Genomic DNA, 115343 nt, shown 5'->3' on the forward strand with positions numbered 1-115343 from the left:
CCCGCGCCCGGAAAGTCGGATCCTCGGCCGAGATCGCCCAGGTCGGCACCATTGCCGCCAATGGCGATGCCGCCGTTGGCGAGATGATCGCCAGGGCGATGGACAAGGTCGGCAAGGAGGGCGTCATCACCGTCGAGGAAGCCAAGACCGCCGAGACCGAGCTCGACGTCGTCGAAGGCATGCAGTTCGACCGCGGCTACCTCTCCCCTTATTTCATCACCAACACCGAGAAGATGCGCGTGGAGCTGGAGGACCCCTACGTCCTCATCCACGAGAAGAAGCTCGGCAATCTGCAGGGGCTGCTGCCGATCCTCGAAGCCGTGGTGCAGACCGGCAGGCCGTTGCTGGTCATCTCCGAGGATGTCGAGGGCGAGGCGCTGGCCACGCTGGTCGTCAACAAGCTGCGCGGCGGCCTGAAGGTCGCGGCGGTGAAGGCGCCCGGCTTCGGCGATCGCCGCAAGGCCGTGCTGGAGGACATCGCGGTTCTCACGGCCGGCCAGGTGATCTCCGAGGATCTCGGCATCAAGCTCGAGAATGTCACCATCGACATGCTCGGCCGGGCCAAGCGCGTACTGATCGAGAAGGAGACGACGACGATCATCGACGGCGCCGGCAAGAAGAAGAACATCGAGGCTCGCATCGCCCAGCTCAAGACGCAGGTCGAGGAGACCACCTCGGAGTACGACAAGGAAAAGCTGCAGGAACGGCTGGCGAAGCTGGCCGGCGGCGTCGCGGTGATCCGGGTCGGCGGCGCCACCGAGATCGAGGTGAAGGAGAAGAAAGACCGCATCGACGATGCGCTGAACGCGACCCGCGCCGCAGTCGAGGAAGGCATCGTGCCGGGCGGCGGGGTGGCACTGCTGCGCGCAAGGTCGACCCTGAAATCGCTGACGGGCGCCAATGCCGACGTGACGGCCGGCATCCTGATCGTGCTCAGGGCACTTGAGGCGCCGATCCGGCAGATCGCCGAGAACGCTGGCGTGGAAGGCTCGATCGTGGTGGGCAAGCTCACCGACGGCAAGGATCACAATCAGGGCTTCGACGCGCAGACGGAGACCTATGTCGACATGATCAAGGCCGGCATCGTCGATCCCGCCAAGGTCGTACGCACCGCCTTGCAGGACGCCGGCTCGATCGCCGCGCTGCTGATTACCGCCGAAGCGATGATCGTCGATATTCCCGCCAAGGAAACCGCGGCGCCGGTCGGCAATGGCGGCATGGGATACTGAGCGCAGTGCCTGAATCGCTCGGCCGCGGCACGGCCGGGCGGCGGAATTCCACCATCAATCGACAAGGGAGACTTCCAATGGCCATGCAAAGCAGCGGCAGGACATCGATCGGCCAGCGTTTCGAGAACTACAAGCCCTCCAAGGCAATCCTCGTCTGGGCCTGCCTCGCCACCGCGACCGCCACGATGATCGTCGGATTCAACTGGGGCGGCTGGGTGACCGGCGGCACGTCACGCGCGGTCGCTGCCACGGCGGGTGATGTCGCGCGTGGAGAACTGGCCTCCGCCATCTGCGTCCAGCGGTTCAACGCCGCGTCGGACGCGCCTGCGAAGCTCGCCGAGTTCAAGGCGATCCCCGACAACTACAAGAAACGTCAGTTCATCGAGGCTGGCGGCTGGGCGACCATGCCCGGCCAGACGTCGCCCGATCGTCGTGGTGTCGAAGGCTGCACGACGGTTCTTGCGACCTGATTGGCTCAGGCCGGGCAGCGTATCGTCAGGGAGGCATTCGATCTCGCCCTCAGGGTCGGCCGACCGGGTTTTCACTGGGAAATCCGCCGCTGGCCCTTTGCAGGCTCCAGCGCCTCTCGTCGGGTTGGTGGAGAGCCTGCAGGCGGATTTCCCCGCCTCTTTAGATGCGAGGCCGCGCTTGGGCCGCACGTGCGGCCTTCATGAGGTGCTGCGAACAGATATCGAGCTTCTGGAAGACGGGTGATCCGGTCATCGCGGCGAGTGAAAGGCCGAGTCAGGGAACGTCCTCGACGTTGTCCATGTTTAGGTCAACAACATTCTGGCTGGCCATCCGAGAATGTCGGCTCCCAGCCGCCTTACCAACTTCCGCTTCTGGCGCGAGGCGGCTGCCGCGTCCGTGCGGACTGGACCCTAAGCGGACTCTCGCTCTCACGTGGTGCCGTCGTCGATCGCGTCCTCGTCGTCGATCGACAGAAAGACGAAGCGGCAATGCTTCCACGCTTGCGAGAGCTGATCTCATTGCAGCGTGGATGACTCACTGTCAGGGCTTCACAAAGCGGTAGGCAAAGCGATCAGTCTCGCCCTTGATCGAGGGATCGAACACCTTGACCGAGTGCGGATCATCCTTGTTCGCGAGCATGGTGCTTTCCGCGTCGAGTACGAAGCCGGCCGCCTCCACCTCCCGGCGGACGGAGGCTGGGTCGATCCGATGCAGCGACTGGGTGTCACTCGTGCCCGCCCCCGCGGCGGCGGCGTGATCGACGATGACGTAGAACCCACCGGGCTTCAACCGTTCGTGGACGGCTCGATTGAAGTCGGCCGCCGTCGCGCCCCTGGTCTGGATCAGCGCGGTGGGGAGATCGTGGTAGAACAGGTGCAGCCACAGAACATCCGCTGGCTGCGTGACCTCCGGCATCGCCACGAGGTCCGCCGAGACGGCTGTGACGTTCTCCCGGCCCGGCTCCTTCGCAAGCGTTCTCATGAGGCCGACCGGATCGTTCTTGAAGTGGGCGACTTCGGCCGGCACGAAACTGTAGACCCGCCCCTCCGGTCCGACGATGTCGGAGAACAGGCGCGTCCAGTCGCCGTCGCCCGGGTACACGTCGATCACGGTGGAGCCCGCATCGATGCGCGCGAACCGGATCAACTCGGATAGCTTGGATTGGTCGTACATGGCGATCTTCCTTGCGGTTGGGCATTCGACGAACGGGCGGGATGCGAGGAGCTATCCGCGGCTGACCGACCGTTTACCCCGACCCGATGACCGCTGATGGCGAGCATTACGCCGGCCCGGACGCGTCCACATGTGCGGCCCGCGCCAGTGCCTGCGTGTCGATGTACTCCCGGATGCTCGTCACTCTGTCGCCCCGGACGGTAATGGCGAAGACCCAGTCGTCCTTGAACGGCTTGTTCGTGGCCTTGATTTTCCCCGTAGCGACGCCGACGACCAGGACCCGGTCTCTCTGCGCGACGAACTCCTTGGGTTCCGCGGACGTTTCTATCGACCTGGATGCCGTCTCGAGCAAATCCGCCAGCCCGGCGTGCCCGTGGTGTGTGCCGGCCAGAGGCCAGTCCTCGCCCGGAATGACCCACTCGATGTCCTCAGTGACCAGCGCCAGCAGACCCTCCCTGTCGCCGCGGCCGATCGCGGCGAAGAAGTCCTTCACGGTCTGCACGTTCTTCTCGGTGCTCACAGGAATTTCCTCCATGTCGGCCGGATCGGATCGCGTTCGACCCGATCGCAAGCGCCGCGTCCATCAGTCGAACTTGACCAGGTGCTGAAAGATCAGCCGGCCCCAGCCTTTTCCGCGCGCCTGGACCAGCAGCCCGCCTTCCGAAAGCCCGCCAAGTTTGATCGGGGCGAAACCGAGCTTTTCTGCAAGCGCAGCAATCTCCTCTGCAGCGCCATCATCGTCGCTCGCCAGGAACACGACCCTCCTGCCCCCATGTTCAGCCGGATCGTGGTCAAGGACCTCGGCGATCAAATGATTGAAGCCCTTGACCAGTCGTCCACCCGTGAAGGCCTGCGCGATGAACCTGGAAGAAGGCTGCCCTCCCAGTTGCTCAGGCGGTACGCCGTAGGCGTTGGTCACATCAACGACGATCTTCCCCTGCCAGCCGGGCAGCGCTTTTGCGACCTCCGGGTGCTGCTCGAAACGGACAGCCAAAAAGATGATGTCCGCCTTGACCGCGTCCGCCAGTGTCTTGGCAATGACCTTGGGCCCGATCGCCGCCGCATCCGATGCAAAGCTTTCGGGGTCGCGCGTGGTGGCGACGGATACTTCGAGCCCCTTGCGGGCAAACGCCTTCGCAAGAGCGTGGCCGATCTTGCCGAAGCCGATGATTGCATAGCTCATAATGCTTCTCCGATCCTGTGTGAACGCTGGGTCAGACCTGCGCCATGCCGCCATCGACCGCCAGATCCATGCCGGTGATGTAAGAACCTTCATCGGAAGCGAGGAAGGTGACGGCAGCCGCGATTTCCTCCGGCTTGCCTCTGCGACCCATTGGGATCTGCGTGGTGAATTGTGCGACCGCTTGCTCGACGTGTTCAGCGGTAAGGCCCGACGTCGTCGCCAAGGCCGGGGTATCGATTGCGCCGGGGCTCATACAATTCACGCGGATTTTGCGGTCTTTCAGCTCCAGCGTCCAAGCGCGCGCAAAGTTGCGCACAGCAGCCTTGCTCGCGGCGTAGGCGCTAAACCCGGGAAGCCCCAACACGTTCGACACTGAAGAGGTCAGGATGATCGAACCGCCGTCTTTGAAGAGAGGAAGGGCCTTCTGCACCGTAAAGAACAGACCTTTCACGTTCACATCGAAGGTCTGGTCAAAATGGGCCTCGGTCGCGACCGCGAGCGGTGCGATTGTCCCTGCACCGGCGTTTGCGAAGAGAATGTCGATGTGACCATGTTTCTCTTTCACGACGGCATAGAGATGGTCCAGATCCTCCAGGCGCGACACGTCGCCGACGACCGTCGTAACGTTTCTGGTAATGAAGGCTGCGGCCTCCGTCAGCTCTTTCTCTCTTCGCCCGGTGATCACGACATGCGCACCTTCTTCCACGAAGCGCCTGGCTGTGGCCAAGCCGATCCCGCTGCTTCCGCCCGTGATGACTGCGATTTTACCTTCGAGTGCTTTCATGATCTTTTGTCCTTGGCTGTGTGAGCTTGGCTTGGGGCCGCGCCGGGGTCAGAGTTGCGCCAGGCCGCCGTCGACGGCGACCTCGCTGGCAGTCATGAAGCTGCTGTCCGACGAGGCGAGAAAGGCGGCTGCCGCCGCGATCTCCGCCGGATCGGCCATGCGCTGCAGCGGAGTCATCGCGCCGTAAGCCTTCTGGCCCTCCTCACCGAGGGCTTCCTTCGCGAGGTCGGTCGCCGTCGCCCCCGGCGACAGCACGTTGACCCGGATGCCGGTGCCCTTCAGGTCCTCTGCCCAGGTCCGCGCGAGGTTGCGCACTGCCGCCTTGCTCGCGCTGTACGCAGTGAAACCCGGTGCGCCCGTGGTGCCGGCGCTCGATCCGGTCAGGATGATCGATCCGCCCGCGCCCATCAGCGGCAACGCCTTCTGGATCGTGAAGATCGTCCCCTTCACATTGGTGTCGAAGGTCTCATCGATGTGCGCGGCGGTGATCTTGCCGAGCGGAAGCGGGCTTCCTGTCCCGGCATTGGCGAAGACGATGTCGAGGCTCCCGCGCTCGGCCTTGACCGCCGCATAGAGATGGTCGAGGTCGGCCTCATCGGAGACCGAGCCCTTCACCGCACGGGCATTCGGCCCAAGCTCGGCCACAGCCGCGTCGAGAGCGTCCTGCCGGCGGCCGAAGATGAAGACGAACGCGCCCTCCTCGATGAAGCGCTTCGCTGAGGCGAGGCCGATGCCGGTGGCGCCGCCCGTGATGACGGCGGTCTTTCCATTCAATCTGGTCATGTCGTGCAGTCCTTCCATCGCCGTCCCGGGTCTTTGGCTGGACGGAGAGGTCCTCCGAGGGTCTCGATGTGGGTTCGCAGGAGGCAGGCGGCGAGTGCGGAATCGCGCACATCGGTGGTGCGAAAACGATCCGGGTAGATGGCCGAACGCTGCGACGATCGCGCGCGTTCCGGCTCAGCGTGCTAAAATGGGCTTGGAAAGCCGTGCCACGCGGCGCGGGAATGCACCATGATCGACTGGGATGACGTTCGCTATTTTCTTGCCGCCGCGCGCGGCGGCTCGGTGCGGGCTGCCGCCAAACGTCTCGCAGTGAATCACGCGACGGTGTTGCGACGCATCGCCCAGCTTGAGGACCGCCTCGGGGCCCAGATGTTCGAAAAGCAGCCTTCGGGCTACCGCCTGACGGCTGTGGGAGAGGAGGTCCTCGAGTTCGCGAACCAGATGGAAGCCTCGTCGCTCCAACTGGAAGCGCGTATCTTCGGGCGCGACCAGAGCGTGCGCGGACTTCTGCGGGTGACGCTGCCGCCGTTCCTTGCGACACACCTGCTCATGCCGGATCTCGCCGATTTTGCGCGTGCGCATCCCGACATCGAGATGGAGATTGTGTCGACCGGCGAGGTGGCTAACCTGACCAACCGGGAGGCGGACATCGCGGTCCGCCTTGTCTCCGATCGCGAGACCCTGCCGCTCAATCTTCATGGCCTGAAGGGTCCGGAGCTGTTCGCGGGCGTCTATATGTCCCGCGATCGACTGGCCGCGTGGCGTGCGGGCGCGCCGGATCCCATCAGGCCCATCGTCATCGGCGGTCAGGGAGTTCCGGACTGGGCCGTCGAAGGCGAGGTTCGCGCGACCGGGGTTCCGTTTAGGACGCCGGACGCCGACGCGCAGATCGCTGCGGCAAGCCAAGGGGTCGGTATAACCCAACTGCCCTGTTTCGTTGGAGATGCCGATCGTCTGCTGGCGAGGGTTCCGGGCATCGATCTGAAAGCACACGCAACGCTCTGGCTTCTCACTCACGGGGAGACACGCAAGACGAAGCGCGTGCGGCTCTTCACCGAGTTCATATCCCGCAGGCTCGCCGCGCACGCTCCGCTTCTTACGGGGCTGTCCATATCGCGCGACTAAGCGCGGCGGACGCTGGCGATGACAAGCGCCCGCAAGCGGACACCCCCAGCATCCGCCGCGGGTGGGACGCGACCGTTCCTGCTGGCGACCCCAATGTCCGGCTTCTGCAGCAGTCTTAAGGACCGCTTCTGGCGGATGTCGTTGAAAAAGTCGGCGTTGCTGCGGGGGTGAAGTCCTGATTCAGTCGTCTTCAAGCTGGGGGCGACGCGATGATGGGTGAGCGGGCGGTGGCGCAGGAGGCGCTGTTCTACGAGTTCAGCTTGGAGCGGCACGTCCCGGCCAATCATATGCTGCGCGCGATCGACCGGTTCGTCGATTTGTCCGGCATTCGCGCGCATCTTCGCCTACGCCACCAACTACCTAATCGATCTCGACCACGCCGTTATCGTCGATGTGGAAGCTTGCCGCGCCATCCGGCAAGCCGAGGTCGGGGCGGCGCGCACCATGCTCGACCGGACGCAGGAACGCTTCGGCCTGCGGCCGGCAAGGCTCACCGCCGACAGCGCCTACGGCTCGGCCGAGAACCTCGCTTGGCTGGTGCACGAGCGCGGGATCGAGCCGCACATCCCCGTATTCGACAAGTCCGAACGCCAAGACGGCACCTTCAGCCGGTCCGACTTTACCTACGATCGCAATGCTGATGCCTATGTCTGTCCTGCCGGCAAGCTGTTACGGCAGCGACAGAAGACCTATCGGAGGCCGCGCCGGCTAGTCGATGATGACGGCATGATGCGCTACCGCGCCAGCAAGCTGGACTGCGAGATCTGCTCTTTGAAGCCCCAGTGCTGTCCCAATACGCCCGCTCGCAAGATCCCACGCTCGATCCACGAGGGCGCCCGCGATATGGCACGGGACATCGCCGCCACCGACGACTACGTCACCTCACTCCGGCAGTGGAAGAAGTGGAGATGCTGTTCGCCCATCTAAAGCGCATCCTGAGGCTCGACCGGCTGCGACTACGTGGCCCGAACGGTGCCCGCGACGAGTTCCACCTCGCTGCCGCAGCCCAGAACCTCAGGAAGCTTGCCAAGCTCCTGCCGAACGGGCCGCAGGCATTGGCGGCCTAAGGAGGAGAGGTTGCACCCCCAACGCGAGCGGCGATGTCACCGCCCTCCAGCACCGACTTGTTCAACATGGGGTAATAGGCGGCAGCTCTTCTGCGGAGACCGATACTCTCGGCTTCGTCATTGGAAGAGGAGACCCACCATGGAGTATTTTGCGGGCCCGGATGTCTCGATGGAGGAGACGCACATCTGCGTCGTCGACCGGGACGGGGCAATTGTTCACGAAGCAAAGGCCACGTCTGCGCCGGACGCCATCGAGGCAGAACTGGCGAGGGCTCCAGCGTGTCGGCGGGTCGTCTTCGAGACCGGTCGGATGGCGCCAATGCTTTACCATGGCCTGGTCGCCCTCGGCCTGCCGGTGGTCTGTATCGAGAGCCGGCAGGCCTATCAGGCCCTCAAGTCGCTGGCGACCCACAAGACCGATCGCAACGATGCGCGCGGCCTGGCGCATCTCGCCCGGACCGGCTTCTTCAAGCCAACGCACGTGAAGTCGCTCCCGGCACACGCCATTCGCTCGCTGATCATCGCCCGCAAGAAACTGGTCGGGCAGCGTGTGATGATGGAGAACCAGATCCGCGGGCTCGCCGTGGTGTTCGGTATCCGTTTGCCACGAGCGCTCAGCCTGCCTTCATCGAACAGGCGCTGCGAGCAAGCGAAGGGATCGATGACCTGTCCGCCGCTATGCGAGGCCTCATCGCGGCGCGCGGCGCCGTGCTCTCCGCCATCGCGGCCATCGATGCCGACATGAAGACGCTGGCCAGGTCATCTGAAGCCTGCCACCGATTGATGACGATCCCGGGCGTCGGCCATATCACCGCGCTCGCCTTCACGGCTGCCGTCGACGACCCCGAACGTTTCCGGCGCTCCCGGGATATCGGCGCCTATCTGGGGCTGGTGCCGCGTCGCTATCAATCCGGCGAGGTCGACTACACCGGCAGCATCTCAAAATGCGGCGACCGGCGCGTGCGCACGCTCCTCTACGAGGCTGCGAACGTCATGCTCACCCGCTACCGAGGATCTCTGAAGCTGAAGGAGTGGGCTTTGGGCATCGCCAAGCGATCCGCCATGCGGAAGGCACGGGTCGCGCTTGCCCGGCGGCTCGCCATCGTCATGCACGCCATGCTCCGGCACGGCACGGAGTTCAAGCTGGCGGAGCCGATCTCGGCGCCGGATCACACAGGAGGCCGAAACAGCTCCCGAGCGGGAGCGACGCCCGAGGGAGGGAATGGATGACGGCGCCGATTCTGTCGCATGCTGCCGACCTGTCGGCCGACTGCCGTTTCAACCAAGCTGCTCCACGCCCAGCCAACCCCATCAAGTGCCCATGAGCACGTAGAGAACGCAGGCACCCGAAAGCGTCGATATTGCTCACAAACTGAGCTGCCAACCTTGACCTATTAGAGAACACTGTCGGCGCTCAGCACTCGTATCGGCCGGCCCCTTCCCTGACGGGTTCGCGACTGAGCCGATCTTCCCGGCCACGGCTTCGAGAGCGGTATCGATGGAGGGCGGCGCAAGCTACGCGTGTGCGGGCCGCCAATGCGGATAGGTGACATAGGCGGTCAATGCGCCCTCCTCATGGGTGCGAATGGTGACGATTTCACCCTTGGGCATATGGACGATGTCGCCGGGGCCGGCGATGACCGTATCGACATCGGTAGAAACCGTAAGCCTTCCCTCCAGAACAATCATGACGTCGTCAACCGCCATTGTCTCGGCGAGGCTCTGGCCGGGCGCGTAGCGTCCATAGCCGATGGTGATCGGCCCGCCGTGCCGCTCGTCGACCAGATTGCCGACGAACACATCCGCCTCCTGGCCGGGCGAGCGCTCCAGCGAGGCATCGGCGATGGTGAACTTGCGAACCTTCATCACTTTTCTCCTTCCGCACAATGTTCCGGGCCGCCATCCAGACCGCGGCGTCTGGAGAACCGCGAACAGCGACCTCCGGCCAGCAGCAGGGATCGGCGATCTTCGTACCGAAATGCTCCTCAATGACGTCGACACGCCTGGTTTCGGGATGGCTCGCACGATCGTCCGATTTGGGGGAGCAAGCTCAGGTCGACTTGCCACCGCATGTCTCAGGCGATGATGGCGGTCACGCGGATCTCGATGCGCATCGTCGGCAGTCCAAGCGCCTCGACGCCCGTTTGCGTCCAGATCGGCGCATGATGGGGCATATACTCGCGATAGAGCCGCGCCATCGTCTCGTTGACCTCCGGCGGAAAGCCGCCGACATGGTAGGAATTGACGTGCACCACGCGTTCCCAGCCCGCGCCGGCCGTCGCCAGCGTGCGCTCAACATTGCGGAACGCCTGAGCGATCTCTTCCTCCAACGCCTCGGGAATCCGCAGATCGTCATCCCAGCCGCCCTGACCCGATATCTCCACGCGGTTTCCGATCCTCACTGCCTGTGAATAGTGCAGCAGGTCGCGCAGACGCTCCCCATAACCCGGTGTGACGAAGAATTCCGGCTTTTCCATTCTGTCTTCTCTTCAGTGTTTCAACCTGGACAGCACATCAGGAGACGATGACGACGCGCCCGAGGATGGAGTTGCCTTCGGCATAGGCGTGAGCCTCGGCCGCCGCCGCGAGCGGAAACCTCCTGTCCACGATCACCTTGAGATCCCCGGCCGCCGCCAGTTCCAGCATCCGGGAAACCGTGCGGTAGACATCCGGCTTTTCCAATTGCGTTCCCATGAAGACCCCGAAAAGCGATTGGTTCGCCAGCAGCGCCGGCCATAGATCGATACCGAGCCGCTCTCCGCCGGCGTTGCCGACGAAGACCAGGCGCCCCTCGGGGCGGAGCGCCGCCAGGGAACTTTGCAAGGTGGTTCCTACCGGGTCCACGACGAGGTCCGCGCCACGCCCCTCCGTCAGACGCATGACGGCATCGACGACGTCGGACGAGCGATGATCGATCGCGTGATCGAGGCCAAGCCCGACAAGGCGTTCGGTCCTCTCGATCCCGGAGACCGTTGCAAGTACCATCGCGCCTGCCCGATGCGCGAGCTGGATGGCGGCGAGCCCGACGCCACCGGCGCCGGCCTGGATGAGGACAGTTTCGCCACGCTTCAAACCACCCCGTGCGAAGAGACAGTGATGAGCTGTCCCAAATGCGATAGGCAGAGCTGCGGCAGCGGCCATTTCGAGCCCTTCCGGCACGGGCCAAGTCCGGCTGGCGGCAACGGCACGCAACTCCGCGTGCGAGCCAGCGAGATCGAAGCTCGTCACCTTCTGGCCGACCTGGCGATCCTTCACCTTCTCTCCAACCGCGATGATTTCGCCAGCGGCCGCATAGCCGACGACGAAGGCTGGATGGGGTGGAGGCGTGGACGCGCGATTGATCAGATCGCCCCCCTCGATGGCGGCCGCCTCGACGCGGATCAGGACGCCATCGCTCAGGCAGACCGGATCGGGCACGTCCGCGTACCGAAGGACATCTGGCGGGCCGGGGCGGTCATAGATCGCTGCTTTCATGGTTCGCTCGCTGCGTCCTCGCTCGGGAGCGGTCGGACCCGTCTGCGGGACCGAAACAAGCGAGGCGGCGGAACGGCGGCTGATGGCCCGGACCGGTGCTGCTCGTCGATACGCGACGTGTCCCGGGCCGCGCCCGCGATGGTCATATTTGGGCGATGCCACCATCGGCGAAGACCTCGCTCCCGGCCATGAAGCTGCTGTCACTCGAAGCGAGGAACGCCGCTACCGCGCCGATCTCGTCCGGATCGGCGACGCGTCCGATCGGTGTCGCACCCCGGAGCGCCTCGATCCCTTCGTCGCCCATGAGTTCCAGCGCCTTTTCCGTCCGCGTGCCGCCCGGCGACAGCACGTTCACGCGGATCCCCCTGTCGGCGAGTTCCGGTGTCCAGCTGCGCGCAAAGCTGCGGACCGCAGCCTTGGTCGCGGCATAGAGGCTGAAATTCGGAAACGCCTTCACCGACGCGCTCGAGCCGGTCAGGATGATGGATCCGCCTTCGCCCATGAGCGGCAAGGCGCCCTGGACGGTGAGCAGCAATCCTTTCACGTTCGCGCCAAAGACCCGATCGAATTGTTCGGGGGCGATCTGCCCAAGCGGCGTCGGTTCCGAGATGGCGGCGTTCGCGAGCAGGATGTCGACGCGGCCACGCTCGGCCCTGACGGTTTCGAAGAGCCGATCGAGATCGGCGGTCTCGTTGATCGACCCGGCGACGGCACGCGCATGCGGCCCGAGTTTCGCCACCGCTTCATCAAGCCTCGACCGGGTGCGGCCGAAGAGGAACACGAAAGCGCCTTCTTCGACGAAGCGCTTGGCCGACGCAAAGCCGATGCCGGTCGCGCCGCCCGTTATGACCGCCGTTCTACCTTCAAGTCTGCTCATCTTGTCAGCCTCTTGTTGAGCCGTGCCCGCAGCCACGTCAGCTCGTGACGAACTTCAGAAGGTCGGCGTTCAGCACATCAGCATTCACCGTCAGCATTCCGTGCGAGAAACCGGGATGGGTCTTCAGCGAGCCGTTTGGCAGCAGCTTGACCGCCTTCAAAGCCGAGGCGGCGATCGGAACGACCTGGTCGTCCTCACCGTGCAAGACCAGCGTTGGCACGGTGATCGCCTTGAGGTCATCGGTCTGGTCGGTTTCCGAGAAGGCTTTGATGCCATCGTAATGCGCCTTGGCGCTCCCCATCATGCCCTGCCGCCACCAGTTCTGGATCACGCCTTCATGGACCGTCGCGCCCTCGCGGTTGAAGCCGTAGAACGGGCCTGACGGGACGTCGCGGAAGAACTGCGCGCGGTTGCCGGCCAGCGCCGTCCGAAAGCCGTCGAAGACCTCCTTCGGCGTGCCCTCGGGGTTGTTGTCGGTTTTCAGCATCAGCGGCGGAATGGCGGCGACGAGGACGGCCTTGGCCACCCGGCCCGCAGGTTCGCCATAGCGCGCCACGTACCGCGCCACTTCGCCGCCACCGGTGGAATGGCCGATGTGAATCGCGTTCTTCAGGTCCAGCGCCTTGGCGACGGCGAAGGCGTCAGCCGCATAGTGATCGATGTCGTGACCGTCGGCGACCTGCTCCGAGCGTCCGTGGCCGCGCCGGTCATGCGCGACGACGCGATAGCCCTTCGACAGGAAGAACAGCATCTGCGCGTCCCAGTCGTCGGAGCTGAGCGGCCAGCCATGGTGAAAAACGATCGGCTGGGCATCCCTGGGACCCCAGTCCTTGTAGAAAATCTGTACGCCGTTGTCGGTCGTGACAAAGCCCATAGGATGCTTTCCTCCTTGAACATCGTGAGTGGCCGGCCCTGCGGCCTGCGCGGTGCCTGACCGAAAGGCAAGGCTCGCGGCGAGCGCCGAAGCCGAGATCAGGGCATCGCGGCGGCTGAGCGGCATTGAGGAGTCTCCGCGAGAGATCCAAAAGGCGGCGCGTAGAATCTCACGCCGCCGCACGTGAACGGTCTATTACGGCGGGCAGATCGAGCCGCTTCGAGGCCTGCGCCAGCGGGTAACGCTGCCGAGCGCAATTTGCCGTTCCGTTTGGTGACGAGATAGTGCCATAGTCTGACACGCTGTGTCGCGAAACGAGGAACGCCGAATTGGACATCGAGGATCTACAGACATTCGTCGCAGTGGCCGATGCCGGGGGCGTATCGGCCGCCGCGCGCCGGCTCGGCGTCTCCAAATCGATCGTCAGTCGGCGGCTTTTCCGGATTGAAGCGGAGCTCGGCGTCCAGCTTCTTGCACGAACGACCCGCGGCGCCGCGCTCACCGAAGCGGGCATCACGTTCAGAGATCATGCGGCCCGGGCCAGCGCCGAGATCGATGCGGCCCGGGAATCTATCCTGCCCACCGGTGACCTGCGTGGCCGCCTGAGGGTCGCCATGCCGCTAACCTTCGGCCCGACGCATTTCGCCCCCGTGCTTGCGGAGATGGCGCGCCAGCATCCGCAGCTCCACGTCCATACCTCCTACAGCGATCGCTTCGTCGATCTCATCGCGGAGGGCTTCGATTGCGCCATCCGGGGCGCCTACCTCCCGGACTCCAACCTGATCGCCAAGCGCGTCGGGCCGATCCATGGAAAGCTGGTCGCGAGCCCGGATTATATCAAAGCGCACGGGTCACCCGAGACTCTGGACGAACTCGCCGCCCATCAGGCCCTCATGCAGGGAGCGGAAGCCTGGCAATTCATGGATGGCGACAGGATCATCACGGTCCAGCCGCAGGGCAGGTTCAAGGCCGATAGCGCCACGGCGCTTGCCGCGGCGGCGGCGGCAGGCCTCGGCATCGCCTGGCTCCCCGACTGCATCACCTATGAATATGTGGCCTCCGGCGCGCTGGTTCCAATCATGACACGCTATCCGGTACCTCCGGGGGCCGCGTATGTCGTTCGCCCGCCGGGTCAGCACCCCGCACGGAAAGTCCGGGTCCTCACCGACATGCTGATCGAGTACTTCGCACGAAATCCGGACGTTTGGGGTGTCGACCGTTAAAGCGCGAACGGGGCGAACCCTTTCGAAAACAGCCTTCGACGGTTGCTCCATTGCGGGCCGCTGAGATCGGCGACATTGCCCGCACGTTCCACTTACTGCGACGCAGCTTGACGTATCACAGGGCTAGTTGGGCGGACGGTCGCTCGCCAATTTAGGCATTCGCATGGGCAAGGGTGAGGCCGCCCAAGAGGGGATGAAGCGCATGAGTTGGAATCCGGCGATCGACCCCGGCTGCCCCGATGAGGTCGGCCTCGACGCGATCGAGACGCTCATCGTTCCACGCTCTCGCGATCTTGGCGGCTTCGAGGTCCGGCGCGCCCTGCCGGCACCGAAGCGGCAGATGGTGGGCCCCTTCATCTTCTTCGATCAGGCCGGGCCGGCCGAGTTCCTGACCGGCCAGGGCGTCGATGTCCGACCGCACCCGCATATCGGACTTGGCACCGTCACCTATCTCTTTCGCGGCGACTTCCATCACCGGGACAGCACCGGGGCCGACCAGACCATCCGTCCCGGCGAGCTGAACTGGATGGTCGCCGGGCGCGGCGTGACCCATTCCGAACGTACCTCCGAAGCCGCCCGCAGCGGTCCCAACAGCCTGTTCGGAATCCAGACATGGCTGGCGCTGCCCGAGCGTTACGAGGACATGGCGCCGATGTTCGAGCATCACGGCAAGGAGGCGCTGCCGGTGATCGCGGATCGCGGCGTCTCGGTCCGGCTCATCCTCGGGGACTCCTATGGCGAGAAGGCCCCCGCCAGAATGTACTCGGAGACGTTCTACGCCGACGTGGCGCTCGAAGCAGGAAGCCGGTTGCCGATGCCGGACGGACACGAAGATCGAGGCATCTACATTGTCGAAGGCTCGATTTCGATCGCTGGCCAGGATTTCGAAGCGGGTCGGATGATGGTCTTCCGCCCCGGCGATAGGATCACGGTCGCCGCTGGCGACAGAGGCGCGCGCCTGATGATCCTCGGTGGTGCGACCCTTTCGGGTCCCCGCTACATCTGGTGGAATTTCGTCGCGTCCTCGCAGGAGCGCATCGAAGAGGCCAAGGCCGAATGGCGCGCCGCGAACTGGGGCAAGGGGCGCTTCGATCTCCCGGTCGATGACCGGGATGAGCACATTCCTCTTCCGGACTGAACGGCCGCCGATGACGCGATCGCCGGACACGGCTTGGGCGGTCGAGGACACGGATCTTGCGGGATTAGGCTGAACCGGCGGGCGAATAACGTGGATTCCCGTCGGAGGTGGCCGTTAGCGCGTCAAAACAGGGTTCTGGAGCCCTTGAAAAATAACGAGATTTGCCATGACGGACACGGATTTCCGCACGCTTCGTATTTCTCGGGCCGGCGGCATCGCGACGATCACGATCGACAATCCACCGGTCAATGTCCTCGACGTTCCGTTGATGAGCGAGATCCGCAGCATTCTCCTGTTCCTGCGCGACGACCCGAACGCCCGCGTCATCGTGTTCCAGAGCGCAGATTCGGAGTTCTTCATCGCCCATGTCGACATGACATTGATCGACGAGCCGCACGCCTTCGACGACCTCGCGCGCGACGTGCCCGACGACCTCAATCCGTTCCAAGCGTTCGGGGAGCTTCTGCGCCAGCAGCCGCAGGTGACGATCGTCAAGCTCGCGGGCCTCGCCCGCGGCGGCGGCGCGGAGTTCGTCGCGGCAGCCGACATGGCGTTTGCCGCCGAGGGACATGCAGGGCTTGCTCAGTGCGAGGCGTTGATGGGCATCACGCCCGGAGGAGGCGCCACCCAATATCTGTCCAGTCGGATGACGCGCGGTCGTGCACTTGAAGTGATCCTCGGCAGCGAGCTGATCGACGCTACGACGGCAGAACGCTATGGCTGGATCAATCGCGCGCTGCCTGCGGCGGAGCTCGACGGCTTTGTTGATCGGCTGGCGCGCAACATTGCCGCCTTGCCCGAAGGCGTTATTGCAGCGGCCAAGAAGGCCGTGCCACTCGCGGACCTTCGAGACGGGTATCGTCGCGAGCACGACGCATGGGCGAGCCTCTTTCAGCGTCCCGCGGCCGAAAAGCTGATCCGAGGCGGGCTCAAGGCTGGAGCGCAGACCAGGGATGGCGAGCGAAATCTGGAAGGCTTGCTCCGTGCGTTGGAGATCTAACGCGCTCCCCGCCGGCATCGGCGACGTCCACGAACGTCTTCAGATCCTCGATATCTTGTGCAGCGTTCCCCATTCCGCGACACAGTTTTACGGATCATGGAGCTACCCTATCACCTGACGGAACGGCAAATTGCGCCCGGCACGCGTCGCCCGCTGGCGCATGTCTCCCGCAAAACCAATGCCGCTGAAAACGGCAGCAAAGGACGCAGCAATGACTTTTCGTAACGGCCTTGCTTCGCTTCTTCGTCCTGAGGATTCGGTTCTCGTCCTGATCGACCATCAGCCCTACCAGCTCGCCAACCTGAACAGTCACGAGCCGCTGATGGTGATCAACAATACGGCGGGCCTGGCGAAGGCCGCCAAGGCCTTCGGCGTCCCCACCATCCTGACCTCGGTGATCGCCGAGCGGGGTGGGCTGCTGTTCCCCCAGATCACCGAGGTGTTTCCGGGCCAGGAGGTGATCGACCGGACGCTCATCAACACCTGGCAGGACCCGAAGGTGGTGGACGTGGTCAAGGCGACCGGACGCAAGCAGCTGATCATCGCCGGCCTGTGGACCGAGGTGTGCGTGGCGATGCCGGTGATCCAGGCTCTCGGCGAAGGCTGGGACGTGACGGTGGTCACCGATGCCTCCGGCGGCATTTCGGTCGAATCCCATGAGGTCGCCATCCAGCGCATGATCGCCGCCGGCGCGAACGTGATGACGTGGATGGCTGTGGCGGGCGAATGGCAGCGCGACTGGGCTCGGCTCGACACCGCTGTCAAGCTGACCGAGGTGCTCGTGCAGCACGGGGGCGGCAGCGGCATTGCTTACCTGTGGGAGCAGCAACTGCTCCACACGCCGGTGCCGAAAGCGGCCGGCTGATCGAAGCGGGATCGGGATGACAAGGATCCTGCGCGATGCATTCCGCTGGAACTGAATGCTTGGCGGGATCCGTCATCCCATCTCGAGGCTCAGCCGGAAGTGGGCACGCCCGGCATCAATCGCGTCCATCCAGCGAGAGCGGCTGGCGATTGCCGGTGACGTCGAACGACCGCTTCTGACATGCGGTCGCCTGCTGCTCTCAACCCCGTCTTCCTCTCCACCGCTGGATGGCTCTGCAAGGATCACTCATGGAAATCGGTATCGACAGTTTCGCCGCTATCCTCCCCGATCCGGCGACGGGCAAGCTTCCTTCGGCAACCGATCGCATGGCTGATCTCCTCGACGAGGTCGAGGTAGCCGACCGGTCCGGGCTCGATGTCTTCGGCATCGGCGAGCACCATCGCGCCGAGTTTCTCGATTCCGCGCCGGCGATCATCCTCGCCGCCGCCGCGGCCCGCACCAGCCAGATCCGGCTGACGAGCGCTGTTACGGTGCTGAGCGCCGCCGACCCGGTCCGGATCTTCCAGGAGTTCGCGACCCTCGACCTGATCGCAAGGGGCCGGGCCGAGATCGTCGTCGGCCGCGGCTCGTTCGGCGAGGCCTATCCGCTGTTCGGTGCGGACCCGCGGGACTATGACGAGCTCTTCGCGGAGAAGCTCGCTCTGCTCCTGAAGCTGAACGAGACGACCTATCCGATCTGGAAGGGTCGTTTCCGCGCGGCGCTGGAGGGACAGGGCGTCTATCCGCGTCCTCATCAGCCGCGGCTGCCGGTCTGGATCGGCGTCGGCGGCACGCCGCAATCCTTCGCCCGCGCCGGCACGCTCGGGCTGCCGCTGATGGTGGCGATCATCGGCGGCACCTTCGAGCGTTTCCGCCCCCTCGTCGATCTCTATCGCGAGGCCGGCACGAGTGCCGGACATAGCCCTGATAAGCTCAAGGTGGGCGTCCACGCGATGGGCTTTGTCGGCGAGACGAACACTGCGGCCAGGGAGGCGTTCTTTCCCGGCTGGGCGCATCTGACAGGGAGGATCGGCCGCGAACGCGGCTGGCCACCGCCGTCGCGCCAGCAGTTCGACGCCATGGCGGGCCCGGAAGGCGCGTTCCTGATCGGCGATCCGGCGACGGTCGCAGCCAAGTTGCTTCAGGCGAGCGAGGTGCTGGGCAGTGTCTCGCGCATCACCTTCCAGATGAGCACCGCCTCGCTCGAAACGGCGGCGATGAAGCGTTCGATCGAACTTCTGGGCACCGAGGTCGCGCCGGTCGTCCGGGCGGCCACCCACGAAACCGAGAAGGCGACCTGATGGCTGAAGCGAGCTTGGGGCAAACCATCGCTCCTGCGGTGGTCCTGATGGGGGCGGCCGTCGTTGCCGTGCCGCTGTTCCGGCGGCTCGGCCTCGGATCGGTCCTCGGTTACTTCGCCGCCGGCGTGCTGGTGGGCCCATCGGTGTTCGGCCTGTTCACCGATGCCCAGACCATCCTGCATTTCTCGGAGCTCGGCGTGGTGATGTTCCTGTTCGTGATCGGACTGGAACTGCGCCCGCCCAAGCTCTGGGCCATGCGTGGCCAGATCTTCGGGCTGGGGCTTGCCCAGGTCGCCGGAGCGATTGCGGGCCTCGCGCTGACGGGCGCGGTGGTGTTCGGGCTGTCCGGTCCGGGCGCCTTCATCGCCGGGGCGGGCTTCGTCTTGTCCTCGACCGCCGTCATCATGTCCGTGCTGCAGGACCGTGGCGAGATCTCGAGCGCGGAGGGCCAGAAGTCGGTCGCGATCCTCCTGTTCGAGGACCTGATGATCGTGCCGCTCCTGGCGGTGGTCGCCTTCCTGTCGCCCCTCTCGGACGGCCAGATGGGATGGACCGGCATTCTTGTGGCGGTGGCTGCGCTGTCGTTGCTGCTGGCGGTGTCGCGCTGGGGGCTGAACCCGTTCTTCGCCCTGCTGGCGCGGGCGCGGACACGCGAAGTCCTGACGGCGGGCGCGCTGCTGGTGGTCCTCGGTGCAGCGCTGCTGATGGAGGTTGCTGGGCTGTCCATGGCGATGGGCGCGTTCCTCGCCGGGGTGATGCTGTCGAGTTCGAGCTACCGGCACCAGATCGAAAGCGACATCGAGCCGTTTCGCGGCCTGCTCATGGGGCTGTTCTTCCTGGCCGTGGGCATGTCGCTCGACCTCACCGTCGTCGCGGCCGAATGGCGACTTCTGCTGGCCGTGCTGGCCGCCTTCACGGTCGCGAAGGGCGTCGTGGTCTATGCGGTCGCCCGGCTGTTCGGCAGCTCCAATCACCAGGCTCTGCACCGCACCTCGATGTTCCTGCAGGGCGGCGAGTTCGCCTTCGTGCTCTATGCCGCGGCGACGTCGGGCGGCGTGATCGATGCGCGGGAGAACGCGCTGTTCTCCACCGTCGTGATCCTGTCCATGGCCCTGACCCCGTTGCTGATGATCGCGGCCGACCGGCTGCTGCGGGTCGGCATATCCATGGACGGCGTCGAGGCCGCCCGCGACCTGAAGGGACGGATTCTGCTGATCGGCTTCGGCCGCTTCGGCCAGATCGCCTCGCAGGCGCTGTTGTCGAGGGGCGTCGACCTTGCCGTCATAGACAAGGAGCCCGACCGGATCCGCGATGCGGAACGATATGGCTTCAAGGTCTATTTTGGCGATGGCACGCGTCTCGACACCCTGCGCCACTCCGGCGCGGCCGAGGCCGATGCGATCATGATCTGCATCGACGACCCGAAGGCCGCGATGCAGATCGTAGAACTGGCGCGGCACGCGTTTCCGCAGGCCAGGCTTCTGGTGCGCAGCTACGATCGCGGGCATGCCGTCGACCTGATCCGGGCGGGCGTCGACTATCAGATCCGCGAGACGGTCGAGTCCGCCTATCTGATGGGAGCGGAAGGCCTGCGGGCGCTGGGCTTCGCCGAGGTCGACATCGACGAGGCTGCCGAGGATATCCGTCGACGCGATGCCGAGCGGCTGGCCGAGCAGGTCCAGGGTGACGCCATGTCAGGCCGCGACAGATTGCTCCTCCAGCCTGTCCCGGAACCGCTGAGTGGAACGTCGGGTCAAAGTGGCACTCACAGCTGACGAACTGCACGACATTCAGGATTCGACGGGAGCGTATCGGCTCGCCTCGATCCGGCGGTGCAGCGGTTGCTGGCGCGCGAAATGGCCGCCGCACGCGAGAAGCGAGAGGCCTGACGGTCGCAGGCTCACGGTGCTCCGGAAGCACCGTGAGACAGGGTGGGGAGAGCGGGGAGCGACGATGACAAGGGGCCGACGGCAATCCGTGCGATACATGGCGGTCGCGCTGGTCGCGATGCTGGCGCTCACGTTGGGCGCCTGCGCCTCGCGACCCGGCTCATCCGTCCTCACTCCGGTGACGGGCGTCGAGGGCGCGAAACGCGTTACCGTCTTCGTGGCGAGCACGCGAGCGGCCGAGCCGGCCGCATCAACCTTCCTGACCGATGGGATTGCGACGACGACCAACTACGTTCGTTATGTCGTCTCCATTCCGCCGATCCATCGGCCGACCGAGATCGAGTGGCCGACCGATGTGCCGGACCCGGCCAGGCATTTCGCGGTCGTCTCCTCCGAGCGCCTCGATGAAAGGAGGTTCTTGGCGGAAGTCGGAGCCTCTGCTGCACGCGGGGAAGCGTTAGGCCGGGATGTCGCCATCTTCGTCCATGGTTTCAACAACAATTTCCAGGAGTCGCTGTTCCGTACGGCACAGCTCACCGTTGACGTAAATGTCGCCCAGTCCGCGGTGCTGTTCTCATGGCCTTCGAAGGCCGCTGTTGCCGGCTATCTTGCAGACAAAGAAGCGGTGACCTTCTCGCGCGATGCGCTTGCCCGGTTGGTCGAGCGGGTCGCTGCCGACCGCCGTGTGAGGGGGGTGAAGCTTTACGCCCACAGTATGGGGGCGTGGCTGACGATGGAAAGTATTCGGCAAATACGCATCGCCAAGGACGGTCGCACCATCGCGAAGCTCCTCGACCTCACGCTCGCGGCGCCGGATATCGACGCCGAGGTGTTCCTTCAACAACTCCGGATCGTCGGCCGTCTGCGCTCTCCCGTCACCGTTCTGGTCTCGAAAGATGATCAGGCGCTGTCGCTATCCAGGTTCATCGCCGGAGGGCAATTCCGCGCCGGCGCAGCCGACATCGACGACTCCCGGGTTCTCGTGGAGGCGCGGAATGCGAACCTCCGCGTGATCGACATAACTAGTCTGGCCACGCAGGCGGGGTCTGGCCACGATGGTTTCACGGCCTTCGCCTCGATCTACGGACGCCTCCCACAGAGCCCAGACGGACGGGTTGCTCCCGAGGTCGGTCCGGGCGCCTACACGCTAGACGTGTCCAACAGGCTCAAGACGCTCGACGCCCAGCTGGTCCAAAGGGTCGCCGGTTCGATGCCCACCGAACCCTGGCGCCCGGCTCAGCGAAGCGCGGGTCCCGCTCGGACATCTCGATCAGCAATTCGGTCAGTACTCCCGCGCCTCCTGCTGGAGAGGAGAAGTGGCAAAGACGGTGAGCGCGCTTTGTCCGTGCAAGCGGACCATCGCCTCAGCGAGCCCGCGCGCGCCGAACTGCGTTGGCACTCTCCCATTTCGCTGACGGATGAGCACTGACGGATGAGCACCGGCGGTGGCTCGCTCGTCACAGAGAGCGAACGCGACCAATGAGAGAGGAGTCGGCCAAAAACACGTAATATTTCAGTATCTTATGGCCTATTTCCGGAGATCATTTTGGAGGGCTATAGCGTAAATGTAGCTATCATCTTCACCCGGTGCGGCGCGCCATTTATCTCATTGAAAATGCTGAGATAATTTGCAAGAAATCTGATCTTCAGAGGTGAAGATGTGGTGCCGGGTCATCACCGGGTCATCACGCAGATGGCGATTGTTGGGTCGGCCAGCACCTCCAGCAGTACCCCAAGCTCCTCGCGAGATGCTCGATTGGGCAGGCCCGATTGAATTGGCGCGGACATCCGCTGATCGCTTGTTTGGTGGTTCGGGGCTGCCAGGGATTTGGCTTGAAAATTCCAACGCGGCTTGCCATTTCCGCGCTGCCAGCCACCAAGAGCAGACACAGCCATGACCACCGAGACCTTTGAGAGCCGCCCTTTCGAAGCAGATGTTTCTCGCCTGCTGCATATGATGGTGCACTCTGTCTATTCAGACCGGGACGTGTTCCTGCGCGAACTGGTCTCGAATGCTGCGGACGCCTGCGAGAAGCTGCGCTACGAGGCGATCGCCGCGCCTGAGCTGCTCGGTGATGACCCGAAGCTCGCGATCGCCATATCGGCCGATCCGGAGGCGGGTACGCTTGTCATCGCCGACAACGGCATCGGCATGAGCCATGACGAGCTGATCGAGGCGCTCGGTACAATCGCCCGCTCCGGCACGCGCAGCTTCATGGACCGCATCGCGGGCGCTGAAGGCAAGGAAGGCGCGCAGCTCATCGGCCAGTTCGGCGTCGGTTTCTATTCAGCCTTCATGGTCGCCTCCAAGGTCGAGGTGATCAGCCGCCGTGCCGGCAGCGCGGAAGCGTGGCTCTGGTCCTCCGACGGGAAGGGCGAGTTCTCCGTCGCCCCCGTCGCGCTCGACGAGGCCCCGGCCCGCGGCACGCGCGTCACGCTTCACCTGATGGACGACGCCAAGTCCTATGCCGAGCGCTGGACGCTGGAGCGGATCGTCAAGGAACAGTCCGGCCATGTACCGGTGCCGATCACCCTCATCGAGAAGCCGGGCGAGGAGGCCAAGCCGCTCTCAGATGGCGCCGCGCTGTGGACGAAATCGAAGAGCGACATCGCCTCGCAGGACTATACCGATTTCTACCGCAGCGTCGCCGGTCAGTATGACGAGCCGGCCGCGACCATTCATTTCCGTGCCGAGGGCCGCCACGAATATACCGGCCTGCTCTTTGTACCGGGTGCCCGCCCGTTCGATCTCTTCGACCCCGACCGCAAGGGGCGCATCAAGCTCTATGTGAAGCGCGTCTTCATCACCGACGATGCCGAGATCCTGCCGCGCTATCTGCGCTTTGTGCGCGGCATCGTAGACAGTGCCGACCTGCCGCTGAATGTCTCGCGCGAGATGATCCAGGACAGCCCGCTGCTCGGCGCGATCAGGAAGGGAGTCACCAACCGCGTCGTCTCTGATCTGTCCAAGCTCGCCGAGACCGACGCGGAAGCCTTCGGCAAGGTCTGGGAGAATTTCGGCGCCGTCATCAAGGAAGGCCTCTATGAGGACTTTGAGCGCCGCGAGCAGCTTCTCGGCATCGCGCGCTTCAAGAGCACCGCCTCCGGCGAGAGCTGGCGCAGCCTGAAGGACTATGCGGCGTCTCTGAAGGAGAACCAGACGGCGATCTACTACCTCGCCGGCGACGATGCCGGGCGCATCGCCAATTCCCCGCATCTGGAGGGCTTCCGCGCCCGCGGCATCGAGGTGCTGCTGCTCGCCGACACGGTCGATAGCTTCTGGACCTCGAGCGGCCTTGATTTCGAGGGCAAGCCGTTCAAGTCGATCACGCAAGGCACCGCTGATCTCAGCCTCATTCCCGTGCTCGACGGCAAGACACCGCCTCTGTCGGAAACGAGCGAGGAGGTCAATGCCCTCATCGACGCGATGAAAGAGGTGCTGGCTGAGGAGGTCGCGGATGTGCGCGCCTCCGACCGCCTCACCGACAGCGCGGTATGCCTTGTGGCGGTGGAGAGCGGCCCGGACCGGCAGTTTGAGCGCATGCTCGCAGCCGCGGGGCGACTGGGCAGCGCTGCCAAGCCCATCTTGGAGGTGAACCCGCGGCACGCGATGATCGTCGGCCTCGCCGAGAGCAAGAACGAGGCGGTGCAAGCAGATGTGGCTCATGTCCTGCTTGATACGGCTCGCGTGCTCGATGGCGAGAAGCCGACGGATGCGAAGGCGTTCTCCGAGCGGCTGAGCCGACTGATTGCTCGTAGCCTCGGACCTCGAAACTGAGGCCCGCGATAGCTCGTTGCAGGCGTGGGTTGGGAAGGGCCCGATGACATTGGTCTGGCTGATTCCCATTGCGACCGTGCTGCTACTCGGCGCAGCTTCGTTCCTGATGGACCGGCGGCTCAGCGGGATCGCGACCCTTCCGATGCAATGGGACCTGCAGGGCCACGTGAACTGGAAGGCCAATCGTCGGCTGGCCTGGCGATGACGCCGGTGCTGGCAGCGCTGCTGCTGGGATGGACCGCCTGGCGGGGCGGGGACGAACATTCCGACAAGATCGTCGTGGTGCTGCTCGCGATGGCGATCACTTTTCTCGCCGTCCATGCTCTGCGTCTCGGCTTGGTCCTGCGTTGGGCGGCGCGGCGCGAGCGAGGTCACCTATCGGGCCATTTAGCGAACTCCGTCGCGCCAAACCCACGACATGACGAACTGTCCAGCCCTACCCAGCGCGCGCACCGTCTGTGAGCTCATCGCTGGGATGTGATGGGCGCACACTTTCCAATAGGCGTTTGATGGCCTCCTCTCACCGTCTCATTCGATAGAGGCTGGCTCATGCCCCTGTTTCCGACGCGCTCGACGTTCATTGTCGCCGTAGCGGCGATTGCCTTCATTGCCGGTAGCGCCATGGCCCAGGGCACTCCGCCCGCCGCCCGGCTGACCGCTACCGTCGTGAAGGCTGATGGCGATCGGTTAGAGGCCACAGATGCCAGCGGCAAGCTGATGAGTTTCAAGCTGCCTGGCGACGTACGGATCACGTCGGTGGCGACAGCCGAACCTGAGGAAATCAAGCCCGGCAGCTTCGTCGGCAGCGCGGCGCTGCCCGGTCCCAACGGCACACTGACCGCGCTGGAGGTCCATGTATTCCCGCCGAGCATGCGCGGCACTGGCGAGGGCCATCGCGCTTGGGGGGCGGATCCCAATGCCTCAATGACCAACGGCACGGTGGGCGACCTCGTGGTGTCCAATGGCCGCACCATGACCTTGAAGTATGGAGAGAACGGCACGCAGACCATCGTTGTGCCGCCAGACGTGCCGATCGTCACCATCGACAAGGGCGACCGCACGCTTCTGGTGCCGGGAGCGCACATCGTGGCCTTCTACACGCGCGGCGACGATGGAACGCTGACCGCGAGCCGGCTGACAGTTGGCAAGAACGGCACCGTGCCACCGATGTGAGTCGGTGGAGCCGTGGAACACCGACACACCTCTCGGCTCCGAGGGGCGTTGATCGCCTACCTGCAGGCCGCCATCCACCGCTTCTTGGCCAACCAACGACGCGCCCAGACCCTTCACCTGGATCGCCGATCCAGACAAGATCATCGCCGCCGTCAGGCGCGGGTACCAAACCCTGGACTTAGTCCGCATCGAGATCGAAGGGTTAAAATCGACCCATCTGGGACTGCGGGGAGGTCCGCTTCCTGGCGGGCCGATCGACCCGAAAGGAGAGGCCGAGATTGGACCGTCTGCTTGCCGGCGGATTTCCCGAAAAGCGGGATGATCTTCGGAGCGGCTGTTGCCGGTGTGTTACTTCGTCGGCTGAGAGCGCGCGGTGAGCTTGTTTCCGTCCGGATCGCGAAGGTAGGCTACGAAGGCTCCGTTCGGGCGCTCGCTGGGCGGGCTCTCGATCGCCGTCCCACCATGCGTGGTGCCGGCCTTATGCCACGCGAGAACATGGTCACGGCTCGCAGCGGCGATACCGATAGTCCCACCGTTGGCCGCGGTCGCTGGATTGCCGTCGATCGGCTTCGTGATCATCAGCCGACCGCCCTTGTGGGCATAGATCAGCCTGCCTCTGGCATCTACCTCGCCAGGCTCGCCTCCTAACGCGGCGAATGTGGCGTCGTAGAAATTTCTAGCCCGCTCCAGGTCGTTGCTGCCGATCATGACGTGAGTGAACATACTTTTATCTCCAAAGAGGACCTGTGCGAGATAATCGAGCGCGGCGACGAGCGGCTGACTGTGAATAAAAACCGATGACCGTCAGCTGCCCTGTGCGACCTTTGAGAAATGATCAGTCCTTCACAAGGCACGTCGGTAGGGTTGGCGGCAAGCCCCGCACCTAACCCCCGCCTTTTCGACGTGTCATCCTCACTCGCCCCATGCGTTCCGCTAAGCATATAGGCCGGTGGTCGCGGTGGCGATCGCCGGCTCGTTCCGGGAATGCGGTTTCAGGCCGCCATCCGCAACTGGTTCGGTATCGCTGGAAGCAGCGCATGGGCGCACGCCGCTCTCCAGGATGAACGGCAAGCCCAAGGGGACGTACTGGCTTCGGCGACGGCCGCGCGATCCTTTCTCACGCCGCGACCGAATGCAGCCACCCGGCTTGAAAGCGAGCCGTGTTCCAATTTTCGAACAGGGGTTGTCTAGCGCCCGTCAGGCAGCGCGAAGACGGTGAGTTGGCCGCCCAGCGCGGTGTATTGGTTCAGGGCGGCGTAGGCATTCTTGGCTCCCGAGCCGGCATTGGGGTCGGATAGCCCGGCCGCCAGCCCGATACCGGCCCAGCCGCCAATGCCGGACAATATGGCGATGAACTGCCGACCGCCATGTTCATACGTCATGACGTTGCCGACGATGCCGGACGGCGTCTTGAAGCGGTAGAGCTCCTTGCCCGTCACGGCGTCGACCGCCTTTAGATAGCCCTCCAGCGTGCCGTAGAACACCACCCCGCCGGCAGTGGCCAGCGCGCCGGACCACACCGAGAACCGCTCCGGCGCCGACCAGACGATCCGTCCGTTCAGATTGTCCCAGGCGATGAAGCTGCCGGTTCGGCCCTCCCCGCCGGGGGCGGGATACATGGTGAGCGTGGCGCCGACATAGGGCTGGCCGGCGGCGTATTCGACGTGGAACGGCTCGTAATCCATGCAGAGCGAACTGGTCGGCACGTAGAACAGCTTCGTCACCGGCGAAAAAGCGGCTGGCTGCTGATTCTTCGAGCCGATCGCAGCCGGACAGATGCCGGAATAGGTGACGTCCTCGCCCTCGGCCTCGGTGCCGTATTTCGGATCGAGGATCGGGCGGCCATAGCTCGGGCTGGCCTTGTCGAGATCGATGCCGCTGGCCCAATTCACGGACGCGCCGAACTTTTGGGCCACCAGCAGTTCGCCACTGGCGCGGTCCAGCGTGTAGGCGAAACCGCTGCGGTCGAAATGGGTGAGCAGCGGCCGTATCCGGCCGTCGACCATCTGGTCGGTCAGGATCATCTCGTTGACGCCGTCATAGTCCCACTGGTCATGCGGCGTCATCTGGTAGACCCAGCGTGCGACGCCGGTATCGGCATCGCGGGCGAGAATGGCGTTCGACCATTTATTGTCGCCGGGGCGCTGGGTGGGATTCCAGTTACCGGGATTGGCGCTACCGTAATAGACAAGGTTCAGCTTGGGGTCGTAGGCAAACCAGCCCCATGGCGCGCCGCCGCCGATCCTCCACTGCTCGCCCTCCCAGCTTTTCAGCGAGGAGTCCGCGCCCACCGGCTTGCCCAGTTCGGTGGTGTTTTTCGAGTCCAGAAGCATCTCGGCATCGGGCCCGGTGGAATAGGCCCGCCATGCCAGCGTGCCATCCCTCAGATTATAGGCGGTGATGTGCCCGCGCACGCCGAACTCGGCGCCGGCAATGCCGACGATGAGCTTGTCCTTCACCGGCATCACCGTGGCGGTGTTGGACTCGCCTTTTTTCGGGTCGCCGTTCTTCACTTGCCAGCGCACCGCGCCGGTCTTCGCATCCAACGCAACGATGGTCGTGTCGGCCTGGCCGAGAAACACCATGCCCTGCGCATAGGCCAGCCCGCGATTGACCAGATCGCAGCACATGATGGCGGCGACGTCGCGGTCCTGCTTGGGCTCGTATTTCCACAGGATGCGGCCCTCATCATTGAGGTCGAGCGCGTAGACGATGTTGGGAAACGGGGTGTGGACATACATCACGCCGTCGACGACCAGCGGACTGCCCTCATGCCCGCGCAGCACGCCGGTCGAGAAGGTCCACGCGACGGCGAGCTTGCCGACGTTGCCGGCATTGATCTGGTCGAGGCGAGAATAGCGGGTATTGGCGTAGTCCAGCGTCTGGATCACCTGCTCGGCAGGATTGGCGATCCGCGCCAGCAAATCGTCATTGGCCTTTGCCGGCACGAGCCCGATGAGAAGGGCGGCGATGGCGAGAAATCTTGGCGTCACGACCGGCCTCATGCATTTAGGTTGCGCTCATCTAGGCCGGCCTATTCTTCCGCAACCGCACCCCCGGCCCCTCGCCGTTCTCGGCGACGAAGATGACGCCAGCGGATTCAAGGGTCCTGCTGAGAACATCAAGCGTCGCATTCTGAGGCGCCGACCGTCCGCTTTCGAAATTCCGAATGGTCGCATTGCCAATCTTGGCGGCGTCAGCAAGCTGCTGTTGCGACCAATCGAGAAGGGCGCGGGCGGCCCGGCATTGAGCTGGTGTGATCATGGCCTAGACGTAGCATGCTCGGCGTTGAAATTCGATAGGGATAGCGAAATTCGATTGCCATATGTTTAGCGAGCGATTAACGATAGTGATATCGAAATTCGCTACCCAGAGAGTCCCGGAGATTGCTACACCCGCAGCCCCGACCTCCCGCAGAGAGTGATTCCCATGATAGTGACCACTCCGACAGACACCCCTCCGAAGGCCCGGCCCTTGCCCCGTCCCGGCGGGCGGCCCGAAACGAACGAGCCTCAGACTGCGCTCGGAGCATCCCGAGAGCAGTTCGAGCTCGCGCTCGCCGCCTGGGACCGGAACCGCCTGAATGCCTACGCGCCGGATGCGGCCGAGGGCGAGGGCCCGCGAGCGAACCGCGAGGAACTCGACATGGCCCTTCATGTCCTCACCGCGCCGGCTCCCGCCATCGACTGCATGCTGGGCAAGCTGCGCGTCATCCTCGAATACGCGCACCCCGGCGCCGGCACACAGCCCGACAAGTTCGAGCGCTTGGCGCTGCTCGGCCTGCCGCCCTCGCCCATCGGCGAGAGCGACGACTTCCAATTGCTCTAGCCGGCCGGCGGATCTGAGCCTGACCAAATACACCGGCAAGGCCATCAAGGGGTTCAAGCGGCAGGCCTCAGCGTTTTCGGTGCACATGATCGTTGTTGCGCATCCGGCCAAGCTTTCCGGCGGCGAGAGGCCCGGCCTTTACAGCATCCCCGACAGCACCCACTGGGCCAACAAGGTCGACGTAGGGATCGTCATCTACAAGCCCGAGTTCACCAGCGATCACGTCGAGATCAGCGTGGTGAAAAGCCGCTACCACGAACAGATTGGCCGACCCGGAACGGTGCGCCTGCGGTATGAGCGCACGACCCGTCGCTTCGAACGCGTCGCAGCCTCGGAACCGGAGGATGTCTGAGAGCGGAGATTGCTACCCGGCGAGCCCGGCTCGCGACCACGTCTGTCGCCGCCCGCTGACCCTTCCCACCATCGCCCGTCACCGGGGAGGGCACCTTAGCCCCAGCATCTATCCGTAGAGCTTGCTCATTTCCCGGAAGGAGATAAGGCGCCGCTGCCGGTCGTCCCAAAGGGTCAGCCGCACGCAGCCGAAGCTTTGCCAGAGGGTCAGGCGTCCGATGTCGCGCAGTTCCGGATGGTCGCGCAACACCTCAGGCAAGCGGTAATAGGGGATGCGGCTGCACAGATGATGCACGTGGTGCATGCCGATATTCGCAGTGAACCAGCGTAGAACTGCCGGCAGATCGTAATGCGAACTGCCGTGGAGCGCGGCCTCGTGGAATTCCCAATTCCCGTTCCCGGTCCAGTGCGTCTCCTCGAACTGGTGCTGTACGTAGAACAGCCAGACCCCCGCGGCGGCCCCCAGAATGACGATCGGCAGATGGACCAGCAGGAATGCCCCGATGCCTACGACCCAAATGAGCAGGCCCGCCACGATGGCAATGGCCAGATTGGTCGTCATCGTGCTGACCCATGGCGTCCAGCCCTTGCGGACAGAGCCGATCGGCAGGCGGCTTTCCAGCAGGAAAATATAGATCGGCCCGATGCCGAACATCACCAGGGGATGCCGGTAAAGACGGTAACGCATCCGCCCCCAACGCGAGCGCGCTAGATATTCGCGAACCGTCAGGGTGTCGATGTCGCCGATGCCGCGTTGATCGAGATTTCCGGCACTGGCGTGATGGATAGCATGGCTGCGGCGCCAGTGATCGTAGGGTGTCAGCGTCAGCACCCCGATCACCCGTCCGGTCCAGTCGTTGCCGCGTCTGTTGCCGAAGAACGAGCCGTGGCCGCAATCGTGCTGGATCATGAACAGGCGGACCAGAAGGCCGGCCGTGGGGACGATGAGCAGCGCATAGAGCCAGATGTGCTCAAGTTTCAGCGCAACAAGCATGGCGCTCCAGGCAAGAGCAAAGGGCACGGCGGTAATGAGCAATTCGCCGACGCTGCGGCGCGAATTGGATTGCCGGTAGCCGCTCAGCCGGCGTGCCCAGCTTTTTGCGTCGGACTTCACGGTGGTGCATTCGCCTGCCATCGACAACTGTGTCTCCGCATCTACGCACCTCGATCGCGCATATCTCGGGCGGGGTCATCGATGTTCGTGGGGGTGGCGCAGCGCTACTCGGCTCAGCCAATAGCATAGATTGTGGCAGGTAACCTTGTCGAAAATAAGCGACAGGCGTTGCTCGGCGAGGTGTCGTGACTGGTCCCGAACCGCCGGCGGACGAGCCATTTGCAGGTTGCCAAGTGGTGGGTGGTGGCAAGAGGGCAGGTTGGATCGCCTCCGCCGGCCGCTCAACGATCACCACGGCTTCGTCCGGTAAGGAGCGCCTTCGCCTCATCCCATGGCGCGCGGAGCCAGATCTCCCATTCTTCGTCCGTCTTGAGGATCACCGGCATCGCTTTTTCGTGAATTGGGAAAGACGATCTCGTTGGGCGATGTCGTCAGGAAGCCGAACCGTTCGTGTTCGCGTTCTCCATCGCGGACTTTGCGAACGCCGCGCCAAGGGCGTCCAGAAGCTGGCGAAGCAACGGTCGATCCGGTCCGCCGGTGAACCAGGCATTCGGTTTACTGACATGGTATGCCGAGTGCTACGTTCAGAGTTCGAGCCTCAGTGGTCGGAACGTTGCGGCAAGATGATCAATGAAGGCGCGCACGGCTGGCGGGAGCCCGCGCCGGGTAGTGAACACGATATGGACGATGCCGATATGCCCGCCCCAGTCGGGCAGCACCTGAACGAGGCGCTCTGCTGCGAGGTCGTCGCGGCAGATATGGTCGGGTAGCAGTGCTGCGCCCAGACCCGCGGCCGTGCGCAGGGCCGCGAAATCGCGGCAGGTGAGGCGCGGCTCGTGCCGCAGGCTGAACGTCGCGCCGTCCGGCCCCACCATATCCCAGACGATCTCGCCGGTTTCGTCGCTGGAACCCTGCATCGGCAGGCTGGCAAGCCCGCTGATGCAGGCATCCACCAGCGCCTCCGCCTGCTCGGCTTCCTCCAGCATGGCGCGGCAGCGCGCATAGAACGCTTCGTCCACCTCGGTGACGCGGAAGCGTCGCGAGGATCGCTCGATCAGGCGAACGCCGAGTTGCGCTTCGAGACCGGCGATGCGGCGGCTCAGGCGCGATTTCGGCAGGCGCAGCGCCCGCCCGGCGGCTGCGGCGGCTTAGACTGGTCGATAGTGGCACCGGGTGAAACCTATTGCCTCACAGGTCCGGCGCCATCAACCCGATGTCCGGCAGGGGCCGGTGCAGGGTCTTGGCTTTATCCCAGGGTGCACGAAGCCATGAGCTGGCCCCCGATCTTCGGGCAAGATATCCGGTGGGCTTAAGCTACTCCCTGGGCCTGCTGATCGGTTTCGATGGTGTTGAAGTAGACCACGGCGGCCGGCTGTCCGCGATGGGCAACTTGGAATCGCTGGTGGTTGTAGAAGGTGATCCAGCCCGATGCCCACCTTGGCCTGCGATTGTGGCAACGGCTGTACCCACCAATCGTGAAGCCGCACACCCTTTCTTTAAACAAATGATCTTGAATGGCAGGCGTACGACGCTTGCCCCCTGCAATGCCGGGTATCTCGTGTCGGCTGTTCAAACGGCCGATAAGTGTATCAAAGCTCTCGAGCCCGAATAATCGGAGAGGCGAATGTCGAAGTCTCGATCCGAGGGTTTCTGGATCTCGAACCTGCCTATCCAGTGGAAACTCGCCTGCGTCATCTCGTTCCTGATCGGGTTGCTGCTGATCGTCATCGGCTTCAATGCTGTCGCCGTCCGCTCAGCGACCGGCGCTCAGGATGATGCGGAGGCGCTCGTCAAGCTGGTCAATGAATCCGATGCGACGGCGCGCTCGATCTCGCGACGGCAAATCGCGTTGGTGCGCCTTATGTTCCAGGGCACCGACGTGGCGTTGGAGGGGTTCGAAACGGCCAGTGCCTCCGTTGCCTCCCATTTTTCGGCGCTACACAAATTCGTCGATGAGGACAGCGAACTCCGCAGTCCGGTGGAGCGAGCTTCGGCTACCAACGAGCGGTGGTATCAAGCCGCAGCGCTCCCGATGCTGCAACTTTCCGAACGCCTGCGTAAGGGTGTGGCGCCGGTTTCGGAACGAGACGGCGCGCTCAACGATTTTCTGGTAGCCGAAACCCAAAATGGGGGTAGCCGCGGAATCGTCGCGATCCTCGATGAGTTGATCAAGATCAGCGAAACGCGGCTCGACGACGCGCGTGAGCGGTTGCAACTGCGCGAAACCCGGCTCGCCTATATTAACGGCCTCGCCCTCATCATCACCTTGCTTGCCGGCGGTCTCGCATTCCTGATGGCGAGCGCGTCCATCGCTCGACCCTTGCGCCTTCTGGCCGGGCTGATGGAGCGCCTCGCCACGCACGATCATTCCATTGTCATTCCGTACCAGCATCGGCGCGACGAGGTGGGCATCATCAGCCGTGCCCTCGGCGTCTTCAAGGACATGGCGATTGCCACCCATCAGAACGACTGGGTGAAGACCGGGATCGCCGAACTCTCGGCCGAGATCCAACAGGCGGACGAGTTGCGGGCCTTTGCCGGGAGTCTCCTGCAAAAGCTGGCCCCGCGGCTGAATGCCGGGGTGGGCGTGTTCTTCGCCTATGACGAAGTGGCCGAGGAACTCCGGCTGCTCGGCAGCTACGGCTATCGGGAGCGCCGACATCTCTCGCCCAGCTACCGGCTCGGCGAAGGGCTCGTCGGCCAGTGCGCGCTCGAACGCAAGACCATCGTCCTCGCGCCCGTCCCGGAGGACTATGTGCGCATCCATTCGGGAACCGGCGAGGCAAGTCCGCGGGCGGTCCTCACCGTGCCGATCGTGGTCAAGGACCGCCTGCTGGGGGTTCTCGAGCTTGCGAGCTTCGAAACCTTCGACGCGACCCGCCAGCGCCTCGTGGAGGAGGCCGCCGTGGTCGTTGGCCTGTCGCTGGACAATCTCATGCGTGCTCTGCGCACGCGCGAACTGCTCGATCAGAGCCAGCGCCAGGCCCAGGAACTCCAGGCGGCCGAGGAAGAGCTGCGCGTCCAGCAGGAGGAGCTTCGCACCACCAATGAGCAGCTCCAGCAGCAGTCGCAACGATTGATCGCGTCCGAGGAGGAGTTGCGCGTCCAGGCGCAGGAGTTGCAGAAGATCAACGAAGATTTGCGGCGCAACTCTGATGCCGTCATGGAACAGAAGAGCCGCCTCGAGACCCTGCAACAGGAAACCGAGGCCAAGGCGGCGGACCTCGAGCGAGCCAACCAGTACAAGTCCCAGTTTCTCGCCAACATGTCCCACGAGCTGCGCACGCCGCTCAACAGCATGCTCATCCTGTCTCAGGATCTCGCCGAGAACCGCACGGGGAATCTCGACGAGGAGCAGGTGGAATCCGCCGTCATCATCCACTCAAGCGGCTCCAACCTGCTGCGGTTGATCAACGAGATCCTCGACCTGTCGAAGGTTGAGGCCGGCAAGATGGACGTGACGCGCGAACCGGTTCCCGTGGCGGCGTTCTGTCAGCGGATGGAGCGCAATTTCCGTCATGTCGCACAGGAGAAGGGGCTCGACTTCACGGTCGTGCGCGAGCCGGGCACGCCCGAGAGGATCCTCACCGACGACGGCAAGCTGGAGCAGATCACCAACAATCTGCTGGGAAATGCCTTCAAGTTCACCGGATCGGGCTTCGTGAAGGTCAGCCTTTCCGGCGCCGACGATGGCACGGCGCTGGCGATCGAGGTGTCCGACAGCGGCATCGGCATTCCGGCCGACAAGCTCGGCATCATCTTCGAGGCGTTCGAGCAGGTGGACGCCAGCACGCGGCGCCAGTTCGGCGGCACGGGTCTGGGCCTCGCCATTTCGCGCAGCCTCGCGACGCTGCTCGGCGGCACGCTCACCGTGCGCAGCGGCGAGCAGGAAGGCACGACCTTCCGCCTGATGCTGCCGGTGGGCGAAGTCGAGACCGCGACAACGCCACCGCTATCGCCCGTACCACGTCCCCCGGTGCCCGCGCCGCGCGCAGTTCACGCTATCGACGACGACCGCAACGACCTGCGCGAAGATGCGCCGCGAATCCTCGTCGTCGAAGACGATCCCGTTTTCGCGCGAACCTTGACCAATATCGCGCGCCGCAAGGGCTATCAGGTGCTGACGGCGACAGATGGCGAAAGCGGGCTCGACCTTGCCCTCCGGCTCCGGCCGACCGGCATTCTGCTCGATATCATGCTCCCAGGCATGGATGGGTGGAGCTTCATTGAGCGCCTGAAGCAGAGCCCTGCGACCCGGCACATTCCGGTGCACATCGTATCGGCGCTGGAGGAAGCCCCGCGCGGCCGGCAGATGGGCGCCATCGGCTTCATGACCAAGCCTGTCAGCTCGGAGCAGTTGTCGGAGGCGCTCGCCGCACTGGCGCGGTTCGCCCCGAATCGCACGCGTCGCGTGCTGGTCGTGGACGACGACGAAGCGGCGCGGATTGCCGTGCATAAGCTGCTCGCGCGCGAAGGCGTCGAGGTCATCGATGCAGCCTCCGGCGAAGAGGCGGTCGCCCGCATCGCGGATACCGAGGTCGACTGTATCGTGCTCGATCTCGGCCTGCCGGGAATGTCCGGCTTCGACGTGCTCGAGCATCTCGCCGACCAGTCGCGGCAGGTGCCGGTGGTCATCTATTCCGGCCGCGACCTCACCAGCGAAGAGAGTCTTCGCCTGCGGGGCTACACGGACAGCATCGTCATCAAGGGAGCGCTGTCGCCCGAGCGTTTGCTGGACGAGGTTAGCCTGTTCCTGCACAGCGTGCGCAGCGAACCGCAGACGTTGCCTGCTCATCCCGACGGAGACCTCGATGGTCGGCATGTCCTGCTGGTCGATGACGACATGCGCAATATCTATGCCCTCGCCAAGGTCTTGCGCGGCAAGGGGATGGCGGTCACGCTCGCCCAAGATGGGGCGAAGGCCCTGGCGCAGCTCGACGCCCAGCCGGAGGTGGAAATCGTCCTCATGGACATCATGATGCCGGTCATGGACGGCTACGAGGCCATGACCGAGATACGCAAGCGGGGCGGAGCCCTCGCCCGGCTTCCCATCATCGCCCTTACCGCCAAGGCGATGAAGGACGATCGGGAGAAGTGCCTCGCCGCCGGCGCGAACGACTATCTGTCGAAACCGATCGACGTCCCGCGTCTTCTGTCCATGATACGCGCGTGGCTGCCGCGCCGATGACGTCCGACGACGACCTGCTCGCCCTGGAAACCATCGAGATCGACCTGTTCGTCGAAGCCATGCTGCGGCGCTACGGCTACGACTTCCGCGACTATGGGCGGGCTTCCCTGACGCGCCGCGTGCGAGGCCTCGCGCAGCGCTTCGGCGCCAGCAGCATCAGCGGACTGACCGCGGCGATTCTCCATGCCCCGGACCGCATTGGCGAGGTCATCGGGGGACTGTCGGTGCCGATGTCAGAGTTCTTCCGGGACCCCCCCACGTTTCTGGCACTGAGAACACAGGTTCTGCCGCTGCTCGCTTCCTATGACCGGATCACGATCTGGCAGGCGGGCTGCGCGCGCGGCGAGGAGGTCTATTCGCTGGCCATCCTCCTCAAGGAGGCGGGGCTCTATCCACGCTGCCGGATTTTCGCGACCGATATCTCCAAGGCGTCGCTCGCCGGCGCCGAGGAAGGCATCTTCCCGCTCGCCGACATGCGCGACGCGAGCCGCCGCTACATGGAAAGCGGTGGAAGCCATAGCTTCTCCGCCTATTATCACGCGCGCTATGACCTGGCGAAACTGGATCGCGCCCTCATCGAGAATGTCATCTTCGCCGAGCATAATCTCGTCACGGACGAAGTGTTCTGCGAGGCGCATCTGATCCTATGCCGGAACGTGATGATCTATTTCAACGATCGTCTGCAGGCCCGCGCGTTGCGCCTGTTCTCGGATACGCTGGTCCGTGGCGGTTTCCTGTGCGTCGGCGACCACGAGAACCTGCTTCCGTCCGCTGCGGCTCCTTTCCGACGGATGGACGCCGCCGTCCCGATCTTCCGGCTGAAGCGTGGGGTCGAGGAAATATGAAGGCGGTGGTCATCGGCAGCTCCGCTGGCGGACCTCTCGCCCTTCATCAGCTGCTGCCTCTGCTCAAGCCGAACCTGGACGCGCCGGTAATCGTCGTGAGCCACCTGGCAGAAGGGGCCGACGAGCTCATGGCGACGGGGCTTTCAGGCGTTTCGCGGCTTCCGGTGCGGATCGCCGCCGAACGCATGCCCGTGCATGCCGGAGCGATCTACGTGGCACCGGCAGGTTATCATCTGCTGATCGAGCCGGACCGGCGGTTCGCCTTGTCCGTCGACGAACGGGTCCGCTTTTCACGTCCTTCCATTGATGTATTGTTCGCAAGCGCAGCAGAAGTGTATCGGAGGGAGCTCATCGGTGTGGTCCTCAGCGGAGCGAACTCAGATGGCGCCGAGGGATTGAGCATCATTCGACGTTTCGGCGGAATCGCCCTGATCCAGGACCCTAGGGAAGCAAGCGTCCCGACGATGCCCCTCGCCGCCATCGAGAGGGCGGGGGCAGATTTATGCGCGCACGTGGCCGATCTCGCCGCCCATATCAACCAACATATCCGATCATGAACTCGTCCATGACAGCAACCGCCGACGGTGCGCCGCTGCCGAAAATCCTCGTGGTGGACGATATCTCCGCCAATCTCGCAGCCATGCGGCGCCTGCTCGCGAGCGTGCGCGCCGATCTCTACGAAGCAAGCTCCGGAAACGAAGCGCTGGCTTTGTGTCTCGACCATGATTTTGCGCTTATCCTGCTGGACGCGCACATGCCGGACATGGACGGCTTCGAGGTGGCCGGGCATCTCGCCGATGATCCAAGGACATGCAGCATCCCTGTGATCTTCGTCACCGCAGCCTATCTCGACGATCTTAACCGCCTGAAGGGCTACACGTTCGGTGCCGTCGATTATATAGCCAAGCCGATCAACGATGCGGTGCTGCTCTCCAAGGTGACCGTGTTCCTGGATCTGCACGTGAGCAAGCTGCGGCTGACCGCTGCTCTTGAGGAACTGGAGCGGCGGAATCGCCAACTCGAGGACGAGATTGAAGAGCGTAGGCGGATCGAGCGGCAGATCCGCCACATGGCGACCCATGACGCTCTCACGGGCCTTGGCAACCGCATCCTTTTTCTGGACCATCTCGGGCGCGAGGCGGCTTCCTCGGACCATTATGGCGGGCAGTTTGCTCTTCTCTACATCGACATAGACGGCTTCAAGCAGGTGAATGACTGCTATGGCCACACGGTCGGCGATATGCTGCTGGTCGCCATTGCAAACCGCTTGCTCGGCAAGGAACGACAGGAAGACATCGTCGCACGTCTCAGCGGAGACGAATTCGCTATAATCGTACCTAAGGTTATTGACCCGGAATCGGTCATGCTAAAGGCGCAGGATATAATCCAGAACATTAGCAGATCATATGCGATTACGCTTGATGGACATGCGCTCAATGTCGATATCAGTGCCAGCATAGGCGTTGCAGTGTATCCTATTCATTCCAGAAATAAGGAAGAATTAGTCCGGATCGCTGACATTGCCATGTATACCGTCAAGCAGCGCGGGAAGAACGGCGTTCTATTGGCGAGTCGATCAGCCGAGAAATCGGATCTTTAGCCGATACAGAACATAAACGACTATGTGGGCATGCAGCATGAGCCCGCCGGCCAGCCCTACGGCAATGAGCCATTACCCTGCCGCCTAGTCCATCACTGCCACGAGGATCATGGAAAGGCTGAGTGGCAGGAAGAGAGCCACGGCGGCGGCAATGTGCGAGACGGCGTTGACCAACATGGTGTAGGGCGCGACGAGCTCCGCTGGCCGAAGGTCGAGGACGGCCTCTGGACGCTGGTGCGGCGCTGCCGCTACGTTCTCGCTGGGGTTGCAAGGGGCATCAATGAGAACAGCCTCATTGGGGTTAGCGCTGCTGACGCTTTCCGAGGATATACGATCAAACTCAGCGTCGCGCATCCCAATCCGCCACCATCAAAAGTGGTGGCGCGATCCATCGCGGACGACATTATCGCGTTCGTCGGCCGGGAACAGCTTATCGCAGCCCATCCAGTTTACGACCAGGGCGGGTGGCTCGACAAGGTGCTGGACGCCGCCGCCGTGCATCTCGCGGCTTCATCGGCCAGCGTCGTCGCCTGGGCGTCGGCGCTTAATGCTTACGAAGGCGTTCACGCGATTCCGCTGATGACGATCGATAAGAGCAAAGGGCTCGAATATCACAGCGTTATCTTCGTCGGTCTGGACGATGGCGCATGGTGGAGTTTTGCTGGCGATCAGATCGAGGCGACCGCAGGGTTCTTCGTCGCCTTCACCCGCGCCAAGCAGCGCGCCATCTTCACCTATTGTGCGCGACGTGGTGCCCGGACAAAGATCGCAACGCTATATAATCTTCTGAGCAAAGCGGGTGTACAAAGCGTGCAGATCGCTTAGCTCAGTCTCGCAGTTGGTCGGGGTCATATATTGAATTGAGATGACATCGCCGCGTCCCCGGCTTTCATCGTAGGCGCGCAGGACTTGTTCGCCTCCGTAAAAGCTGTTGCAACCGATTGCTACGTTGCCATAACGCGGGCTCTCGTCAAACCGGGATACTCTAGGATGAGGTGGTAACAAGAAAAGGCGGCGGGATACGCCTTGCCAGCGGGCACCGTCTTCGAATGGTTGGAAACGCGGCTTTTCTTCTTCTTATTCAGCCAACAGCTTGTTCGACCATGCCTTCCAGCGATGGACCGGGACCACCCCTTCGCTGTGGCGTGCGCAGCAGTGGGCTGACAACGAAAATCGCAGCGGCAGCCAAGCTCCTTTCCGACTTTGAGCCCGCCCGTCCTCCGAAGCGCCCGACACGCCGAGCGTTAGTAAGCGAGTTCGTGGAGCCCTCCGGCCAGCACACGGATTCCATCGACGATGTCTTCGAGCGAGGAAAACTTGTCCGGTGTGTGGCTGCGCCCATCCTTCGAGCGCACGAAAACCATCGCAACCCGCGCGACCGCCGCCATTTGCTGGCTGTCATGACCCGCGCCGCTCGCCATCTTCATGAACGGCACCCCTTGCGTTTCGGCGGAACGGGCCAGCGCCTCGACAATCCCCGGATCGCTCGGCACCGCGGGGTGATCGAGCACGATCTCCCACTCGACGTCCAGATTCCGCCGGTGCGCGACCTCTCGCATGATCGCCTCGTGCGTAGCCCACAGCGCCGCGCAGCGTTCCGGGTCGGGATGGCGGGCGTCGAGCGAGAAAGTGACCCTCGATGGAATGGCGGCGGTCAGATTCGGCGAGACGGACACTCGCCCGACGGTGGTCACTGCCGGGCGTCCCCAGCGATGCGCCGTGTCGATGGCCGCGGACGCCACTTCGCAGAAGCCCGCCATGGCGTCCCGCCGAATGTCCATCGGGAAGGCGCTCGCGTGGTTTTCGGTGCCGTGCAGCGTCACCATGTAGTGGCGGATGCCGGTGATGCCGGTGACGACCGCGACCGGCAGGCCCGCCTGTTCGAGGATCGGGCCCTGTTCGATGTGGAGTTCCACGAAGGCTTCGATATCCTCGCGACGTGCCTCCGCTATCCGAGCCGGGTCGAGCCCGACTTCCCGCATGGCCTTGGCGATGCTCTCTCCCGAATAGGCGATTACCCGATCGGGCACGCCCGTCCCGATCCGGCCGGTGACAGCCCGCGATCCCCAGAAGTTCGCGGCGGGAAAGCGGCTCGCCTCCTCCTCGCAGAACGCGACGGCTTCAAGCGGCAGGCGGGGCGGGCCGAACTGTTCCTTCAGCGCGCGGATGGCGATGAGCCCCGCAATGGCGCCGAGCGCGCCGTCATAGCGTCCCCCCGGCGTCTGGCTGTCGATATGCGATCCCGAGACCACCGCCTTGCCGTGTGCCTCGGTGCCGGAAAGGCGGCCCCATACGGAGCCCACGGCATCGATACGTGTTTCGAGCCCGGCCTCGCGGCACCATTTGGCATAGTGCGCGGTCGCGCCCACCCATTCGGGCGAGTATACGGTGCGCGAAACACCGATCTCGCCGACCGCTCCGAAGTGGGCCAGTTCCGTGATGTAGCTTTCGACGAGTGTCGGGTCGATCTGGACCGAGATTGCCAATGCAGTTCCTCTGAAACGAGTTTCCCATCCGCGGGACGGTTTGCGGATGTCACGCGGCGAGCGCGGCGGCGTGCGGCGAATAGGCCGCAATGCGTTCGATATCGAGCTCCACGCCGAGCCCGGGCCGGTTGGGAATCTCGAGGCAGCCCTCGCTGTCGAGACGGAAGGGCTCGGTGAGGATTCCGTCGACATAGGCGCTGCCGCCGATGAACTCGACATAGCGCACATCCGGGAAGGCCGCCGCCATTTGCAGGTCGGCCGCGACGCCGAGTGCGGTGTTCCAGCCGTGGCCGACATAGGTCACCCCGAAATCGTCGGCCATCCAGGCGATTCGGCGCTGCTCGGAAATGCCTCCTACCTTGGTGACGTCGGGCTGCACGATGTCGAGCGCCCCTCGCGCCAGCCAGGGGAGGAAAGCCTGGCGGCGGGTAAGCACCTCGCCGCCGGCGATGGGAACGGGGCTTGCGCCGCGCAGCACGATGAAGTCCTCGATCGCATCGGGCCGCAACGCTTCCTCGAACCAGGCCACGTCGTAGTCGGCCAGCATATGGGAGGTGCGGATGGCCCATTTGAGATTGGCGTTCCAATGCGCATCCGATCCGCCCGCATCCACGAAGAGCTTCGCCTCCGGCCCGATGGCCTCGCGGGCCGCACGCACGATCGCTTCGTCCAGCGCATGGCTGTCGCGCCGGCCAAACGGTCCCCAGCCGATCTTGAAGGCGCGGAACCCGTCGCGCTGGCGGAACATGGCGAGTTGGTCGGCCATGACCGCAGGCTCATCCATGAGCAGCGAGCAATAGGGCTGCACGCTCTCCCGGTAGCGTCCGCCGAGAAGCTGGCCGACCGACAGCCCGGTCACCTTGCCGAGAATGTCCCACAGGGCGATGTCGATGCCGCTGATCACATGGGTGAGCGTGCCGCCCCGGCCCATCCAGAACGTGTTCTGGTGCATCTTCTCCGACACCTTTTCGGGTTCGAGGGCGTTTTCGCCGAGGAAGAGCGGCTCCAGCACCTTCAGTCCCGCCTCGACCAGATGGCCGTTGGTGAAGACGCTGCCATGGCCGACGACGCCTTCCTCGGTGTGGACCGCGATCAGCGTATGGACGGAATCGTCGGGGCGGATCTCCTCCGACCAGCCGCCCTTCGGGCTCGCGCCGGCCAATGGAGCGGCGACGATCTTGCGGATGCGCAGGGCGGGAAGCACGGTACTGCGTTCACCTGACGCGAGTGGGCGCGGGGTCGACATCATGGACTGTCCTTCAATAGCCGAGCGCGGGATCGACGCGGTTCTCGAGCGGCCGTCCGTCCGCGTAACGCGCGAGATTGTCGACGAAAATGCGGATGCAATGGTCGATATAGGTGCTGTGATCGTCGACATTGCAGTGCGGCGACGCGATGAGACGCGGAACGGCCCACATCCGGTCGCCGGGTGAGGGCGGCTCTTCGGGGAAGACTTCGAGAACGGCTCCCGCGAGCGTACCGTCTTCCAGACGGTCGTAGATCGCGTCGTAGTCGAACACCTTCGCGCGCCCGAGCACCACCACGCCGGCGTCCTGGGGCAGGAGATCGACGCGCCGACGGTCGACCAGGCCCTGGGTGAACGGCGTCAGCGGCAGCGTCGAGATTAGGATGTCGGTGACGGGCAGGATGTCGTCCAGCGCGTCGAGCGTGGCGATGCGGTCGAGCGGCGCCTCGCTCACGCCGGTCCGGTTGATGCCGATCAGCCGGCAACCGGTCGGTCGCAGCGCCCGGGCGGCGCCGGTGCCGATGGCGCCCGTCCCGAGCAGCGTGACCGTCTTCGCCGCCAGGGTCGGCCCGAATACCGGCGACCATCGATTCTGAGCACGGTCGTCGACAAAGCGCGGAATCTGGTAGGCGATCATCAGCGCGGCGGCGAGGGCATATTCGCCCCCCTTTGCCGCATGGACCCCCGAGGCATTGGTCAGCAATAGCCCCTCGGGAAAATCGGCCAAATGCTTCTCCGCCCCGGCCGAGGCGAGTTGCATCCATTTCAGCCCCGGCGCCGCTTTCCTCGCCGCGGCTGCGGTCACGGACCCGGTTGAGAACAGCACCTCGCAGTCGGGTGGAATATCCGCTTCCGCGGAGCCCTCCGAGAGGAACACCCCCGCCGGATCGAGGCCGAGATGACCGATTTTCTCCCGAATCGCGGAAATGTCGGTTCGGAGCGCCGACGCCCCTTCGGGGTCGGAGAGGACATGAATATTTATATTTTTCATAGGCTTGACCTCGCGTCGCCCGCCTTGAAACATATCGATATACGCAATTGACTTGCGTATCAAAGTATACATTATGCTCACATTCAAGGTGCTGCCGGCAAATGGCCTGGCCGCAAAAAAGCAGAGAGGCTCCATTTCCAGAGGGGCCAACCGAGACAGAGGTTGAAAAGATGCTCGACGCGATCCGACGCGGGGTCCTCGCTGGAGCTGCCCTAGCGGCAGTCATCATCATGCTGCCCGCGGCCGTTCTGGCCGAAGGGACAGTCAAGCTCGCGGCCGCCGGCCCGATGACGGGTCCCTCGGCCGAGACCGGTCAACGGATGAAGGCGGGCATCGAGCTCGCCGTCAAAGAGATCAACGCGGCGGGCGGCATCAAGGGCAAGACGCTCGTCGTCGACTTCTACGACGACGAGGGCAAGCCCGAGAGCGCGGCCGCCGTCGCCCAGAAGATCGCCTCCGACCCGGAGGTCGTGGGCGTGATCGGCCATATCAATTCGTCGTCCACCATGGCGGCGATGCCGATCTACAAGCGCGCGGGGCTGACCGAGATTTCGGGCAACTCCTCGGCCTTCAAGGTCACCCATATGGGCTTCGACAACATCTTCCGGGTGATCATCAACGACCAGGGCCAGGCACCCGTCGCGATGAAGCACATCGTCGAGGACCAGGGTCGCAAGAAGATCGCGATCATCTACGAGAACAGCGACTACGGCAAAGGCGCGATGGAATCGGCCAAGAAGACTGCCGAGTCGCTGGGCGCCAAAGTGGTCGCGGCCGAGACCTACCAGCCGGGTGTCGATCGCGACTTCGCGGCCCAGCTCACCAAGATCATGGCGGCCTCGCCCGACGCGCTCTTTCTTGCTGGCCAGTACGGCGAAGGCGGCGCGATGTTCAACCAGGCCTACCGGCTCGGACTCACCACCAATGGCAAGGTGCTGAAAGCCGGCTTCGACGGCCTGCGCCAGGGCCCGTTCATCGATCTCGCCGGCAAGGACGCGGTCGAGGGGCTGCTGATCTTCGCGAGCTTCAATTCGCTCTCGGATGCACCGAAGACGGCGGAGTTCCGCGAAAAGACCATGCGCCTCTTCGGCCATCCCCCGACCGAGCAGGAAGCGCACAACTACGACGTGACCTTCATCTACAAGGCCGCGCTCGAGGCGGGCGCCACCAAGGAGACGATGACCGACTATATTCGCAAGACGAACATGGAAGGCGTCTCGGGCCATCTCCAGTTTGACGCGAACGGCGACGTGAAGGGCAAGGAGATGGTGATCTTCACGGTCAAGGACGGCAAGTTCGCGCCCTACGCCAAGTGAAGATCACACAGCACGCGGGGCGCCCCCGCGCCTTGCGTGCCACGTGACCGCGCCTGCCGAAAGAGGACATCATGGCCAAGAAGATGCTGAACTATGCGGGTGTCGCCGAGGGCGAGAAGCCGATGGGCCCGGCGCCGCTGTCTCCCGCCATCGCAATCGGTGATTTCGTCTATGTCTCGGGCCAGGTCGGCATCGATCCCGCGACGGGCGAGATCATCGAGGGCGGCATACTCGAGCAGACCCGCCAGACCTGCGAGAACATCAAGGCGCTGCTCGCCGTTGAAGGGCTGAACATGGACCATGTGGTGAAAAGCCTCTGCTTCCTGACCGATGTCGGCGACTTCGCGGCGATGAACTCGGTCTATGCGAGCTATTTCCCCGACCCGAAGCCCGCACGCTCGACGGTCGGCATCGCGCTTGCCGACCCACGGCTCCTCGTCGAGATCGAGGTCGTGGCGCACCGGCAGGCCGCATGAGCGCGCCTGAAGACATCGGCACCGCCCATGCGGGCGCGCCGCCGCTTCTCGAGGTGGATGCCTTGAAGAAGTCCTTCGGCGGCGTGCAGGCCGTGGGCGGGGTCGACATGACCATCGCGCGAGGAGAGGTCATCACCATTATCGGGCCGAATGGCTCGGGCAAATCGACCTTCTTCAACCTCCTTACCGGGATCTACGCGCCTGACGCGGGTTCGATCCGGCTCGAGGGGGTCAATCTCGCGGGGTTTCCGTCGCATCGGATCGCCGAAGCCGGGATCGCGCGCACGTTCCAGAACATACGTCTCTTCAACAACCTGACGGTCATCGAGAACGTGATGATCGGCATGCACGGCTCGATCCGGGCGAGCCTGATCGAGACGATATTCGGCGGCCGGGCGCTGCGCCGGCGTGAGGCGGCGGCGCGTGAGACGGCGATGGAGCATCTAGGGCTCTTCCGCAAGCGTCTCTACCCGCGACTCGACCATCCCGTCTTCACCCTCTCCTATGCCAACCGGCGACGGGTGGAGATCGCGCGCGCGCTCGCCGTGAACCCGAAGCTCCTGCTGCTCGACGAACCGACGGCCGGCATGAACCCCTATGAGACCGCCGAGCTCGTCGACAACATCCAGGAGATACGTGCCTCCGGTCTGACCATGGCGATCATCGAGCACAAGCTCGACGTGGTGAACCGCATCTCCGACCGCGTCGTGGTTCTCGACCAGGGATTGAAGATCGCCGAAGGTAGCGCCGAAGAGGTGCAGAATGATTCTCGCGTGATAGAGGCCTATCTTGGACGCCCGACAGCCGCTGCTTAAATTCGACAAGGTCGATGTCTGGTACGGACCGCATCACGTGCTGCAGTCCGTGGACTACGAACTGTACGAGGGCGAGATCGTCTGCCTGCTCGGCGGCAATGCTTCCGGCAAGTCGACCACGATGAAGTCGATCCTGGGCGTGACCCGCCCCCGGCGCGGCACGATCACCTTTCGCGGCGAGCGAATCGACCGCTGGGAGACGGGGGATCGCGTTCGCGCCGGCATCGCCCCGGTACCCGAGGCGCGACGGGTCTTTCCCGAGATGACGGTGATGGAGAATCTCGAGCTCGGCGCCTACACGAAGAAAGGTGACCTCTCCGCCACCTACGATAAGGTCTTCACCCTCTTCCCCCGGCTGAAGGAGCGCCGCCGCCAGGCCGCCGGCACCATGTCGGGGGGTGAACAGCAGATGCTCGCCATCGGCCGGGCGCTGATGTCGGACCCGAAGCTCATCTGCATGGACGAGCCCTCGATGGGCCTCTCGCCCCTTCTCGTCCAGCGGGTGTTCGAGATCATCAAGCAGCTGAACGAGATGGGTGTCACCATCTTCGTCGTCGAGCAAAACGCCAATGCCGCGCTCGCGATCGCCGATCGGGGTTATGTGATCCAGAACGGCCGCATTGTCATGGCCGACACGGCTGCGAAGCTTCTGAACAATCCCGAAATGAAAAGCGCCTATCTGGGGAAGATCTGACATGGGCAGCATCCCCGCCTCGCTGCGCACGGCCGTCCGCCAAAGGATCGGCGAGGATCTGGCCCGCTATCTTGAAGGTCGGCCTCGCGACATGAGTTCCGAGATGCGCGACCCGAACGAGGAGGCGATGGAGGCCTATCGCCTCGTGCCCCGACTGATGGCCGGGCTCGCCGGCACCGATCCGGGGGCGGACTGGATGGGCACACGCATTGCGGCACCGGTGATCGTCGGCGCGTTTGCGGCCGACATCATCCTTGATCCCGTGGGTGTGGTGCCGATCGCGCGGGCAGCGGGCCGCCTCGGCCTGCCCATCGTCATTTCCGAGGAATGCCTGACGCCGCTGCCCGATATCGCCGCGGTCAATTCCTGCGTGGCGCTGCAGCTGCGCGGCGCCGGCGAGCTCGACCGGGCGCTGGCGCTCGCCGGCCACGCGGTCGAGGCGGGTGCCAAAGGCATCGTGATGACCGGCCTCGCCCCCGCCCACCCCCGGCCGGGACTTTTCCCGGGCGGCGTCGACATCCAGTCCGAGACGAAGGCGCGTGGGCTGAAGACCATCGCCGACCGGGGAGACGGGCGAGAGGTACGCCCCTTTCCCGGCTGGAGTTGGGAGACGCTGGCCGCCTTCTGCCGCGGCGCCGGAGAGATGGGGCTGCCGGTTCATCTGAAGGGTGTGCTCCACCCCGACGATGCGGAAGCGGCGCTTGCCGCTGGATGCGCGGGTGTCATCGTCTCGAATCTCGGCGTCAGGAACCTGTATCGCTGGCAACCGGCCGTCGAGGCCCTGCCCGGTATCGCCGCGGCGGTTGCCGGGCGCGGCACGGTGGCGCTCGACGGAGGGGTGCGCGAGGGACCCGATGCGGTGGTCGCGGCCTGCCTCGGCGCCGATGTCGTCATGATGGTCCGGCCGGTCGTCTATCGCGCCATTTCCGGTGGGGAATCGGCTGTGTACGACTTCCTGTCGACTGTCATCGAGGATATCGACACCATTTGCTTCTGGATGGGGGCGCGTTGCTTTGACGCCCTGGAATCCAGCCATGTCGTAAAGTTGTGAGAAAACATCTTGTCGAACGGCGACGATGATTTCCGGCATCGCAGCCTGCCCGAGCAGGTTGCCGATCATATTGTGGTGCTGATCGCCAAAGGGCAGATCAAGGCGGGCGACCGGCTGTTCGAAAACGACCTGTGCAAGATGCTGGGGGTGAGCCGCATTCCGGTGCGCGAAGCGCTTCGTATTCTCCAGGCACAGGGCGTGCTTCGGACCGAGCCCAACCGCGGCAGCTTCGTCAACGAATACGGCTCGGCCGAGACCACGGAAATGCTGAAGGTACGCCTGACGGTAGAGCGGCTGGCGCTCCGCCGTCTCGTGCCGCTCGTCAGGCGCGATGCAGAGCTGCTGGCGCCGCTGCGCCGCGCGGTCGAGCAATTGCGCGACCAGACCCGTCTCAGGAACAAGCTCGCTTCCTGCCAGGCCGATCTCGAGTTCCACCATCGAATTGTTGAGCTCTCCGAGAGCCCGACATTGCTCACGGTCTGGGAGATGCTGGCGCGCGGCATTCTGGTCTTCTTCATGCACGAGCGGCACGAATATTACGACCACGAGCGCAATGTCCGCGACCATGAGCAACTCGTCGAGGCGATCGAGGCGGGCCGACTCACCGCACTCGACGACCTGATCGAGGAACATATCCTGAAGCTGTACCCGCTGCGCGTTCCGGAGGCCGGAGGCCCAGCCGCGTAGACGTTCTCCTGCCGCGGTTTCGGTGAACTCACGTCCACCGGAAGATGCCTCCCTGTCGTTCTGGCCCGGTTTCGCGACCCTTTACACCCGTCATGGCCGGGTCAAGCCCGGCCATGACGCAGCTTGCTCCGCCACGCTGGACTGGAACGTCGATCACGTTTGGCGATACAGCCTCGCACGGCGTTCGAGCGCGGCGCCGATCGTCTCGGCGATGAAGGTGCGGTCCGCCTCCGTCATCGGCAGCGAGAGCGCAAACTGGCTGCGCGCCGCCGAATAGATGCCGGTCTCGAGCAGGTCGAGATGCAGGAGCGCGCGGCAGTCGGCCTGCTCGGGCAGATCCTCCGGGCTTCTGACTGGCCGGTCGGTGAAGTGCAGTGCCATGACCGAGCCCAGACCGGTGAACTGCGCGGGGATGGCGAGATCGGTGCAGATCGCGTTCAGCCGCGCGCGCAACGCCTCGCCCTCGTCATAGAGACTGGCGGCGCGCTTGGGGGTGAAGACGTCGCGGAATGCCGCGGCGCCGACGCGCATCGAGAAGACGTTGTTGTTGAACGTTCCTGCATGGGGCAGGGCGTCGGCGCGGAACGGATCGAACCGGGCCAGCAGATCGACGCGCCCGCCGAAGGCGCCGAAGCCGAAGCCGCCTCCGAGATATTTGCCGAAGGTGGCAAGGTCGGGCATCACCCCATAGAGACCCTGTGCGCCGGCAGGCCCGTGGCGCGAGGTCACGATCTCGTCGAAGACGAGAAGGGCGCCCGTCTCGTCGCAGGCGGCGCGCAAGGCGGCGAGAAACGCGGGCTCGGCCGGAATGCAGCCGGCATTGGTCATGATCGGCTCGACGATGACGGCGGCAAGCTGCGACCCCGCCGCCCGGATGCGCGCGGCGATGTCCGGTGCGTTGAAGGTCTCGAGCTGCCACTCGAAGGGCACGCGCATCTGTGCGCTGCCCGCCATGCCGAAGACGCCGCCGTGATAAGCGCCGTGAAAGGCCATGATCCCGCACCGCCCGGTGACGATGCGGGCCAGAGTGAGCGCGTAGAGATTGGCCTCGGTGCCGGAATTGCAGAAGCGCAGGCGCTCCACCGCCGGAAAGCGGCCGGCAATGAGTTCGGCCAGCTCCACATCCGCCGCCCCCGGCGCGCCGTTCGAAAGGCCCGCCGCCAGCGTCGCCTGGATCTCCGCCACCACCACCGGATGGCTGTGGCCGTACAGCCCGGCCGTGTATTCGACCAGCGCGTCGAGAAGGTCATGCCCATCGGCATCGACGATTCGCACCCCCTCGCTCCGCGCCGCATACAGGGGAAAGGGCGCGAAATGAAGCGCGGTGCGCGTATTGCCGCCCGGCATGCTCGCCTGCGCCCGCCTGTGCAGCGTCTCGCTCGTCGAGTTGCGCCTTGCATAAGCGCGACGCGCCTCGGCCAGCGCCTCGTCGAGCGAGGCCGTCGTGATTGTGCCGGTCACTGCCATTTCCTCCCTGTCTGTCTCCGCGTAATTTTTCCAGAATTTCGGGCGGTGACAAGGCGCACAAATGATGGGCGGTCTACGAATTTCTCAGTCAATATATTGATATTACACATATTTTTGTGTCTGCAATCGAGGCTGACTGGCGTTGACATCGATATGAAAGTATACATTATGTCAAAAAAGACCATCCTGAAACCGGGGTTGCGGACGAAATGGCCGAGAGGAGCCGATGCTGAAGCTCAGGATGAATCAGGGCGACCCGACCGAAGGCCGCATCTACTTCCTCCCGCATTTCGTGGCCGCGGATCGCGGCTACTTCTCCGATGCAGGGGTCGATGTGGAATTCGTCTGGGCCCAGCCGGGTGACCATCTGGCGAAGAGCGGCCAGATCCCCGCCGTGCTGTCCGGGGCGGCCGACCTCACCGTGGGCGGCCCGATGGTCACCATGCGCATGCTCGCCGACGGCTCGGCGCATCTCGTGAACTTCTGCGCGCTGGTGCGGCGCAATCCCTGGTATCTGGCCGGCCGGCAGCCGGAAGAGGGCTTCACGCTCGCCTCGCTCGCGGGACGCACGGTATTCGACGCCGCGTCGATCACTACCGCGACCCTGAGCCTGCGTCATTCCCTGGCCAAGGCCGGACTTTCGGAAAGCGTGAAGGTGATCGAGCTCGAGCACGAGGACCCGGCCGCCATCGAGGATTTCATCGCTGGCCGCGGGCCGGGCGGCGAGGCGCAGGTGATCTACCACTCGATGCATGCGTTGGCGCCGGCCCTGGCCGAGGGGCGCCTCGCCGAGCTTTCCGATCTCGCCCGCTATACCGGCGATGTGCCGTGGAGCGCCTACATCACCCGGTCCGAGACGCTGGCCGACCGCGCCGACGCCCTCGCGGCCTTCACGGCGGCGATCGGCCGGGCGCTCGCCCATGTCGCGCAGACCCCGGCCGCCGAGCTCGCCGCCGAGGTGGCGCCGCATTATCCCGGCTATCCGCCCGCCGCGCTCGTCTACGGCATCGACGCCTACAAGCGCCTCGGCGTCTGGGCTGCCGGCACAATCATCCACCGCGCCGATTTCGAGCGCTTCCGAGCGCTGTTGATCGACAGCGGATGGTTCTCGACACCGGTCCCCTACGAGCAGCAGGTGGCCACCGACTTCGTCTCCGCCTCCACCGTTTGAGGTCCATCCATGATGCCGCATTCGCTCGAGAATAAGGAACTGATCCGCTACTACGAGGAACGCGGCTGGTGCGGCCGCGTCGGCTTCGGCGAGCGGCCCGCCATTATCGTCGTCGATCTGGCGCAGGCCTGGATGAAGGGCGAAAAGATCGGCAGCGATCTCTCGGCCGTGGTCGAGGCGACGATCTCGCTGCTCACGCGGGGCCGGGCAGCTGGAATCCCGGTCTTCTTCTCCACCATGGCCTTCGAGCCGGACCTCTCCGATGCCGGCGGGGTGATCGAGAAGAAGCTCCGCCATTTCGACGACATGATAAAGGGCTCGCCCGACATCGAGCTGCTGCCGGAGCTCGACCGCCAGCCGGGCGAGGTGTTCTTCATCAAGCAGCGGCCAAGCTGCTTCTACGGCACGAACCTGCTGTCGCAGCTGATCGGTCGTTCCGTCGATACGCTGATCGTCACCGGCTGCTCCACCTCGGGCTGTATCCGGGCGACATGCGAGAGCGGGATCGACAACAATTTCCGCGTCATCGTGCCGAAGGAAGCCGTGGGCGACCGCTGCAAGTCCGCTCACGAGGCCAATCTCTTCGACATCAATGCCCGCTACGCCGACGTCCTGCCGATCAGCGAGGTCGCGCACTATCTCGACGGCCTCGCCGCCCGCCGCCGGGGGGAGGCCGCGTGACGGCAGCGACCCGCATCGCCGGCGAGGCGGGGCTTCCCGGGTTCGAGCCCGGGCGGCTGCTCTATCTCTCCCGAAGCGACCTCCTGGCGCTGAAGCTCTCGATGGCAGACGTCATCGCGGCGGTGGAGGATTGCCTCCTCGCCCAGGCGGCGGGGCGCACGATCATGCCAGGCAAGGCCAGCCTTGCCTGGCGGGAGGGCGGACGGCTGAACGGCAACGCAGCCTTTCTCCAGGACACGGGCGCGCTTGGCATAAAGTGGAATGCCGAGGTGCCCGCCAATGTCGCCAAGGGCCTGCCGAACCTCACCGCGCTCGTCCTGCTCAACGATCCCGTGACCGGCTTTCCGGTCGCGGTGATCGACGGCACCTGGATCACCGCCATGCGCACGGGTGCGGCCTCCGCCCTCGTTGCCCGGCATCTGGCGCCGAGCCGGGTCGACAAACTCGCCCTGATCGGCTGCGGCGTGCAGATGCGCACCCAGCTTCTGGGGCTGCTTGAGGTCATCTCTCCCGCACGGATCGTGGTCAACGACATCCGCCCCGAGGCGGCCATGCAGTTTCAGGCGCAGATGCAGGCGCGTACCGGCCGGCAGATCGAGATCGCGGCCACCGCGGAGGCCGCGATTCGCGATGCGCAGGTCGTCGTCTCGGCCACGAAATTCGCCGTGCAGCCGGATCCCTGCCTGCGGCGTGACTGGATCGCGCCCGGAGCGCTCGTCATGCCGGTCGATGTGGGTACGGTCTGGGAGTCGGCCGCCTATCTCTCGGCCGACAAGTTCACCACCGATCGCTGGGACATGCTCGAATGGCTGGCAGGGGAAGGGCATTTTCCGCAGGGCCTCCCGAAGCTGTACGCCGAGCTTCACGAGCTTCTCTCCGGGAAGAAGCTCGGGCGAGAGAGCGAGAGCGAGTTCATCTTTTCGATGATCGAGGGCATGCCGATCGAAGACATGATCCTTGCCCGGCTGGTCGCCCTGCGGGCTGCCGGATCGGGGATCGGGCAGTGGCTGGATTTCCTCGCGGATCCCTCGAGCAACTATGACTTCTGACAGGATTGAGCCCATGGATCTGGTGATAGCCGGCGCGACGACTGTTCTCGAGAACCGGGTGCAGCGCCTTCATGTCGGCGTCTCGGGCGGCCGGATCGCCGCCCTGGTGGACGGCGACGCTTCCGTGCCCGAGGCCGCGCAGCGCATCGACGCCGGCGGGCTCCTTCTCTTTCCGGGAGCCATCGACGCGCACACCCATTTCACCGCGGGCCACGACGACGTGGTGCCGGAGATCGAGGCCGGCACGGCCGGCGCGGCAAAGGCGGGGGTGACGACCGTCATCGAGATGCCGCACCAGAACCCGCCCGCCACGACCCTTGCTCGCTTCCTCGCCAAGCGCGATCTGTTCGACGCGCATGCCTGCGTCGATTTCGCGCTCTGGGGCGGGCTGACGGGCGACAATCTGGCCGAGCTGCGGCCGATGCACGAGGCGGGAGCGGCGGCCATGAAGGGCTTCATGTGCTCGGGCCGCAAGGACCGGGCCGCCGGCGACGAACGCGCTCTGCCCGGGCTCGACGACGATCAGCTCAGCGAATCGTTCCGAGTGGTCGCGGGGTTCGGCGGGCTCATCGGGCTCCATGCCGAGAACCACGACATCATCCAGGGCAACATGGCGCGGCTCAGGGCGGCCGGCGCCGATGGCGGACGCGCCCATGCCGCGGCCCAGCCCGAGATCGCCGAAACGGAGGCGGTCGCCCGAGCCATCCATTTCGCCGCCCACCATGGCGCGCGGCTGCACATCGTGCATCTCTCCACCGGCGAAGGCGCGCGGATCATCGCCGCCGCCCGCGCCGCCGGCCAGAACGTCAGCGTCGAGACCTGCCCGCAATATCTGGTGCTGAACGAGGACGATCTCGAGCGCATCGGCAACGATGCCCGCTGCGGGCCGCCGATCCGGCCGCAGTCCACCGTGGACGATCTCTGGTCCGAGGTCGAGGCCGGCGCCATCGATGCGCTCACCTCCGACCACTGCCCCTATCCGCCCGAGCTGAAGGCCAGGCCGACGATCTGGGAAGCCGCCATGGGCCTGACCGGCATCGAGACCACGGTGCCGATCTTCCTCGGTGCCGCTCTGGCGAGGGGCATGGACTTGGCGCAAGTGGCGCGGATGATCGCGACCGGGCCGGCGAAGATCTTCGGGCTCTACGGGCGCAAGGGGGCCATCGCACCGGGCTTCGACGCCGATCTCGTGCTTGTCGACCCCGAGGCGGAGACGGTGGTGGACGCCTCGGGGCTTCAGGGGCTGGCGAAATGGTCGCCTTTCGACGGCACGCGCTGGAAGGGGCAGGTGGTCAGGACCTTGCTTCGGGGAACGCAGGTCTATGCCGAAGGCGCGCTCGCAGCCGTCCCCGGCGCGGGCCGCTTCCAGGCGCGGGGATGAACGGATGAGCGGTCTCGAATATTTCCTGGCCCAGGTGCTGAACGGCCTGTCGGCGGGGAGCATCTACGCGCTGATCGCTGTCGGCTATTCCATGGTCTTCGGCGTGCTGCAGATGCACAATTTCGCCCATGGCGACACGCTGATGTTCGGCACCTATGTGGCGATGGCGCTGACGCTCGCGGGCCTGCCCGCCGTGGTGGCGATACCGGCGGGGCTGGTTCTCGGCGGCGCCATGGGCTTTCTCATCGAGCGCATCGCCTTCCGGCCGACACGCGGGGCGCACCGGATGGTGCCGACCGTCTCGGCCATCGGCGTCGCGCTCATCATCCGCAACACCGCCCAGCTGATCTGGGGCACGACGACCCAACCCTTCCCGCTCGACGTGCCGGCGGCGCAGTTCCGCGCCTTCGGCATCGGCATAAGCTCGACCCAGATCGCGGTGTTCTGCGTGGCCTTCGCGTTGATGCTGGCGACCGACCTCTTCGTTCGCAAGACCATGATCGGCAAGGCGATGCGCGCGGTGCAGCAGGACATCGACGCGGCCGGCTACATGGGCATACCCGTCAACCGCACCATCGGCATGGTCTATGTGCTGGGCGGAATTCTCGGCGTCGCCGGCGGCATTCTCTTCGCCATCAACTACAACACCGTCTACCTCATGATGGGGTTCACGGTGATGATGAAAGCTTTCGTGGCGGCCGTGATCGGAGGCATCGGCAACATCAAGGGCGCCTTCCTGGGGGGACTCGTGCTGGGCGTCGCCGAGGCGTTGGCGGCGGCCTATTTCGATACAGGCTATCGCGACGGCATCGCCATGGGGCTGCTCATCCTCGTGCTGCTCGTCCGGCCCCAGGGGCTGCTGGGCCGGCCCGTCCAGGTCAAGGTGTAGGTGGATGACCGACATGAGCAATGCGACCTCCCCCGTCCGCGGCCCTCTGCAGATGATCCGCGCGGTGCCGCCGCGGGTGTGGTGGATCGCCGTCTTCGCCGCGGCCGCGGCCATGCCCCTGGTCTCCAGTGACCTCTATCTCTTCCGCATCCTCACCATGATCGTCATCTGGTCGATCCTGGCGCTGGGCCAGAACATTATCACCGGCGTCTGCGGACAGCTTTCCTACGGCCAGGCGGCGTTCTACGGCATCGGCGCCTATACCTCGGCGCTGGCGACTATCCATTTCGGCCTACCCTTTCCGGTCACGCTGCTGCTCGCGGTGGCCATGGCGGGGATTTTCGGCCTGCTCATCGGCTATCCGGCGACGCGAATCGGGGGGGACTATCTTTTCCTCGTCACCATCGGCTTTGCCGAGATCTGCCGGCTGGTCTTCCTGAACTGGGACAGCGTGACGAACGGGGCCGTGGGCCTGCCCGGCATCCCGCCCGCGAGCCTCTTCGGCTTCACGATGTGGTCGAACCAGGAATACTTCCTGCTGGCGCTCGCGCTCCTCGCCATCGTCGTGCTGGTCGCGAACCGGGTCGTTGCCTCCGACATCGGTCGTTGCTTCCTGGCGATCCGCGAGGATGAGATCGCGGCGCGTGCCGTGGGCATCAACGTCTCACGCTACAAGCTGATGGCCTTCGGCCTCGGCGCCGCGATCAGCGGGGTGGCGGGGGCCATCGTGGCGCATTTCCTGAGCTATGTCGGCCCCGACATGTTCACCAACTGGGAGAGCACGCTCGTCTTCGCCATCGTGCTGGTGGGCGGGCTCGGCTCCATTCCCGGCACGATCCTCGGCGCCGCGGTCATCATTGGCATCTTTGAGAGTGCGCGAGGTCTCGCCGACTACCGCCTCTACATTGCCGGCGGGCTGCTTCTCTTCATCGTTCTGGTGAAGCCTTCGGGCCTGATGGGGGCGGTGCGGCTGCGCAAGCCCAGAATCCCGGCGGTCGTCGATGAGGGCGAGAGCGAAGAGGCCAAGCACGGCGCATGACAGGCATGGAAGATGACGAGGTATGGAGTGTGGCCTGACGGCCGGGAGCGATCCGCAAATGGCGCCGGTCATCCTTTGAGAGTTTGCTGCAGCAGCGGCACGAAGAAGTCGGCATCAGGCAGACGATTGGGCGCCTCGGTGCGGACATAGGCGGCGATGGCCTCCGGCAGCACCGAGCCTCGCTCGGCCAGCAGGCCGAGCACATAATCGGCATCGAATTCGGGATGCGGCTGCAGGGTGAGGATCGGGCCCGGATAGCGAAGGCCGGCAAAGGCGCAGCCCTCGCCGCTGGCGAACACCTCCGCCTGCGGCGGGAGTTCTACCACCTGATCGCGATGCCAGGCATTGACGGCAAAGTCGTTGCCGTCGCGATCCCGGTAGGTCTGCGGGCCGGCGATCCATCCTGTCGCCGCCCGCTCCACCCGCCCGCCCAGCGCCTGGGCGATGATCTGGTGGCCGAAGCAGATGCCGATCAGCGGCCGGCCGGCGGCCTGGATGTCGCGGATCAGCTGCTCCAGCGGCGCGATCCACGGGTGGTCCTCGTAGACGCCATGGCGCGAGCCGGTGATGATCCAGGCATCGGCCGCGCCCGGCCCTTCGGGGAACACGCCGTTCTCGATGTCGTAGGTGGCGAATTCGAAGGCGTCGTCGGCGAGCAGCCGGCGGAAGCAGGCGTCATAGTCGCCCTGGGTCGCGGCGAGCCGCTGGGGAGCGCTGCCGGGCTTCAGAATGCCGACCCTGGTCTTCTCGGTCATGTCGGGAACGTCCTTGCTGCCCGCCTCATCGGGCCCTTCTCCTTCCGGCCATCTGCGGTCGGGATGTCGGAGAATTCATGGCGACGCCTGTCGAAGCAGCAGCCGCCAGGCTGCGATACCGCGTTCGATGTCGGTCAGGCGACAGAATTCGTCGACGCCGTGCATGTTTTCATCCGGCAGGGCGAAGCCGAACAAGATGGTGCCGACGCCGAGCGCCGCCGCCATGGCGCCGGGCATGGGGATGCTGCCGCCGGAATAGCTGGTACGTGGCGGGCGGCCGTCCACGCGGGTGAGAATCGTCGCGGCGAGCTCCTGGAACCGGTCCTCGCGCGCGATGCGGTAGGGGCGCGAACTGCCCGGCAGCACGGCGATGCGGCGGCCGAAGCGTGGCGGGATGGCGCGGTCGAGGAAGTCCCGGACCCGCGCGGCGACGGCGTCCGGCTGCTGGCCGGGCACCAGCCGGCAGGAGAGGCGGGCACTGGCCGAAGAGGGCACGATGGTGCGCAGGCCCATCGCATAATGCCCGGATTCCAGGGCGTGGATCTCGATGGTCGGGCGCAGGCCCGTCATCTCGTCAACGGCGAGGTCCGGCGCGATGGCGTCCTCCGTCAGGCCGGCGCGGGCGAGCCAGGCGGCGCGATCGAAGGGCTGCTCGCGCAGCACATGCCATTCGGCCTCGCCTGGTGTGGTGGCGCCGTCGAGGAAGCCGGGCACGGCGATGCGCCCCTCGTCGTCGTGGAGGCGCGACAGCGCACGGGCAAGCGCCTGCGCCGGATTGGGCGCCGCGCCGCCGAAGGTGCCGGAATGCAGGTCCCGCGACGGGCCGGTGACGGTGATCTCCAGCCCGCAGAAGCCGCGCAGGCCGAGGCGCAGATCGCCCTGAGAAGCGTTGTACTGCCAGCCATCGGTGCTGAACACCGCATCGCAGCGCAACAGGTCGCGGTAATGCGCTAGTGCGGTTTCTAGGTGGGGACTGAAGATCTCCTCCTCGCCTTCATAGAAGAATTTGAGGTTCCACGGCAGTGCGGCGGGGCTGATCTCCTCCAGCGCGAAGATCGGCAGGAGGAGGTTCATCTTCTGGTCGGCAGCGCCGCGCGCGTATATCCGTCCGTCGCGCAGATTGGGGCGGAACGGATCGGCGGTCCAGCCATCGGCCTTGTCCGCCGGCTGCACGTCGTAATGGCCGTAGACCAGCAAGGTGGGGCGGTCCGGCCGGAGCTCGGTCTCGGCATAGACATAGGCCGGGCCGGGGGTGTCCGTGAGGCATCTTGCATGCAGCCCGGCGCGCTCCAGCCGGTGCCGCAGCCAGTGTGCCGCTCGGTCGAGATCGGCGCGGCGATGCTGCCAGGCGGCGACGCCGGGGATCTCCAGCAGTGCCGAGAGGTCGACGAGGAAGCCCTCGGGGATGGTCCTCATGCCGCTTTGACGGCGATGTCGGCCCCGAGCTGCCGCAGCAACATGAGGGAATCGCGCACCACCCAGCTCTCGACGATGATGCCGTCCTTCACCTCATAGATGCCGATGCCCGGCACCGTCACCGCCCGGCCGGTGGGGGCGATGCCCATGAAGGTGCCCTCATGCGTGCCGGTCATGGTGTAATAGGCGCAGACGCGGCTGCCTTCCGACAGCACGATGTCGAGCGTGAAGGCGACGTCCGGGAACGCCTCCTTCAGCGAGCGGTAGTTCGCCAGGATGCCTTCCGGCCCCTTCAGCATGCCGCGTGCGCCGGCGTGATTGACATAGCCCGGCGCGAACAGCGCAGGGATGGCGGAAGTGTCGCCCGCGTCCCAGACACGGCGGTAATAGTCGAAGATGACCTGCTTGCTTTCGGCGGAATTGCTCTCGGCGGAGCTGCATTCGATCGGCATTGGCGTTCTTCCTTCTCGTGGCGGCGTTCAGCTGAACAGCCGGCGCTCCATGCGGGTGAGGCAGCGCCCGCCCTCCGGCGTGACGACGACGGTCTCGCTGAAGGCCATGCCGCCGGCCCAGGTGTACATGTGGAACACCGAGTTCTCCTCAAGCCGCCAGTCGCTGTCGGCGAGGAAGACGCGGGTGAAGTCGCTGGTGCGCGGGATGAAGACGAGGCCGAGCGTGTAGCCGGTGACGTTAGTGTAGCTGTCGCGTAGGCCGGCGGCGAGGATGCCCTCGCGCAGGATGCGGTCCACCTCCCGTGCCTGCGCGCCCGGCTTCATGGCGCGGAACTGCTCGTCCTGGATGCGGATCATCGTCTCGGCGGTGCGCAACTGCTCGTCGGTCGGCGCGCCGATCGATTTCGGGCGCATGATGCGCGAGGTGTAGCCGCGGAAATGCGGCACCATCTCCACATGCAGCAGGTCGCCCTCGGCGAGGGTGCGGTGGCCGAGCGCGCCGTGCAGCGCCGCCGAGCGCGGGCCCGACGCCATCAGCACCAGGCGGGTGTTGTCGGCGCCGCAGCGCAGCGCCTCGCTGGTGATGGCGGCGCAGACCTCGCGCTCGTTCACCCCGGCGGCAGCGGCTTCGAAGCCCGCCGCGGTGGCGCGATCGCAGATCTCGGCGGCGACCTCGAGGCAGGCGAGCTCCAGCGGCGACTTCACCTGCCGCATCTCCCACATGATCCCGGAGAAATCGACGATCCGCGCGTCCGGCAGTCGAGATTCGAGTTCCAGCGCGCGGTTGACGGTCAGGAAATGGCTGTCGCGCTCGATGCCGACGGTACCGGCGCCATGGCCCCGGGCGATGATCGTCCCGGCAACCACGGCGATCGGGTTGTCGCTGTCGCCGATCGCCACGCAGCCGGAGAGCCAGCTGGTCTCGCTGAACACCGGCGCGTCGAGGGCGCGGATCACCGCCACCGGCTCGCCGGAGAGCGGCACCAGTAGCGCCTGGTACATGGCGGCGGTCGGCAGGTGGCCGCCGAAATAGACCATGTGCTCGAACTGGTCGATGACGAGGAGGTCGACCCGCCGCTCGGCCATGACGGCGCGCAGCGCGGCGAGGCGGGAGCGGAATTCGTCGACCGGGAAGCGGGGCGGGAAGGCGGGGGGCGGGGTCATCTGGGGCTACTTCTGGATGGCCAGGGAACGCGGGGCCTGCGTCAGCCGGACGGGGCCGTCCGGCGTGAGGGCGACGATGTCCTCGACACGCATGCCCCAGCGGCCGGGCAGGTAGATGCCCGGCTCATCCGACATGACCATGCCGATGGCGAGCGGCAGCTCGCTGCCGCGCACCAGATAGGGCTCCTCATGCGCGTCGAGGCCGATGCCGTGGCCGACGCGATGGGTGAAGGCCTCGCCATAGCCGGCGGCGGTGAGCACGGCGCGCGCCGCCGTGTCGGGCGCGCTTGCCGGGACGCCAAGGCGGATGGCCTGGAAGGCGGCTTCCTGCGCGTCGAGCAGCACGGAATAGGCCGCGACATAGTCCGGTTCCGGCGGGCCGGCGGTGGCGATGCGGCAGATGTCCGCATACCAACCCTCGAACACGCCGGCGAAGTCGAACACCACCGGATCGCCCGGCCGGATCACATAGTCCGAGCCGTGATGCAGCGCCGAGGCGCCGTTCGACCCGGCGCCGACATCGATCCAGGCGATGGAGCTGAAGCCATGCTCCTGCATCAGCGTCGCGATGGCGGCGCGCAGTTCGAGCTCGGTCCTGCCGGTCAGCACCGGATGGGTTTCGAGGAAACGCGCCCATACCGCGTCGAGCCGGTGCGCGGCGCGGGCGAGGGCGTCGACCTCGGCTTGGGTCTTGATCGCGCGCATCAGGTCGAGCGCCGTCGCGCTGCCGAAGGCGATGTCCGGCGCGTGCCGTTGCAGGCGCAGGAGGAAGCCGGACCAGAACTCACGATTGATGCCGACGGTGCGGCAACCCTGCTCGCGCAGGATCCTGCATGCAATGAGGGTGGGGTCCTCATGCTCGTCCCAGACGGCACAAGCGAGCGGCAGGTGTTCGTAGAGCGGTGCCTGCAGGCGCGGGACGATGATGGTGGCGTCGTGCGCCGTGAGCAGGAGCGCGACCAGTCGTTCCGTGAGATTCGCATCGCGGTCAAGGAGTTGGCGGAAGCTGGCGCTCGGCCCGACGATCACTGCGTCGAGATTCTCTTCCTGGATGAGGCGGCGCAACCTGGCGAAGCCGGGCAGCGGTGAAAACGGTTCGGCGGAATCACGGGGCATGGTCACGTCCATTGTCTGCATGCAGTGATATTAAGGCGCCGCGTTTCATGGAAGGCAAGACGATCCGGAGAAAATTATCCAAATGACACGAATGCACGCATAATATGCATCTATTGCTGAAATTTTGTCAGTTTTTACAATTTTAGCCTAAATATTATTCATTGATGCGTTGGCATTCCAGGCTCCGTCATTTCCGAGTTGACGTTCTGCATGCAGCATGCATGAAATTCGACCCATCTTGTGCCGCGAGGCACCCAGGGAATGACAGTGATGTGGACCAATCTGACGAGCGAGCAGCAGCGGTGGCTGGACATCGCCAATGCGGTGGCAGCCAGGATCAAGGTGGCGGACAAGGGCTTCGACAAGGCCGCGTGGTTCACCGACCAGAATATTGCCCTGCTGCGTGAGGCCGGCCTGTTGAAGCTCGCGGTGCCGAAGGCCTATGGCGGCGAGGCGCCGGAGGCGGGCAACGCGCATCTCGGCTGCTATGTCGTCACCGAGGCGATTGCCCGGGCCTGCTCCACCACAGGCTGGAACCTGATCATCCACTATCACCAGTGCGGCGCCGTCGCGCGGCTCGGCAACGAGGAGCAGAAGCGGCGCATCCTCGGCGACGTGGCGCAGAACGGCGTGCTGATGGGCTCGCTCGGTAGCGAGGTGAACCATCAGGAGAGCGTCGCCAGCAAAGACACCAAGACCAAGCTGTTCTTCCATGCCGGCATGCAGCCGGTCGAGGGCGGCTTCCTCGCCAATGCCTCGAAGCATTTCTGCTCCAACGGGCCGGTGGCGAAGTACCTGCTCTACTGGTCGATCGCGCCGGGGGCAGAGACCAGCCGCGACGGGCTGACGCTGTCGATCGTCGAGGCGGGCAGCGAAGGGCTCACCTTCAGCGAGAACGGCTGGGACCGCGTCATCGGCCTGCGCGGCACGGTGAGCTGGAGCGCCACGCTGAAGGACGTGTTCATTCCCTGGAAGAACGTGCTCGGCGAACCGGCCGACTTCATCACCAAGGACCCCTATACGCTGGAGCTCTCGCAGGCGTTCCACCTGATCGGCTGCGCGCGCGGCGCCTTCGACTGGGTGCTCGACACGTTGCGCAAGCGCCCCTTCCTGCGCAACGAGGAGGGGCTGATGGTCGAGGTCGGCCATATGGCGGCCTCGATCCAGTCGGCGGCCGGTTCGGCCATGCTGGCGACGCGGCTGTGGGAGGCGCAGAACTGGGGCGACGCGGCGCTCGCCTCGCTCAGCGCCCATCATACGGCGCGCGAGGTGGCGCTCGCCGTCGCCACCAAGGCGTTCGACATCATCGGCACCCGCGCGCTGCTCGACACCATGCCGCTGGAGATGTTCTGGCGCGACATCCGTGCCGCCTCGCTGCACACGCGCGATAGCCAGCTGGTGCGCCTCGTCGCCGACGCTACCGTCGACGGACATTACGCGCCGAAGCAGAAATACGGCGATGCTGGCGCCGCCCGGAGCTGGGCCGAGCTCGGCCTGGTCCCGGACGTCAAGGCGGAGGCCGTCTGACGGATGGCGAACCCAACCGACAGCTCGCAGCCGCGCGTGCAGGGGGCCTCGCTGGTGCTGGAGGCCCTGCGCAAGGATTTCGGGTCTTCACCCGCCGTACGCAGCATCGATCTCGACCTGAAGCCCGGACGGTTCCTCACACTTCTGGGCGCCTCCGGCTCAGGCAAGACCACGACGCTGATGATGATCGCCGGCTTCATCGAGCCGACCAGCGGGGCGATCCGCATCAACGGGCGCGACGTCACCACCTTGCCGGCGCACAAGCGCGACATCGGCATGGTGTTCCAGAACTATGCGTTGTTCCCGCATCTGACGGTGCTCGACAATGTCGGCTTCGCGCTGAAGATGCGCGGCGTCGGCCGCGCCGAGACGCGCGAGCGTTCGGCCGAGTTCCTGCGGATGGTCGGGCTCGGCGACTTCCTCGAGCGCTATCCGCACCAGCTCTCGGGCGGCCAGCAGCAGCGCGTGGCGCTTGCCCGCGCGCTGGTGTTCAGCCCGTCGCTGGTGCTGATGGACGAGCCGCTCGGCGCGCTGGACCGCCGTCTGCGCCTGCAGATGCAGGAGGAGATCAAGCGCATCCAGACCGATCTCGGCCTGACCGTCGTCTATGTCACCCATGATCAGGAAGAAGCCCTGACCATGTCGGACGACATCGCGGTGATGGAGGACGGGCGCATCGCCAGCCACTCCTCGCCGCAGGAAACCTATGAGGCGCCAGCCAACCGCTTCACCGCCAACTTCATCGGCGAATCCAACTTCCTGCAGGGCACGGTGGCGGCGCAGGCGGGCGAGGAGACCCTGGTCGACATTGCCGGGCGTACCTGCCGCGTCGCCGCCGAGCCGGCGGCCGGCGGCGGCAAGGCGGCCTCGGTGTTCGTGCGGCCGGAGCGGCTGCGCCTCGTCACGGCCGAGGACAGCATCGTCAATGCGATGGCCTGCCGCTTCGTGTCTCAACTCTATCTCGGTGAGAGCATCGTCTACACCGTGGAACTGGCCGACGGCCAGAAACTGAAGATCCGTCGCCCGAACCGGGGCGTCGGGGCCGCGATCCGGACGGACATGCCGCTCTGGGTCGGCTTCGAGCCGCAGAATGCACGGATCCTCCTTGCCTGATGGGAACGGCTGACGGCGATGGCCGAACGTGATCGCCACAATTGGAGCATGCGGATGAGCAGCAGAGACTTTCGCGCGAGCATATTGGCCGTCGGCACGGTGCTCGGCCTTGCCTTTTCCGCGGCGGGCGCAGCCGCCGAGGACCTGACGATCCTGTCGCTGGGCGGCAATTACCAGGAGAACCAGAGCAAGTACTGGTTCAAGCCCTATGCGGAGGCCACCGGCGTCGCCGTCAAGGAAGCGGCCGGCTACAACTTCGCCAACCTCAAGGTGATGATCCAGTCCGGCAATGTCGAGGCCGACGTCATCGACCTCTCCGCCGACTCGGTCAACGCGCTCGCCAAGGACAAGCTCTTGGAGCCGATCGACTGGAAATCGGTGCCGCAGAGCTGCCTCGCCGGCATCCCGCAGGACATGCGCCACCCCTATGCTTTCCCCACCATCCAGTGGGCGATGGTCATGGCCTACAACACCAAGACCTATCCGAACGGGCCGAAAAGCTGGGCGGATTTCTGGGACGTGAAGGCGTTTCCCGGCAAGCGCGGCTCCATCGGCGCCACCCGCCCGCCGGTCGAGCAGGCGGCGATGGCCGAGAACCCGGACATTGCCAAGCTCTACCCCTTCGACATCGACAAGGCCTTCGACAAGATCGCCGCGCTCGGCAGCGACATCGTCTTCTCGGACGGCTACGCCAAGGTGGTGCAGTTCCTCGCCGACGGCGAAGTGGATATGATCGTCATCCCCAATGGCCGCATGGTGCCGCTGGTGGCCGAGGGCAAGCCGGTCGCCATCAACTGGAACCAGCATCTGCGCTACCCGAACTTCTTCGTCATCCCGAAGGGGGCGCCGCATGCCGAGGCGGCCAAGAAGTTTCTCAACTGGGTGTGCGAGCCCGAGCGCCTCGCCGCGCTGGCCAAGCCGACCAATTACGGCCCGATCAATGTCGACGCCTACAAGTTCATCGACAAGGACGTCGCGCCGCTGCTGCCGGGCAACCCGGCGACCGCCGGCGAGGGCCGGGTGGCGGATGCCGAATGGCTCGGCGCTCACCGTCAGGACATCGCGCGCGGCTGGGCCCGCCTCGGGGTGCGCTGACCATGGCCGAGACCATGGCCCATGCCAATGATGCGGCCGCTTCAGCGGCCGCATCGCCCGCGCCCCGGCGGCTGTCGGCGGGGCGCTTTCCGGCGTTCCTCATCCCGGTGCTGGTCTTCTACGCGCTGTTCTTCGGCTATCCGCTGGCGCGCATCTTCTGGCAGTCGGTGCATGGCGAGGACGGCTTCACCCTCGTCGGCTTCGAGATGTTTCTCGAGGAGCCGGCCTACTGGATGGTGCTTGCCTATACCGGCGCGCTCGGGCTGGTGACGCTGTCAATCACCCTCGTCTGCGGCTATGCTGTCGCCTACTGGCTGGTGACGATGAACCGGAGCTGGGCAGTGATGCTGATGGCCTTCGTGCTCATCCCGTTCTGGAGCAGCGGCCTCGTGCGCACCTATGCCTGGATGGTCATCCTCGGCCGCCAGGGCATCCTCAATTCCGTGCTGCTTGATTTCGGCATCATCGACACGCCGTTTGCCTTCATCGGCACGAACACGGCGGTTGTTCTGGCGCTCGCCTACTACCTGATGCCCTACATGATCCTCAGCCTCTACAGCGTGATGAACGGCATAGACCGCAACCTCATGCTGGCGGCGCGCAGCCTCGGGGCGAGCCCGCTGCGGGCCTTCCGCGAGGTGTTCCTGCCGTTGACGCGGCCGGGCGTGCTCGCCGGCTCCTACATCGTCTTCATGCTGGGGATCGGCATGTACATCACTCCCGCCATGCTCGGCGGGCCGCAGCAGACCACGCTGCCGCTGATGATCGCCATCCAGATCAACGAGGCGATGGACTGGACCTTCGCCGCAGCGCTGTCGGTGATCCTGCTCATGGTGACGGGCGGCCTGCAGCTGGTGGCCAACCGCTTCCTCGATTTCGAGCGCCTGTGGGGCGGTGCCAAATGAGAACCGACATGACGCGCATCTCCCCCGCACGCCTCGCGCTCGGCGCCTTCTCCTGCGCGATCCTCGCGGTCCTGATCGCGCCGATCCTGATCATCTTCCTGGTGTCGTTCACGCCGACACAGATGCTGGAATTTCCGCCGTCGGGCTTCTCGCTGCGCTGGTACGAGGCCTATTTCGGCGACGCCATGTGGATGGCCGCGACGCGGCTGAGCTTCCTCGTCGCCGGGCTGACGGCGATCACCTCGCTGGTGATCGGTTTCGCCATCTCGATCGCGCTGGTGCGCTACCGCTTCCCCGGCAAGACGGCGCTGCGCATGCTGGTGATGAGCCCGCTGATCCTGCCGAAGATCATCATCGCCGTCGGGCTCTACTTCCTCTATGTGCGGCTGCGCATCCTCGGCACCACCGGGGCGCTGGTCATCGCCCATACCATCATCGCCGTGCCCTATGTGGTGATGATCGTCACCGCCTCGCTCTACGGCTTCGACCGGCGGCTGGAATGGGCGGCGCGCAGCCTCGGCGCCTCGCCGCTGCGGGCGATCTGGCTGGTCACCCTGCCCAACCTGCGGCCGGCCATCCTGGGCGGCGGGCTGTTCGCCTTCGTCGCCTCCTTCGACGACATCATCCTCAGCCTGTTCCTGACGCGTCTCACCGAGCCGACGCTGCCGCGGCAGATATGGGTAAATGTGCAGCAGACCATAGATCCGACCATTGCCGCGGTATCGACCTTCATGACAGTGATTTCGGTGCTCGGTCTCTGGCTGGTGGCGCTGGCGCAGCGGCGATCGAAACGCTCCTCGTGAGAACGGGCCAGGGACATATGACGGAAACGATGAAGACCAACGACGCCGGACCCGAACTGACCGTGGTGGAGCGCGAGCCGGTGGTTCTTCATGTGCATCGGGAATTGCGCCGGGCGATCCTTCGGGGTTCCATTCCGGCCGGAACCCGCATGATCGAGACCCAGCTGTCGAGCCGGCTGGCGGTGAGCCGCACGCCGGTGCGCGAGGCCATATCGCGCCTCGAAAGCGAAGGCCTGGTGCTGCGCCAGGTGAATGGCGGCGTCATCGTCGCCGAAGTGGACAAGAAGCTCGGCGAGATACTGGTCATCCGCCAGGCGCTCGAAGGCGCCGCGGTGCGTCTCGCCTGTGCGAATGCCTCGGACCAGGAGCTGTCGCAAATCCTGCGCGGTTGTCGCGAAGCCGCGCGTCAGGGTGCGCCTGACGGCCGGACGCGCTCCGCACAGGACCGCGCCTTCCACCTGTCCATCGCGCGGGCATCGGGCAGTACGCGGCTGCTGTCACTCATCGAGGAATTCTACGAATATTCCTTCTCGGCTGTCGGCATCGATCCTACGCCGGAGGAAAGCGCGCGCCTGCAGGCGGACCATCTGGAAGTGGCGAGCGCGTTGATTCAGCGCGACTCCGAGGATGCCGAGCGCATCATCCGCAAGCATTTCGATGAGGTGCTGCGCATCGCGAATGCCCATATCGAGCTCGCGGATTCGACTAAGGGGGCTCGGAATCCCCGCGTCGACCCAACCGGCGAGCGCGTTTTTTAGCTGTCAAACAAGTCCTGGGTATCGCTTATCGTTAAAAGTCACGCTGCGATGCGCGTCGGACACCCTGCCGATATCCTGGCGTCGACGCTCATGGCGTTGGCGTTCACGTCGGGCGTCCTTCCCTACAGATCCTGAAAAATGCGGAATCGCCGGAGCACCGCCTTCTCCGCTTCGAGAATGGCGAGCAGCACCACGCCACTCGCAATGATGATCACACCATCGGATAGCGGCACCGGACGGGACGCGAACAAGGCCTGCATGGGCGGCAGATAAGTGAAGGCGAATTGCGCAACCACTACCGCACCGATCGCAAGCAGCACCGCCGGGGTGCCGAGCACTCCACGCCACGTCACGGACGTCATGTGCAAGTAGCGCACATTGAATAGATAGAATATTTCCAGCACGACCAGCGTGTTGACTACCATGGTCCGCGCCGTCTCGACATCGTGGCCGCTCCATTGCGCATAAGCGAACATGCCCAACGCTGCGATGAGGAACAGCACCGCAACGAAGCCGATGCGCCATGCCATGAAGGGCGAGAGCAGGGCCGCGTCCGGCGCCCGCGGGCGGCGCGCCATTACTCCCGGTTCCGCCGGCTCGAAGGCCAGAACCATCCCGAGAGTCACGGTCAAGACAAGGTTGAGCCAGAGGATCTGCGCCGGCGTCATCGGCATGGTGAAACCCGCGAGGATCGCCGCGATCACCGCGAGCACCTCGCCCCCGTTGGTTGGAAGCGTCCAGGCGATCATCTTGCGGATATTGTCGTAGACGGTGCGTCCCTCGCTCACTGCGGCGACGATCGAGGCGAAATTGTCGTCGAGCAGCACAACTTCGGCGGCGGCCTTCGCCGCTTCCGTGCCCTTGCGGCCCATGGCGACGCCGACATCGGCCTGCTTGAGCGCCGGAGCATCGTTGACACCGTCTCCCGTCATCGCCACCACGGCGCCGCTCGATTGCAGTGCCCGGACAATGCGCAGCTTGTGCTCCGGGTTGGTGCGGGCAAAAACGGCAGTCCTTTGCGCCAGGTCGATGAGCTGCGTGTCGTCGACAGCGTCGAGCTCCGCCCCCGTCACCGCGATCGGATCATCCGCAAGCCCGAGCTGGCGCGCGATCGCCGCGGCAGTCGCGGCATGATCGCCGGTGATCATCTTCACCGCAATGCCGGCCGAGCGGCACTCGGCGATGGCGGCCATCGCTTCCTCGCGTGGCGGGTCGATGAAGCCGACGATGCCAAGGAAGGTCAGTCTCCCGACCATGTCGATCCCGAGTTGCCTGGGGGATGTCTCGTAGCGGCGCACCGCAAAGCCGAGCACCCGTTCGCCCTGCGCCGCGGCTTCGGCGATGCGCGTCGACCAGTCCTCGCCAAGCCCGTCAACGCTGAGTTCCAGCAGCCGCTCCGGCGCACCCTTCACGAACAGCACGACGCCTCCCTCGGGATCGCGGTGCAGCGTGGCCATGAAGCGATGACCGGCATCGAAAGGAACTTCGTCGAGCCGGGGCCACCGGGCGCGCAGCTCCGCAGGAATGTCTCCTGCCTTCATGGCAAGCGTGAGCAGCCCGCCTTCCATCGGGTCACCCTCGACATGCCAGATCCCGGCCTTTTCCTGCAATTGCGCGTCGTTACAGAGAGCACCCGCGTGGACGAGCGCCGAGACAGCCGCGGTCGGTTCAAATGGCGTTCCGTCCCGCCAGCGGAGTTCGCCGGCCGGCGCATAGCCGCTGCCCTCGACACCGATCGTCATGCCGGGAACGACGACGCGACATGCCGTCATCTCGTTGCGTGTCAGCGTGCCTGTCTTGTCGGTGCAGATGACGGACGTGGCGCCCAGAGTCTCGACCGCCGGAAGGCGCCTTATCACCGCGCTCCGGCGCGCCATCCGACGCACCCCGATGGCGAGCGTTATGGTGATGGTGGCGGGCAATCCCTCCGGCACGACGCCGACCGCGAGCGCCACCACTGCCATCAGCGCTTCGGTCCAGCCATAGCCGCGCACCAGCACGGCGAAGAGAAACAGCGCCACGGCGCCAGCGATGGCGAGCACCGTGAAGCGGGTGCCGAACGCATTGACCTGGCGCAGCAGCGGCGTCGCCAGCGACTCGACATTTGCGAGCATGCGGCCGATGCGCCCGATCTCGGTATTCATGCCGGTGGCGACGACGATGCCGCTCCCCTGGCCTGCGGCGACATAGGTTCCCGAATAAGCCATGGAATGCCGGTCGCCGAGCGAGGCATCGGGCATCGCCGGCTGCACCTGCTTTACCGCCGCAACGGACTCGCCCGTCAACGCCGCCTCATCGATAAGAAGTCCGCGCGCACGAACGAGCCGCAGGTCCGCCGGGACACGGTCGCCGGCCTCCAGCAGCACGACATCGCCCGGCACCAGCGAGTCCGCCGGGACACTGATCCGGACGCCGTCCCGCACCAGGCTGGCGCGCGGGGCGATCATGTTGCGGATCGCGGCGAGCGCGGCTTCCGCCCGCCCTTCCTGGACGAAGCCGACCACGGCATTCGCCAGCACCACGGCCACGATGACGGCGGCGTCGATGTAGTGGCCGAGCAGCAGTGCGGCGAGGGCGCCAAGCAGCAGGAAATAGATCAGCACGCTGTTGAACTGGGCGAGGAAGCGCACCAGAGGATGCGGAGCCGGCACGTCGGGAAGATTGTTCGGACCGTGATGCACGAGCCGTTCGCTGGCCTCCCCCGCACTCAGCCCCTCCGCGCCGACGTCAAGCCGGCGCGCGACCTCCGCGTGATGAAGCGAGTGCCAGTCGGCGGCATGAAAACTGGGGGGTGAGACGACCGGATCAAGCATTTCATTCCCTTACGGTAGGCTCATTCCGAAGGCGTTGATCAGAATCAAGTGGCCGAAACCGACCCAAGCATCGCGACATCGCCTGTCGTGCGGAGCGATACCGCGGCGCTTGCTCCAAACCGTCGGCCCCAGAAGCCGACCGCCGATCCCCCGGCGGCACCTCTGCGGTCAGCGCGGATGGACCGCGAGGTTCTCCGGCCAGCGCCAGTCACGCACCTCCGGCATGTCGAGGCCGTGGGCGCGAATGTAGCGCGCGTGCTCGGTCAGCTTGTCGCGGATCGCCTGCCGGACATGGGCCTTGCCGGCGATCCTGGGTACGCGGTCGATCACGTCGGTGGCGAGGTGGAAACGGTCGAGCCGGTTGCGCACCACCATGTCGAAGGGTGTGGTGGTCGAGCCTTCCTCGACATAGCCGCGCACATGCATGTTGTTGTGGTTGGTGCGGCGATAGGAGAGGCGGTGGATGAGCCAGGGATAGCCGTGATAGGCGAAGATCACCGGCTTGTCCGTGGTGAACAGCGCGTCGAACTCGATGTCCGACAGCCCGTGCGGGTGTTCGGACTTCGGCTGCAGCGTCATCAGGTCGACGACGTTGATCACCCGCATCTTCAACTCGGGGAAATAGCCCCGCAGCAGGTCGACCGCGGCCAGCGTCTCCAGCGTCGGCACGTCGCCGGCGCAGGCAAGTACCACGTCCGGCTCGCCGTCCTGGTCGTTGCTCGCCCATTCCCAGATGCTGATACCCTGCGCGCAATGCTTGATGGCGGCGTCCATGTCGAGCCATTGCGGCGCCGGCTGCTTGCCGGCGACGATGACGTTCACCCGGTTCCAGCTCTTCAGGCAGTGGTCGGTGACGTAGAGCAGCGTGTTGGCGTCCGGCGGCAGATAGACCCGCACCACGTCCGCCTTCTTGTTCACCACATGGTCGATGAAGCCGGGGTCCTGGTGGCTGAAGCCGTTATGGTCCTGCCGCCAGACATGCGAGGTGAGCAAGTAGTTGAGCGAGGCGATGGGCCGGCGCCATTCCACCTCGCTCGCGCTCTTCAGCCATTTGGCGTGCTGGTTGAACATCGAGTCGACGATGTGGATGAACGCCTCATAGCAGGAGAACAGCCCGTGCCGACCGGTCAGGAGATAGCCCTCCAGCCAGCCCTGGCACATATGCTCGGAAAGCATCTCCGTCACCCGGCCATTGAGCGCGAGATGGTCGTCATAGGACAGCTTTTCGGCGTTCCAGGCGCGGTCCGTCACTTCGAACAGCGCCTGCAGCCGGTTGGAGGCGGTCTCATCGGGCCCGAAGACGCGGAAGTTCTTCGCCGCGAGGTTCTGCTTCATCACGTCGCGCAGGAAGGTGCCCATCACATAGGTCGATTCCAGCTCGACCGCGCCGGGATGCGGCAGCTTCACCGCATAGTCGGTAAAATCCGGCAGGCACAGCGGACGACGCAGCACGCCGCCATTGGCGTGCGGATTGGCGCTCATGCGCTGCTTGCCCTCGGGCGCAAGGGCAAGGATCTCCGGCTTCAGCCGTCCCGCCGCGTCGAACAACTCCTCCGGCTTGTAGCTCTTCATCCAGTCTTCGAGCAGCGTGACGTGCTCCGGCTTCGACATGTCGGAGAACGGCACCTGGTGCGAGCGCCAGAAGCCTTCCGCCTTCTTGCCGTCGACCGTCTTCGGACCTGTCCAGCCCTTGGGGGAGCGCAGCACGATCATCGGCCAGCGCGGCCTCTGCGTGACGCCGTCCTCGCGCGCCGCCTTCTGGATGGCGGCGATCTTCCCGAACGCCGCGTCGAAGGCGGCGGCCATGGCGTGGTGCATGGGATCGGGCTCCTCGCCCTCGACGAAGAGCGGGTCGTAGCCGAAGCCCTCCATCAGGCTCTTGAGCTCCGCAGGCGGGATGCGGGCGAGCACGGTCGGGTTGGCGATCTTGTAGCCGTTGAGGTGGAGGATCGGCAGCACCGCGCCGTCGGCGGCGGGGTTGAGGAATTTGTTGCCGTGCCAGGACGTGGCGAGCGGGCCGGTCTCCGCCTCGCCGTCGCCGACCACGCAGGCGACGATCAACTCCGGATTGTCGAGTACCGCGCCATAGGCGTGGGAGAGCGAATAACCGAGCTCGCCCCCCTCATGGATCGAGCCGGGCGTCTCCGGCGCCGCGTGGCTGGGGATGCCGCCCGGAAAGGAAAACTGGCGGAACAGCCGGCGCAACCCCTCCTCGTCCTGCGAGACGTCGGGATAGAGTTCGCTATAGGTGCCCTCGAGATAGGTCGAGGCCACCACGCCCGGAGCGCCATGGCCGGGGCCGGCGACGAACAGCACCTGCGCGCCGGTGTTGCGGATGACACGGTTGAGATGGACGTAGAGGAAGTTCAGCCCCGGCGTCGTGCCCCAATGGCCGAGCAGGCGCGGCTTGATGTGATCGAGGGTCAGCTTCTCGCGCAGCAGCGGGTTGTCGAGCAGGTAGATCTGGCCGACCGAGAGATAGTTCGCCGCTCGCCACCAGGCGTTCATGCGCTGGAGTTCATCGGGCTGCAAAACGCTGTCCGCTTCACGCTGCTGCGGTGTCGTCGCCGTCATGTCTGGCCTCCTCGACAAGAATTCTCGGTGGGCGCGGCTGCGCAATTATCTCAGGAACTGCCGGAAGCGGCGCAAGGAGACATAAAACAGCCCCCCTCCGATCGCGACCAGCGCGGCAAGCTGCGGCCAGACGACCGACAGGCCGGCGCCGCGAAACAGCACCGATTGAGCCAGCATGACGAAATGGGTGTTCGGCGCCGCCAGCATGATGAACTGGATGATCTCCGGCATGCTCTCGCGCGGCGTGGCGCCGCCCGACAGCACCTGGAGCGGCAGCAGTACCAGCATCAGCAACAGCCCGAACTGCGGCATGGTTCCCGCGACCGTCGCGAGGAAGATGCCCATGCAGGTGGTGGCGAACAGATGCAGCGCCGCGCCAAAAAGGAACAGCGCGATCGATCCCTCGATCGGCACGGCGAGCAGCCATTGCACGACGACGACCAGCGAGAAGGTCGAGGCGAGCAGCACTACCAGCCCCATCGACCAGACCTTGCTGACCATGATCTCGAACGGCGACACCGGCATGACCAGCAGGTGCTCGATGGTGCCGTGCTCGCGCTCGCGGATCAGCGCGGCGCCGGTCAGGATGATGGACAGCATGGTGATGGACGAGATCACGTTGGTGACCGCGCCGAACCAGCCCTTGTTCATTTCCTGGTTGAAGCGCGTCCGCAGTGTCAGCTCCACCGGGACCGAGGCGATAGCGCGGTGGCGGTCGAGGAATTCGCTCACCTCGCTGGAGACGATGGACTGGATATAGCCGCCGCCGGAAAATGCCTGCGTCATGCGGGTGGCGTCGATATTGAGCTGAATGGTCGGCGATCTGCCGGCGAGCAGGTCGCGCTGGAAGTTCGGCGGGATATCGAGCGCGAAGGTGTCGAGCCCGGCATCCATCCGGCTGTCCATCTCGCGCTGGGTGATGAGGCTCGGCGGCAGGAAATAGGGCGGATAGAACGCGGTCGCGATGCGAGTGGAGGCCGGCGACCGGTCCTCGTCGACAATGGCGATGGTCGCCTTGTTCAGCGTCTCCGGCATTGCGCGCGAGGCGGTATAGATCGACAGCGTGAACGAATACACGATCAGGATCAGCAGCATCGGATCGCGCAACAGGCCGCGCAATTCCTTGATGCCGAGCTGGATGATGTTGCGCGCGCCCATGCTAGCTGGCCTGCTTCCTGAGCAGCGCGGCGGCGAGGCCGAGCAGCACGGGAACCGCGATAAGCAGCGGCACGAATGCGCCCCACAGCTCGCTGAAGCCGAGCGCCTTGGAGAAGGTGCCGCGCGCGATCGTCATGAAATGGGAGGCGGGGTAGACCTGTCCGATCAGCGCCCCGGCGCCCTGCAGCGAGGAGACCGGATCGGTCATGCCCGAATACTGGACGGCGGGGATGAGGGTGGCCAGCGCGGTGCCGAAGATCGCCGCGATCTGGCTGCTGATGAAGGTCGATATGACCAGCCCGATCCCCGTCGCGCAGGCGACATAGAGCAGCCCGGCGGTGGTAAGCGCCAGCAGGCTGCCGGTGAACGGCACCTGGAACGCGAAGATGGCGAAGGCCGTCAGCATCGCGAAGTTCAGCATGGCCAGCGCGATATAGGGCAGCTGCTTGCCGAGCAGGAATTCCAGCCGCGTCACCGGCGTGACGTAGAAATTGATGATCGAGCCGAGCTCCTTCTCGCGCACCACGCTCAGTGCCGCCAGCATGGCCGGGATCATCATCAGCAGCAGCGGCATCACTGCCGGCACCATGGCGATCAGGCTCTGCACATCCGGGTTGTAGCGGTAGCGGATGGCGAGCTGGAAATCGCCGACCGTGGCGGCATCGCCATAGAGCTCGCGCGCCTTTCGCGTCAGCCAGCCGGCATGCATGCCCTGCACATAGCCGCGCACGGTTTCGGCGCGGGCCGGCATGGCGCCGTCCACCCAGGCGCCGACCTCGACGGGGCGGCCGCGCGCGATGTCCCGCGCGAAGCCGGGTGGGATCTCGATGGCAAGGCTGATCTCGCCATTGCGCATGCGCCGGTCGAGATCGGCATAGTCGGTGATCGGCGCCTTCTCGGTGAAATAGCGCGAGCCGGAAATCTCCAGCGCATAGTCGCGGCTCACCGTGGTGTCGTCGCGGTCCAGCACGGCGAAGGAGAGGTTCTCGACATCGAGATTGATGCCGTAGCCGATGACGAACATCAAAAGCACGCTGCCGAGAATGGCGAGCGTGGCGCGGATCGGGTCGCGCCGCAGTTCCAGCGTTTCGCGCTGGGTGTAGGCGAACATGCGGCGCGGACTGAAAGAGCGCTTCGGCGGCGTATGGCGCGCGGCCTCGATCCTCGCGGCCGGCGCGGCCTCGGGTCTCGCCGCAGCGGCCGGCGCGTTGCCGGCGATGGCGTCCTCGAGATAGGCGACGAACGCCTCTTCCAGCGAGGCCGCCCTGCGCTTGGCGACGATGGCCGCCGGCGTGTCGCTGATCAGCACGCGCCCGGCATGCATCAGCGAGATGCGGTCGCACAGCTCCGCCTCGTTCATGAAATGGGTGGAGACGAAGATCGTCACATTGTCCTTGCGCGAAAGGTCCGACAGGATCTGCCAGAAGCTGTCGCGCGCGATCGGGTCGACACCAGAGGTCGGCTCGTCGAGGATCAATATGTCCGGCGCGTGGATCATCGCCACTGCGAGCGACAGGCGCTGGCGCACGCCGAGCGGCAGCGCGTCCGGCAGGGCATCCATGATGCCGGCGAGCTCGAAGCGCGCGGCCATCTCGTCGATCCGCGCCGGAATGGCGTCCGCCTTCATGCTGAACAACCGGGCGTGCAGATCGAGATTCTGCCGCACCGTGAGCTCGGAATAGAGCGAGAAGGCCTGGCTCATATAGCCGACGCGGCGGCGCACATCCATGTCGTTGGGGTCGACCTCGCGGCCGAACAGCCGGGCCTTGCCCTCGCTGGCCGGCAGCAGGCCGGTCAACATCTTCATCGTCGTGGTCTTGCCGCAGCCATTCGAGCCGAGGAAGCCGAAGATCTCGCCGCGCCCGATGCGGAAGCTCACATCGTCGACGGCGGTGAAATCGCCGAACCGCATGGTGAGATGCTCGGCCTCTATGGCGATCTCGCCCTCGCCGCCACTCGGCCGGGGTGGGATGACGACATCGCGGTGCCGGTTGCGCTGCGCTTCGGGCAGCAAGGCGATGAAGGCGGCGTCCAGCGTCGATGCGCCGGTCTGCGCGAGCAACTCGGCCGGCGTGCCGGTGGAGAGCACCTTGCCGGCGTCCATCGCCACCAGCCAGTCGAAGCGCGCGGCCTCCTCCATATAGGCGGTGGCGACGATGACGCTCATGCCGGGGCGGTTGGTGCGGATCTCGTCGATCAGGTCCCAGAACTGCCGCCGCGACAGCGGGTCGACGCCGGTGGTCGGCTCGTCGAGGATCAGCAGGTCGGGATCGTGGATCAGCGCGCAGCACAGGCCGAGCTTCTGCTTCATGCCGCCCGACAGCTTGCCCGCCGGCCGGCCCGCGAACGAGGCGAGGCCGGTGCTCTCCAGCAGCCCGGCGATGCGTTGCTCGCGTTCCTGTCGGTTGTGGCCGAACAGGCGGCCGAAGAAATCGACATTCTCGAACACCGACAGCGTCGGATAGAGGTTCTTGCCGAGTCCCTGCGGCATGTAGGCGATGCGCGGGCAGCTCCGCCGCCGGTGGTCGACGTCGGCTATGTCGCCGCCCAGCACCTCGACGCGGCCCTGCTGCACCACGCGCGCGCCGGACACCAGCGCCAGCAGGCTCGATTTGCCGACCCCATCCGGCCCGATGAGCCCGACCATGCACCCAGCCGAAATATCGAGGCTGATATCGTCGAGCGCGCGGGTCTTGCCATAGGACAGCCCGACGCCGTGAAGACGAACGACCGGCGCCACCGGCTGGTCGCTCATTGCACCAGCGTTCCCGAGAGACTGGCGGGCCATTCGGCCTTCGGATCCAGCTTGACATAGGCGACGCCCGGCAGGCCGGTCTTCACCTGCTGGATATATTTGCGCAGCAGTTCCGGCGCGATCTGCGCCTTCACCCGGAACATCAGTTTCTGGCGTTCCTCCGCCGTCTCGACGGTTTTCGGCGTGAACTGCGCGACATCCGCCACATAGGTGGCCCTGGCGGGGATGACATATTGCGGGGCGGCGTCGAGCACGAGCCGCACATCGGTGCCGATGGCGACGCGGCCGGCCTGTTCGGTCGGCAGGAAGAACGCCATGTGGACATTGCTCAGATCGACCAGGTTGAGCACGCGCCCGCCGGCCGAGAGCACCTCGCCCGGCTGCGCGACGCGGTACTGCACCCGCCCGTCGCGCGGCGACTTGAGTGTGCTGTCATTGATATCGGCAACGATGGCATCGATGGCCGCACGCGCGGCATCGACGGCCGCGCCGGCATCGATCACCTGGGCCTTCGCGGCACCGATGGCTGCCTCCGAGGCCGCAAGCTGGGCCTGCGCCGCGCCGACGGCCGCCTTGGCGCCCTGCATGCTGGCACGATCATCATCCAGCACCTGCTGGGAGGTGGCGCTGGTCTTCACCAGTTGCTCGGAACGCGCGAGCCGGCGCTCGGCCGCATCGAGTTCGGCCTCGCGTTGCCCGATAACGGCAACGGCGGCGGTCCGCTCGGCTTCGCGCTGGGTGACGAGGCTGCTGGCCGTGTCGACGCCGATGATGGCGCGCTGCAGCTGCGCCTCGGCCTGGCGGTGCTGGGCCTCCAGCTGTTCCTTGTCCATACGGGCGAGGACCTGCCCTGCGGTGACGAAATCCCCCTCGTCGACGAGGATTTCCGCGATGCGCCCCGCCGTCTTGGTCGCGATGTCGATCTCGACCGCCTCGATGCGCCCGTTACCGCTGGCGATGCCGTCGGGCAGCCTGCTGTTGCCAAAGGCCTGCCACGCATAATAGCCCCCGCCGGCAAGGATCAGCACCAGCGCGGCGACCAGCCAGCGCTTCCGGGATGCGGTCATAGAGCTGCCTTCTCACTTGCTGTTCCGGCCCGATATCCGTGTCCGGTCAGTTGCGGGATGCAGAACCCTAGCAGTTTCCCTTCGAGCAAGCCTGACACAAGTCAATAATGCTGACCGTATCGGACAGCACGCGGAGCCTCTCAGTGGTGCCAGGCACCTATCGCCTCGTGCCGACCGCGGGCAGGGGACGACGTGCTCTCCAGGGGCACCATCGGTTACGAGGGTTCCTGTCCGAATGTATCTTTCATGGCGCGCAGGATGACGACGGCGGAAGCCGCGCCGGGATCGACGTGCCCCAAGGAGCGCTCGCCAAGGCGCGCCGCCCGGCCGCGGGCGGCGACCATGCATCGGGTCGCGTCTGCGCCGATTTCCGCAGCTTCCAGAATCGCGCTCCACATCTCCCGGCTCCCGGCAGCGCGCGCACGGGCGCTGGCTGCGGCTTCCGCGGCGGGAATCCAGGCGTCCAGCATGGTCTTGTCGCCAAGTTGCCCCTTGCCGCGCTCCTTGATGCCACGTGTCATCGCCTCGACGATGATTGCCTGGCCGGCGGGCGAGAGGCTCTCGTCCGGCTTCAGGGCCTCGGCCGCCTTGCGGAAAGCCGTCGCATAGAGCGGCCCGGTGGACGCGCCGACCGCATCGAGAAAGGCCGACGCCGCCGTCACGAAGATCTCCGATGGCAGCGTGCGGTCGAGGTCGAGCCTCGCCAGCTCGGCGTTCACCGCGGAAAAGCCGAGCGACATGGTTATGCCGTGGTCCGCATCGCCTATGGCACCGTCCAGATCGGAGAGGTGATCCTTTTCGGCGTTGATCGCGGAGGATATCCGATGAAACATCGTGCTGAGCTGCTGCGCCGCACTCTCCGACATCTTGCTTCTCCCAATCCAGATGCGACGCTGTCCAGGCCCGCCGCAGAATATTCTTGTGTTTTCAGGAGATCTTGAGAAAAGCCGTATCGCAGGGGTGATGCAGCAATTCCGTCAACTCGTCGTCGAGGTGAAGGATCGTGATGGAGGCTCCCGCCATGTCGAGCGACGTGCAGTAATTGCCGACCCAGCTCGCCTCGATGACGATGTTCTTCGCCCGCAGCCGCTGCTCCGCGCGCCGGAAGAGAATGTAGAGTTCCATCAGCGGCGTCGCCCCGAAGGAGTTGACCAGAACCGCCACGCGGCTGCCCGGCTCTGGCTTCATCTCCGTGAAGATGCGGTCCATGACCTGGTCGACAATCTCGTCTGCGGTCGCCATCTTCGCGCGGATGACGCCCGGTTCACCGTGGATGCCCATGCCGATCTCGATATCGTCGGGCCCGATCTCAAAATTGTGACGGCGGGTCTGCGGGAGTGAGCATGGCTCCAATGCCACCCCGATGGTGAAGGTCCGCGCGTTGGCCCTGTTCGTCACGGTCTCGCAGGCATCGAGGGAGAGCCCCCGGTCGCAGGCGGCCCCGGCGATCTTGAAGATGAAGAAATTGCCGGCGACCCCGCGACGACCCTCCCTGTCCTCCAGGGGCGAGGAAGCGATGTCGTCGGTCGTGAGCACGGTGCGCACGTCGATCCGACCCTCGATCGCCATTTCGGCTGCCATCTCGAAGTTCATGACGTCACCCGCATAGTTGCCGTAGACGAAGAGCACCCCCCGGCCGCCGGAGGCCGCTTTCGCGCATGCGAGGATGGGAGCGGGCGGGGGCGAGGAGAAGATGTTGCCCACCGCGACCGCGTCCGCGAGCCCCTTGCCCACATAGCCGAGAAAGCAGGGCTCGTGCCCCGCGCCGCCGCCGATCACGAGGCCGACCTTGCCCTCCCGCGGCCCCTTGCGCGCGACGAGCGCGCGACGGGAACCCCCGATGGGCGTGAGATAGGCAGCATGCGCCTTGATCGCCCCTTCGAGCATCTCCTCGACCACATCGTCAGGATTGTTGAGGAATTTCTTGATGTGGGAGCGGAGTTGGCCGGGTGGCGCCGCCTCGTTGTCGCCCTTCGGGCGGGAGGAAAGCTTCTGGCCGATCTCCACGACGCCATCCGCGTTCAGGATGCCGCGCCCCGTCGCGGCGTCGGTGATGAGGACATTGACGTAGCCGCCGCGCAGGGCCGCGAGGATCGCCGGCACCTTGTCGAACCCGCCGGCCACGGCGATCCTGAGGCCGATCTTCTTCAGCATGTCGAGCGATATGCCGATGGTCCGATCGTCCAGCGGCCCGCTGACCGGCCGCCCGTGCCCATCGATGAAGCGGCCGGCGACCACGCCTACGGCATCCCTGGCAAGATATTGCTGGAGTGAGACGGATTCGAAGAAGCCGCTGGTGTGGATGGTCGAGTTCGGGCGTAGCGAGGAAATGCCGAGCAGCGCCTTGTTCGCCGCGGCAAGGATGTGGAACTGGTCCTCGATCAGTGGTTCGCGCAAGAACATGTCGCGAACTTCCGCATTGGTGACGATGGCAGGCGCGGTGATGTTGACGAGCCGCCCGTTGACCGCATCGGCGACGGCGGCCGCGCAGTGCTCCGGCGTATAGGCGAAGGTCGCACGCGTGCCGCCCGTTGCCTGCACCACGGTCACGTCCTGGAGGCCCGGCACCTTGGCCTGTTCGCCGACGGCGAGCACTGTCCGCCCCCAGGCAACGGCCAGGGTGTCGCCGGACTTCAGGAGCTTGGCGAGAGCCTGCGCACTGGCCGATCCCAGCCGGTCGATGAGCGGCCGTGCATTGTCGTCGCTGGGCACGACGAGGCAGTCGATCAGCCCGAAGTGCCGCTTCAGATCCTGAGCGATGGTGAGTGAGCTGAGCCGGGACGGCTCGAGGGAGATATTGACGATGCCCCGCTCGCGGGCGTCGGCCAGATAGCTGTTCACCGTCGCCCGCGAGATGCCCATGATGTCCGCGATGTCGCCCTGGGTCAGGCCATCCTCGTAGTAGAGCCAGCAGGCCCACACATAGGGATCGTCCCCGTAGCGAAGCGGGATGGGGTCGGGGGTCGCGTCGGCCCCGGCGCGCGCCGTTCCATTCTTCCGCACAGGGGAGGTCTTGACTGCCATTCTGGGAACTTCCGCGAATCCGATACCCGTCCAAGGATGGGCGCCGGCGGGAGAATTCTCAATCTCCGCGCGACCGTTCCCGCACCGAGCCTCCAGGTGAGGAATTGGCCGAAGGTTCGTGTCCGGAGGAACCGATGAACGCGTTCCGTTGCTCATGCAGGGGACTGCAGCTTTTCCTTAGCTCCCAGGGCCAGAGTCTTCAGGATCAGCGCGCAGGACGTGGCGCCAGCGTCGAGGACACCGAGGGAGCGCTCGCCCAGCCGGCTGGCGCGGCCGATCTTCGCCACGAGATCCTTCGTGCTGTCCCGACCCTTTTCCGCGGCAACGATGAGGTCGTCCAGGGCTTCGGCGAAGGCCTTCCCGGAGGCATCCGCATCATTGAACGCCGTTACGGCCGGCACCAGCGCATCGAGCAGCGTCTTGTCGCCCACCTTGGCGGAGCCGATAGCCTGAATGCCCCCGAGGCCGTTGCCCAGCATGGCCAGGAACGTCTTGGCGTCGATTGACGGAGTCCTCTCGATGGTCTCGGCGAACTCGGTGAACATGACGCCGTAGAGCGGTCCCATCGACCCGCCAATCTCCGTCATCAGCACCGTACCCAGAGTGTCGAAGGCTGCCGCGAGCGACATCTCGTTCCCCTTGATCCTCTCGGCGGCGAGGCCGAAGCCCTTGGCCATGTTGACCCCGTGGTCGCCGTCGCCGATCTTGCCGTCGATTTCGCTCAGATAGGCGCGATTGGCGATGATCTGGTCCGCGAGGGACAGGACGATGTCGCCCGAGGACGCGTTGCAGAACTGTTCCATATGCGTGTCTCCTAGAGCATCGCCGGGCAGCGGACCTCGACGTCCAGGAGCCTCTTCAGCTCGGCGTCGAGGGCCATGACCGTGAGCGTGGCACCAACCATTTCGAGAGAAGTGAAGTAGTTTCCGATATAGGTCTTGTAGATCGTCAGCCCGCGTGCCGTGATTTCCGACGAGATGGTGTCGTTGAGGATGTAGAGTTCGTTGACGGGCGTCGCGCCAAGGCCGGATATGAGGATCGCCACCTCGGTTCCCGGCGCGAGACCATGGTCGTCGAGGACGATCCCGGCCATGTCGCGGGCCACCTCCGCCGCCGTCTTCAGCGGCTCGACGCGCACTCCCGGCTCCCCATGATGGCCGATGCCCATCTCCATGGTGCCCGGCTCGATCGCGAAATTGGGATGTCCGACCGCCGGTAGCGTGCAGGGGCCGAGGCCGACGCCGACGGAGCGGCAATTGTCGATGGCGCGCTGCGCCACCGCCTGTACCTCATCGAGGGTCGCGCCCTCCCGGGCCTTGGCGCCGGCGCACTTCCACATGAAAATCTCGCCGGCGACGCCGCGGCGCTTCTCCCGCTCCTGCGGCCCGGCCGAGCACACGTCGTCATTGGCGACCACGGTGGCGATGGTGAGGCCTTCCTTGGCGGCGAGCTTGATCGCCATCTTCACGTTCATGTTGTCGCCGGCATAGTTGCCATAGAGGCAGACGACGCCCTTGCCGCCGTCGGCCTCCCGCGCGGCATCGAGGAAGCTCTTGGCCGTCGGCGAGGAGAAGAGTTCGCCCACCGCCACAGCATCCAGCATGTTGCGCCCGGTATAGCCGATGAAGGCCGGCTCGTGGCCGGAGCCGCCGCCGGTGATCACGCCCACCTTGCCGGGGACCGGCGCGTGACGGGCCGCGATCACCCGGGGATTGTCGGCAAGCCGGACGATATCCGCATGGGCCTTCACGAAGCCCTTGACCGTATCTTCGGCCACTTCGTCGGGATTGTTGATGAACCGCCGCATGGTAACTCCTGTGCTCCGCCCGTCAGACGATGGTGTAGCCGCCGTCGACCAGCAGGTCGGCGCCGTTGATCATGTCGGCGGCGTTCGAGGCCAGGAACACAGCCGCGGCCGCGATTTCCTCGGGAAGGGCGAAGCGGCCAGTCGGAATGCGCTGCTTCAACGCTTCCCCCTTCGGGCCATCCCAGGCCTTCTTGCCGAGTTCGGTCAGGACCACCGTGGGGGAAATGGTGTTGACGGTGATGCCGTGCTTGCCCCACTCGGCCGCCAGCGTCTTCGACAGGCCGATGACGCCGAACTTGGAGGCGCAATAGGCCGCGTGCTGGTCGATGGCGACGGTGCCGGCCTGGGAGGCGAGGTTGATGATCTTGCCGCCCCTGCCTGCCTTGATCAGGGCCCGTCCGGCGGCCTGCGAGACGAGGAAGGTGCCCTTCAGATTGATGTCGATGGTCTTCGTCCAGGCATCGAGGCTGAGCTCCTCGGCGGGCGCCAGCACGACAATGCCGGCACTGTTCACCACGATGTCCAGGTGGCCATAGGCGCCGAGCGCCGCGGCAAAGCTTGCTTCCACCGACCGGGGATCGGAGACGTCGCAAGCGAAGGCACGGGCGCCGTCCCCCAGGGTGTCGGCCTTGGTCCTCGCAATCGTTTCGTTGAGGTCGAGAACGCCCACCGAGGCGCCCTTCGCCGCGAATGCGGATGCAATCGCGCTGCCGATGCCGGACGCGCCGCCGGTCACGAGCGCGACCTTGCCGCTCAGGGAGAAGTTCAGGTCGATCTGATTTGGGTCCGTCATGGTTCTCTTCTCGACATGTCGGGGGAACGGAGCGGCACCGATCGTACCGCTCCACCGCCAGATCACTTGCGATTGGCAAGAAGCCGGTCGACATTGTCGGCCGTCACGGGGGTCCAGGGGACGTTGTAGTTCTTGTCCTCACCGCCGTTCCACGGCATGTCCTTGTACGTCACCCAGATGTCGGACTGCGGCTTGTAGTTTCCCTTCCTCGCATGGAAGATGGCGAGGTCGAGTGCCCCTTGGGCCTGGGCTCGCCCGTCTTGCAGGATGGACATCATCTCGCCCCTCTTCACGGCCTGGAGGGCGTCGGTGACGCCGTCGATGCCGCCGATCGCGAAACTCTTCACGTCGAGCCCGGCGGCCTTGATCGCCTCGATGGCACCGAGCGCCATCTCGTCGTTCTGGCCGATCACGCCGTTGATCTTGCCCGGATGCGCCGTGAGCCAGTTTTCCATGAGCTTCTGGGCCTCGGCGCGCGACCAGTTCGCCGTCTGATCCTCGATCACCTTGACATCGGGGCATTCCGCGAGGGCCTTCTTGTTCCCCTGAAGCCGCGAAATCTGCGCCGATTGCCCGACCGGACCCTCGATCACCACGACGTTGCCCTTGCACCCGATCTTGTCCAGAACGGCCTTGGCTTCCAGATAGCCGGAAATGGTGTCGTCAGACCCGACATAGGCGGTGAGCTGGTCCGAATTGACGCGCGTATTGGAGCCGATCACCGGGACATGGGCGTTGACCGCCAGCTCCACTGCGGCCGCGCCGGCATCAACGTCGATGGGGGCGAAGATGATCGCGTCGTATTTCTGAGTGATCATCGTCTTGAATTGATCTTGCTGGACCAGTGCGTCGTAACGCCCGTCGAAGATCGTCAGTTTTACTTCGCCACTCTTGACCGCCGGATGTTCCTGAAGCGCCGAGGCCCAAATCTGCATGAACTCCGCATTGAGCCCATAAGGCGCGGCACCGATCCTGACGGTCTGCTGGGCCGCGCAGGGCGTGGCGAGCAGCGCTGTCGCGGAAGCGATCGCCAATATCAACTTTCTCATGTCGTTTCCTCCTCCAAAATTGGTTTTGGTTTGGCGGCTTTTATTCCCGGCGCCCGCGGATCCGCCGTCACCGCGTCGCGTCGGTTTCTCAGGCGCGCCTCCGATCGAGCATCACGGCCCCGACGATCAGGGCGCCTTTGAGAACCTGCTGGTAGTAGGATTGGATACCCATCAGATCGAGGCCGTTGTTCATCACCCCGATGATCAGCGCGCCGATCAGCGTTCCCGTCACCCGGCCGACACCGCCGGAAAGGCTGGTTCCGCCGATGACGACCGCGGCGATGGCGTCGAGCTCGTAGGCGACGCCGGCCTGCGGCAGCGCGGAGCCCGTGCGGGCGCTCAGCAGCATGCCCGAAAGACCCGCGAGAGCGCCGGAAACCACGTAGACGGCGAACTGGATGCGGGCGGTGCCGATGCCCGATGTCCGCGCCGCATGGGGATTGCCGCCGACCGCGTAGATGTAGCGGCCGAACCGGGTCCTGCTGAGCACCCACCAGGAGATCGCGAACACCACCGCGAGGATCACCACCGGCGCCGGGATGCCCAGCACATCCCCGGTCCCGATCCAGCGGAAATCCGGCGTCAGCGCGGGAACCGGCCGGCCGCCGCCATAGATGAGGGTGAGACCGCGTGCCGCCGAGAGCATGCCAAGCGTTGCGACGAAGGCTGGAACCGAAAAGTGCGAGACGATGACGCCGGATATCGCGCCACAGCTCATCCCAACCAGGAGACCGACACCGATGCCGATCAAGGCGGGATAGGGAGCGCCGGGCAAGCCGGCGGTCGCTGAGGTGGTCACGAAGCTCGCACTCACGATCCCGGCGAGCGCCACCACGGAGCCCACCGACAGGTCGATGCCGCGGGTCAGGATGACGAAGGTCATGCCGATGGCGAGAACCCCGTTGATCGACGTCTGCAGCAAGATGTTCGAGATGTTGCTCGGTGTCAGAAAGAATTCATTCGACACCGCCAAGATCACCACCAGGGCAATCAGGGCGAGGACGATGCCGTATTCCTGAATGAGGATCCGGCGCCGTTCGGGGCTGAACCATCGCTTCATCTGATTGTTGCCGCCCGTGGACACGACACGCTCCTCCATTGTCAGTCCGGCACCGCGCGCTTTTTCAGGCTGCAAGGTGGACGAGTGATTGGGCATCCATTTCCTCCCGGCTGTAGATTCCGGTGCTTCGACCGGCGCGCATCACCATGATCCGGTCGGACATGCCGAGGACTTCGTCGATCTCCGAAGAGATCATGACGACCGTGCCGCCGGAGGCGGCGAACTCGCAGATGATGCGGTAGATCTCGCGCTTCGCGCCGACATCCACGCCGCGGGTCGGCTCGTCCAGCAGCAGGACCTTCGGGTTGCGAAGGAACCACTTGCCGAGAACCACTTTCTGCTGATTGCCACCCGAGAGACCCGAAACCAGCATCGTGTCGCGGGCCGCCTTGATCTGAAATCGCTCGCGAACCTGCCGGCTCGCTTCCGCCTCGCGGGCACGGTCCATGGCGAAGGCGGGGCTCATCTCGGGCAGGCTCGCCATACAGATGTTCGCCCGTACGGAATCGAAGAGGTTGAGGCCCGTGAGCTTGCGGTCTTCGGTGACAAGCGCGATCCCGTGCGCCATGGCGTCCGCCGGCTTCCCGGCGGTGACTTTCGTTCCGCCGACCGTGACGCTCCCCGCCGAGCGCCTGTCGATACCGAAGATGCAGTTGAAGATCTCGGTCCGTCCCGAACCCATGAGACCGTAGATGCCGAAGATTTCCCCCTTCCGCGCCGAGAATGAAACGTCCTCGATCTTGTTCGGACAGCTCAGTCCACCGACCTCAAGACCGATCTGCGACGTGGGGATATTGGTCTTGATGTATTCTTCAGCCAGCTCGCGGCCGACGATCATGCGGATCAGGCCCGGCCGATCGATATCCGCCAGGTCACCGCTTCCTACATAGGCGCCGTCCCGGAATACCGTGTAGGCATCGGCGATCTGGAAGATTTCCGACAGGCGATGCGAGACGTAGACGACGCCACGCCCTTGTGCCCTCAGACGTTCGATGGTGGCGAAGAGGTGCTGGGCCTCCTTTTCGCCGATGGCCGACGTCGGCTCATCCATGAAGATGACTTCCGCATCGTAGCTGAGCGCCTTGGCGATCTCCACGAGCTGCGTCTGCGCCACCGACAGGTTCATCATGTATTGGCCGGCGTGGATATCGAACGCGAGGTCGTCGAGGAGCTTCTGCGCAGCACGGTTCATGGCGCGGAAGTCGATCCCGCCGAAGCGCGTGGCAGGTTCGCGGCCGAGATACATGTTTTCGGCCACCGTCATGTGGGGAACGGGGCTAAGCTCCTGCTCGACGATAGCGATGCCCGCCGCCAGCGCATCCGCCGGCCTTGCAAAATCCACATCGAGACCGCGACGGCGGATTGAGCCCGCATCGCGCCTCAAGATGCCCATCAGGATTTTCAGAAAAGTGGACTTGCCTGCGCCGTTGCCGCCGCACAGCGCATGAACCGATCCGGCGCGGAGTTGGAACCGGCCGTCGCGCAAAGCCGCAACACCGGCAAAGGACTTCTTGAGTCCTTCCACATCCAGCAGAAGTTCCACCTTGGTCTCTCCCAATCTTATGTGCCGACCTCTCATGGGGGGCGGCTGCTGCGAGGATTCTATGTCCTCGTCTTCACATTCAACAATATTCGATCTTGATTTTACAAATGTCAATATCGAAGAATTGGGCGCCATGCGAAAAGTGATCGGCAAGATGATCCCAGGAAGCCGATGGCACCGAGGCAAGCGGAGCTGAGGTCCTTTCGAAGAACGAGCGAGAGAGCGAGGCCGCCGTCAAAGGCGTGGAGGACGCAGGCGAAACCTTCTGGCACGCCCCGCCGCGTGACCCCGTCCGGCTCCAGCGGAACGGAGGATCAGCCGAACGTCGGCTCGAACTCCCCCGTCTTGTATCGCTGCGCCATCTGCGCCAGGGAGATCGGCTTGATCCGCTCGGCCTTTCCGGCCGTGCCGAACTGCTCGAGCCGCTCCCGGCACAGCTTGGCCAGGGCGGCGCGCGCCGGCGCCAGGAACTTGCGCGGATCGAACTCGGCCGGATTCTCGTGAAGCACCTTGCGCACGGCGCCTGTCATGGCGAGGCGGCAATCCGTATCGATATTGATCTTCCGCACGCCGTGCCGGATGCCACGCTGAATCTCTTCGATGGGTACGCCCCAGGTCGGCCTGATCTCGCCGCCGTGGCGATTGATCGTTTCCTGAAGCTCCTCGGGCACCGAGGACGAGCCGTGCATGACAAGATGCGTGTTCGGCAGCTTGGCGTGGATTGCCTCGATCACATGCATGGCGAGGATCGCGCCGTCGGGTTTTCGGGAGAACTTGTAGGCGCCGTGGCTCGTGCCCATGGCTACCGCAAGCGCGTCCACTCCGGTATCGCGAACAAAACGGACCGCCTGGTCCGGATCGGTGAGGAGCTGGTCGTGGGCGATCTCGCCCTCGACCCCGTGTCCGTCCTCCTGCTCGCCGCCGCCGGTCTCCAGCGAGCCGAGCACGCCGATCTCCCCCTCCACGGAGACGCCGCCCCCATGGGCCACCTCTACCACCCGGCGGGTGATGCCGGCATTGTAGTCGTAGTCGGCGGGCGTCTTCCCGTCCTCCGTCAGCGATCCATCCATCATCACGGAGGTGAAGCCGTGCTGGATGGCCGTGATGCAGGTGGCTTCGTTGTTGCCGTGGTCGAGATGCATGCAGAGGGGAACGTCCGGATGGATCTCCACCAGGGCGTCGACCAGCTTCGCGAGCATGATGTCGTTGGCGTAGCTGCGGGCGCCTCGGCTCGCCTGAAGAATCACCGGCGCGCGCAGCTCTGCCGCCGCCTCCACGATCGCGAGGCCCTGCTCCATATTGCTCATGTTGAAGGCCGGCACGCCGTAGCCGTGTTCCGCGGCGTGGTCGAGCAGCTGCCTCAGTGTGATGCGACCCATCTTGGGTTCTCCTGTTCGATGTCGGACCAGATCAACCGGCAGAGTGCCCGCCGGGACGCCGCTCGCCGGCATATCGGCCGAAGGTTGCGACCTCCTCGCGCGCGCCGAAGACGAGCGGGGTCCGCTGGTGCAGCGTGGCGGCGGGAATCTCCAGGATCCGGACGGAGCCATCCGTCGCGGCACCGCCCGCCTGCTCCACCAGGAAGGCGATGGGCCAGGCCTCGTAGACGAGCCGCAGCCGGCCCTTCTCGTATCCAGCGCGACTGTCGGCAGCATAGAAGAACAACCCGCCCCGGCGCATGATGCGGTGGAGCTCGCCTACCGCAGCCCCGAGCCAGCGGGTGTTGAAGTCGCGCCCGCGCACGCCCGAGCGGCCCGCATAGCAATCCTCCACATAGGACCGGATGCCCGGCGCCCAGTGCCGATGATTGGACGGATTGAAGGCGAGCTCCGTCGTGGCCGGCGCGATGACGGCCTTCGACCCGTAAACGAAGAAACGTCCGGCCTGCGGATCGAGCGTGGCGAGGATCACGCCATCTCCGAGCGAGAGGCCGAGATCCACGGTATGCCCGTAGGAGACGTAGCCGGCGGCGATCTGGGCGGAGCCGGCGATAGCAAGGTCCGCCTCTGCCGGAAAAACCGAGAAGAGCGAGCCGAGGGGCGCGCCGATGCCGATATTTCCCGAGCCGTCCACCGGGTCCATGGCTACCGAGACGAGGCCGCCGATGCTGCCAAACACCGCCTCGTCCGCCTCCTCGGACACGATCGCGGCGACGCCTGCGGCCCGAAGGCCCGCGACGAAGAGGTGGTGGCCCCCGACATCTATCGCTTTCTGACGATCGCCATCGGCATTGTCGCCCACGAGCCGTCCCGGCTCCCCGGGCAGCTCGCCCTGCGCCAGCCGCCGCGCCAGCGCGACGGAAGCCGCCAGGATGGCCTCGATAGCCAGGGCGGCGGCGCGCTGGAGCTCGCCCTGCTCCGCCCAGTTCGCAAGCAGGGTATCCACGGGCGTCGCGTGGTCGGGCGCCGTGTCTCCTGGCAGGATGAGAGGTGCCGGCATCATGTCCGCCCCATCCGCGCCAGCGCCCGGTCGGCGACCGCTTGGGCGGTGATGCCGTATTCCTTGTACAGCCGCTCGGCGGGGGCGGACGCGCCGAAGCCGGTCATGCCGATCACATCGTCCTCGCTGTCCACATAGCGCGTCCAGCCGAACTTCCCGGCGGCCTCGACCGCGATGCGCGGCGCATCGCCCAGCACGGCGCGCCGGTAGTCCGGCGCCTGCTCCTGGAACAGTTCCCAGGACGGCATGGAGACCACCGCCGCCGCAACGCCCTTCTGTTCCAGCAGAAGCGCCGCCTCGACCGCGAGGCTGACCTCCGTCCCCGTGGCCAGGAGCGTGACGTCGCGGGCGCCCTCGGCGCCGGCGATCACATAAGCGCCGCGCATGGAGAGGTTCTCGCCCGTGGCTTCCCGGCGGAGCTGGGGGACGTTTTGGCGGGAGAGCGCCATCACCGAGGGCCTGTGCCGCATCCTGAGCGCGGCCTCCCAGCATTCCAGCGTCTCGACGGCATCGCCGGGTCGGAACACGTTCAGATTGGGGATGGCGCGCAGGCTCGCCAGATGCTCCACCGGCTGATGGGTCGGGCCATCCTCGCCGAGTCCGATGGAATCATGGGTGAACACGTAGATGACGCGCAGGCCCATCAGGGCGGAAAGCCGGATCGCATTGCGCGCATAGTCCGAGAAGACGAGGAACGTCCCGCCATAGGGAATGAGGCCGCCATGCAGCGCCATCCCGTTCATCGCCGCCGCCATGGCGAATTCGCGCACGCCGTAGCTCACATAACGGCCGGAAGGCGCGGCTCCGAAATCGCCGCCGTTCGCGGCGACCCGCGTGAGGTTGCTATGGGTCAAGTCGGCGGAGCCGCCCACCATCTCGCCGACCGACGCGACCAGGGCCTCAAGGGCGATCTGGCTCGCCTTTCGGGTGGCCACTGCCTGGGGTTGCCGGAACAGTGCCTGTCGCGCTCCGTCCATGGCGGTGTCGAAGCTTTCCGGCAGATGCCCACCGAGCGCGCGCTCGAATTCGGCGCGCTCCGACTCCGGCCGGGCGGCAAGGCGTGCTGCCCAGGCTTCGCGGGCCTCCGCGCCCCGGCACCCAATCCGGCGCCAGGCCGCGAGGAGTTTCTCGGGTATCTCGAACGGAGCGGCGGTCCAGCCAAGCGCCTGCTTGGTCGCGGCGGCTTCGGCGGCGCCGAGGGGCGCGCCATGGGCGGAATTCTTTCCGGCCTTGGAGGGCGAGCCGTAGCCGATGACCGTCTTCAGAGCGATCAGCGTCGGGCGGTCGGCATCGGCGGTGGCCTTCGAGAGGGCGGCGTCGATGGCATCGGGGTCATGCCCGTCCACGGCGATGACGCGCCATCCACAGGCCTCAAAGCGCATCCTCGTATTATCGCTGAAGGAGAGCCCAGTGGAGCCGTCGATGGTGATGGCGTTGTCGTCATAGAGCACCACCAGCTTACCGAGTCCGAGGTGTCCGGCAAGGGAGACCGCCTCCTGGCCGACCCCCTCCATGAGGCAGCCGTCGCCGCAGAAGACGTAGGTCCGGTGATCCACCGCATCGGCGCCGAAGCGTTCCGCCAGGATGCGCTCGGCGATGGCCATGCCCACCGCGTTGGCGAGCCCCTGGCCGAGCGGGCCGGTGGTGGTCTCGATGCCGGAGGCATGCCCGTACTCGGGATGTCCCGCGGTTCGCGCGCCCCATTGGCGGAACGCCTTTAGCTCCTCCACCGTCATGTCGGCATAGCCGCACAGATGAAGCAGGCTGTAGAGCAGCATGGAGCCGTGCCCGTTGGAGAGCACGAAGCGGTCACGGTCCGGCCAGGATGGGTGGGAGGCATCGAACTTCAGATGCCGCGCGAACAGCACCGCCGCCGCGTCCGCCATGCCCAGAGGCATGCCGGGATGACCCGAGTTCGCGGCCTCGACCGCATCGATCGAGAGAGCCCGGATACAGTTGGCGAGTTCTGCGATTTTAACATCCGACATGTTATTTTTAACCTCCCTGGCGGTTCGAGACGCCCGGGACCCTAGCCTCCCATGAAAAACATCACAAGTTAAAATAACAAAATATCACTTTTGATGTTGAAATGTTCGATAATCGTGTTATTTTTTGGTGTGAGGAAGCGCATGAAACAAGACGTGAGGCGGCAGGCGATCATGGACCGGTTGATGACCACGGGGTCGGTCACCAGCGATGCTCTGGCGCTGGAGCTGCAGGTCTCGAAGATGACCATCCATCGCGATCTGGAGGACCTCGAGCAGGCCGGAATGCTGCGTCGCGTGCGTGGCGGCGCCACGGTCGAGGCGAGCGCCAATTTCGAGAGCGACTTCCGCTATCGGCAGACGCTTGCCGCCGACGAGAAGGCCCGCATCGCGGCATTCGCCGCCAAGCAGGTGGAGCCCGGCCAGACCCTCATCATCGACGACGGCTCCACCGCCGGCGGGATCGCCCGCCATCTCGGGGATCTGCGTCCGCTGACGATCATGACCAACAATCTCACTGTGCTGCAGACGACGGCCGGCTCGCCGGGCTTGACGCTTATCGCGCTGGGTGGGCAGTACAGCAAGAAGTTCAACGGCTTCTTCGGCTTGTTGACGGAGGATTCCCTGCGGGGGCTCCGGGCGGATGTGGCCTTTATCTCGTCCTCGGCGATCTCCGGGGTGTCGGCCTACCACCAAGAGCATGAGGTGGTGCAGACCAAGAGGCTGATGATCGCCGCCGCAACCCGACGCTATCTTCTTGTGGACCATGGAAAGTTCGGCCGCACAGCGCTCTATTTCCTGGCCGAGCTGAAGCTCTTCGACGCGGTGATCACCGGAGAAATGCCGCCGCCTCACATTGCGGACGAACTGGCAGCGGCGGGCGCGTCGCTCCTCGTCGCCGGAAGCTGAGGAGCCTGCCATGCTCTGGATCGGCTCCGGCTGGAAGATGAACAAGACGCTGGGCGAAGCGCTCGCCTTTGCGCATGCCCTGCGCAGCTTTGTCCCTCAGCTCGACGGGCGCATTAAGCCGTTCGTCATCCCGCCTTTCACGGCGGTGCGCGAGGTCAAGGCGGCGTTGGCGGACACCCGCGTGGCGGCCGGCGCGCAGAACATGCATTGGGACGATTCCGGGCCCTGGACCGGCGAGATCTCGCCGGCCATGCTGACCGATTGCGGCCTCGATCTCGTCGAACTGGGCCACAGCGAGCGCCGCCGCTGTTTCAGCGAGACCGACGTGACCGTCGGGCTGAAGACCGAAGCCGCGGTGCGCCATGGCCTGACGCCGCTGATCTGCATCGGCGAAAGCGCGGACGAGCGTGCGGCCGGGCAGGCCGAGGCCGTGCTGGCCACCCAGGTGCGCGGTGCATTGGAGAGGATCTCTCCGGAGCAGCGCGGCAAGCCCATCCTGTTCGCCTACGAACCGATCTGGGCGATCGGAGACGGGGGCGTTCCCGCAACTCCCGCTTATGCGGATGAGCGCCAGGCGGCCATCAAGGCCGAAGCGGCCACGATGCTCGGCCGATCTCCCCCTGTGCTCTACGGCGGCAGCGTGGACAGGGACAACGCCGCCGAGCTGGTGCGCCAGCCACACGTGGACGGCCTTCTCATCGGGCGCTCCGCCTGGTCGGCCGAGGGCTACATCGAAATCCTGAAGCGGGTCCAGGCCACACTTTAGGCAACACGAACAAAGGACAAGACCAATGAGGATTGCCATCGGCGCGGACAGCGCGGGACAGCCATTGCTGGACATCATCGCCGACCATCTGACCGCCAAGAGCGGAATCGAGGTCTCGAATCTCAGTCAGCCCGGTCTTTATGCAGACCTGGCGCGCGATCTCTCCAACACGATTCTCGCCGGCGAGAACGACCGCGGCATCCTGGTGTGCGGCACTGGGATCGGCATGTGCATCTCGGCGAACAAGGTGCCCGGCATCCGCGCCGCCCTTACCCACGATACTTATTCGGCGGAACGGGCGGCGAAGTCGAACAACGCCCAGATCATCACCATGGGCGCCCGTGTGATCGGACCGGAACTCGCCAAGGCCATCGTCGATATGTGGCTTGCTTCCCACTTCGATCCCAACGGCACATCCGCCGGCAACGTTCGCGCCATTGATCGGCTCGATGCGGAAAAGCGCGCCTAGGGATAGGAACGGCGCGGCAGGCGCCGGCGCGTCCGACGAGCCGGCCTCCGCGCTCGGCCCGGAGATGGTGAAGGAAGTGCTCGACACCATGCTGGCCTCGCGGCCGAGGGCATGACCATGATCTGCGTCATGCATGAGATGGGTTTCGCGCGTGACGTCGCCGACCGCGTCGTCTTCATGGACAGGGCTCGATCGTCGAGCAGAATACGCCGGGCAGGTCCTTCCAGGCTCCGAAAAGCGACCGCGCGCGCGAGTTTCTGCGGCAGGTCATTCATTGATCATGGGGGCAGGACTTTCCTTCGAGGACAACGTGTTGTGTTGATCGCGCAGGGCATCGGTCGAGCGGCGGACCACATCGGATATCTGCATAAGTTGTTTCGCCAGCGGGTTCGTCTTGCGCCAGACCATTCCAATGGTCCGTGACGGTTCGGGATCTCTGAAACGCACGACAGAGACGGACGCCGAGCGGGTCTCTACTGCCACGGCCATTTCCGGGATCAGGGTGACGCCGATGCCCGCATCGACCATCTGCACCAGCGTCGACAGGGAACTGGCATCGAGAAAATCGCGCGATGGCGTGGCGCGCATGTCGACATTGCAGAACGACAAGGCCTGGTCGCGAAAGCAGTGCCCCTCTTCCAGGAGAAGCAGCCGCATTTCGCGCAGCGCTTCGGGGCCGGGTACCGGCTTTCCCCCATCATGACTCGGACGAACCAGCACAAAGCTTTCCGTCAGCAGGGTGATTTCGGTGAATGCGGGTTCGGAAACCGGCAGGGCGACGATTGCCGCATCAAGGCGCCCTTCTTCGAGCTCCTGAATGAGCCTTGGCGTCTGCGTCTCGCGCACGTGAATGTCGAGGCTCTTGTAGAGGCGGCTCAGATTGCCGAGCAGCGTCGGCAGTAGATAGGGCGCGACGGTCGGGATCACGCCGATGCGCAGCCGGCCCACCAGCCTATCCTGTGAGGACCGTGCCAGGTCTTCCAACTCGTCGATCGAACGCAGAATGCCGCGAATGCGCAGGGCGAATTCTTCCCCAAAACCGGTGAGGCGGACCTGACGCGAACTGCGCTCAAACAGCTCGATACCGACCTCAGCCTCCAACTCTTTGATCTGCATCGACAAAGCTGGCTGGGAGATGCCGCATGCCTCGGCCGCGCGCCGGAAATGTCCATGCCGCGCCAAAGCCTCGAAGTAGCGGAACTGCTTGAGTGTCAGATTTTTCATAAGCCAAACTTATCGCTCCAATCAATAAATCGGAATTAATCCAATGAAAGAAACTTGATATGAGGCTTGTCAGTGACGATCAGGAGTAGCCGGCGGCGACCACCGACTCGTGCTCCCTCTGCTTTCGGCATGACGAATTCCGGGCTGACCATGACATGGGATCTGGTTCCTGTGCGTGCCGTCGGTTCGCCCACTGAGTAGCGCAGCGAAGCCTCGATCGGAGAAGAACATGAGCGAGACGAATGACGGCAGCACGGGAAAATGCCCGGTCGCTCACGGGACAAGCGGCACCCAGAACCGCGACTGGTGGCCCAGCCAGCTGCGTGTCGACTTGCTGAGCCAGCACTCGTCCAAATCCGATCCGCTGGATCCGACGTTTGATTATCGCGAGGAGTTCGCGAAGCTCGACTATGAGGAGCTGAAGAACGACCTGCGCAAGCTGATGACCGACTCGCAGGACTGGTGGCCGGCCGACTTCGGCAATTATGGCCCGCAGTTCATCCGCATGGCCTGGCACAGCGCTGGCACCTATCGCCTCGCGGACGGCCGTGGCGGCGGCGGCCGCGGCCAGCAGCGCTTCGCCCCGCTCAACAGCTGGCCGGACAATGTCAACATCGACAAGTCCCGCCGCCTGCTGTGGCCGATCAAGCAGAAGTACGGCCAGAAGATTTCCTGGGCGGATCTCATGATCCTCACCGGCAACGTTGCGCTGGAGACGATGGGCTTCCGCACTTTTGGCTTCGCCGCCGGCCGCGCTGACACTTGGGAGCCGGATCTCGACGTCAACTGGGGTTCGGAGACGGCCTGGCTGACGCATCGCGCGCTCGACAAGTTCGAGGCCCCGCTCTCGGCCACCGAGATGGGCCTGATCTACGTCAATCCGGAAGGCCCGAACGCCAATGGCGACCCGATTTCGGCGGCGGCGTTCATCCGCGAGACCTTCGCCCGCATGGCGATGAACGATGAGGAAACCGTCGCGCTGATCGGCGGCGGCCACACCTTCGGCAAGACCCATGGCGCCTCGGCCGAGTCCTACAAGGGACCGGATCCGGAGGCTGCGGCGCTCGAGGCGCAGGGTCTTGGATGGGCCAGCAGCTTCGGCTCGGGCTCCGGCGCGGACGCCATCGGCAGCGGCCTTGAGGTTACCTGGACGCAGACGCCGGTGCAGTGGAGCAACTTCTTCTTCGAGAACCTGTTCAAGTTCGAATGGGTGCAGACCCGCAGCCCCGCCGGCGCGATCCAGTGGGAGGCGAAGGACGCCGAGGACGTCATCCCGAACGCCCACGATCCATCGAAGAAGCACAAGCCGACCATGTTGACGACGGACCTGTCGTTGCGCTTCGACCCGGTCTACGAGAAAATCTCGCGTCGTTTCCTGCAGAACCCGCAGGCCTTCGCCGAGGCCTTCGCCCGCGCCTGGTTCAAGCTGACCCACCGCGATCTCGGCCCCCGCGCGCGCTATCTCGGCCCGGAAGTGCCGAAGGAAGAACTGATCTGGCAGGACAACGTGCCGGCCGCCGATCATGCGCTGATCGACGAGGCGGACGTCGCCACCCTCAAGGCCAAGGTGCTGGAAGCTGGTCTCCCGGTCTCCGAGCTCGTCGGCACCGCGTGGGCATCGGCCTCCACCTTCCGCGGCGGCGACAAGCGTGGCGGCGCCAACGGCGCGCGCGTGCGTCTCAGCCCGCAGAAGGACTGGGAGGTCAACCAGCCGCTGCAGCTCGCCAAGGTGCTGCATGTGCTGGAAGGCATCCAGTTCGAGTTCAACCGCGCCGCCGCCGGCGGCAAAAAGGTCTCGCTCGCCGACCTGATCGTGATCGCAGGCAATGCTGGCGTCGAGCAGGCGGCGAAGGCGGCCGGCCATGACGTGACGGTTCCGTTCGCACCGGGCCGCACCGACGCCTCCCAGGCTCAGACCGACATCCACGCCTTTGACGTGATGGAGCCGCAGGCGGACGGCTTCCGCAACTATCAGAAGCCTTCGCTCCATGTCCCGGCCGAGGTGGCGCTGATCGACAAGGCGCAACTGCTGACCCTGACCGCTCCCGAGCTGACCGTGCTCATTGGCGGCCTGCGTGCGATCAACATCAATGTCGACGGCTCCACCCATGGCGTCCTGACCAGCCGGCCGGGCGCGCTGACGAATGACTTCTTCGTCAACCTGCTCGACATGAGCACGCAGTGGAAGATGGCCGGCGACGACAAGAATGTGTTCGAGGGCCACGACCGCAAGTCGGGCGAGATCAAGTGGACCGGTACCCGCGCCGACCTCGTGTTCGGCTCGAACTCGGTGCTGCGCGCTCTAGCCGAGGTTTATGCCAGCTCGGATGTCCGGGCGAAGTTCGTAAACGACTTCGTTGCCGCGTGGACGAAGGTGACAAACCTCGATCGCTTCGATCTGGTCTGATCCTTACTGAACGCCCCTGACCGTTGCCGGCGACCCGGCAGCGGTCAGGGGAGGACCATGGTGATGGTGCGCATGGTCTGCCAGCGCCAGAACCGACACTAAGGTTGTACCGAAAAGAGCTCGTCAGGATATCGACGCTCAGTGCCGGTGAATTAGGGAGGGTACCTCCCGCAATGAGCCCGGCGACGTGCAATGCGTCGAAGATGGTCGTCGCGCCGACCTCGCGCGCCATCTCTGTAACCGCGGCAATATCGTCGGGCATCACCATTACGGAACGGCCGAGCAGGACCAGACGCCGCTGCCGCACCAGATCGGTCGCCCGATGGGTATCGGGACCACAATCCGTCCTGTTGAACGGAAGGTCCTCGATCCTCGACCCGGCGAGTTCCGGGGTGCCGCTGCGTCGCTGGCTGAGATGGTCCTCACGCGCGTCGGTCAGGGCCAGCAGCAGATCGTCCGGCCTCGCCAAGACGTGAAACACGGCCAGATTGGCGAAGGTGCAGCTCGGAAGGCGAGGCTCAGCCCATATGACGCCGAGCCGGATCCTGGCGGTTTCCGGCTTCGTCGCTTTCGCCTGGCTCTCGCAGGCCGAATCGATACCGCGATCGCCCCGATATCGGCGTCGGCCTCCAAGCCTGCCGATGTGCCGATAGCGACGGCCCGGCAGCGCTTATCGCTCCGCGCGGACTTAAACCTCGTCGCTGAACTGTGCCGGCAGTCGGCCAGCCTTGAACAGGATCTTCGGTTCGTCGTCGAATTCGCCGGTCTCGGCATCGCCGGAAGTCGAAAAGGCCACCACCCCGGCTTTCGCTCCAGCCAGTCGCTCGGCGGTACGGATCGCCATGGCCTCGTTGCGCACGCTGTTCGGCGGCTCCGCCCTCAATGCGCCGCGAGCACCGGCCTTGAAGGCTTGCACGACATAGATCGTTTCGATTGCCACGCCATCTCTCCGATCGCGCCCGACCTATTTCGGGCGGCAGCGATTCAATGTGGCGAACTAGAACAGATATGGAACAAATAGACAAGGCCCAAGCCTGCGACGGTGGTTCGGGGCATGCTCGCCGCCATCGTCGATCTCGCACAATGCGCGAGGAGACCCTACAGGCCGGCGGCCTTGCGCAGGGCGGCGTTGATGCGCTCCTGCCAACCGGCGCCATCCCGCTGGAAATGTTCCAGTACGTCGCGGTCGAGGCGGATCGAGACCTGCTCCTTGGCATTCGGAATCGCGGGCGCCTTCGGGGCCGGGGCTTCGGCCGCCGGCTTGGTCGTCGCGGTCTTGAAGGCTGCTTCCGCCATGTCGCGGACGGAGCCACCCGGGCGGCGCGTGATCGGACTGCGCATGAGGCCTGCTCCTGATGGTGCCGATGCCGGCATTGGGGGCAAGGTGCCGCCACCTGTCGGAGGCGTATTGTCGGTGCTGTCGCTTCGGCGTGGATGGACGAAGTCGCGGCGGCCGGAAATCATGGCCGTCGCGCTCGATTGCTGTCGCCGCGCTTACTTGCCGCCAGCGCGGCGCTTGCGCGCAGCGTAGCGCTCGTCGCGCCGGGCCTTGGCGTCAGCTTCCGCAGCGGCGGCGGCTTCCCGGCGGGCGACCTCGGCGGCGGCCGCCGCTTCCTGGCGGGCGGCCTGCCGGGCGATCCGGGCCTCCTCGATCGCCTTGCGCTCGGCGGCGCGGGCGATCACGGCGGGGTCGTCGGCGCTGGGCCGGGCGGCGAGGTTGGCGAGCAGCCTGGCCTTAGCGGTTGCGGCGGTCTTGCGGCGGTCTTCGAACGTGTCGTTGATTTTCATGGCGCTATGTAACTGCGAGATGTTCGGAGCGCAACTTTTGTCAGAGTCGGGCGCGCCAGCCAATAGTCACGCATTCAATCCTGCTTCACGCGCCATGCGCGAGGATCATCGACTAAACGGCCGGAGCGGATGCTGGATCACGCGCTCCTCTGCCCGTGGGCGCAAATCCCCGTGCTGTCGGCCGCCGGCATGGCGGGGACGGCCGGCCTCGTCCCAGGAATGACAGGTCCTTCGCCGACCTTACCTAACGTCCTGATGCTGAACAAGATTTAATCCTGCGGCGGTGCGTTGCGGTGCAAGATAGCGGCTGGATCAGGCGACGGAGTAGCAGGGATGGTCGAGCCGGCAACGAGGGTGTCACGCAAGCTCGGCGTCTGGGCCTCGTTACTCGTCGCCTTGCTCGCGGCCGGGGGAGGCGTCTACGCGTGGCGGGAGGGCCGCGCCGCCGCGCCGCCCGCCACCGCAACCTCGGCCCGCAACCAGCCGGTGACGGTGCGCGTCGCCCGCGCCGAGCCGCGCGACGTGGCGGTGGTGCTGAGCGGCCTCGGCACGGTGCAGGCTTCGCAGACCGTCAACATCCATGCGCGGGTCGACGGCACGCTGCAATCGGTCGACTTCACCGAGGGCCAGAAGGTGAAGGCCGGCGACGTGCTGGCGCGCCTCGACGCGCGGCTGGCCCAGGCCAATCTCGACCAGGCCCGCGCCGCCAAGGCCAAGGACGAGGCGCAGCTGCGCGGGGCGCAGGCCGATCTCACCCGCTATATCGCGCTGGTGCAGAAGGACTATTCCAGCCGGCAGCAGCTCGACCAGCAGCAGGCCACCGTCGACCAGCTCAAGGCGACCATCGTCGCCGACGAGGCGGCGGTGGAGAGCGCGCAGACCAGCCTCGACTACACCACCATCACCGCGCCGGTGGATGGGCGGATGGGCATCCGCCAGCTCGATGCCGGCAATATCGTGCATTCGAGCGACACCACCCCAATCGCGGTGCTGGCGACGTTGCAGCCGGTCGCGGTGGTGTTCTCGCTGCCGGAAAAAGACCTCGACGCCGTGCGCGAGGCTGCCGCCCGCGGTTCGGTGACCGCGGTGGCCACCCGGCAGGACGGCGCGGTGCTGGGCACCGGCACCCTTGCCGTGGTCGACAACCAGATCGATGCCAGCACCGCCACCTTGCGGTTGAAGGCGGTATTTCCCAACGAGGACGAAAAGCTCTGGCCGGGCGCCTTCGTCCATGTCGCGTTGTCGGTCGACACGCTCACGGGCGTCACCACCGTGCCGAACGCCGCCGTCCAGCGCGGGCCGGACGGGCTATTCGCCTGGGTGGTCGGCGAGGGTGGCGCCGCGACGGTACGGCCGATCGAGACCGGTGCGGTGGCGGACGGACAGGCCGTGGTGACCAAGGGATTGGAGGTCGGCGAGCAGGTGGTGATCAACGGACAGTACCGGCTGCGGCCGAATGCGCGTGTCACCATCGCCGACCCTGTCGGCAAGGATGTGGCCGACGGCGCTCCCATCGCGATCAGCCAGTGAGGAGCCCGCGGTGAACCTCTCGGCCCCATTCATCCAGCGCCCGGTCGCCACCTGCCTTCTGATGCTGGCACTCGCCGTGCTCGGCGTCGTCGCCTATCCGCTGCTGCCGGTAGCGCCGCTGCCGCAGGTCGACTTCCCGACCATCCAGGTCTCCGCCACCTTGCCCGGCGCCAGCCCGGACACCATGGCCTCCGCCGTCGCCTCGCCGCTGGAACGGCGCTTCGGCCAGATCGCCGGCCTCGACCAGATGACGTCGACCTCGACGCTGGGCTCGACCTCGATCACGCTGCAATTCGCGCTCACCCGCGACATCGACGCGGCGGCGCAGGACGTGCAGGCGGCGATCACCGCGGCGCTGCGCCAGCTGCCGGACGACCTGACCTCGCCGCCGAGCTATCGCAAGGTCAACCCGGCCGACAGTCCGATCATGATCCTCGCCGCGCATTCCGACACGATGCCGATGATCGATGTCGACGATGTCGCCGACAATATCCTCGCCCAGCGCCTGTCGCAGGTGCAGGGCGTAGCGCAGGTGGTGATCGGCGGCGAGCAGAAGCGCGCGGTGCGCATCCAGCTCGACCCCGCCCGGCTCGCCTCCAGCGGGCTCACCTTCGAGGATGTGCGCACCACGCTCGCATCCTCGACCGCGCAGGCGGCGAAGGGGGCCATCAACGGCACGGCGCGCAGCTTCACCATCTCCGCCAACGACCAGATCACCCAGCCGGCCGCCTATGACGACGTCATCCTCGCCTATCGCAACGGCGCGCCGATCCGGGTGCGCGATGTCGGCCATGCGGTGGAAGGCCCGGAAAACGTCAATGTCGCGGCATGGAGCACCGGCAAGCCGGCGGTGGTGCTGCTGATCTTCAAGCAGCCCGGCGCCAATGTCATCGAGACGGTGGACGCCATCAAGGACATCCTCCCCAAGCTCGACGGCATCATCCCGGCCGGCATCACGCTCGACACCGTCGTCGACCGCACCACCACCATCCGCGCCTCGGTGGAGGACGTCGAATTTACCCTCGCCTTGACCATCGGCCTCGTGGTGATGGTCATCCTGGTGTTCCTGCGCGATGTGCGGGCGACGCTGATCCCGGCGGTGGTGGTGCCGATCTCGCTCGCCGGCAGTGCGGCGCTGATGTACGCGATGGGTTTCAGCCTCGACAACCTCTCGCTGATGGCGCTGACCATCGCGGTCGGCTTCGTGGTCGACGACGCCATCGTCGTGGTCGAGAACATCGTGCGCCACATGGAGGACGGCGAGCCCGCCTTCCAGGCGGCGATGAAGGGCGCGCGGGAGATCGGCTTCACCGTGCTGTCGATCAGCATCTCGCTGGTGGCGGTGTTCATCCCGCTGCTGCTGATGGGCGGCATTGTCGGGCGGTTGTTCCGCGAATTCGCGCTGACCGTCACCGCCGCCATCGCGGTCTCGGCGGTGGTGTCGCTGACGCTGACGCCGATGCTGTGCTCGCGCTTCCTGAAAGCCCCGCCGCATGAGCATGGCCGGCTCTACCGCGCGGTGGAGGCGGTGTTCGACGGCATCCTGGCCTTCTATATGGCGACCCTTGCCGTCGCGCTGCGGTTCCGCTTCATCACGCTGATGGTGTTCTTCACCACCCTCGCCTTGACCGGCTGGCTGTTCGTGGCGGTGCCGAAGGGCTTCTTCCCGACGCAGGATATCGGCGTGATCACCGGGCTTTCCGAGGCGGCGCAGGACGTCTCGCCGGATGAGATGAAGCGGCTGCAGGCCGCGCTCGGCGCCGTCATCGCCAAGGATCCCGCGGTGGCCGCCTTCGGCTCGGTGCTCGGCTCTGGCGGGGCCAATACCACCAATAATGGCCGCTTCTTCATCGCGCTGAAGCCGCGGGATGAGCGCGACGTCAGCGCCGCGCAGGTGATCGAGCGGCTGCGGCCGAAGCTCGCCAAGGTGTCGGGCGCCGCCGTGTTCCTGCAGCCGTCGCAGGACATCACCGTCGGCGGTCGGGTGTCGCGGGCGCAGTACCAGTACACGCTGACCGATGTCGATCTCGACGAATTGCAGAACTGGGCGCCCAAGCTGCTCGCCCGGATGCGCGAGTTGCCGCAACTGGCCGACGCATCCAGCGACCAGCAGGGCAACGCGCCGCAGCTCAAGATCACCATCGACCGCGACCGCGCCGCCCGCTTCGGCATCCAGCCGACGCTGATCGACGCGACGCTGAACGACGCCTTCGGCCAGCGGCAGGCGACGCAATATTTCACCCAGCTCGATTCCTACTCGGTGATCATCGAGGCGACGCCGGAGCTGCAGAAGCGCATCGGCACGCTGGACCAGATCTATGTGAAGTCGCCCTCTTCCGGCGAGGCGATCCCGCTCTCGACCTTCGTGACCGTCGACGCCAAGGCGGTGGGGCCGCTCTCGGTATCGCACCAGGCGCAGTTCCCGGCGGTGACGCTGTCCTTCAACCTGAAGCCCGGCGTGTCGCTCGGCGAGGCGGTGCAGGCGATCAACGCGGCATCTGTCGAGCTTGGCGCACCCTCGACGCTGACCGGCAGTTTCCAGGGCAGCGCGCAGGTGTTCCAGAGCGCGCTGGCGAGCGAGCCGGCGCTGATCGCCGCCGCCCTGTTCGCGGTCTATGTCATTCTCGGCGTGCTCTACGAGAGCTTCGTGCACCCGTTGACCATCCTGTCGACGCTGCCCTCGGCCGGCATCGGCGCGCTGCTGGCCTTGTGGGGCGGCGGCTTCGACCTGTCGGTGATCGGCATTATCGGCATCATCCTGCTGATCGGCATCGTGAAGAAGAACGGCATCATGCTGGTCGATTTCGCCATTGCCGGCGAGCGCGACCGCGGGATGAGAGCGGAGGAGGCGATCGTCGAGGCCTGCCGGCTGCGCTTCCGGCCGATCCTGATGACCACGCTGGCGGCGCTGCTGGCCGGCGTGCCGCTGATGCTCGGCCACGGCACCGGATCGGAGCTGCGCCAGCCGCTCGGCTACGCCATGGTCGGCGGGCTGGCGCTGAGCCAGGTGCTGACGCTCTACACGACGCCGGTGGTCTATCTCTATCTGGCAGCGCTGCAGCGCCGGCTGGCCGGCGGAAGCGTGGCTACTGCGCAGCCGGTGCAGGCGGTGCCGGCGGAGTGAGCGGGACTATGCGGAGGGAGCGTCCAGCGCCCCGAGGCCGCCATCCCCCGACCCGCCGAAGGCGGCGGTGATGAGTTCGCGCGTGTATTTGGCGGCGGGGGTGTGGAAGAGGGTCTCGGTCGGACCGGATTCGACCAGCTTTCCCGCCCGCATCACCATGATCCAGTCGGCGAGCGCGCGCACCACCGCGAGGTCGTGGCTGATGAAGAGATAGGACAGGCCGTGCTCGGCCTGGAGCCGCCGCAGCAATTCGACGATGCCCTTCTGTACCGAGCGGTCGAGCGCCGAGGTCGGCTCGTCCAGCACCAGGATGCGGGGCTTGAGGATGATGGCGCGGGCAATGGCGATGCGCTGGCGCTGGCCGCCGGAGAATTCGTGGGGATAGCGGTTGCGCGCCGCCGGATCGAGCTGCACCTCTTCCAGCGCGGCGACGGCCCTGCGGTCGCGCGTATGGCGGTCGAGGTTCGGCTCGTGCACCCGCAGGCCCTCGGTGACGATCTCGCCGACGGTCATGCGCGGCGGCAGCGAGCCGAACGGATCCTGGAAGACGATCTGCACCTGCCGGCGAAGCTTCCTGAGCTCTCCGGCATCGAGCCCGCCAATATTCCGGCCGAGCACGCTGATGTCGCCTTGGGCGGCGAGCAGCCGGATGAGCGCGCGTCCGAGCGTCGACTTACCGGAGCCGGATTCGCCGACAATGCCGATGGTCTGGCCTTCCCGCAGCGTGACGTCGACGCCGTCCACCGCACGAATTTCCAGCGGCTTGCCGGCGAACAGGCCGCCGCCGAGGTGGAAGATGACGCGCACGTCGCGAGCCTCGATCACATGCGGCGCATCGTCGGGCGGGGCGGTCTTGGTGCCGGTCGGCTCGGCGGCGAGCAGCATGCGCGTATAGGGATGGCGCGGCGCGGCGAGCACCTCGGCCGCCGCACCGGTCTCGACCACCTCGCCGGCACGCATGACCGCCACCCGGTCGGCGAAGCGACGCACCAGCCCGAGATCATGGGTGATGAAGACGATGGCCATGCCGAGGCGGCGCTGCAGCGAGGCGAGAAGCTCGATGATCTGCGCCTGCACGGTGACGTCGAGCGCGGTGGTCGGCTCGTCGGCGATCAGCACGTCCGGCTCGTTGGCGATCGCCATGGCGATCATCACCCGCTGGCGCTGGCCGCCGGAGAGCTCGTGCGGATAGGCGCGCAGCCGTCGCGCCGGCTCGGGGATGCCGACCAGGGCCAGCAGCTCCGCTGCCCGCTGTCGCGCCGCCTTCGCGCCCATGCGGCGGTGGCGCATCAGCGGCTCGGCGATCTGGTTGCCGATGGTGTAGAGCGGGTCGAGCGAGGTCATCGGCTCCTGGAAGATCATGCCGATGCGCGCGCCGCGTATCTCGTTGAGCGCGCGGGTCGGCAGGCCGAGCAGTTCGCGGCCGCGATAGCGCGCACTGCCGGAGACGCGGCCGTTGCGGGCGATGAGACCGAGCACCGCCATCATGGTCTGGCTCTTGCCGGACCCGGATTCGCCGACTACCGCCAGCACCTCGCCGGCTTTGAGCGACAGCGAGACACCGCGCACCGCGTGCACCTCGCCGTCCGGCGTTTCGAAGCGGACATCGAGGTCGGTGAGTTCGAGCAGCGCTTCCGATCCGTGCCGTGGAGCCTCCATGTCAGCGGTCCTTCGGGTCGAGCGCATCGCGCAGGCCGTCGCCGAGGAAGTTCAGGGCGAACAGCGTCGAGGTCAGGAAGATCGACGGGAAGATCAGCAGCCAGTTGGCGGAGGGGATGTTCTTGGCGCCCTGCGCGATCAGCACGCCCCAGCTGGTCAACGGCTCCTGCACGCCGAGCCCGAGATAGGACAGGAAGCTCTCCAGGAGGATGACCTGCGGCACCAGCAGCGTCATGTAGACCGCGACCGGCCCGAGCAGGTTCGGGATCACATGGCGCCACAGGATGCCGACCGGCGAGACACCGAGCGCCAGCGCCGCCTGGACATATTCCTGCCGGCGGATCGACAACGCCTGGCCGCGCACGATGCGCGCCATGTCCAGCCATTGCACGGCGCCGACGGCGACGAACATCAGCACGAAATTCCGGCCGAAGAACACCACCAGCATGATGACGAGGAAGATGAAGGGCAGCGAATAGAGGATGTCGACGAAGCGCATCATCAGATCGTCGACGCGCCCGCCGAGATAGCCGGCGGTGGCGCCGTAGAGCACGCCGATCACCACCGCGACGAAGCCGGCGAGAAGGCCGATGGCGAGCGAGACGCGGCCGGCGATCAGCGTGCGGGTGAGCAGGTCCCGGCCGGTATTGTCGGTGCCGAACAGGAAATGATGCCGGGCCAGCGCGGCCGACAGCGTCATCTCCCGCCCGTCGGCACCGGTGGTCTCGACACGCGCATCGCCGAAGCTCGACGACCGGTCGAAATAGCGGGTGGCGCGCGGGTCGATCGGGCGGCTCGAGCGCACCGCGATCGTCACCCGGTCGCCGTCCTCGTGCCAGGAGACAAGATCGGCCCGCATCCGCCGCACGGTTTCCTCGATCGCCGCGGCGATCTCGTCCGGCTTCGGATAGGGCGCGAAGGAGGGCGGCACCCGGACGTAGTCCTGGTAGATCGTCGTGTAGCCATGGCCGGTGAAGAACGGCCCGATGAGGCAGGCGAGCGCGATCACCACGAGATAGACCGCGCTCACCACCGCGGCGCGATTGGCCTTGAGCCGTCGCCAGGCATCGGCCCAGAGCGAGCGGCCGCTACCGATAATCGCCGGCGCGGCCGCCTCACTCATAGCGCACCCGCGGATCGACAACGGCATAGAGCAGGTCGACCACAAGATTGAACACGATGACGAACACCGCGATCAGCACCACGGTGCCCATGACCAGCGTATAATCGCGATTGAGCGCGGCATCGACGAAATAGCGGCCGACGCCGGGAATGGCGAACACGCTCTCCACCACCACCGATCCGGTGAGCAGCGCCGCGGCGGCGGGGCCGGCATAGGAGACGATGGGCAGCACCGCCCCGCGCAGTGCGTGCTTGACCACCACCGAGATGTTCGAGAGGCCCAGTGCGCGAGCGGTACGGATATGGTTGGTGTGCAGCGCCTCGATCATCGAGCCGCGCATCAGTCGCGCGACGATGGCGATCTGCGGCAAGGCGAGCGTCAGCACCGGGCCGATCTTGTTGACCAGCGCGCCGCCGCCCCAGCCCGCCACCGGCACCCAGGCGAGGGTGAGCGCGAAGACCAGCTGGTAGAGCGGCGCGATGACGAAGGTGGGAATGGTGCTGCCGGCAGTGGCGAGCGCCACGACCGCATAGTCCACCCGGCCGTTCTGGTGCAGCGCCGCCACCGTGCCGAGGATCGAGCCGAGGACGAGCGCCAGCAGCAGCGCGGAGGCGCCGAGCTGGATCGAGACCGGCAGCCCGACGCGGAACAGGTCGGCGACGGTGAAGTCGGGCAGGTTGTAGCTCGGGCCGAAATTGCCGTGCAGCAGATCGCCGAGATAGGAGAGGTACTGCTGCCATAGCGGGTCGTCGAGGCGGTAGATGCGGTCGAGATTGGCCTTCACCTCCGGGCTCAGCCCGCGCTCCTGGCTGAACGGCCCGCCCGGCGCCACCCGCAGCAGGAAGAACGAGAGCGTCACGATCAGGAACAGCGTCGGAATGGCGGTCAGCAACCGCCGCAGGACATAGCGTGCCACCTGGTTCTCGTCCTCATGCCTAGGGGACCGGAGGGCGGGCCGTGGCCCGCCGGCGATGCCGGTTAGGCGAGGCCGGTCATTTGCTGATGAAGCGCGAGGGGTGCACGTCCATCACGTTCGGCTCCCAGCCCTTCAGCTTGGGCGAGACGATGTTGTGGTAGCTGTAATAGAGCAGCGGCATGTTGCCGACCTGATCGACCAGAACCGCTTCCGCCTCGGCGAGCTTCTTCATGCGGGCGGCGGGATCACCGCCTTCGGCGGCGGCCTCGGCCATCCGTTTCTCGAATTCGGGATTGTCGAAGTTCGAGTAGTTGTTGCCGCTCGCCTTGCGCGAGATGCCGAGGAAGGATTCCGGGTCCTTGTAGTCGGCGATCCAGCCGGCGCGGGCGAAATCATAGTCGCCCTTCTGCTCCAGCAGGCCGTAATGCGTCTTGGTATCGGTGTTGACCAGCGTGACCTCGATGCCGAACGGCTTGAGCTGCTCCTGGATCGCCACCGCGGTGTTCTTGTGGTTCTCCGAGGTGTTGTAGCGGATCTCCAGCTTCAGCGGCTTGCCGGGGCCGTAGCCCAGTTCGGCGAGCACCTTCTTCGCCGCGTCTTCGCGGTCGAAGGGCGACATCTTGGCGAAATCCGCCTCGGCGGGCGTATAGCCCTCGATGCCGGGCGGCACCATGGAATAGGCCGGCAGCATCGAGTTCTGCCACACCTTTTCGGCGAGGAAGTCGCGGTCGATCAGCATCGAGACCGCCTGGCGCAGCTTCGGATTGCTCCAGGGCGCCTTGTCGCCCTTGATGGCGTAGTAATAGGTGCCGAGATAGGGGCCGATCTTCACTTGGTCGCCGAATTTCTTCTTCAGGTCGGCGAGCTGCTCGGTCGGTAGGTCGTCATTGGAATCGAGCTCGCCGGCCTCGTAGCGCTTGATGGCGGTGGAACGGTCCTCGGTCGGGACGTAGTTGACGGCGTCGAGCTTGACCTCGCCGGCGGCGTGGAATTTCGGGTTCTTGACCAGCTTGATGTGGTCGTTCGGCACGAACTCGGCGAGGGTGAACGGCCCGTTGGAGACGAGATTGCCCGCCTTGATCCAGTCGGCGCCGAGCTTGTCGATCGTCGCCTTGTTGACCGGATAGGTCGACTGGTGCGTCAGCATTTCGAGGAAATAGGGGGTGGGCGATTTGAGGGTGATCTCCAGCGTCTTCGGGTCGATGGCGCGCACGCCCAGCGTATCGGGCTTGGCCTTGTTGGTATTCACCTCCTCGGCGTTCTTGATCACGTAGAGCATGGAGGCGTATTCCGCCCCGGTGGCCGGATCCTGCAGCCTTTGGAATGAATAGACGAAGTCCTCCGCCGTCAGCGGGGCGCCGTTCGACCACACGGCGTCCGGCCGCAGCTTGAAGGTGTAGACGGTGCCGTCTGACGAAACCGTCCAGCTCTCAGCCGCGCCGGGAATGAGGCCCGAGGTCGCATCCTGCATGACGAGACCCTCGAAGAGGTCGCGCAGGAGATGGGACTCGTAGATCGTTGACGTCTTGTGCGGATCCAGGGATTCCGGATCGGCGGAATTGCCCCGGTTATAGACCATCTCCGCGGCCGCCGGCAGGCTGAAGGCGGCGAGCATCAGCGCGGCGAGCATCAGGGATTTGAAATGGGATCGGCTCATGGCGAAATCTCCCTTCTCGTGGTGGTGGCGACCGAGACGCACAATTCTAGAGCATGATCGGGGCGTGCGCGAAAGGTATCCACTCGGCACCGCACAGCATGCCGCAACGACATGTGTCGTTCGTGCGGGAGCGAAAGAGTATGATATCGTTGGTGTTTCGGTAGATCGGCCTGCGAATGCCGCCGAGGGAATTTGGTCGGTATTGATCGCGCGGTGATCGCACGACGAGGGCACGGGGTCGGCCCCTCGCGCGAGACTTCCACCATGTGGACCGAGGGTTTTCGGATCGCGGGATCGGGATGACGCCGGTGTCCCTCGGCGACGGCCTCGTCGTGGCCGGCGAGCGCGGGGAGGGCGTCGAGCCAAACGTCGGCACGTCGCTTTCCGGGCAAGGTTTCATTCCGAATACATGGCGATGTGTTGGAATGAATATCAGAAGAACTGCAGGTATTTGCCGGCAGAAAATCCAAATTATAACAATTATAATATGAGGTGACTGACCTTACTCCTCGGGCTGCCCCGTGTTACACATCTATCCTACACGAAATCGTGATGTGAATCGTGGGTGCTCTCCTTATGCAGCCAGACCTGTCGCTTGTCTTCTCGACCCACGGGTCGGAGCTCAAGCGCTATCTCTATCGCCGGCTCGGCGACCGGCATGTCGCCAGCGATCTCGTGCAGGACACGTTCCTGAACGTGATCGAGCGGCCGGAAGCCCGCATCCAGGATATTCGCGCCTATCTTTATACCGTCGCCCGCAACCTGCTGCTCAACCATCTGAAGCAGGAGGCCCGCCGGCGCACCGATCCGGTGGCGCCGGAGGCGTTCGGCGACATCGCGGCCGACGAGCCGTCGCCCGAAGAGGCGGTCAATTCCCGGCTCCAGCTCGAACGCGTCTACGCCCTGGTGCAGGACCTGCCGTGCCGCACCCGGCAGATCTTCGTCCTCAATCGCATCGACGGCCTCACCCATGCCGAGGTCGCGCGCCATCTCCACATCTCCGAGAGTGCGGTGCAGAAGCATCTCGCCACCGCCATCGCACACATGACGCGGCATCTGCGGGCGCGTTGATCGCAAAATTTACGGTCCTGGTACCGCTCGGTTGTCCTATGAGATGCAGGGGCATCGATTCACGGAACATGCGGTGACGGACAGCGAGGAACGCGCGGTCGAGATCGAGCAGCGTGCCGCCGAATGGGTGGCACGCCTCGACGGCTCGCCGCTGAGCGATGCGGAAAAGGCTGCGCTGCGCGGGTGGCTGGGGCAGGACCCGGAACATCGTGCGGCCTTCGATGAGGCGAACCTCACCTGGCGCGAGCTTGCGACGCTGCGACATGAGCCGGGGCCGCTGCGCTCGATGGTGCCGGCGCGCCGGCGCGCTTCGACGGCGCGCAAGGTGGCGCGGATCGGCGCGGTGGTCGGCCTCCTGGTGCTCGCCGGCGGTGTTGCGCGCTATCAGCTCGGCGATCCCTGGCTGCTGGTCGCCGCCGACTACCGGACCGCGCCGGGCGAATTGCGCACCGTGCATCTGCCGGACGGCAGCACGCTCGAGCTCGGCCCGTCGAGCGCCGTCGCGCTCGATTTCAGCGACAGCGAGCGCCGGGTGCGGCTGCTCGCCGGCGAGGTCTTCTTTGCCGTGGCGCCGCGTGCCGATACCGAGAGGCGCCCCTTCGTCGCCGAGGCGGCCGGCGGCACCACGACCGCGCTCGGCACGCAGTTCGTCATCGAGGAGGCCGGCGAAGGCGCGGACGTGCTCGCGGTCGAGCACCAGGTCGAGGTCGCGCTCGAAGAGGGGAGCGAAAGGCGAGGCGTGGTGCTGTCGCCGGGCCAGGAGGTGCGCTACCGCAGGGGAGTCGGCATCGGGCGGATCCGCACGCGCGACATCGAAACGGCAACCGCGTGGCGGCGCGGGCTGCTGGTCTTCGACGGGGCGTCGCTCGGCCATGTCGTGGAGACGCTGAACCGCTACCGTCGCGGCCGCATCGTCATCTTCGATGGCGCGCTCGCCCAGCGTCGGGTCAGCGGCGTGTTCCCGACCAGCGACCTCGACGATGCCATCGAGACGATCACCGGCGAGCTCGGCGTGCGCGCCCGCTCGATTTATCCCCTGATCACAGTGCTTTACTGATTTGTTCTACGGGACGCCGGAAATTTTTACGGTCTTCGCCGCCTGAGTTGTCTTCCTTCCTGCAGGCGGCGCGCATCTCGCGCGATCGGCCGGGAAGGAAGATCGATCCATGAAGCTTCGGGTGAATATCGGCGCGCGGCGCCTGCGGCAGCACTATCTCGGCAGCGCGGCGCGCGAGGCTCTTGCGCTCGGTTTGCTCGCCGCGGCTCTCGGTGCCCTCGTCGCGCCCGCCCATGCCCAGGCTCAGCAGGCGGCGAGCGTGGCGCCGGCGCGGATCACCTTCGACATCCCCGCCCAGGACCTCAACAGCGCCATCCTCGCCTTCGCCCAGAAGGCCGGGGTGCGGGTATTCTTCGATACCGCGAAATTCGGCGGCCGCCGTTCCTCGGGGGTCTCCGGCACCATGAGCTCGCCCGAGGCGCTTGAAGTCCTTCTGCGCGGCACGAGCCTCAGCTACCGCTTCACGGCGCCGAACCGCGTCACCATCGTCGATCCGGCGGCATCGGGCACCGCCGGCGGAACGACGGTCGGCATCGAGCTCGACACCATCGACGTCCAGGGGGCGGCGAACGGCACGGTCGGCTATGTCGCCACCCGCAGCACCGCCGGCACCAAGACCGACACGCCGCTGATCGAGACGCCACAATCGGTCTCGGTCGTCACCCGCCAGGAGCTCGACGACCGCAATGTGCAGACGCTGACCGACGCGGTGGCCTATACCCCCGGCGTGCGCACCGGCCAGAGCGGCTACGACCCACGCTACGACGCCTTCTCCATCCGCGGTTTCGACACGACCTATAACGGCATCTACCGCGACGGGCTGCGTCTGCCCGGCGCCAACATGTCGGTCTTCAAGGTCGAGCCCTATGGAGTTGAGAACATCACCGTGCTGCGCGGGCCGAGCTCGGCGCTCTACGGCCTCGGCTCGCCGGGCGGCCTCGTCGACATCACCTCCAAGCGCCCGACCGAAGAGGCCTTCGGCGAGATCGAGTTGCAGGCCGGTACCTATGACTGGCTGCAGGGCCAGTTCGATGTCGGCGGCCCGCTCGACAAGGACGGCACCTGGCTCTACCGCCTGACCGGCCTGCTGCGCGATGCCGACTCGCCGAACGTCTATAACGGCGGCACCAACGACATGACGTTCATCGCCCCGGCGCTGACCTGGAACCCGAACAACGAGACCCGCATCACCTTCCTCGGCGAGTACCAGAAGTCCGAGACGCCGGCCTCGCTTCCCTTCTATGGCTGGACCGGCAGCAGCACCGATGCCTTCAGCAAGAATTACGGTGACTACAACGCGCAGAACCAGGAGCAGTACCGGGTCGGCTATCTGGCCGAGCGCGACCTCAACGACATCTTCACGGTCCGGCAGAACCTGCGCTACGGCAGCGCCAACACCTCGGTGCGCTACACCGGCACATCGTCCGTTGACGAGACGACCAACATCGCCAGCCGCTACACAGGCTTCGTCCACGATTATCTGGACAGCTTCGTCGTCGACAACCAGGTGGAGGCGAAGTTCGCCACCGGCGCCGTCGAGCACAAGCTGCTGGTCGGGCTCGACTATTCCTATCTCGCCCTCAATGGCGGCATCGGCTACGGCACCGCCGCCGACTACGACCTGAACACCGGGCAGCCGCTCGGTTCGACCTCCGATCCCGATCTCAACGCCGCGCGCTATCGCCAGCGGCAGAACCAGATCGGCCTCTATGTGCAGGAGCAGGCGCAGTTCGACCGCTGGATCCTGACCCTCACCGGCCGGCAGGACTGGGTCGACACCACGGATGACGACCTTCTGGCCGACACCACCGAGGACATCGACGACGGTGAGTTCACCTATCGTGCCGGCCTCACCTATCTGTTCGACAACGGCATCGCGCCCTATGTGAGCTACTCGACCTCCTTCGCGCCCAATCTCGGCGTCGACATCAACGGCGATCCGTTCGATCCGACCACGGCGCGGCAGATCGAGGGCGGCGTGAAATTCGCCCCCACCGGCTTCGACGGCTATTTCGCCGCCTCGGTGTTCCAGATCGACCAGGAGAACGGCCTCGTCACCGACGACGAGAACCCGCTCTACCAGGTGCAGACCGGCGAGGTGCGGGCGCGAGGCTTCGAATTGGAAGCGGTGGCCAATCTCGGCGCAGGGCTGAAGCTACGCGGCGCCTACACCTATCTCGACATCGTCAACACCGCCGGCAACGCGGATACGGTCGGTCTCGTCCCGTCCGGCCAGCCGGAGAACAGCTTCGCGCTGTGGGCCGACTATCAGTTCCAGCCCGGCTCCAAGCTCGTGGGCCTCGGGATCGGCGCCGGCGTGCGCTATACCGGCGCCACCTGGGGGGATTCGCTCAACACCTTCCAGAACGACGCCTATACCCTCGTCGACGCCAAGCTGAGCTACGATTTCGAGTATCTCAACGCGCGGCTCAAGGGTTGGAGCTTCCAGGTCAACGCCCAGAACCTGCTGGACGAAGAATACACCACCTGCGATGCCGGCTATTGCTATCTCGGCGCTCCCCGCACCGTCATCGCCGGCCTGAAGTATCGCTGGTGAGGCCGATGATACCGCTTTCCCGCCGGGCTTTTCTGCTCGGCGGGCTCGCCGTCTCAGCGCTCGCGCATCCGCTTGCGGGTCGTGCGGCGCGCGCAGATGCGCCGGCTCGTCCACTGCTCCGCATCGTCTCGATGGATTTCGGCCTCGCCGAGACTCTCATCGAGATGGGCCTTCCTCCCGTCGCCGTCCCGAACCCCGGCGACTGGGAGGATTGGGTGGTCGAGCCGGCGCTACCTCCAGGCATCGTCAATCTCGGCACCGATCGCGAGCCGAATCTCGAACTGCTCGCCGCACTGAAGCCCGATCTCATCGTCACCACGCCCTATCTCGCCGGCATACGGCCGTTGCTGGAACGTTTCGCGCCGACGCGGACCTTCTCCATCTACGCGCCGCCGGGCGGCCATCCCTATGACCTCAGCATCGCCGCGACGCGCGAGGTGGCCACATTCATCGGCCGCGAACGGGAAGGTGAGGCGCTGATCGCCCGCGCCGATGCCGCCATGCAGGCCGCCGCCCGGGACCTGGCCGCCGCGGGCGCCGCGGATCTGCCGGTCATAGTGGTGAGCTTTCTCGACACCCGCCATGTCAGGGTCTACGGCGCCGGCAGCCTGTTCGGCGACGTGATGCAGCGCTGCGGCCTCGTGAACGGCTGGACCCGGCAAAGCAACTATTGGGGCTTCAACACCGTCGGCATCGAAGCGCTGGCGGCGAGCCCCACCAGCCGGCTGGTCTATCTCGAACCGATTTCCGCCGACACGCTCGCCAAGCTCGCCGCGAGCCCGCTGTGGAACAGCCTTCCTTTCGTGCGGGCAGGGCGGGTGCATCGGCTGCCCGCGGTGCTGATGTTCGGCATGCTGCCCTCGGCCATGCGCTTCGCCCGCCAGCTGACGCTCGGCCTTGCCGGCGGGGCCGCCAATGGCTGAGCTCGCCGCTTCCGGGCCGGTCGCCGCGGGCGGCCGGCGCATCGGGCCGGGCGTTCTGGTCGTCCTGCTCGGTGCCGTCGCTGCCGCCGCTACCATCGGCAATCTCGCCGCCCTTCTGCCGGCGGGCGAGCGGTGGGCGGCGCTGGTCGCTCCCGATGTCGACGATCCGGCGCAGATGCTGCTCGCCTACAGCTTCGCCCCGCGCCTTGTCGTCAGCCTGCTGGCAGGCGCCGCGCTCGGCCTTGCCGGGGCGCTTCTCCAGCAGGTTCTGCGCAATCCCATTGCCTCGCCGACCACGCTCGGCATCGAATCCGGCGCCAATCTCGCGCTCGCGGCGGCGCTGATCTGGGCGCCCGGCCTTATCGGCCTTGGCCGGGAATGGGTGGCGCTCGCCGGCGGGCTGCTTGTCATCGGCATGGTGTTGCTGCTGGCGCGGCGCAGCGGCTTCGCGCCGCTGGTGGTGATCCTCGCCGGCATGGTGGCGAGCCTCTATTGTGCGGCGCTCGCGGCGCTGATCGGCCTGTTCAACAGCCACTATCTCGCCGGACTGTTTTTGTGGGGTGCCGGCTCGCTCAGCCAGCAGGACTGGTCGGAGCCGGCCTTCCTTACGCCGCGCCTCGCCCTGGCGGCGGCGGCGGCAGGGCTCCTCGTGCGGCCGCTGACCCTGCTCGGCCTCGACGATGCCAGTGCCCGCGGCCTCGGCCTGTCGCTCGCCGCTGCCCGGCTCGGCGCGTTGCTGGTGGCCATCGCGCTCACCGCCTGCGTGGTGGCGAGCGTCGGCTGCATCGGCTTCATCGGCCTCGCCGCGCCGGCGCTGGCGCGGATCAGCGGTGCCCGGCGGGTCGGGACCCGGCTCGCGGTGTCGGGCCTCACCGGCGCGGCGCTGCTCTGGGCCACCGACCAGGGGGTGCAACTGGCCGCCGGCGCCTATGGCGAGATGCTGCCCACCGGGGCGGTCACCGCGCTGTTCGGCGCGCCGCTGCTGCTGTGGATGGTGCCGCGCCTGCGCCAGCCGCCGCATCCGTCGGAGGGGCTTTCGGTCCGCGCCGGCCGCGGCCTTGCTCATCCGGTTCCGCTGCTGGCCGGGCTCGCCTTGCTGCTGGCGCTGGCGGTTTTGCTGTCGGCGAGCCTTGGCCCCGGCTTTCAGGGCTGGTCGATCGCCTTGCCCGGCGATCCGGCGGGTGATTCCATCTGGGCGCTGAGGCTACCGCGCGCAGTCG

General features: G+C 65.5%; 98 protein-coding genes and 7 pseudogenes (2 of these 105 only partly in view). 55 read left to right on the forward strand and 50 right to left on the reverse strand.

Annotated features, from left to right (window positions below):
• Positions 1 to 1229, forward strand: the 3' portion of a protein-coding gene (gene groL, locus AC1RU4_RS12715; protein ID WP_492891460.1) for a chaperonin GroEL. It extends 397 nt beyond the left edge of the window; 1229 of the gene's 1626 nt are visible here — the last part of the coding sequence; its start codon lies off the left edge, out of view; its stop codon occupies positions 1227 to 1229.
• Positions 1230 to 1306: 77 nt separating this feature from the next.
• On the forward strand, positions 1307 to 1699 hold the full coding sequence (locus tag AC1RU4_RS12720; RefSeq protein WP_492891461.1) for a hypothetical protein: 393 nt from the start codon (positions 1307 to 1309) through the stop codon (positions 1697 to 1699).
• Positions 1700 to 2240: 541 nt separating this feature from the next.
• Here AC1RU4_RS12720 and AC1RU4_RS12725 read toward each other — a convergent pair.
• From AC1RU4_RS12725 to AC1RU4_RS12745, 5 genes are all read right to left on the reverse strand, one after another.
• Positions 2241 to 2873 (reverse strand): class I SAM-dependent methyltransferase, encoded by a 633-nt coding sequence (locus tag AC1RU4_RS12725; protein ID WP_492891462.1) that lies wholly within the window; start codon positions 2871 to 2873, stop codon positions 2241 to 2243.
• 106 nt (positions 2874 to 2979) lie between these two features.
• A complete protein-coding gene (locus AC1RU4_RS12730; RefSeq protein ID WP_492891463.1) occupies positions 2980 to 3393 on the reverse strand; it encodes a nuclear transport factor 2 family protein in 414 nt (137 codons plus the stop codon).
• Between the two features lie 63 nt (positions 3394 to 3456).
• On the reverse strand, positions 3457 to 4056 hold the full coding sequence (locus AC1RU4_RS12735; protein ID WP_492891464.1) for an NADPH-dependent F420 reductase: 600 nt from the start codon (positions 4054 to 4056) through the stop codon (positions 3457 to 3459).
• 31 nt (positions 4057 to 4087) lie between these two features.
• Positions 4088 to 4840, reverse strand: coding sequence for an SDR family NAD(P)-dependent oxidoreductase (locus AC1RU4_RS12740; protein WP_492891465.1), 753 nt, complete (start codon positions 4838 to 4840; stop codon positions 4088 to 4090).
• A gap of 48 nt (positions 4841 to 4888) precedes the next feature.
• Entirely contained in the window at positions 4889 to 5623 is a 735-nt protein-coding gene (locus AC1RU4_RS12745) for an SDR family NAD(P)-dependent oxidoreductase (protein ID WP_492891466.1), read from the reverse strand.
• A 228-nt stretch (positions 5624 to 5851) separates the two neighbouring features.
• On the opposite strand from AC1RU4_RS12745, the gene AC1RU4_RS12750 reads away from it, so the two are divergent.
• From AC1RU4_RS12750 to AC1RU4_RS12765, 4 genes and pseudogenes are all read left to right on the forward strand, one after another.
• On the forward strand, positions 5852 to 6748 hold the full coding sequence (locus AC1RU4_RS12750; protein WP_492891467.1) for a LysR family transcriptional regulator: 897 nt from the start codon (positions 5852 to 5854) through the stop codon (positions 6746 to 6748).
• A 393-nt stretch (positions 6749 to 7141) separates the two neighbouring features.
• Positions 7142 to 7339: pseudogene (locus AC1RU4_RS12755) on the forward strand (IS5/IS1182 family transposase); the annotation flags it as partial.
• 191 nt (positions 7340 to 7530) lie between these two features.
• Positions 7531 to 7815, forward strand: a complete 285-nt coding sequence (locus AC1RU4_RS12760) for a transposase (RefSeq protein ID WP_492891468.1) — start codon at positions 7531 to 7533, stop codon at positions 7813 to 7815.
• A 139-nt stretch (positions 7816 to 7954) separates the two neighbouring features.
• A pseudogene (locus AC1RU4_RS12765) lies at positions 7955 to 8964 on the forward strand (IS110 family RNA-guided transposase); the annotation flags it as partial.
• 366 nt (positions 8965 to 9330) lie between these two features.
• Here the strand turns inward: AC1RU4_RS12765 and AC1RU4_RS12770 are convergent.
• From AC1RU4_RS12770 to AC1RU4_RS12790, 5 genes are all read right to left on the reverse strand, one after another.
• Entirely contained in the window at positions 9331 to 9681 is a 351-nt protein-coding gene (locus tag AC1RU4_RS12770; protein ID WP_492891469.1) for an AraC family ligand binding domain-containing protein, read from the reverse strand.
• A gap of 209 nt (positions 9682 to 9890) precedes the next feature.
• Entirely contained in the window at positions 9891 to 10292 is a 402-nt protein-coding gene (locus AC1RU4_RS12775) for a RidA family protein (protein WP_492891470.1), read from the reverse strand.
• 37 nt (positions 10293 to 10329) lie between these two features.
• Entirely contained in the window at positions 10330 to 11289 is a 960-nt protein-coding gene (locus AC1RU4_RS12780) for a quinone oxidoreductase family protein (protein ID WP_492891471.1), read from the reverse strand.
• 142 nt (positions 11290 to 11431) lie between these two features.
• Entirely contained in the window at positions 11432 to 12166 is a 735-nt protein-coding gene (locus AC1RU4_RS12785) for an SDR family NAD(P)-dependent oxidoreductase (RefSeq protein ID WP_492891472.1), read from the reverse strand.
• A gap of 37 nt (positions 12167 to 12203) precedes the next feature.
• Positions 12204 to 13040: an alpha/beta fold hydrolase gene (locus tag AC1RU4_RS12790; protein ID WP_492891605.1), complete on the reverse strand. Its 837-nt coding sequence runs from the start codon at positions 13038 to 13040 to the stop codon at positions 12204 to 12206.
• A 329-nt stretch (positions 13041 to 13369) separates the two neighbouring features.
• On the opposite strand from AC1RU4_RS12790, the gene AC1RU4_RS12795 reads away from it, so the two are divergent.
• The 7 genes from AC1RU4_RS12795 (at position 13370) to AC1RU4_RS12825 (ending at position 21885) form a co-directional block, all read left to right on the forward strand.
• Positions 13370 to 14263, forward strand: a complete 894-nt coding sequence (locus AC1RU4_RS12795; protein WP_492891473.1) for a LysR family transcriptional regulator — start codon at positions 13370 to 13372, stop codon at positions 14261 to 14263.
• 202 nt (positions 14264 to 14465) lie between these two features.
• Positions 14466 to 15401, forward strand: a complete 936-nt coding sequence (locus tag AC1RU4_RS12800; protein ID WP_492891606.1) for a pirin family protein — start codon at positions 14466 to 14468, stop codon at positions 15399 to 15401.
• A 166-nt stretch (positions 15402 to 15567) separates the two neighbouring features.
• On the forward strand, positions 15568 to 16401 hold the full coding sequence (locus tag AC1RU4_RS12805; protein WP_492891474.1) for an enoyl-CoA hydratase/isomerase family protein: 834 nt from the start codon (positions 15568 to 15570) through the stop codon (positions 16399 to 16401).
• Positions 16402 to 16612: 211 nt separating this feature from the next.
• Positions 16613 to 17266 (forward strand): hydrolase, encoded by a 654-nt coding sequence (locus tag AC1RU4_RS12810; protein ID WP_492891607.1) that lies wholly within the window; start codon positions 16613 to 16615, stop codon positions 17264 to 17266.
• A gap of 248 nt (positions 17267 to 17514) precedes the next feature.
• Complete coding sequence (locus AC1RU4_RS12815) at positions 17515 to 18567, forward strand: Atu2307/SP_0267 family LLM class monooxygenase (RefSeq protein WP_492891475.1); 1053 nt, start codon at positions 17515 to 17517, stop codon at positions 18565 to 18567.
• Positions 18567 to 20342, forward strand: a complete 1776-nt coding sequence (locus tag AC1RU4_RS12820) for a monovalent cation:proton antiporter-2 (CPA2) family protein (protein WP_492891476.1) — start codon at positions 18567 to 18569, stop codon at positions 20340 to 20342. Before AC1RU4_RS12815 ends, AC1RU4_RS12820 begins: the two co-directional genes overlap by 1 nt.
• Before the next feature lie 211 nt (positions 20343 to 20553).
• The gene (locus AC1RU4_RS12825; RefSeq protein ID WP_492891477.1) at positions 20554 to 21885 is read left to right on the forward strand and encodes an alpha/beta hydrolase; all 1332 of its coding nucleotides are present in this window, start codon (positions 20554 to 20556) and stop codon (positions 21883 to 21885) included.
• 245 nt (positions 21886 to 22130) lie between these two features.
• On the opposite strand, the gene AC1RU4_RS12830 is transcribed toward AC1RU4_RS12825, so the two are convergent.
• On the reverse strand, positions 22131 to 22352 hold the full coding sequence (locus AC1RU4_RS12830) for a hypothetical protein (protein WP_492891478.1): 222 nt from the start codon (positions 22350 to 22352) through the stop codon (positions 22131 to 22133).
• Here AC1RU4_RS12830 and htpG point away from each other — a divergent pair.
• The 5 genes and pseudogenes from htpG to AC1RU4_RS12855 form a co-directional block, all read left to right on the forward strand.
• Positions 22351 to 24234, forward strand: a complete 1884-nt coding sequence (gene htpG / locus AC1RU4_RS12835; RefSeq protein WP_492891479.1) for a molecular chaperone HtpG — start codon at positions 22351 to 22353, stop codon at positions 24232 to 24234. The two genes, AC1RU4_RS12830 and htpG, sit on opposite strands and share 2 nt — an antisense overlap.
• Positions 24235 to 24277: 43 nt before the next feature.
• The gene (locus AC1RU4_RS12840) at positions 24278 to 24439 is read left to right on the forward strand and encodes a hypothetical protein (protein ID WP_492891480.1); all 162 of its coding nucleotides are present in this window, start codon (positions 24278 to 24280) and stop codon (positions 24437 to 24439) included.
• Positions 24436 to 24696 carry a hypothetical protein gene (locus AC1RU4_RS12845; RefSeq protein ID WP_492891481.1) on the forward strand — a complete coding sequence of 87 codons (261 nt, stop codon included), beginning with the start codon at positions 24436 to 24438 and terminating at the stop codon, positions 24694 to 24696. The genes AC1RU4_RS12840 and AC1RU4_RS12845 overlap by 4 nt, the downstream gene beginning before the upstream one ends.
• An 87-nt stretch (positions 24697 to 24783) precedes the next feature.
• A complete protein-coding gene (locus AC1RU4_RS12850; RefSeq protein ID WP_492891482.1) occupies positions 24784 to 25407 on the forward strand; it encodes a hypothetical protein in 624 nt (207 codons plus the stop codon).
• Positions 25408 to 25467: 60 nt separating this feature from the next.
• A pseudogene (locus AC1RU4_RS12855) lies at positions 25468 to 25591 on the forward strand (IS630 family transposase); the annotation flags it as partial.
• Between the two features lie 164 nt (positions 25592 to 25755).
• Here the strand turns inward: AC1RU4_RS12855 and AC1RU4_RS12860 are convergent.
• The 3 genes from AC1RU4_RS12860 to AC1RU4_RS12870 all read right to left on the reverse strand — a co-directional run bounded on the left by AC1RU4_RS12860 (position 25756) and on the right by AC1RU4_RS12870 (position 28671).
• A complete protein-coding gene (locus tag AC1RU4_RS12860; protein WP_492891483.1) occupies positions 25756 to 26130 on the reverse strand; it encodes a VOC family protein in 375 nt (124 codons plus the stop codon).
• 464 nt (positions 26131 to 26594) lie between these two features.
• Positions 26595 to 28400 (reverse strand): methanol/ethanol family PQQ-dependent dehydrogenase, encoded by a 1806-nt coding sequence (locus AC1RU4_RS12865; RefSeq protein WP_492891484.1) that lies wholly within the window; start codon positions 28398 to 28400, stop codon positions 26595 to 26597.
• 31 nt (positions 28401 to 28431) lie between these two features.
• Entirely contained in the window at positions 28432 to 28671 is a 240-nt protein-coding gene (locus tag AC1RU4_RS12870) for a helix-turn-helix domain-containing protein (RefSeq protein WP_492891485.1), read from the reverse strand.
• 381 nt (positions 28672 to 29052) lie between these two features.
• On the opposite strand from AC1RU4_RS12870, the gene AC1RU4_RS12875 reads away from it, so the two are divergent.
• Entirely contained in the window at positions 29053 to 29235 is a 183-nt protein-coding gene (locus tag AC1RU4_RS12875; protein WP_492891486.1) for a hypothetical protein, read from the forward strand.
• An 85-nt stretch (positions 29236 to 29320) separates the two neighbouring features.
• Positions 29321 to 29587 (forward strand): hypothetical protein, encoded by a 267-nt coding sequence (locus AC1RU4_RS12880; RefSeq protein ID WP_492891487.1) that lies wholly within the window; start codon positions 29321 to 29323, stop codon positions 29585 to 29587.
• A 108-nt stretch (positions 29588 to 29695) separates the two neighbouring features.
• Here AC1RU4_RS12880 and AC1RU4_RS12885 read toward each other — a convergent pair whose 3' ends face one another.
• The 3 genes and pseudogenes from AC1RU4_RS12885 to AC1RU4_RS12895 form a co-directional block, all read right to left on the reverse strand.
• Complete coding sequence (locus AC1RU4_RS12885) at positions 29696 to 30721, reverse strand: fatty acid desaturase (RefSeq protein ID WP_492891608.1); 1026 nt, start codon at positions 30719 to 30721, stop codon at positions 29696 to 29698.
• A 290-nt stretch (positions 30722 to 31011) separates the two neighbouring features.
• Positions 31012 to 31254: pseudogene (locus AC1RU4_RS12890) on the reverse strand (SOS response-associated peptidase family protein); the annotation flags it as partial.
• Positions 31255 to 31284: 30 nt separating this feature from the next.
• Positions 31285 to 31842 (reverse strand): annotated as a pseudogene (locus AC1RU4_RS12895) (LysR family transcriptional regulator); the annotation flags it as partial.
• A 482-nt stretch (positions 31843 to 32324) separates the two neighbouring features.
• Between AC1RU4_RS12895 and AC1RU4_RS12900 the strand changes: the two are divergent.
• Genes AC1RU4_RS12900 through AC1RU4_RS12920 form a run of 5 tightly spaced genes read left to right on the forward strand, consistent with a single transcriptional unit; the run spans position 32325 to position 39158 of the window.
• Complete coding sequence (locus AC1RU4_RS12900) at positions 32325 to 35888, forward strand: response regulator (RefSeq protein ID WP_492891488.1); 3564 nt, start codon at positions 32325 to 32327, stop codon at positions 35886 to 35888.
• A complete protein-coding gene (locus AC1RU4_RS12905) occupies positions 35870 to 36733 on the forward strand; it encodes a CheR family methyltransferase (protein WP_492891489.1) in 864 nt (287 codons plus the stop codon). Before AC1RU4_RS12900 ends, AC1RU4_RS12905 begins: the two co-directional genes overlap by 19 nt.
• Positions 36730 to 37290 carry a chemotaxis protein CheB gene (locus AC1RU4_RS12910; RefSeq protein WP_492891490.1) on the forward strand — a complete coding sequence of 187 codons (561 nt, stop codon included), beginning with the start codon at positions 36730 to 36732 and terminating at the stop codon, positions 37288 to 37290. Before AC1RU4_RS12905 ends, AC1RU4_RS12910 begins: the two co-directional genes overlap by 4 nt.
• An 8-nt stretch (positions 37291 to 37298) precedes the next feature.
• Positions 37299 to 38333, forward strand: a complete 1035-nt coding sequence (locus tag AC1RU4_RS12915) for a diguanylate cyclase domain-containing protein (RefSeq protein WP_492891491.1) — start codon at positions 37299 to 37301, stop codon at positions 38331 to 38333.
• A gap of 30 nt (positions 38334 to 38363) precedes the next feature.
• The gene (locus AC1RU4_RS12920; RefSeq protein ID WP_492891492.1) at positions 38364 to 39158 is read left to right on the forward strand and encodes a 3'-5' exonuclease; all 795 of its coding nucleotides are present in this window, start codon (positions 38364 to 38366) and stop codon (positions 39156 to 39158) included.
• A 419-nt stretch (positions 39159 to 39577) separates the two neighbouring features.
• Here AC1RU4_RS12920 and AC1RU4_RS12925 read toward each other — a convergent pair whose 3' ends face one another.
• From AC1RU4_RS12925 to AC1RU4_RS12935, 3 genes are read right to left on the reverse strand one after another with little or no spacing between them, the layout of a single operon-like run.
• Positions 39578 to 40819: a hydantoinase/carbamoylase family amidase gene (locus AC1RU4_RS12925; protein WP_492891493.1), complete on the reverse strand. Its 1242-nt coding sequence runs from the start codon at positions 40817 to 40819 to the stop codon at positions 39578 to 39580.
• A gap of 49 nt (positions 40820 to 40868) precedes the next feature.
• Positions 40869 to 42065, reverse strand: coding sequence for a mandelate racemase/muconate lactonizing enzyme family protein (locus tag AC1RU4_RS12930; RefSeq protein ID WP_492891494.1), 1197 nt, complete (start codon positions 42063 to 42065; stop codon positions 40869 to 40871).
• A gap of 13 nt (positions 42066 to 42078) precedes the next feature.
• Positions 42079 to 43089 (reverse strand): D-2-hydroxyacid dehydrogenase, encoded by a 1011-nt coding sequence (locus tag AC1RU4_RS12935; RefSeq protein WP_492891495.1) that lies wholly within the window; start codon positions 43087 to 43089, stop codon positions 42079 to 42081.
• Positions 43090 to 43226: 137 nt separating this feature from the next.
• On the opposite strand from AC1RU4_RS12935, the gene AC1RU4_RS12940 reads away from it, so the two are divergent.
• The 6 genes from AC1RU4_RS12940 to AC1RU4_RS12965 all read left to right on the forward strand — a co-directional run bounded on the left by AC1RU4_RS12940 (position 43227) and on the right by AC1RU4_RS12965 (position 48095).
• Positions 43227 to 44372 (forward strand): ABC transporter substrate-binding protein, encoded by a 1146-nt coding sequence (locus tag AC1RU4_RS12940; RefSeq protein ID WP_492891496.1) that lies wholly within the window; start codon positions 43227 to 43229, stop codon positions 44370 to 44372.
• A 122-nt stretch (positions 44373 to 44494) separates the two neighbouring features.
• Positions 44495 to 44848 carry a RidA family protein gene (locus tag AC1RU4_RS12945; RefSeq protein WP_492891609.1) on the forward strand — a complete coding sequence of 118 codons (354 nt, stop codon included), beginning with the start codon at positions 44495 to 44497 and terminating at the stop codon, positions 44846 to 44848.
• Positions 44845 to 45663: an ABC transporter ATP-binding protein gene (locus AC1RU4_RS12950; protein ID WP_492891497.1), complete on the forward strand. Its 819-nt coding sequence runs from the start codon at positions 44845 to 44847 to the stop codon at positions 45661 to 45663. Before AC1RU4_RS12945 ends, AC1RU4_RS12950 begins: the two co-directional genes overlap by 4 nt.
• Positions 45638 to 46357 carry an ABC transporter ATP-binding protein gene (locus AC1RU4_RS12955; protein WP_492891498.1) on the forward strand — a complete coding sequence of 240 codons (720 nt, stop codon included), beginning with the start codon at positions 45638 to 45640 and terminating at the stop codon, positions 46355 to 46357. Before AC1RU4_RS12950 ends, AC1RU4_RS12955 begins: the two co-directional genes overlap by 26 nt.
• A gap of 1 nt (position 46358) precedes the next feature.
• Positions 46359 to 47408, forward strand: coding sequence for an alpha-hydroxy acid oxidase (locus AC1RU4_RS12960; RefSeq protein ID WP_492891499.1), 1050 nt, complete (start codon positions 46359 to 46361; stop codon positions 47406 to 47408).
• Positions 47409 to 47417: 9 nt separating this feature from the next.
• Positions 47418 to 48095, forward strand: coding sequence for a GntR family transcriptional regulator (locus AC1RU4_RS12965; protein WP_492891500.1), 678 nt, complete (start codon positions 47418 to 47420; stop codon positions 48093 to 48095).
• A 153-nt stretch (positions 48096 to 48248) separates the two neighbouring features.
• On the opposite strand, the gene AC1RU4_RS12970 is transcribed toward AC1RU4_RS12965, so the two are convergent.
• On the reverse strand, positions 48249 to 49556 hold the full coding sequence (locus AC1RU4_RS12970) for an aminotransferase class III-fold pyridoxal phosphate-dependent enzyme (protein WP_492891501.1): 1308 nt from the start codon (positions 49554 to 49556) through the stop codon (positions 48249 to 48251).
• Between the two features lie 232 nt (positions 49557 to 49788).
• Between AC1RU4_RS12970 and AC1RU4_RS12975 the strand changes: the two genes are divergently transcribed.
• Genes AC1RU4_RS12975 through AC1RU4_RS13000 form a run of 6 tightly spaced genes read left to right on the forward strand, consistent with a single transcriptional unit; the run spans position 49789 to position 55772 of the window.
• Positions 49789 to 50733 (forward strand): ABC transporter substrate-binding protein, encoded by a 945-nt coding sequence (locus tag AC1RU4_RS12975; protein WP_492891502.1) that lies wholly within the window; start codon positions 49789 to 49791, stop codon positions 50731 to 50733.
• Between the two features lie 9 nt (positions 50734 to 50742).
• On the forward strand, positions 50743 to 51414 hold the full coding sequence (locus tag AC1RU4_RS12980) for an isochorismatase family protein (RefSeq protein WP_492891503.1): 672 nt from the start codon (positions 50743 to 50745) through the stop codon (positions 51412 to 51414).
• A complete protein-coding gene (locus AC1RU4_RS12985; protein WP_492891504.1) occupies positions 51411 to 52463 on the forward strand; it encodes an ornithine cyclodeaminase family protein in 1053 nt (350 codons plus the stop codon). Before AC1RU4_RS12980 ends, AC1RU4_RS12985 begins: the two co-directional genes overlap by 4 nt.
• A gap of 13 nt (positions 52464 to 52476) precedes the next feature.
• Positions 52477 to 53844: an allantoinase AllB gene (gene allB, locus AC1RU4_RS12990; RefSeq protein ID WP_492891505.1), complete on the forward strand. Its 1368-nt coding sequence runs from the start codon at positions 52477 to 52479 to the stop codon at positions 53842 to 53844.
• Positions 53845 to 53848: 4 nt separating this feature from the next.
• Positions 53849 to 54733: a branched-chain amino acid ABC transporter permease gene (locus tag AC1RU4_RS12995; RefSeq protein ID WP_492891506.1), complete on the forward strand. Its 885-nt coding sequence runs from the start codon at positions 53849 to 53851 to the stop codon at positions 54731 to 54733.
• 13 nt (positions 54734 to 54746) lie between these two features.
• Positions 54747 to 55772, forward strand: a complete 1026-nt coding sequence (locus AC1RU4_RS13000; RefSeq protein WP_492891507.1) for a branched-chain amino acid ABC transporter permease — start codon at positions 54747 to 54749, stop codon at positions 55770 to 55772.
• Between the two features lie 68 nt (positions 55773 to 55840).
• On the opposite strand, the gene AC1RU4_RS13005 is transcribed toward AC1RU4_RS13000, so the two are convergent.
• From AC1RU4_RS13005 to AC1RU4_RS13025, 5 genes are all read right to left on the reverse strand, one after another.
• A complete protein-coding gene (locus tag AC1RU4_RS13005; protein WP_492891508.1) occupies positions 55841 to 56527 on the reverse strand; it encodes a type 1 glutamine amidotransferase in 687 nt (228 codons plus the stop codon).
• A gap of 75 nt (positions 56528 to 56602) precedes the next feature.
• Complete coding sequence (locus AC1RU4_RS13010) at positions 56603 to 57943, reverse strand: M20/M25/M40 family metallo-hydrolase (protein ID WP_492891509.1); 1341 nt, start codon at positions 57941 to 57943, stop codon at positions 56603 to 56605.
• On the reverse strand, positions 57940 to 58395 hold the full coding sequence (locus tag AC1RU4_RS13015) for an ester cyclase (protein ID WP_492891510.1): 456 nt from the start codon (positions 58393 to 58395) through the stop codon (positions 57940 to 57942). The genes AC1RU4_RS13010 and AC1RU4_RS13015 overlap by 4 nt, the downstream gene beginning before the upstream one ends.
• 27 nt (positions 58396 to 58422) lie before the next feature.
• Positions 58423 to 59559 carry a M24 family metallopeptidase gene (locus AC1RU4_RS13020; protein ID WP_492891511.1) on the reverse strand — a complete coding sequence of 379 codons (1137 nt, stop codon included), beginning with the start codon at positions 59557 to 59559 and terminating at the stop codon, positions 58423 to 58425.
• 6 nt (positions 59560 to 59565) lie between these two features.
• Positions 59566 to 60675: a M24 family metallopeptidase gene (locus AC1RU4_RS13025; RefSeq protein WP_492891512.1), complete on the reverse strand. Its 1110-nt coding sequence runs from the start codon at positions 60673 to 60675 to the stop codon at positions 59566 to 59568.
• A 270-nt stretch (positions 60676 to 60945) separates the two neighbouring features.
• Here AC1RU4_RS13025 and AC1RU4_RS13030 point away from each other — a divergent pair, with 270 nt between their 5' ends.
• The 6 genes from AC1RU4_RS13030 to AC1RU4_RS13055 are packed head-to-tail and all read left to right on the forward strand — an operon-like array spanning position 60946 to position 66876.
• Positions 60946 to 62202, forward strand: coding sequence for an acyl-CoA dehydrogenase family protein (locus AC1RU4_RS13030; RefSeq protein ID WP_492891513.1), 1257 nt, complete (start codon positions 60946 to 60948; stop codon positions 62200 to 62202).
• A 3-nt stretch (positions 62203 to 62205) separates the two neighbouring features.
• On the forward strand, positions 62206 to 63315 hold the full coding sequence (locus tag AC1RU4_RS13035; RefSeq protein ID WP_492891514.1) for an ABC transporter ATP-binding protein: 1110 nt from the start codon (positions 62206 to 62208) through the stop codon (positions 63313 to 63315).
• Between the two features lie 54 nt (positions 63316 to 63369).
• Positions 63370 to 64410 (forward strand): ABC transporter substrate-binding protein, encoded by a 1041-nt coding sequence (locus tag AC1RU4_RS13040; RefSeq protein WP_492891515.1) that lies wholly within the window; start codon positions 63370 to 63372, stop codon positions 64408 to 64410.
• Between the two features lie 2 nt (positions 64411 to 64412).
• Positions 64413 to 65315, forward strand: coding sequence for an ABC transporter permease (locus AC1RU4_RS13045; protein ID WP_492891516.1), 903 nt, complete (start codon positions 64413 to 64415; stop codon positions 65313 to 65315).
• Between the two features lie 8 nt (positions 65316 to 65323).
• Positions 65324 to 66118 carry an ABC transporter permease gene (locus AC1RU4_RS13050; RefSeq protein WP_492891517.1) on the forward strand — a complete coding sequence of 265 codons (795 nt, stop codon included), beginning with the start codon at positions 65324 to 65326 and terminating at the stop codon, positions 66116 to 66118.
• A gap of 29 nt (positions 66119 to 66147) precedes the next feature.
• Entirely contained in the window at positions 66148 to 66876 is a 729-nt protein-coding gene (locus tag AC1RU4_RS13055) for a GntR family transcriptional regulator (RefSeq protein ID WP_492891518.1), read from the forward strand.
• A gap of 122 nt (positions 66877 to 66998) precedes the next feature.
• Here AC1RU4_RS13055 and AC1RU4_RS13060 read toward each other — a convergent pair whose 3' ends face one another.
• The 16 genes from AC1RU4_RS13060 to tkt all read right to left on the reverse strand — a co-directional run bounded on the left by AC1RU4_RS13060 (position 66999) and on the right by tkt (position 90946).
• On the reverse strand, positions 66999 to 69689 hold the full coding sequence (locus tag AC1RU4_RS13060) for an HAD-IC family P-type ATPase (RefSeq protein ID WP_492891519.1): 2691 nt from the start codon (positions 69687 to 69689) through the stop codon (positions 66999 to 67001).
• Between the two features lie 168 nt (positions 69690 to 69857).
• Complete coding sequence (locus tag AC1RU4_RS13065; protein WP_492891520.1) at positions 69858 to 72263, reverse strand: phosphoketolase family protein; 2406 nt, start codon at positions 72261 to 72263, stop codon at positions 69858 to 69860.
• Positions 72264 to 72308: 45 nt separating this feature from the next.
• The gene (locus AC1RU4_RS13070) at positions 72309 to 73421 is read right to left on the reverse strand and encodes an ABC transporter permease (protein WP_492891521.1); all 1113 of its coding nucleotides are present in this window, start codon (positions 73419 to 73421) and stop codon (positions 72309 to 72311) included.
• 1 nt (position 73422) lies between these two features.
• A complete protein-coding gene (gene rbbA, locus AC1RU4_RS13075; RefSeq protein WP_492891522.1) occupies positions 73423 to 76176 on the reverse strand; it encodes a ribosome-associated ATPase/putative transporter RbbA in 2754 nt (917 codons plus the stop codon).
• Entirely contained in the window at positions 76173 to 77243 is a 1071-nt protein-coding gene (locus tag AC1RU4_RS13080) for an HlyD family secretion protein (protein WP_492891523.1), read from the reverse strand. The genes rbbA and AC1RU4_RS13080 overlap by 4 nt, the downstream gene beginning before the upstream one ends.
• Positions 77244 to 77458: 215 nt before the next feature.
• Positions 77459 to 78109: a dihydroxyacetone kinase subunit DhaL gene (dhaL, locus tag AC1RU4_RS13085; protein WP_492891524.1), complete on the reverse strand. Its 651-nt coding sequence runs from the start codon at positions 78107 to 78109 to the stop codon at positions 77459 to 77461.
• 61 nt (positions 78110 to 78170) lie between these two features.
• Positions 78171 to 80267 carry a bifunctional sugar-binding transcriptional regulator/dihydroxyacetone kinase subunit DhaK gene (locus AC1RU4_RS13090; RefSeq protein ID WP_492891610.1) on the reverse strand — a complete coding sequence of 699 codons (2097 nt, stop codon included), beginning with the start codon at positions 80265 to 80267 and terminating at the stop codon, positions 78171 to 78173.
• 152 nt (positions 80268 to 80419) lie between these two features.
• The gene (gene dhaL / locus AC1RU4_RS13095; RefSeq protein ID WP_492891525.1) at positions 80420 to 81070 is read right to left on the reverse strand and encodes a dihydroxyacetone kinase subunit DhaL; all 651 of its coding nucleotides are present in this window, start codon (positions 81068 to 81070) and stop codon (positions 80420 to 80422) included.
• 11 nt (positions 81071 to 81081) lie between these two features.
• Positions 81082 to 82074, reverse strand: coding sequence for a dihydroxyacetone kinase subunit DhaK (locus tag AC1RU4_RS13100; protein WP_492891526.1), 993 nt, complete (start codon positions 82072 to 82074; stop codon positions 81082 to 81084).
• A 22-nt stretch (positions 82075 to 82096) separates the two neighbouring features.
• Positions 82097 to 82867: an SDR family oxidoreductase gene (locus AC1RU4_RS13105; RefSeq protein ID WP_492891527.1), complete on the reverse strand. Its 771-nt coding sequence runs from the start codon at positions 82865 to 82867 to the stop codon at positions 82097 to 82099.
• Between the two features lie 62 nt (positions 82868 to 82929).
• Entirely contained in the window at positions 82930 to 83916 is a 987-nt protein-coding gene (locus AC1RU4_RS13110; protein WP_492891528.1) for a substrate-binding domain-containing protein, read from the reverse strand.
• 88 nt (positions 83917 to 84004) lie between these two features.
• Positions 84005 to 85015 (reverse strand): ABC transporter permease, encoded by a 1011-nt coding sequence (locus tag AC1RU4_RS13115; protein WP_492891611.1) that lies wholly within the window; start codon positions 85013 to 85015, stop codon positions 84005 to 84007.
• A 25-nt stretch (positions 85016 to 85040) separates the two neighbouring features.
• Positions 85041 to 86519, reverse strand: a complete 1479-nt coding sequence (locus AC1RU4_RS13120; RefSeq protein WP_492891529.1) for a sugar ABC transporter ATP-binding protein — start codon at positions 86517 to 86519, stop codon at positions 85041 to 85043.
• 314 nt (positions 86520 to 86833) lie between these two features.
• Complete coding sequence (gene fba, locus AC1RU4_RS13125) at positions 86834 to 87898, reverse strand: class II fructose-bisphosphate aldolase (RefSeq protein ID WP_492891530.1); 1065 nt, start codon at positions 87896 to 87898, stop codon at positions 86834 to 86836.
• 31 nt (positions 87899 to 87929) lie between these two features.
• Positions 87930 to 88958 (reverse strand): class 1 fructose-bisphosphatase, encoded by a 1029-nt coding sequence (locus AC1RU4_RS13130; RefSeq protein ID WP_492891612.1) that lies wholly within the window; start codon positions 88956 to 88958, stop codon positions 87930 to 87932.
• A complete protein-coding gene (tkt, locus tag AC1RU4_RS13135; RefSeq protein WP_492891531.1) occupies positions 88958 to 90946 on the reverse strand; it encodes a transketolase in 1989 nt (662 codons plus the stop codon). Before tkt ends, AC1RU4_RS13130 begins: the two co-directional genes overlap by 1 nt.
• Before the next feature lie 141 nt (positions 90947 to 91087).
• Here tkt and AC1RU4_RS13140 point away from each other — a divergent pair, with 141 nt between their 5' ends.
• The 4 genes and pseudogenes from AC1RU4_RS13140 to glnQ all read left to right on the forward strand — a co-directional run.
• A complete protein-coding gene (locus AC1RU4_RS13140; RefSeq protein WP_492891532.1) occupies positions 91088 to 91852 on the forward strand; it encodes a DeoR/GlpR family DNA-binding transcription regulator in 765 nt (254 codons plus the stop codon).
• 10 nt (positions 91853 to 91862) lie between these two features.
• Positions 91863 to 92618: a triose-phosphate isomerase gene (locus tag AC1RU4_RS13145; RefSeq protein WP_492891533.1), complete on the forward strand. Its 756-nt coding sequence runs from the start codon at positions 91863 to 91865 to the stop codon at positions 92616 to 92618.
• A gap of 25 nt (positions 92619 to 92643) precedes the next feature.
• Positions 92644 to 93087 carry a D-erythrulose-4-phosphate isomerase gene (gene derI, locus AC1RU4_RS13150; RefSeq protein ID WP_492891534.1) on the forward strand — a complete coding sequence of 148 codons (444 nt, stop codon included), beginning with the start codon at positions 92644 to 92646 and terminating at the stop codon, positions 93085 to 93087.
• Positions 93088 to 93121: 34 nt separating this feature from the next.
• A pseudogene (glnQ, locus tag AC1RU4_RS13155) lies at positions 93122 to 93365 on the forward strand (glutamine ABC transporter ATP-binding protein GlnQ); the annotation flags it as partial.
• On the opposite strand, the gene AC1RU4_RS13160 reads toward glnQ, so the two are convergent.
• The gene (locus AC1RU4_RS13160; protein WP_492891535.1) at positions 93355 to 94311 is read right to left on the reverse strand and encodes a LysR substrate-binding domain-containing protein; all 957 of its coding nucleotides are present in this window, start codon (positions 94309 to 94311) and stop codon (positions 93355 to 93357) included. The pseudogene glnQ and the gene AC1RU4_RS13160 overlap by 11 nt on opposite strands.
• Before the next feature lie 229 nt (positions 94312 to 94540).
• On the opposite strand from AC1RU4_RS13160, the gene katG reads away from it, so the two are divergent.
• On the forward strand, positions 94541 to 96718 hold the full coding sequence (gene katG / locus AC1RU4_RS13165) for a catalase/peroxidase HPI (protein ID WP_492891536.1): 2178 nt from the start codon (positions 94541 to 94543) through the stop codon (positions 96716 to 96718).
• Between the two features lie 172 nt (positions 96719 to 96890).
• On the opposite strand, the pseudogene AC1RU4_RS13170 reads toward katG, so the two are convergent.
• The 3 genes and pseudogenes from AC1RU4_RS13170 to AC1RU4_RS13180 all read right to left on the reverse strand — a co-directional run.
• Positions 96891 to 97385: pseudogene (locus AC1RU4_RS13170) on the reverse strand (hypothetical protein); the annotation flags it as partial.
• A gap of 431 nt (positions 97386 to 97816) precedes the next feature.
• Complete coding sequence (locus tag AC1RU4_RS13175) at positions 97817 to 98059, reverse strand: BrnA antitoxin family protein (RefSeq protein ID WP_492891537.1); 243 nt, start codon at positions 98057 to 98059, stop codon at positions 97817 to 97819.
• A gap of 153 nt (positions 98060 to 98212) precedes the next feature.
• On the reverse strand, positions 98213 to 98506 hold the full coding sequence (locus tag AC1RU4_RS13180) for a DUF6481 family protein (protein WP_492891538.1): 294 nt from the start codon (positions 98504 to 98506) through the stop codon (positions 98213 to 98215).
• A gap of 333 nt (positions 98507 to 98839) precedes the next feature.
• Here AC1RU4_RS13180 and AC1RU4_RS13185 point away from each other — a divergent pair, with 333 nt between their 5' ends.
• Together AC1RU4_RS13185 and AC1RU4_RS13190 are read left to right on the forward strand one after the other, a co-directional pair.
• Positions 98840 to 100036, forward strand: coding sequence for an efflux RND transporter periplasmic adaptor subunit (locus AC1RU4_RS13185; protein ID WP_492891539.1), 1197 nt, complete (start codon positions 98840 to 98842; stop codon positions 100034 to 100036).
• Complete coding sequence (locus tag AC1RU4_RS13190) at positions 99999 to 103160, forward strand: multidrug efflux RND transporter permease subunit (RefSeq protein WP_492891613.1); 3162 nt, start codon at positions 99999 to 100001, stop codon at positions 103158 to 103160. The genes AC1RU4_RS13185 and AC1RU4_RS13190 overlap by 38 nt, the downstream gene beginning before the upstream one ends.
• A gap of 6 nt (positions 103161 to 103166) precedes the next feature.
• Here AC1RU4_RS13190 and AC1RU4_RS13195 read toward each other — a convergent pair whose 3' ends face one another.
• The 4 genes from AC1RU4_RS13195 to AC1RU4_RS13210 all read right to left on the reverse strand — a co-directional run bounded on the left by AC1RU4_RS13195 (position 103167) and on the right by AC1RU4_RS13210 (position 108515).
• Entirely contained in the window at positions 103167 to 104819 is a 1653-nt protein-coding gene (locus tag AC1RU4_RS13195; RefSeq protein WP_492891540.1) for an ABC transporter ATP-binding protein, read from the reverse strand.
• 1 nt (position 104820) lies between these two features.
• Positions 104821 to 105942, reverse strand: coding sequence for an ABC transporter permease (locus AC1RU4_RS13200; protein ID WP_492891541.1), 1122 nt, complete (start codon positions 105940 to 105942; stop codon positions 104821 to 104823).
• Positions 105935 to 106858 (reverse strand): oligopeptide ABC transporter permease OppB, encoded by a 924-nt coding sequence (oppB, locus tag AC1RU4_RS13205; RefSeq protein ID WP_492891542.1) that lies wholly within the window; start codon positions 106856 to 106858, stop codon positions 105935 to 105937. Before oppB ends, AC1RU4_RS13200 begins: the two co-directional genes overlap by 8 nt.
• 76 nt (positions 106859 to 106934) lie before the next feature.
• The gene (locus AC1RU4_RS13210; protein WP_492891543.1) at positions 106935 to 108515 is read right to left on the reverse strand and encodes a peptide ABC transporter substrate-binding protein; all 1581 of its coding nucleotides are present in this window, start codon (positions 108513 to 108515) and stop codon (positions 106935 to 106937) included.
• Positions 108516 to 109076: 561 nt separating this feature from the next.
• On the opposite strand from AC1RU4_RS13210, the gene AC1RU4_RS13215 reads away from it, so the two are divergent.
• From AC1RU4_RS13215 to fhuB, 5 genes are all read left to right on the forward strand, one after another.
• Positions 109077 to 109586 (forward strand): RNA polymerase sigma factor, encoded by a 510-nt coding sequence (locus tag AC1RU4_RS13215; protein WP_492891544.1) that lies wholly within the window; start codon positions 109077 to 109079, stop codon positions 109584 to 109586.
• A gap of 73 nt (positions 109587 to 109659) precedes the next feature.
• Positions 109660 to 110643, forward strand: coding sequence for a FecR family protein (locus AC1RU4_RS13220; RefSeq protein ID WP_492891545.1), 984 nt, complete (start codon positions 109660 to 109662; stop codon positions 110641 to 110643).
• A 109-nt stretch (positions 110644 to 110752) separates the two neighbouring features.
• Positions 110753 to 113200, forward strand: a complete 2448-nt coding sequence (locus tag AC1RU4_RS13225; RefSeq protein ID WP_492891546.1) for a TonB-dependent siderophore receptor — start codon at positions 110753 to 110755, stop codon at positions 113198 to 113200.
• Between the two features lie 5 nt (positions 113201 to 113205).
• Positions 113206 to 114123: an ABC transporter substrate-binding protein gene (locus tag AC1RU4_RS13230; protein WP_492891547.1), complete on the forward strand. Its 918-nt coding sequence runs from the start codon at positions 113206 to 113208 to the stop codon at positions 114121 to 114123.
• Positions 114116 to 115343, forward strand: the 5' portion of a protein-coding gene (fhuB, locus tag AC1RU4_RS13235; protein WP_492891548.1) for a Fe(3+)-hydroxamate ABC transporter permease FhuB. Its footprint extends 803 nt past the window's final position; 1228 of the gene's 2031 nt are visible here — the first part of the coding sequence; the start codon lies at positions 114116 to 114118; its stop codon lies beyond the right edge, outside the window. The genes AC1RU4_RS13230 and fhuB overlap by 8 nt, the downstream gene beginning before the upstream one ends.

The sequence above is a fragment of the Ancylobacter sp. GW821-FHT10E12 genome (assembly GCF_058809335.1).

Coding starts and splice junctions, on each gene's coding strand:
- AC1RU4_RS12720 (WP_492891461.1), top strand. CDS start 1,307: ATGGCCATGCAAAGCAGCGGCAGGACATCGATCGGCCAGCGTTTCGAG.
- AC1RU4_RS12725 (WP_492891462.1), bottom strand. CDS start 2,873: ATGTACGACCAATCCAAGCTATCCGAGTTGATCCGGTTCGCGCGCATC.
- AC1RU4_RS12735 (WP_492891464.1), bottom strand. CDS start 4,056: ATGAGCTATGCAATCATCGGCTTCGGCAAGATCGGCCACGCTCTTGCG.
- AC1RU4_RS12740 (WP_492891465.1), bottom strand. CDS start 4,840: ATGAAAGCACTCGAAGGTAAAATCGCAGTCATCACGGGCGGAAGCAGC.
- AC1RU4_RS12745 (WP_492891466.1), bottom strand. CDS start 5,623: ATGACCAGATTGAATGGAAAGACCGCCGTCATCACGGGCGGCGCCACC.
- AC1RU4_RS12750 (WP_492891467.1), top strand. CDS start 5,852: ATGATCGACTGGGATGACGTTCGCTATTTTCTTGCCGCCGCGCGCGGC.
- AC1RU4_RS12770 (WP_492891469.1), bottom strand. CDS start 9,681: ATGAAGGTTCGCAAGTTCACCATCGCCGATGCCTCGCTGGAGCGCTCG.
- AC1RU4_RS12775 (WP_492891470.1), bottom strand. CDS start 10,292: ATGGAAAAGCCGGAATTCTTCGTCACACCGGGTTATGGGGAGCGTCTG.
- AC1RU4_RS12780 (WP_492891471.1), bottom strand. CDS start 11,289: ATGAAAGCAGCGATCTATGACCGCCCCGGCCCGCCAGATGTCCTTCGG.
- AC1RU4_RS12785 (WP_492891472.1), bottom strand. CDS start 12,166: ATGAGCAGACTTGAAGGTAGAACGGCGGTCATAACGGGCGGCGCGACC.
- AC1RU4_RS12790 (WP_492891605.1), bottom strand. CDS start 13,040: ATGGGCTTTGTCACGACCGACAACGGCGTACAGATTTTCTACAAGGAC.
- AC1RU4_RS12800 (WP_492891606.1), top strand. CDS start 14,466: ATGAGTTGGAATCCGGCGATCGACCCCGGCTGCCCCGATGAGGTCGGC.
- AC1RU4_RS12805 (WP_492891474.1), top strand. CDS start 15,568: ATGACGGACACGGATTTCCGCACGCTTCGTATTTCTCGGGCCGGCGGC.
- AC1RU4_RS12810 (WP_492891607.1), top strand. CDS start 16,613: ATGACTTTTCGTAACGGCCTTGCTTCGCTTCTTCGTCCTGAGGATTCG.
- AC1RU4_RS12815 (WP_492891475.1), top strand. CDS start 17,515: ATGGAAATCGGTATCGACAGTTTCGCCGCTATCCTCCCCGATCCGGCG.
- AC1RU4_RS12820 (WP_492891476.1), top strand. CDS start 18,567: ATGGCTGAAGCGAGCTTGGGGCAAACCATCGCTCCTGCGGTGGTCCTG.
- AC1RU4_RS12825 (WP_492891477.1), top strand. CDS start 20,554: ATGGCGGTCGCGCTGGTCGCGATGCTGGCGCTCACGTTGGGCGCCTGC.
- htpG (WP_492891479.1), top strand. CDS start 22,351: ATGACCACCGAGACCTTTGAGAGCCGCCCTTTCGAAGCAGATGTTTCT.
- AC1RU4_RS12830 (WP_492891478.1), bottom strand. CDS start 22,352: ATGGCTGTGTCTGCTCTTGGTGGCTGGCAGCGCGGAAATGGCAAGCCG.
- AC1RU4_RS12840 (WP_492891480.1), top strand. CDS start 24,278: ATGACATTGGTCTGGCTGATTCCCATTGCGACCGTGCTGCTACTCGGC.
- AC1RU4_RS12845 (WP_492891481.1), top strand. CDS start 24,436: ATGACGCCGGTGCTGGCAGCGCTGCTGCTGGGATGGACCGCCTGGCGG.
- AC1RU4_RS12850 (WP_492891482.1), top strand. CDS start 24,784: ATGCCCCTGTTTCCGACGCGCTCGACGTTCATTGTCGCCGTAGCGGCG.
- AC1RU4_RS12860 (WP_492891483.1), bottom strand. CDS start 26,130: ATGTTCACTCACGTCATGATCGGCAGCAACGACCTGGAGCGGGCTAGA.
- AC1RU4_RS12870 (WP_492891485.1), bottom strand. CDS start 28,671: ATGATCACACCAGCTCAATGCCGGGCCGCCCGCGCCCTTCTCGATTGG.
- AC1RU4_RS12875 (WP_492891486.1), top strand. CDS start 29,053: ATGGCCCTTCATGTCCTCACCGCGCCGGCTCCCGCCATCGACTGCATG.
- AC1RU4_RS12880 (WP_492891487.1), top strand. CDS start 29,321: ATGATCGTTGTTGCGCATCCGGCCAAGCTTTCCGGCGGCGAGAGGCCC.
- AC1RU4_RS12885 (WP_492891608.1), bottom strand. CDS start 30,721: ATGGCAGGCGAATGCACCACCGTGAAGTCCGACGCAAAAAGCTGGGCA.
- AC1RU4_RS12900 (WP_492891488.1), top strand. CDS start 32,325: ATGTCGAAGTCTCGATCCGAGGGTTTCTGGATCTCGAACCTGCCTATC.
- AC1RU4_RS12910 (WP_492891490.1), top strand. CDS start 36,730: ATGAAGGCGGTGGTCATCGGCAGCTCCGCTGGCGGACCTCTCGCCCTT.
- AC1RU4_RS12915 (WP_492891491.1), top strand. CDS start 37,299: ATGACAGCAACCGCCGACGGTGCGCCGCTGCCGAAAATCCTCGTGGTG.
- AC1RU4_RS12920 (WP_492891492.1), top strand. CDS start 38,364: ATGCAGCATGAGCCCGCCGGCCAGCCCTACGGCAATGAGCCATTACCC.
- AC1RU4_RS12930 (WP_492891494.1), bottom strand. CDS start 42,065: ATGTCGACCCCGCGCCCACTCGCGTCAGGTGAACGCAGTACCGTGCTT.
- AC1RU4_RS12935 (WP_492891495.1), bottom strand. CDS start 43,089: ATGTTTCAAGGCGGGCGACGCGAGGTCAAGCCTATGAAAAATATAAAT.
- AC1RU4_RS12940 (WP_492891496.1), top strand. CDS start 43,227: ATGCTCGACGCGATCCGACGCGGGGTCCTCGCTGGAGCTGCCCTAGCG.
- AC1RU4_RS12945 (WP_492891609.1), top strand. CDS start 44,495: ATGGGCCCGGCGCCGCTGTCTCCCGCCATCGCAATCGGTGATTTCGTC.
- AC1RU4_RS12950 (WP_492891497.1), top strand. CDS start 44,845: ATGAGCGCGCCTGAAGACATCGGCACCGCCCATGCGGGCGCGCCGCCG.
- AC1RU4_RS12960 (WP_492891499.1), top strand. CDS start 46,359: ATGGGCAGCATCCCCGCCTCGCTGCGCACGGCCGTCCGCCAAAGGATC.
- AC1RU4_RS12975 (WP_492891502.1), top strand. CDS start 49,789: ATGCTGAAGCTCAGGATGAATCAGGGCGACCCGACCGAAGGCCGCATC.
- AC1RU4_RS12980 (WP_492891503.1), top strand. CDS start 50,743: ATGATGCCGCATTCGCTCGAGAATAAGGAACTGATCCGCTACTACGAG.
- allB (WP_492891505.1), top strand. CDS start 52,477: ATGGATCTGGTGATAGCCGGCGCGACGACTGTTCTCGAGAACCGGGTG.
- AC1RU4_RS12995 (WP_492891506.1), top strand. CDS start 53,849: ATGAGCGGTCTCGAATATTTCCTGGCCCAGGTGCTGAACGGCCTGTCG.
- AC1RU4_RS13000 (WP_492891507.1), top strand. CDS start 54,747: ATGAGCAATGCGACCTCCCCCGTCCGCGGCCCTCTGCAGATGATCCGC.
- AC1RU4_RS13005 (WP_492891508.1), bottom strand. CDS start 56,527: ATGACCGAGAAGACCAGGGTCGGCATTCTGAAGCCCGGCAGCGCTCCC.
- AC1RU4_RS13010 (WP_492891509.1), bottom strand. CDS start 57,943: ATGAGGACCATCCCCGAGGGCTTCCTCGTCGACCTCTCGGCACTGCTG.
- AC1RU4_RS13015 (WP_492891510.1), bottom strand. CDS start 58,395: ATGCCGATCGAATGCAGCTCCGCCGAGAGCAATTCCGCCGAAAGCAAG.
- AC1RU4_RS13020 (WP_492891511.1), bottom strand. CDS start 59,559: ATGACCCCGCCCCCCGCCTTCCCGCCCCGCTTCCCGGTCGACGAATTC.
- AC1RU4_RS13025 (WP_492891512.1), bottom strand. CDS start 60,675: ATGCCCCGTGATTCCGCCGAACCGTTTTCACCGCTGCCCGGCTTCGCC.
- AC1RU4_RS13030 (WP_492891513.1), top strand. CDS start 60,946: ATGTGGACCAATCTGACGAGCGAGCAGCAGCGGTGGCTGGACATCGCC.
- AC1RU4_RS13035 (WP_492891514.1), top strand. CDS start 62,206: ATGGCGAACCCAACCGACAGCTCGCAGCCGCGCGTGCAGGGGGCCTCG.
- AC1RU4_RS13040 (WP_492891515.1), top strand. CDS start 63,370: ATGAGCAGCAGAGACTTTCGCGCGAGCATATTGGCCGTCGGCACGGTG.
- AC1RU4_RS13045 (WP_492891516.1), top strand. CDS start 64,413: ATGGCCGAGACCATGGCCCATGCCAATGATGCGGCCGCTTCAGCGGCC.
- AC1RU4_RS13050 (WP_492891517.1), top strand. CDS start 65,324: ATGACGCGCATCTCCCCCGCACGCCTCGCGCTCGGCGCCTTCTCCTGC.
- AC1RU4_RS13055 (WP_492891518.1), top strand. CDS start 66,148: ATGAAGACCAACGACGCCGGACCCGAACTGACCGTGGTGGAGCGCGAG.
- AC1RU4_RS13060 (WP_492891519.1), bottom strand. CDS start 69,689: ATGCTTGATCCGGTCGTCTCACCCCCCAGTTTTCATGCCGCCGACTGG.
- AC1RU4_RS13065 (WP_492891520.1), bottom strand. CDS start 72,263: ATGACGGCGACGACACCGCAGCAGCGTGAAGCGGACAGCGTTTTGCAG.
- AC1RU4_RS13070 (WP_492891521.1), bottom strand. CDS start 73,421: ATGGGCGCGCGCAACATCATCCAGCTCGGCATCAAGGAATTGCGCGGC.
- rbbA (WP_492891522.1), bottom strand. CDS start 76,176: ATGAGCGACCAGCCGGTGGCGCCGGTCGTTCGTCTTCACGGCGTCGGG.
- AC1RU4_RS13080 (WP_492891523.1), bottom strand. CDS start 77,243: ATGACCGCATCCCGGAAGCGCTGGCTGGTCGCCGCGCTGGTGCTGATC.
- dhaL (WP_492891524.1), bottom strand. CDS start 78,109: ATGTCGGAGAGTGCGGCGCAGCAGCTCAGCACGATGTTTCATCGGATA.
- AC1RU4_RS13090 (WP_492891610.1), bottom strand. CDS start 80,267: ATGGCAGTCAAGACCTCCCCTGTGCGGAAGAATGGAACGGCGCGCGCC.
- dhaL (WP_492891525.1), bottom strand. CDS start 81,070: ATGGAACAGTTCTGCAACGCGTCCTCGGGCGACATCGTCCTGTCCCTC.
- AC1RU4_RS13100 (WP_492891526.1), bottom strand. CDS start 82,074: ATGCGGCGGTTCATCAACAATCCCGACGAAGTGGCCGAAGATACGGTC.
- AC1RU4_RS13105 (WP_492891527.1), bottom strand. CDS start 82,867: ATGACGGACCCAAATCAGATCGACCTGAACTTCTCCCTGAGCGGCAAG.
- AC1RU4_RS13110 (WP_492891528.1), bottom strand. CDS start 83,916: ATGAGAAAGTTGATATTGGCGATCGCTTCCGCGACAGCGCTGCTCGCC.
- AC1RU4_RS13115 (WP_492891611.1), bottom strand. CDS start 85,015: ATGGAGGAGCGTGTCGTGTCCACGGGCGGCAACAATCAGATGAAGCGA.
- fba (WP_492891530.1), bottom strand. CDS start 87,898: ATGGGTCGCATCACACTGAGGCAGCTGCTCGACCACGCCGCGGAACAC.
- AC1RU4_RS13130 (WP_492891612.1), bottom strand. CDS start 88,958: ATGCCGGCACCTCTCATCCTGCCAGGAGACACGGCGCCCGACCACGCG.
- tkt (WP_492891531.1), bottom strand. CDS start 90,946: ATGTCGGATGTTAAAATCGCAGAACTCGCCAACTGTATCCGGGCTCTC.
- AC1RU4_RS13140 (WP_492891532.1), top strand. CDS start 91,088: ATGAAACAAGACGTGAGGCGGCAGGCGATCATGGACCGGTTGATGACC.
- AC1RU4_RS13145 (WP_492891533.1), top strand. CDS start 91,863: ATGCTCTGGATCGGCTCCGGCTGGAAGATGAACAAGACGCTGGGCGAA.
- derI (WP_492891534.1), top strand. CDS start 92,644: ATGAGGATTGCCATCGGCGCGGACAGCGCGGGACAGCCATTGCTGGAC.
- AC1RU4_RS13160 (WP_492891535.1), bottom strand. CDS start 94,311: ATGAAAAATCTGACACTCAAGCAGTTCCGCTACTTCGAGGCTTTGGCG.
- katG (WP_492891536.1), top strand. CDS start 94,541: ATGAGCGAGACGAATGACGGCAGCACGGGAAAATGCCCGGTCGCTCAC.
- AC1RU4_RS13175 (WP_492891537.1), bottom strand. CDS start 98,059: ATGCGCAGTCCGATCACGCGCCGCCCGGGTGGCTCCGTCCGCGACATG.
- AC1RU4_RS13180 (WP_492891538.1), bottom strand. CDS start 98,506: ATGAAAATCAACGACACGTTCGAAGACCGCCGCAAGACCGCCGCAACC.
- AC1RU4_RS13185 (WP_492891539.1), top strand. CDS start 98,840: ATGGTCGAGCCGGCAACGAGGGTGTCACGCAAGCTCGGCGTCTGGGCC.
- AC1RU4_RS13190 (WP_492891613.1), top strand. CDS start 99,999: ATGTGGCCGACGGCGCTCCCATCGCGATCAGCCAGTGAGGAGCCCGCG.
- AC1RU4_RS13195 (WP_492891540.1), bottom strand. CDS start 104,819: ATGGAGGCTCCACGGCACGGATCGGAAGCGCTGCTCGAACTCACCGAC.
- AC1RU4_RS13200 (WP_492891541.1), bottom strand. CDS start 105,942: ATGAGTGAGGCGGCCGCGCCGGCGATTATCGGTAGCGGCCGCTCGCTC.
- AC1RU4_RS13210 (WP_492891543.1), bottom strand. CDS start 108,515: ATGAGCCGATCCCATTTCAAATCCCTGATGCTCGCCGCGCTGATGCTC.
- AC1RU4_RS13225 (WP_492891546.1), top strand. CDS start 110,753: ATGAAGCTTCGGGTGAATATCGGCGCGCGGCGCCTGCGGCAGCACTAT.
- AC1RU4_RS13230 (WP_492891547.1), top strand. CDS start 113,206: ATGATACCGCTTTCCCGCCGGGCTTTTCTGCTCGGCGGGCTCGCCGTC.